The following is a 115,343-nucleotide window of genomic DNA, read 5'->3' on the forward strand; positions in this document are numbered from 1 at the left end:
TTTGCCATCAATTTTGCAAATCGATTTGGATCAATTCCGTTTTGCGTAGCAACATCCATTTTATTTTGCGCAGTGCCATCGCCAGTTAAAGCATTTATAGAAACATTGGTATTTACAAAACCAGGACAAACCAATGTAACTGAAATATTATTTTTGTGATTTTCTGCTCGTAAACTATCAAAAAAACCATGTAGTGCATGTTTAGAAGCTGCGTAACTTGAACGCAAAGGGGTTCCTATTTTACCAACAATACTTGTCGTTACAACAAATTGTCCGTTTTTATTTTCTATAAAATGCGGCAATACTGCTTTTGTTAACGCAACAGTTCCTAAATAATTGATGTCCATAATTCGTTTATCAACTTCAATTGCCGTTTCGATTGCTAAAGAACGCTGACTAATTCCGCCATTATTTACCAAAACATCAACTCTTCCAAACCAATTTATAGCTTCAGTTACTTTATCATTAAAATTAGAATAATCTTCTAAATCTAACGGTAAAATTTTAATCATTTCTGAGTTATCACACTCTTGTTTTACGTCCAATAATTTCTCTTCGTTCCTTGCTGATAAAATGAGTTTTGTCTCTAATTTAGAGAGCTGTATTGCCAATGCCTTTCCGATTCCGGATGATGCTCCGGTGATCCAAACAACTTTATTTGTGAAATTCATGTTAATAATTTTAAAGCAATGTAATTATTTTAAGTTATAAATAGTAATTTTGGAACGCTTCTTGAAATTTCTCAAGAAATTAAATCACATTTAATGAAAAAATTATTTTTACTACTCGCACTCGTTTCATTTAGTTTACAAGCACAATATAAAATTAGCGGAGAAATGAATCCGGCCGGAAAATATACTTGGGCTATTTTATATAAAATTGAAGGAGCAAGACAAGTATTTGTAAAAAGCGGAAAAATTGCAGACGGAAAATTTTCTCTTGAATTGCCAATAAATGCAAAGCCTGGAGCATATAGAGTAAATTACAAAACAGAAGGTAATGGGTTTGTAGATTTTTTATTTAACAAAGAAGATGTTGCTTTTACATTTGATCCTGAAAAAGCTGAAAAAACCATTCGTTTTTCTAAATCTACCGAAAATAAATTATACCAAGAATACATTCATACTGTTTCTACTCAACAATTTAAAACCGATTCGCTACAAATTGCTTATTTAAAAAATCCATTAGCAAAAACGGCTAGTTTATACGAAACTCAATTGGCAAAAATTACTGCTTTACAAAAGCAATACTTGGCAAAATCTGAAGGTAAAATGGTCTATGATTTTATAAAAGCAACCAACAGGTATAATAATCCAGTGATTGCAAAAGACCCGCAAGAATATTTAAAATCTATCAACAACCACTTTTTTGATACGATAGACTTTAACAATCAAACATTATATAATTCTGCTTTTTTGGTTGATAGAATTATAGATTATGTCTTTTACATGAACTATTCCGACGATCCAACCAAGCAAAGAGAATTGTATGATACTGCAGTAAAGAGGGTCTTAGAAAAAGCAAAAACTCAAACGTTTAAGAAAGATATTATTGAGTATTTAATTACGCAGTTTGTAAATGCTAGCAATATTGATTTTGCAGATTATGTATTAAATTCTTATTATAAAAAACTGCCAGCAAACATTCAAAGTACTGAATTTACTGTTAATTATTTAGAGAAAACAGTAGTAGCAGTTGGTAGAATTGCACCAGAAATTAGTTGGAGCGAAAACGGAAAAAACTACAAACTTTCTACTATTAACGATGCATCTAATTATGTGTTGGTTTTTTGGAGTACAGGTTGCGGGCATTGTTTAAGAGAAATTCCGCAATTGTATGCGTTTACCAAAGACATTAAAAAATCAAAAGTAATTGCTTTTGCTATGGAAAACAACGATAAAGAATGGAAAAAAATGAAACAAACCTTTGTTGGCTGGCATCATGTTTTAGGCTTAAAAAAATGGGAGAACCCAATTGCAAGAACCTATCAAATTTATGCAACACCAACTTATATTGTGTTAGATAAAAACAAAAAAATTATAGCAAAACCAAATACGTTAGAAGAGCTTAAAAAAGTTATCACATATTTAGAGTAAGATGTTAAAAATGCAAAAAAGCATCTTTTAAATGTTCTATTTCAAAGGCGTTCTTTTGTTTTACAATTGCAATAATATCAAACCGAACCTCTACATCTAAATCGTTTTCTACAACAAAATTATCCATCGCAGAAACTAGTAATTTTATTTTTTTAGGATTGATAAAATCCTGCGGATTTCCAAAATCTATAGAAGAACGCGTCTTTACTTCAACTGCTGCTAGAATGTTTTCTTTTTGTGTAATAATGTCAACTTCAGCTTTTAAAAATCGATAATTACGAGCAATGATTTTGTAGTTATTTTGCAATAAATAATCTACTGCTAATTGCTCTCCTTTTATGCCAAGTTCGTTATGCTCTGCCATTCTTTACTCATTAAAAACTACAGTAGAGATTCCGTCTCTGGTTACATTTAGCTCTATCGTTCTTCCCAAAATTAACGCTCTATTATCTGGCTCATGTCCTGCAGGAAAATGAAACAATACTGGGAAATCGTATTCGGAAACCACATCTAAAATTAATTGTTCAATAGAACTTCCCCATACTGTAGTATTGGTTTTTATTTTAGAAATATCTCCAACAATAATTCCTTTACAATGTTTAAAAAAACCAGCTCGTTTTAAACTTTGTAACATTCTATCCATGCTATATTTATATTCGCCCACTTCTTCAATAAATAAAATCTTACCCTCCGCATTCATCTGACTTTTAGAACCCAACATCGAGGCTAACAATGAAAGATTTCCGCCAATCAATTCTCCTTTTGCAGTTCCTTCTCTATTCTCTTTTACCGAAACCAAACTGTAACTTAATTTTTCTCCAAAAATTACTTTTTTAAATGTTTTTATTGTTTCTACAATTTCTTCAGGATCATCACCTAAACTTGTACCCATCATCGCATGAATTGTTTCATAACCCAAAGTATTTAAATGAGAATGCAAAGCGGTAATATCAGAATATCCTATTATCCATTTAGGACTTTCTTTAAACTTTGTAAAATCCAATTTGTCTAAAATTCGAACCGTTCCGTAACCGCCACGACCTGCCCAAATGGCTTTTATATTTGGGTTGTCCATTGCTTTTTGAAAGTCTTCTGTTCTTTCATCATCCGTTGCAGAAAAATGACCAGCAGTATCAAACAAATGTTTTCCATAAACAACATGTAAACCCCAACTTTCTGCCAATTCTTTAGCTTTATCAATTACATCTTTTCGGTCAGTTAAAATTCCTGCTGGAGCAACAATAGCAATGGTATCTCCTTGTTGTAAATAGGGTGGAGATATTAAATTAGAACTTGTGATTTCTTGTGCTTGAACTTGATTGTGAGAGATAAATAATGATATAAATACAATCAATAAGAATTTCGTTGTCTTCATAAAAATGGTTTTTGTAAATGTATCTATTTTTGCTGGCTTAAAAAAATGAGTTTTCGTTGCTTTTCCGTACTTTTGCATTTCAAAAACTTGTCTAAAACGGGTTTTTAAACAAAATCAATAAAATAGAAATGAATACTCCAAAAAGATATACAATTACTGCTGCATTGCCTTACACAAACGGACCTGTACATATTGGTCATTTGGCTGGTGTTTATGTTCCTGCAGATATTTATGCGCGTTATTTACGTTTAAGAGGTGAAGATGTTGTTTTTGTTTGTGGTTCAGATGAACACGGAGTACCCATTACCATCAAAGCAAAAAAAGAAGGAATTACACCACAACAAGTAGTTGATAAATACCACGAAATTATTAAAGCTTCGTTTGCTGATTTCGGAATTTCTTTTGATAATTACTCAAGAACTTCAGCTGAAATTCATCATAAAACAGCTTCTGATTTTTTTACAAAATTGTATAATGATGGTGAATTTATTGAAGAAGTTACAGAACAATTATACGATGCAGAAGCAAATCAATATTTAGCAGACAGATTTGTAGTTGGAACCTGCCCAAAATGTGGCAATGAAGAAAGTTATGGCGATCAATGTGAAAGTTGTGGAACAAGTCATAACGCAACAGACTTAATCAATCCAAAATCTGCAATTACAGGAAATGTTCCTACTTTAAAAGAAACCAAACACTGGTTTTTACCTTTAGATAAACACGAAGCTTTTTTAAAGGAATGGATTTTAGAAGGACATAAAAATGATTGGAAACCCAATGTTTTAGGACAAGTAAAATCTTGGATTGACGACGGTTTGCGACCAAGAGCGGTAACTCGTGATTTAGATTGGGGAATTCCTGTTCCGATTGAAGGAGCAGAAGGAAAAGTATTATACGTTTGGTTTGATGCACCGATTGGATACATTTCTGCAACCAAAGAATGGGCAAAAGAAAACAATAAAAATTGGGAAGATTATTGGAAAAAAGACGACACCAAATTGGTGCATTTTATAGGAAAAGATAACATTGTTTTTCACTGTATTATTTTTCCTGCAATGTTAAAAGCACATGGAAATTATGTGATGCCAGAAAACGTTCCTGCCAACGAGTTTTTAAACTTAGAAGGAAATAAGTTGTCAACTTCTAAAAACTGGGCGGTTTGGTTGCACGAATATTTACAAGATTTTCCAGAAAAACAAGATGTGTTGCGTTATGCATTAACAGCAACTGCACCAGAAACAAAAGACACCGATTTTACTTGGAAAGATTTTCAGGCAAGAAACAACAACGAATTAGTTGCCATTTTTGGTAATTTCATTAATCGAGTGGTTGTTTTAACAAATAAATATTATAGTGGAATTGTTCCTCAAGCAGGAGAATTTTCTGACGTTGACGAAGAAACTTTAGCCACTTTAAAAGAGTTTCCCAATGTGATTTCAAGATCTATTGAACGTTATCGTTTTAGAGAAGCGTCTCAAGAATTGATGAATTTAGCGCGTTTAGGAAATAAATATTTGGCTGATGAAGAGCCTTGGAAAGTAATCAAAGTTGATGAAGAACGCGTAAAAACCATTATGAATGTTGCCTTACAAATTGCTGCTGCTTTAGCCGTTTTATCAGAACCTTTTTTACCATTTACTTCTAATAAATTGAAAAATATGTTGAATGTCAGTTCGAGCGCAGTCGAGAACTCTTTGAGTTGGGACGATATTTCATCCAAAGAAATATTATTGCCAGCAAATCATCAAATTAATAAAGCAGCATTGTTATTTGCTAAAATTGAAGACGAAGAAATTACAGCGCAATTAGAAAAATTACAAGCCACAAAAACGGCGAACGAAAATGCTAACAAAACGGTAGAACCTCAAAAAGAAACCATAGAATTTGACGATTTCACCAAGTTAGATATTCGTGTTGGAACTATTTTAGAAGCAACAAAGGTTCCAAAAACTAAAAAACTACTACAACTAAAAGTAGATGTTGGTATTGATGTTAGAACCATCGTTTCTGGAATTGCAGAAAGTTTTAATCCTGAAGATATTATTGGGCAACAAGTAACTGTTTTATGTAATTTAGCACCAAGAACTTTACGCGGAGTTGAAAGTCAAGGAATGATTTTAATGACGGATACACCAAACGGAAAACTAGCTTTTGTAGAACCTGCTGAAGAAATTAAAAATGGTGGACAAGTAAGTTAATGACTTAAAGTTGTTGCTTTTTTTCGTATAATTTCTCCGATTGTTTTGTTTTTAATTTAGCCTTTCGCTATTTAGGAAACTTCTCTTTTATTTTATCCAAACATAAATAATGAATACTTCCAATATGTGTATGCTTTTTTGATGTATCTGGCACGTAAGTTCCGTTTTCAACTTTTGCCCCAATTTCTCTATAGGAATCTCTATAGGTCATTCCGTTTTCTACTAAGGTATTCATATTATCAACTGTAAATAAGAATTGATACTTCTCGTCATTCGGATTCACTTCTTTGACAATAATTTGTTTGATCGCGAAATCGAAAATCTCTAAAATACTTTTTACTTCTTCAAAAGCAGCAATCATATTTTCTTTTAACAACTGAAAATCTCTGTGATAACCACTCGGTAAATTATTGGTAATTAAAATCATTTCTGATTGTAAAGCTTGTATTTTATTACATTTCCCTCTGATCAATTCAAACACATCTGGATTTTTCTTGTGAGGCATAATACTACTTCCAGTCGTTAACTCATCAGGAAAAGAAATAAAACCAAAATTCTGACTCATATACAAACAAATATCCATTGAAAAACGCGCCAACGTATTGCACAATCCACCCAAAGCAGCGGCAATAGTTCGTTCGCTTTTTCCTCTGCTCATTTGAGCTGCAACCACATTGTATTTTAGTGTTGAAAAATTCAATTCTTGTGTTGTAAATGCCCTATCTATTGGAAACGAACTTCCGTATCCAGCAGCAGATCCTAAAGGATTTTGATCAACAACTTTGTAAGCTGCCTCTAATAAATACACATCATCTATCAATACTTCTGCATAGGCAGAAAACCACAACCCGAAAGAAGACGGCATGGCAACTTGCAAATGTGTATATCCTGGCAATAAATCTTTTTTATACATTTCTGACAAGTTTAATAAGGTATCAAATAAGGTGTTTATCTGCTGAATTACATCAGAAATATTTTGCTTGTAATATAAATGCAATGCTACCAAAACCTGATCATTTCTAGAACGTGCAGTATGAATTTTCTTTCCAACATCTCCATATTTTTTCGTCAATTCAAATTCGATTTTAGAATGTACATCTTCAAAATCCTCTTCAATTACAAATGTGTTGTTTTTAATTTGTTGTTGCAATTCTTCCAATCCTTCTACCAATTGTTGTAATTCTTCTAAGTTGATAATCTCAATTTTATGCAACATTTTAGCATGTGCTAAAGAAGCTTGCACATCATATTTTGCAATATGTAAATCAATTTCTCTATCGTTTCCAACAGTAAATTGTTCTATTTTTTTGTCAATTGTAATTCCTTTGTCCCAAAGTTTCATGTGATACTATTTTTTCTAAAAGTTGAATATAAATTTTAATGCCTTCTTCAATTTCTTTGATGTAAATAAATTCATCTGCAGAATGAGATCGCGTACTATCTCCAGGCCCTAATTTTAAAGACGGACAGCTTAAGACTGATTGATCTGATAAAGTTGGAGAGCCGTAAGTTTCTCTTCCTAAAGAAATTCCTGCTTGTACCAATTCGTGTTCTAGAGGAATTGATGATGAATTTAGCTTAATCCCTCTTGGAGTAATGCTATCACACGGCGATTCTTCTTGTAAAATAGCTACAATTTCTTGATTAGAATACTTATCATTTACACGAACATCAACCACTAATTTTACTTCAGAAGGAACGGCATTGTGCTGTTTTCCAGCATTGATTTGTGTTACCGTCATCTTTACATCTCCTAAAGTTTTCGAAGTTTTTTTAAACTGATATTCTTGAAACCATTGCAACACTTCAATACAGTTATAAATCGCATTGTTTGCATTTGGATGTGCTGCATGACTAGGAGTTCCTTTTACCATAGCATCAAAAACAACCAATCCTTTTTCTGCAATTGCTAAATTCATTAATGTGGGTTCGCCAACAATTGCTACATCAATTTTAGGAATGACCGACAACATGCTGTGTAAACCATTTTCTCCGCTCGTTTCTTCTTCTGCCGAAGCAACTAGTACCAAATTGTATTTCAAATTTTTTTGCTGGTAAAAATGTGTAAATGTTGCCATTAATGAAACCAAACACCCGCCTGCATCGTTACTTCCTAAACCGTATAACTTTCCGTCTTCTACAATCGCTGTAAACGGGTTTTTAGTATAGCCATTATTTGGTTTTACTGTATCGTGATGAGAATTTAACAACAAGGTTGGTTTGTTGTTGTCAAAATACTTATTGACTGCCCAAACGTTGTTTTTCGTCCTTTGAAAAGCAATGTCGTGCGTTTGAAACCATTGCTCAATATAAGCTGCTGTTTGTTCTTCTTCGGATGAAAAAGAAGGTGTTTCAATTAAGTTTTTTAACAACTCAATAGCTTCTTTTGTTATTTTTTTGTGTGCTTGCATTAGGGTTGAATTGTTGTGTATTTTACATTTGGGTTGAATAACATTTCAGAAGTTCCGACATGTATTTTAAAAACTTGATTATTGAGTGCATGAAAACAATTGTTTAATTTCGGAAGCATTCCGTCAAAGATTAATTGAGCATCTAACAATTCTTTATACGTATTTGAATTGATGTTTTCTACAACCGAGTTTTCGTCATTTATATCTAAAAGAACTCCGTTTTTATCAAAACAATAATACAGTTCTGTTTGATGTTTTTGTGCAAAAGCAATCGCTAATTCTGCAGCTATTGTATCTGCATTGGTGTTTAGCAACTGCCCTTTCTTATCATGCGTAATTGCACAAAAAACTGGCGTAATATTGTTTTCTAACAACATTTCTAACAGTTCTATATTTACTTGTGTTACATCGCCTACAAAACCATAATCTATTTCTTTTATAGGTCTTTTTACAGAAGTAATTGTATTGCCATCTGCTCCTGTAAACCCAATAGCATTACACTTATTTTTTTGTAATGCTACTACAATGTTTTTATTGATTTTCCCCGCATACACCATCGTAATAATGTCTAAATTTTCAGCATTCGTTATTCTTCTTCCAACAACCATTTCTGTAGTGACATTTAGTTGTTTTGCTAATTTTGTCGCTAATTTCCCTCCACCATGCACCAATATTTTCGGTCCTTTTATTTGAGAGAAATTAATTAGAAATTCCTGTAAAGCAGCACTATCGTCAATACTATTTCCTCCAATTTTGATCACTTTTATAGCTTCCATAATTACAGGTTTTCTAAGATTTTTTTTAGCACGATTTGTGCTGCAAAAGTTCTGTTATTTGCTTGATGAATCACTACAGATTGTTCGCTGTCTAAAACTGCATCTTCTACTACAACATTTCTTCTAACCGGCAAACAATGCATAAATTTTGCCGTACTTAATTTCTCTTTTGTCAGCATCCATTCAGAATCTTGCGAAACCACTTTTCCGTAATCCAAATAGTTACTCCAGTTTTTCACATACACAAAATCTGCCTTTTTTAAAGCCTCTTCCTGATTGTGATTTATTAGAATATTTTTAGTGATTTCTGAATCCAATTCATATCCTTTTGGATGCGTAATTGAGAAATCTACATCAATTTGTTGCATCATTTTTACAAAAGAATTTGCCACTGCATGTGGTAATGCTTTAGGATGTGGCGCCCAAGACAACACCACTTTTGGTTTTGACGTTGTTTTTAACTCTTCAATAGTCATTGCATCGGTCAATGCTTGTAACGGATGTGCTATTGAACTTTCCATATTTACAATGGGTACTGAAGCGTATTTCACAAAGCTATTCAATACAAGTTCTGAAGCATCTTTTTGTTTATCTTTTAATGTAGAAAATGCTCTTAACGCAATTATATCAGCATATTGAGAGATTACCTGCGCTGCTTCTTTTACATGCTCTGAAGTGTCCAAATTCATGATTGTTCCGTCTTCAAATTCTAAATTCCACGCATCGTTTACATTTAAAATTACAACATCCATTCCTAAGTTTTTTGCTGCTTTTTCTGTGCTCAATCGTGTTCTTAAACTCGAATTAAAAAACAACATCACTAAGGTTTTGTTTTTTCCTAATTTCTCAAATTGAAATGGATCTTTTTTTAATGCTATTGCTGCTTCTATTGTTTTAGAAACATTCTCTATGTCTGATATGTCTATATATTTTTTCATATTGATAATTCTTTTTTTAATGCGTCAAACAACACATTTAGATGTTCTTTTTTAATCGTTAATGGAGGAAGAATTCTCAATAAATTAGGGTTTTTTGAGCTTCCTGTAAAAATGTGATGTTTAAAAATTAAGTTTTTTCTTAGTTCTGCTATCGGAAAACCAAACTCCAACCCTAACATTAAACCTCTTCCCTTTACTTTTTTTATCTGCGGAATTGATTTTGATTTCTCTATAAAATAATCAGAAATATCTTTTACATTTTGTAGTAAATCCTCCTTTTTAATAACTTCTAAAACGGATATTGAAGCTGCACAAGCCAAATGATTTCCACCAAACGTTGTACCTAATAAACCAAATGAAGCTTCAATATTTGGGTGAATTAAAATTCCGCCAATCGGAAATCCATTTCCCATTCCTTTTGCCATAGAAATAATATCTGGAGTGATTCCATGTTTTTGAAAAGCAAAGAAATCTCCAGTTCTCCCAAAACCTGATTGTACTTCGTCTACAATAAATAATGTATGGTGTTTTTTACATAGCATTTCTAACCCTTTATAAAATTCGGTTGTGCTTTCATCCAATCCTCCAACCCCTTGAATACACTCAATAATCACAGCACAAACAGTGCTTTTTTGCAATGCTTTTTCTACGGATTCCAAATCGCCCAATTCAAAAAAATCAACATCATGTTGTGCGTTTATTGGCGCAACAATTTTTGCATTATCTGTTGCTGCAACCGTTGCAGATGTTCTTCCATGAAAAGAGTTTGAAAAAGCAATGACTTTCTTTTTATTGGTATGAAATGAGGCTAATTTTAATGCATTCTCATTGGCTTCTGCTCCAGAATTACACAAAAACAGTTGATACTCTTTACACTGAGATTGTTCAATTAATTCTGCTGCCAATTTTACTTGCAACGGATTTTGAATTGAATTGCTATAAAACCCCAACTTACCAACTTGCTCACACATGTTTTTTACATATGTCGGGTGTGAATGTCCGATAGAAATTACAGCATGGCCGCCATATAAATCTAAATATTCTGTTCCATTTTCATCATACACAAAAACATCTTTTGCGCTTACGGGCGTAATATCAAATAGCGGGTATACGTTAAATAAACTCATAATTCTACAGTTAAAAAAAGTTAGCTTTTAAGTTCAATCCTTCCGTTTCTTCAAATCCAAACATTAAATTCATGTTTTGAATAGCTTGTCCAGAAGCCCCCTTTAATAAGTTATCAATAATGCTTGTTATTAATAACTTATTACCATGTTTATGCAAATGAATAAAGCACTTATTGGTGTTTACCACTTGTTTTAGGTGTAATTCATTTTCAGAAATAAAAGTGAATTTCGCCTCTTTAAAAAACGTTTTATACATCTCTTTTGCCGCTTCTAAAGTCCCTTCAAAATTGGTGTAAGCTGTCGCAAAAATTCCTCTAGAAAAATCTCCTCTGTTAGGTATCAGAATAATTTCTGAATCGAAATTGTTTTGTAACATTTTTACAGATTCATTAATTTCTCCTAGGTGCTGATGCGTAAATGGTTTGTAGTGTGAAAAATTATTATCTCTCCATGTAAAATGTGTGGTTGCAGATAAAGAAGTTCCTGCGCCAGTTGCACCGGTTACAGCATTAACATGTACATTTTCATGTAACAAATTAGCATTTGCCAAAGGCAATAGCGCTAACTGAATTGCTGTTGCAAAACATCCTGGATTGGCAACATAATTTGCCGATTGAATTTTCGCTTTTTGTAATTCTGCCAAACCATATACAAACTGCTTCCCTTGAAAAACCTGATCTTTCTCTAATCTAAAATCATTTCCTAAATCAATAATTTTTGTACTTTCAGAAAACGTATTTTCTTCCAAAAAGGTTTTTGAATTTCCATGCCCTAAACATAAAAAAAGCACATCTATTTTTGAATTGATTTCACCCGTGAATTTTAAAGCAGTAGCCCCCACTAAATCCTGATGAATATGACTGATGTTATTTCCTGCGTTTGATGTACTGTACACAAAATTGATAACTGCTTTATTGTGATGCAACAACAATCTTATCAACTCTCCTGCCGTATAACCAGCGCCTCCAATAATTCCTACTTGTATCATTTTTAAGAATTTATTTGTTGAAATATTTTGTTTTGATTTCCTAGAATTTTAATAAACCCTTTAGCCTCATCAGCCGTCCAACCTTTATTCTCTTCTCCATAACTACCAAATTTTGCATTCATTAAATCGTGTTTAGAAGAAATTCCATCCAACGTAAAATGATAGGGTTTTAATGTCACAAAAACATCTCCAGAAACGTGTGTTTGACTACTTTCAAGAAACGCTTCAATGTTTCTCATTACAGGATCTAAATACTGACCCTCATGCAAATGCATTCCGTAAAAACTAGACAAATATTCTTTGTGTTGTAATTGCCATTTTGTAAGTGTATGTTTTTCTAATAAATGATGTGCCTTGATAATAATTAATGCTGCAGCTGCTTCAAAACCAACTCTCCCTTTTATACCAACAATGGTATCTCCCACATGAATATCCCTTCCAATTCCGAATGCAGAAGCCATGTTATTTAAGGTTTCAATGGCTTCAACTTGATTTATTTTTTCATCATTTATAGCCAGTAATTCTCCTGTTACAAAAGTGAGTTTTACTTTTTCTTCTCCTGTTTTTTCTACTTGTGATGGATACGCGTTTTCTGGCAATGGTTTTACTGAGGTTAAAGTTTCTTCACCTCCAACACTTGTCCCCCACAATCCTTTATTAATAGAGTATTTTGCCTTTTCCCAAAACATATCAACTCCGTTTTCTTTCAAATATTCAATTTCTTCTTGTCTAGAAAGCTTTTGATCTCTTATTGGTGTAATAATTTCGATTTCTGGAGCTAATATTTGAAAAATCATATCAAAACGCACTTGATCATTTCCTGCACCAGTACTTCCGTGGGCGATATATTTTGCCCCAATACTTTTAGCATACTTTACAATTTCTATTGCTTGCACAATTCTTTCTGCACTTACAGAAAGTGGATACGTGTTGTTTTTCAACACATTTCCAAAAATTAAATACTTTACTACTGTTGTGTAAAAAGTATGTATTGCATTGATGTTTTTATACGTTGAAACACCCATTTTATATGCATTGCTTTCTATAACCTGAATTTCTTTTGTAGAAAATCCCCCCGTATTTACACTTACGGCATGTACTTCATACCCTGCTTTTGATAAACTTACTGCACAATAAGAGGTGTCTAATCCGCCACTATAAGCGATTACTAATTTTTTCATATTACTTTCTTTCTTTTTTTAGATACATGTTTTCCTTGATCCTTTTTAATCTTTGAAAAACTTTTTCTTTTACCTTGATTTTATTGTTTGTATCTTTTGATGTTGGATCGTACAACATACCTGTGCACAAACACATTTTTTGCTCTGTCCGTTGTAAAACATCATAATTTTTACACGTTTGACAACCGTTCCAAAAAGATTGATCTTCTGTGAGTTCTGAAAATGTTACAGGCTTATATCCTAATTCGCTATTCAGTTTCATCACAGCCAAACCTGTAGTAATTGAGAACACTTTTGCCATCGGAAACTTAGCTCGTGAATGTTCAAAAATTGTTGCTTTTATTTTTTTTGCAAGACCAATTCCTCTGTAATCAGGGTGTACAATTAATCCTGAATTGGCAACAAATTTTCCATGACTCCACGCTTCTATATAACAAAAACCAGCAAACATTTCGCCATCTAACGCTATTACAGCGTTGCCATTTTCTATTTTAGTAATGATATATTCTGGCTTTCGCTTCGCAATTCCAGTACCACGAACCTGAGCTGCTTCGTCAATAGTCTGACAAATAATTTCTGCATATTTACTATGCTGTTGATTGGCAATAACAACTTTCATTGAAATTGATTTTAAAATTGATACTCTAGTTAAAAATGATGTTTTGAAAGGAGAACCGGACACACCTAGGTTCTAAAAATTATGCGCCCAAAGGGCGACGTAAAAAAGTAATACGCGTAAAGTTCCTGTTATTGAAAACAATAACTAAAGGAAATATGAATATGAAAATGAATGTGTACAATGAAAAAAAAATAAAAATTACGTATAAAAGAGATTGCTTAGTTCTATTTTACTTAACAGCGGCGCTGTAAGCGGATAAAACTACTAAAAGCAGTAAAACGTATTTTATTTTTATTTGAAATCATGCTACAAAACTACAATAAATTTTTTATTTAAAAGCAATTAATTTTTATCTTCCATTTTAAAAAAGAAAAAATTTTATTAATGGCTTATAAAATTAGATTTTTTACTCTTTAATAAATCAGACAAAATTTTATCATTGGTTACCGTATCCCTAAAAGCAACTAAAGTTCTGATAGAAAAAGTTCGCAATGCATCGTACACACTTAAAGTGCTTACCGCAGAATCTTTTCTTCCTACAAAAGGCAACACATCCGGACCACGCTGGCATTTTGTATTGATATTTACTCTACAAACCTGGTTAACCAACGAATCGATTAATGGCGCTAAAGTAGTTGGATTGTTACTAAACAAACTTACTTGTTGTCCGTAATTAGAATTTGAAATATAATCTAAAGGCTCTTGAATATTTTTAAAAGAAAGTATCGGAACTACTGGTCCAAATTGTTCTTCGTGATACACTTTCATCGTTTCATTTACGGGATATAAAACAGCAGGATTCACAAAACTTAAGGTGGTTTCTCCGCCATCTTTATTCAGTATTTTTGCTCCTTTTAATTCTGCATCTTCAATTAATTCTTGTATGTAAGCTGGTTTGTTTGGTTCTGGTAAAGGCGTAATATTTACATTTTCTTCCCAAGGCAAACCTCCTTTTAATTTTTGTACTTCTTCTACAAATTTTTGATTGAATTCTGCAACAATATCCTCATGCACAAACAATATTTTTAAAGCGGTACAACGCTGTCCGTTAAAAGCCAACGAACCTAAAATACATTCTTTTATTGCCAAATCTAAATCGCAATCTGGTAAAATAATTCCTGCATTTTTAGCTTCTAATCCCAACACCAAACGCAATCTGTTTTTCTTTGGATGGTATTCTTGTAAAATATTTGCCGATTTACTATTTCCAATCAACGCCAACACATCTACTTTTCCTGATTTTAAAATCGGAGTTGCCAAAGTTCTTCCACTTCCGTAAATGATGTTTACAACCCCTTTTGGAAAACAAGTTTGAAACGCTTTTAATAATGGTGATAATAATAAAATTCCGTGTTTTGTTGGTTTATAAATGGTGGTGTTTCCCATAATTAACGCCGGAATCAACAAACAAAAAGTTTCGTTTAACGGATAATTATATGGACTTAAACATAACACAACTCCTAAAGGAGCTCGGCGAACTTGCGCTAAAATTCCGCTGTGGTTTTTAATTTCAGAATGCTTTTGATCCATTTCTCTTAAAGTAGTAATGGTATCTTTAATATATTCTACAGTTCTATCAAACTCGTTACACGATTCTTCGTAAGGTTTTCCAATTTCCCACATCAACCAGTTCACAACTTCATCTCTGGTTTCCAGCATCATTTTGGCAAAGTTTTCAATACAAACGATGCGTTCTTCAACTTTCATTGTTGGCCATTCTCCTCTTCCTTTATCATACGCATCACAAGCTGATTCTAAAGATTCTAATGCTTCTTTTTCTCCTAAATCAGGGATTATCCCTAATAAAGTTGGTTCTAATTCTCCTGCTTTATTTTCTTGATAAATTGGAGAATAAACCGATGTTGTTGCTCCTTTCCATGCTTTTAATTTGCCATTTACCAAATAAGTGTTTTGATTGTATGGCTTTTGAATGCTGTGTTTCTTTGGGATTGTACTATTTGTAAAAATATTTTTCAATGAAATAATTGCTTAAATTTTATGCAAGTTATATCAAATATTGAAATAAATCAGGTTTATCGTTTATGATTTTCATTTCAAAAATTAAATACAATAAAAATGTTCTTAAAAAGAAAAAAGAGCATCAAAATGATGCTCTTCTCCTTTCATAGCAAGATCCCTTACTGCTTGCTTCCCAACATTAACATTTCGTTACAAACAATTTCTGTGATGTGTTTTTTCGTTCCATCTTTGTCTTCGTAACTTCTAGATGTTAATTTCCCTTCAATAGCAACTTCACTTCCTTTTTGTAAATATTTTTCAATGATTTCGGCTGTTTTGTTCCACGCAACAACATTATGCCATTGTGTGTCTGTTACTTTTTCGCCTTGTGCGTTTTTGTAAGTTTCATTTGTAGCAATAGACATTTTTGCTAATTTTTTACCACTTTCTAAAGTGATAATTTCTGGATTGTTTCCTAAGTTTCCAATCAACTGTACTTTGTTTCTTAACGTACTCATAAGATAAGGTTTTAAACACTTCGCCTTTGCTCAGTGCAAGTTTATAATCATTTTGTCAATTCGTTTTGACATTGCAAAGATGCGTTGACTTCCAAATTTTATTCGGTTTAAAAGCGCTTACTTTCGTATGTAAGCGTTTGTAGTCGTTTGTAAATGTTTTTTTAGTATCTTTATTGGCATCAAAATAAAAAGCAATGGAAACAAAGCAATGTTTAGAATGTGGCGAAAAAATAGTGGGGAGAATTGATAAAAAATTCTGTACAGATTATTGTCGAAACTCCTACAATAACAAGGTAAATACAGAAAGTAAAAACCTAATTAGAAACACCAATAATCGCTTGCGAAAAAACTTTAAAATTTTATCAGAATTAAACATTTCGGGTAAAACAAAAGTGACGAGAACTAAATTATTTGACAAAGGATTTGATTTTCATTTTTTTACATCCATTTACAAAACAAAAACAGGAAACGTGTATTTTTATGTATACGATCAAGGTTATTTGGCGTTAGAAAATGATTATTTCTTATTAATCAGAAGAGAATAAAACGATTATTTAAAAAATTAGTACATTTATAAAAACCATTCAACTAATGAAAAAATACGCTCCGATACTTTCTTTTCTAATCATAATCTCTGTAATTTATTGGAGTTTTGCTGATATGAAACCTTCGTGTTCTGAAAATAAAGTAGTTTCTGAAACTGAATTCTCTATCAACAATGCATTAAAAAATTTAAAAGAAATTTCTAAAACTGCACATTATACAGGTTCAGAAGATCACCTAAAAGTTCAAAATTATATTGTAAACGAACTTGAAAAATTAGGATTACAACCAGAAGTTCAACATCAAGTTGCCATTAATAACAAATGGAGAGCAGCAACAAATACTGCAAATATTATTGCAACTATTAAAGGAAGTGAAACTGGAAAATCGTTGGTGTTGTTAACGCATTACGATTCAAACCCTCATTCTTCTTTAGGCGCAAGTGATGCTGGATCTGGAGTAGTAACTATTTTAGAAAGTGTTAGAGCTTTTTTAGCGCAACATAAAACGCCAAAAAACGACATTCATATTGTAATTACAGACGCAGAAGAACTAGGGCTTTTAGGTGCAAAAGCATTTGTTGATGCACATCCGTTAGCAAAAAATATTGGATTGGTTTTAAATTTTGAAGCTCGTGGAAGTGGTGGACCAAGTTATATGTTGATGGAAACTAACGGTAAAAACAGCAAACTACTCTCTGAGTTTTTAAAAGCAAAACCAAATTATCCGGCAGCAAATTCTTTAATGTATAGCATTTATAAAATGCTTCCAAACGATACAGATTTAACTGTTTTTAGAGAAAACGGAAATATAAACGGATTCAATTTTGCCTTTATTGGAGATCATTTTGATTATCATACAGCACAAGATTCTTACGAAAGATTAGATCGAGAAACCTTGTTGCATCAAGCAGATTATTTAATGACAACTTTAAATTATTTTGCTTTTTCTGATCTTTCAAATTTAGACAGTTCAGCGGATGATGTATACACAAATTTTCCGTTTACAAAATTATTACATTATCCTTTTTCTTGGATTTTACCTTTATTAATTGGCGCAATTATTTTGCTTTTTATATTGCTTTTCTTCGGAATTGCACTCAATAAAATTACTATAAAAGGAATGTTAAAAGGGTTTACTCCTTTTACAATTTCGTTGGTTGCCTGTGTTGGAATTTCAATTTTATTATGGAAAGGGATTTTATTAATTCATCCACAATACAATGATATTTTACACGGATTTACCTACAACGGATATGAATATATTACCGCATTTGTATTGTTAAATTTGTGGTTATTATTTAAAATTTATCGCCCTTTTTTAAAAAATAATACAGGAACAGATTTAGTAATTGCACCAATTATATTTTGGCTAATTATTAATGTACTTATTTTTATCTATTTAAAAGGTGCAGCTTATTTTATCATTCCGGTTTATTTTGCCTTAATCACTTTAGGTGTTTTTATTTTTATTGATAGCAAACGAACTACAAAAATTGCAATTGCAACCATTTTGGCAATTCCAATGCTGTTTATGTTTGCACCGCAAATAAAAATGTTCCCTGTTGGGTTAGGCTTAAAAAACTTGTTTATAAGTGGTTTGTTTTTGGTTTTAATTTTCGGACTCATGATTCCGGTTTTCGCCTCTTATAAATCAAGAAAAACATTGGTGAGGTTAATCGGATTAAGTACTGTTTTATTTTTTGCTTTTGCAACCTATAATAGCGGATTTGATGAAAACAAGAAAAAACCAAATAGTATTGTTTTTATTAGTGATATAGATGCAAACCAATCGTATTGGGCAACATATGATGTAACGCCAGACAATTATACAAAACAGTTTCTAGGAGATCATCCAACCAAAGGAAATTTTACAGGAACAACCTCTAAAAGCAAGTACAATACTTCTTATAAATTTCATAAAAAGACAGAAAATAGAACTATCATTCCGTCAATAATTTCTAAAATAAAAGATACAATTATTGGTGATTTTAGAAACATCTCTTTGGTAATAAAACCTCAACGTGCTTTAAACAAACTAGAGTTAATTGCAAATGCTCCAATTACTTTTAATACAATTAGCGTGCAAGACGTATATTTAGACAAAAAGAATCAATCGGACACTTTTAAGGTAACTAGAGGAACCATTTTAAGTTACTTTTTAACGGCAAAAGATTCAGTTTTAAAAATAGATTTCACCATCAATAAAAATAGCATACCTAATATTAGCTTGGTAGAATCTTCATTTGATTTACAAACAAATCCGTTGTTTAAAATTCAACCAAGAACGAACGAAATGATGCCAATGCCATTTGTAACAAATGATGCTGTAATTACAATCCAGAAATTAAAATTATAACACTATTTTATTTGAGAAACTCGAAGTGTATTTACCATTCCTTTTGCTTCAACTGGCATAGAAGTTAAGTTGATAACAAAATCGTTTGCCCTTACAAAACCTCTTTTTTTTGCAATTTTATTAATATCAACAACTGTATCATCTGTGCTTTTGTTTTTATCATAAAATAAAGATTTAACGCCCCAAAGTAAACTCATTTTTGCTAAAATTCTTTTTTCTGATGAAAATGCCAAAATAAAAGATGCTGGTCTCCAGGCAGAAATTTGAAAAGCTGTATAACCACTATTTGTTAAAGTAGAAATTACTGCTGCATTTACATCATTTGCCATTAATGCTGCATGATGACAAACTGCTTTGGTAATAAAACGATCGGTTCTAATATGTGGTGGAGCTTGTGGTACTTTTATTAATGGTGAATCTTCTACACTTTTAATAATTTCTGTCATTTTTTCGATGACTCTTATTGGATATGCACCAACTGAAGTTTCTCCAGATAACATGACAGCATCAGCACCATCCATTATAGAATTGGCAACATCATTAACCTCTGCTCTAGTTGGAACCGCATTTGTAATCATTGTTTCCATCATTTGAGTTGCAATAATTACTGGAATTCTTGCCATTTTAGCTCTTTGAACTAACATTTTTTGGATAAGTGGAACTTCTTGCATCGGAATTTCAACGCCTAAATCTCCACGTGCAACCATTAAGGCATCGCAATACGGAATTAATGCATCAATATTTTGAACAGCTTCTGGCTTTTCTATTTTAGCAATAACTGGAATTCTATAATCTGATTTTTGCTTGATTAAATCGTGCAATTTTCTTAAATCTTCTGGATTTCTAACAAACGAAAGCGCAATCCAATCGACATTTTGCTCAATAGCAAAAATGGCGTCTTTCATGTCTTTCTCCGTCAACGCAGGTAAAGAAATTTTTGTATTTGGTAAATTCACACCTTTTTTAGAAGACAAAATACCGCCAACTTTTACTTTTGTAGTTACTTCGTTTGTTTTATTTGTCGTTATAACTTCAAAAAGTAGTTTTCCGTCATCAACCAAAATTTGTTCTCCTTTTTTAACATCTCTTGGAAAGTTTTGATAGGTCATAAATGCCTTCTCTTTTGTTCCAGTACATTTATCCGTAGTAAAAATAAATGTATCATCCGCTTTTAAAACCACATTCTCCTCCATTACACCAACTCTCAATTTTGGTCCTTGTAAATCGGCTAAAATAGCAATATGTATGTTTTTTTCTTCATTAATTTCTCTGATATCTTTTATTCTTGCTTTTACATTCTCATTGTCTGCATGAGAAAAATTAATTCTAAAAACATTGACTCCTTTATCTACCAATTCAGAAATTATTTCTTTGGTGTTTGATGCTGGGCCTAATGTTGCTATTATTTTTGTTTTTTTATTATTTGACATAACTTAAAAAATTAAAAAATCTTTCGATTTTAAGATGTTTGGATCTATTTTATATGATGTAATTACCTGATTGATAGCATTTATTTCTTCAACCTTTTTAGCGATATAATCGGAATTAAAATCGCCTTCTAATTTTAGAAAAAAATCTACTTTTCTTTTTTCTGGAATTAAATAGGTCGTTATTTCGTTTGATGGAAATAATCCTGTAGAAATTTCTTCTAAATGATTTGTATATTGGTTAGAAATTAAAAACCAAGATTGACTAAATTTTGTATTCACAAACTCATAAATACAAAACGTAGCATTGTTGTTTTTGTTTTCAAAATCTAAACTATATGTTGCTTTAACAAATTTTGTGTTTATTTTTTGATTTAATACATATGCTAATTTATACTCTTCTAAGGCAGAATGAATTCCTATTAAAGTATAATTATTATCAGAAAAATCATTTAATTCGAGCGAGTGTATCTGCAAAGCTAAACAATTTAGGGTTTTTAATCTCTATCAACTACAATTATGGCTAAATTACATATTGTTTCTGATAAAATAATTAAAAAAAAGTAAAAACAGAATTGTAAAAAAATTAAGAATTTGTTATTTCGGCTTGTAAAGCAAAATAAACTCGTTTTGAGGCTTGTTCTTCTGCCTTCTTCTTTGATGTTGCTCTTCCTTTAGCAATTAAAACTCCATCAATGCTAATTTTTACACTAAAATGTTTTGTGTTTTCGTTTCCAGAATCTTCGTAGATATCGAAGTTGTATTGTTTTTTTTGCTTCTGGCACCATTCGATGATCAACCCTTTATAGCTTGTAATTTTACCTTCGAGCTTTGCAATATCTACATACGGAGTAATCGCATTTTCGTAAATAAATTTTTTACAATAATTATACCCTCTATCTAAATAAATTGCTCCAACTAATGCCTCAAAAATATTACCATAAATATTATCGCCAACATTTTCTCTGTCAAAATTACTTTTTACATATTTAATTAGCTCTAAGTCTTTTCCAATTTCATTTAAATGTTCTCTACTCACAATTTTAGAACGCATTTGTGTTAAGTAGCCTTCGGTTCCTTTAGGGACTTTTTTATATAAATAAGATGCAATTATAGAACCCAACATGGCATCGCCTAAAAATTCTAAACGTTCATAATTAAGAGGATTCCCTTTATCGTCTTTTAGTTTTAAAGATCTATGAGTAAATGCTTTTTTGTAAAAGCTAAGTTTTTTTGGAGAAAAGTTAAGAAGTGCTTTTAACTCGTAATAGAAACCCTCATCTTCTTTTTTTTGGGGGTTTACAATTTTACGGATAAAATTCATGCAGAATTAATCAATTTTTTTAAGCGCGACACAAGCATTGTGTCCTCCAAAACCAAATGTATTGCTCATGGCAATTTTAACTTCTCGTTTTTGCGACTTGTTAAATGTGAAATTCAGTTTACTATCAATTTGATCATCATCTGTAAAATGATTTATTGTCGGAGGAACTTCGCCCTTATTGATTGCTAAAATCGAAGCGATAGCTTCAATTGCACCAGCGGCTCCTAATAAATGACCTGTCATTGATTTTGTAGAATTGATATTGATGTTATAAGCATGTTCTCCGAAAACCTCTAAAATTGCTTTAGATTCAGCAATATCTCCTAACGGAGTAGATGTTCCGTGCATATTAATAGCATCTATATCTTCTGGATTAATTCCAGCGTCTCTTAAACAATTTAACATTACATTTCTTGCTCCCAATCCTTCTGGATGTGGCGCTGTAATATGATGCGCATCAGAAGACATTCCGCCTCCAAGTACTTCAGCATATATTTTAGCTCCACGAGCTTTTGCATGTTCGTATTCTTCAAGTATTAGAGCTCCAGCTCCCTCTCCTAACACAAATCCTTCTCTATCTTTATCAAAGGGTCTAGAGGCAGTTTCTGGACTATCATTTCTTGTTGATAGTGCATGCATTGCGTTAAATCCTCCCATTCCAGCAATTGTAACAGCAGCTTCAGAACCACCAGTAACGATAGCATCTGCATGTCCTAATCGGATGTAATTTAAAGAATCAATAATAGCATTTGATGAAGATGCACAGGCAGAAACCGTTGCAAAATTTGGTCCTCTAAAACCATGTTTAATAGAGATTTGCCCAGGAGCAATATCAGAAATCATTTTTGGAATAAAAAACGGGTTAAATCTTGGTGAACCATCTCCGGCAGCAAAGTTTAATACTTCGTTTTGAAACGTTTCTAATCCTCCAATTCCTGAACCCCAAATTACCCCAATCCTATCAGGATCATGATCTTCTGAGTTTAAACCAGAATCAGCAATTGCTTCATCTGATGCAACCATTGCATATTGAGTGAAACGATCCATTTTACGGGCTTCTTTTCTATCAATAAAGTCGGTTACATTAAAGTTTTTTAATTCACATGCAAAACGAGTTTTGAACTTAGTCGCATCAAAATACGTTATAGGCGCAGCTCCGCTAACTCCGTTAACTAAACCGCTCCAATATTCTTGTATATTATTACCAATTGGTGTTAATGCACCAAGTCCAGTTACAACAACTCGTTTAATTTGCATATAAAAATTACTTTTTAGCTTCTTCTATGTAGCTTACTGCTTGACCAACTGTACCAATGTTTTCTGCTTGGTCGTCTGGTATTTGGATATCAAATTCTTTTTCGAATTCCATAATTAATTCCACAGTATCTAAAGAATCTGCTCCTAAATCGTTAGTAAAGCTAGCTTCATTTGTTACTTCGTTGTCGTCTACTCCTAATTTGTCTACGATAATAGCTTTTACTCTTGATGCAATGTCTGACATAATTTTCTAAGTTTTAAAATTTTAATCGGGGACAAAAATACGAATCTTATTATTTAATTCTACTTTTTCCACGAAAATTGTTGAATCTAAATTAAAAAAAATCTTTAAACTTTTAGCAATCTAGACAATATTGTTAATAATTATTCCTTTTTTTGTAGTGAAACAAATCTATTTAAAATGAAAAGAATTGCCCTTTTTGCTTCGGGTTCTGGCTCTAATGCAGAAAATATCATCAATTATTTTACGCTTAAAAAAACGGCAGTTGTAACCAAAGTATTTTGTAATAATCCGAATGCAAAAGTTTTTGACCGTTGCAAACGATTACAAATTGATACTGTTTTGTTCTCAAAAGAAGATTTTTTTAACTCTGATGTTGTTTTAAATCAACTTAAAGATGTTGCTGATTACATTGTTTTGGCTGGCTTTTTATTGAAAATTCCGTCTACCATTATTGATGCATACCCAAATAAAATAATCAATATCCATCCTGCCTTACTACCAAAATATGGCGGAAAAGGGATGTACGGAATGCATGTACATAATGCGGTGAAAGAAAATAAAGACTCTGAAACAGGAATTACCATTCATTTTGTAAATGAGAACTATGATGAAGGAGCAATTATTTTTCAGGCAACAACAAAACTTGAAAATTCTGATTCCGTAGGAGTTATTGCTCAAAAAATTCATACCTTAGAGTATACACATTTTCCGAAAGTAATAGAATCGGTAATTTTACAATAAATGGCTACTAAGAAGCAAAAATATTATGTGGTTTGGACTGGCAGAAAAAAAGGTGTTTTTTCTTCTTGGGACGATTGTAAAAAACAAATAGATGGTTTTGAGGGTGCGCAATACAAAGCTTTTACTGATAAAAAGGAAGCGCAATTAGCATACAATAAAAATTACTTTGCTTACAAAGGAAAGAATACTAAAAAACCTACATTAACGGAATCGGAAAAGAAAAAATTTGGTTCGCCAATCTTAGAAAGTATTTCTGTAGATGCTGCGTGTAGCGGAAATCCGGGAAAAATGGAATACCGTGGTGTATTAACGCACAACAAACAACAAATTTTCATCAAAGGTCCGTTTAAAAAGGGCACTAATAATATTGGTGAGTTTTTAGCGCTCGTTCATGGATTGGCTTTGTTAAAAAGTAAAAAGAAAGAAGACATTCCTGTGTATTCTGATTCTAAAATTGCCATGAGTTGGATTAAAAAAAAGCAATGCAGAACCAATTTGGTTTTTGATGCTTCTAACAAAGATTTACTAGAATTGATTAAACGTGCCGAAAAATGGCTAAACGAAAACTCGTTTAGAAACCCCATTTTAAAATGGGAAACCAAAGCTTGGGGAGAAATTCCTGCTGATTTTGGGAGAAAATAGTGGCGCAGCCACTTTTAGGCATCTCACTCAAAAATAAAGAATATTCTTTTTGCTAAGAAAGCATCATTACAGCCTTTTTTACAGCAGCAATAAAAATATCTATTTCTTCTTTGGTGTTGTAAAAAGAAAAAGAAGCTCTAACCGTTCCTGGAATCTTATAAAAGTTCATAATTGGTTGTGCGCAATGATGCCCGGTTCTTACTGCGACTCCTAGTTTATCTAGAATTACGCCAATGTCGTACGAATGAATTCCTTCAACATTAAAAGAAATAACAGCCGTTTTTTTTGATGTTCCGTAAATTAATACTCCATCAACTTCTTTTAGTTTTTTGGTTCCGTATTGTAACAATTCTTCTTCGTAAGCAGCAATTTTATCAAAACCAATAGCATTCATATAATCTAAAGCAACTCCAAAGGCAATTCCGCCGCAAATATTTGGCGTTCCAGCTTCAAATTTATGAGGCAATCCTGCATAGGTCGTTTTTTCAAAAGTTACGGTTTCAATCATTTCTCCTCCTCCTTGATAAGGCGGTAATTTTTCCAACCATTTTTCTTTTCCGTATAGAATTCCAACACCTGTTGGGCCACAAATTTTATGCGCAGAAGCCACATAAAAATCGACATCTAACTCTTGTACATCTGGTTTTATATGCGGCGTTGCTTGCGCGCCATCAATTAAAACTGCAGCACCAACTTTGTGCGCTTTTTCTATAATTTCTTTGATCGGATTGATCGTTCCCAGCGCATTTGAAACATGATTACAGAAAACCATTTTTGTTTTATCAGAAAGTAGTTCATCAAAAGCATTCATATCTAATGTTCCGTTTTGCAACATCGGAATCACTTTTAAAATAGCGCCTGTTTTTTTACACAACATTTGCCAAGGCACAATATTAGAATGATGTTCTAACGCAGAAACGATAATTTCATCTCCTTTTTCTAACAATTCAGAAAACCCTGAAGCAACCATATTTATTGAATCTGTTGTTCCGGATGTAAAAATAATTTCGTACGCTTTTTCTGCATTAAAATGTTTCTGTATTTTAATTCGAGCTTCTTCGTACTTGTCTGTAGCTTCTTGACTTAAAGCATGAACTCCACGGTGAATATTTGCATTGTAATTGCTGTAATAATCTACAATGGCATCAATCACAATTTTTGGCGTTTGCGACGTTGCTGCATTGTCAAAATACACCAATGGCTTACCATTCACTTGTCTTTTTAAAATTGGAAAATCTGCTCTAATTTTTTCTACTGGAAACATCATCTTGTATATTGAATTACAAAAATAACTTTTGTAAGTGAGACATCCTTATAACAAGCGTTAAATTATTATATTTACTGCACCTATTTTATATTACTTATCAAATGAAAATTCTAAAGAGAGTCTTACTGCTACTTATTTCTGTTGTTTTAATACTTATCGTCTATAATTATCCGAAATTAAACATCATTGCCGGGTATTCTGCAAAGAACATGAATTCATCTGTATTTTTAGCCGGGCGAACACTGCAATTTACAGACAGCACCGACAATCATTTTTCTCCAATAAACTTAGCTTCTGATCTTGTTGATGTTGATACAAAATCTGCCTCAAGTTCTGTTTTTGGATTGTTAACCAGAACGGCAATTTATAGAGAAGGTTTAGGAAGTGTTTTAATTACGGATGATTTTGATACTTCTGTAGAAGTTCGTGTTCCAAAAAGAACAAAACCAGATAATTTAACTGCGTTTCCACTTGGAAATGCCGAACAAAAAGATTCTGTTTTAACAGATGTAAATTACAACAAGCTAAACAAAACTGTCGGAAATCTATTTACAAACCACACGCAAACTAGAGCTGTGGTGGTGATTCATAAAAACCAAATTATAGCAGAAAAGTATGCAAAAGGTTTTACTAAAAACGCTCGTATTTTAGGTTGGTCTATGACCAAAAGTATTATGAGTACTGTGTTTGGAATCCTACAAACACAAGGAAAAATTAATGTGTTTGATAAAGCGCCAATTACAGAATGGCAAAACGATGACAGAAAAAACATTACCATCAACAATTTATTGCAAATGAATTCTGGTTTAGCATGGGATGAAAACTACAACGAAATTTCTGATGTCACTAAAATGTTGTTTCTAGAAAAAGACATGACGAAGATTCAAGCAAAAAAACAATTTGCTGGCAAACCTAACGAAACTTGGAGTTATTCTTCTGGAACTACTAATTTATTATCCGGAATTCTTAGAAATATCTTTAAAACTCATCAAGAATATTTAGATTATTGGTACACACAACTTATTGATAAAATTGGCATGAATTCAATGGTGATTGAAACAGATATGGCAGGAAATTACGTCGGATCTTCTTATGCTTGGGCAACACCAAGAGATTGGGCAAAGTTTGGATTATTGTATTTAAACAACGGAAATTGGAATGGAGAACAACTTTTCGATGCTTCTTGGGTTGATTATGTTACAACTCCAACAAATGGCTCTAACGGAACGTATGGTGCTCAGTTTTGGCTAAATGCTAATGGTCAATTTCCTGATGTTCCCAAAAACATGTTTTATGCAGATGGTTATCAAGGTCAGTTTGTGTTTGTATTTCCAGACCAAGATTTGGTTGTGGTAAGAATGGGTTTATCGCATATTGATATTAATGCGTTTTTGAAGGGCGTTTTAGAAAGCATAAAATAACTTTAATCTAATTTTTTCAACACTTTACCATGCCAGTTTACATAATTTACTTCTAAACGACCATGCAATTCTATTAAAAATGTTTTTTTATCAATTGCACCATAATTTTCTATTATCAAAGAGCTGTTTTTTTTGAAGTCACTTCCCATAGAGGTTACAAACTCACCATCAATTTTTCCTGTTTTTCTATTTATGATAAGGTTTTGTTGGCATTCAGTACCACAACCAAAAGTGACAATAGTATAATGTCCTGAAAAATTAATTCCTGCTTTGCATTGCTCAATGATGCGATCTTTATAATTGTTTAAATATGATTTTTTTGGAATTATTGGAAATTTCTGTTCTCCCTCATATATTTTTCTTTTATAATTTGTAAAGTTTAAAGGATTGAATTTTTCAAAAAAGAGAATATCATTCCTCGACTCTCCCTTGCTTAAAAAGACAACATCTTTATGCTTTATAGACACTTTATAATCAAAGAATTTATGCACATCAGATTGCGGAACAACTTTTATTTGTTGCTTTTTAGAACCCAACACCAAATATTTTTTTGTGTTTAATAAAGTATCTAGTTGTTGAAAATGTTTATTTATTTCAGTAATTGAAGAAATAACTTGATTTCCTCGAAACGCAAATACACCTCCTAGTATAATCAATAAGCTACAAAAAGAAATTACTTTATTTTTCATCTTATAAATTTAAGAAAAAAATAATTCCTATTAATTATTGAAAAGTTGGCACTAAAAATTTTATTTAAACAAACTACTTTGTATCCATAAAAAACCACGCAAATTGCGTGGTTTAAATTTTATCCAAAAGCCAGTTATTGCTTATAAATCAAATCCGATATTAACGTTTAACTTACTGGCTATTAGTTTTGTAATTCTAGATTTCACTTCCGGAATTTTCACACTTTCTAACACGGTATTTGCAAAAGCGTACATCAACAATGCTTTTCCTTCTTTCTTCGGAATTCCGCGTTGTTGCATGTAAAATAAGGCATCAGAATCTAATTGACCAATGGTACAACCGTGAGAACATTTTACATCATCCGCAAAAATTTCTAATTGCGGTTTTGCATTGATGGTCGATTTATCACTAATTAACACATTGTTATTTTGTTGATATGCATTTGTTTTCTGCGCTTCTTTTTCTACAATTACTTTTCCGTTAAAAACACCTGTAGAGCGTTCGTCAAAAATACCTTTATAATCTTGATGACTTTCACAATTTGGCTCTATATGATTTACCAACGTATGATGATCTACATGTTGCTTTCCTTCAATAATGGTAATTCCTTTTAAAATAGAATTGATGTGTTCTCCTCTTTGATAAAAGTTTAAGTTATTTCTAGTGATGTTTCCTCCAAACGAAAATGTATGTACAGAAACCTCACTATTTGTTTTTTGCTCAATATAGGTGTTGTCAACTAACGAAGCATTGTCTTTATCATTCTGAATTTTATACAGATCTATCGTAGCATTTCTTGCTGCAAAAACTTCCGTAACAACATTTGTTAAGGCCGCATTTTCTGTTAAACTTTGATGACGTTCTATAATTTGAACATGTGCATTTTCTTCAACCACAAGTAAGTTTCTTGGCTGAATCATTGTTGCAACATCGTTTCCTGTTGTAAAGTTGATGATTTCAATCGGTTTTTCTACCTCAACATTTCTAGGAATATAAATGTACGCGCCTTCGTTTGCAAAAGCCGTATTTAACGACGTTAAGTTGTCTTGCTTTGCAATTTTATTGAAATAATTTTCAATAACTGGTTTGTATTTAGATTTTGATAATGCGGTAGACATTAAACAAATATCTTTTCCATCATGTGTTGTATCAGACAAAAAAGAACTGTATTTTCCATCAACAAAAACAATCTTATAGGTATCTATATCATGAATAAAATACTTCTTAACATCTGCAAATTCAATCGAATTTTCTTTGTTAGGAAAAATGCTAAAATCGTTTTTTAAAACTGAATTTAACGATGTGTATTTCCATTCCTCTAACTTCTTAGTTGGAAAACCTAAGGTATCGAAGTTACGTAACGCTTCTGAACGAATATCATGAATTGCGGTATTCACATTGATATCATTTTCAAATGCTACATAAGACTCTATTATTTTATCTTTTAATTCCATTTTTATGAGTTTTAAAGTTGGAAGTTTTTAAAGTTTCTAAAGTTTTGCATTTACATCACTTTATTACTTATCCAACTTTTAACCTTTTTACTTTTAAACTTTCTAACTAAACCAATTCCTTTTTAATCCAGTCGTATCCTTTTGCTTCTAATTCTAATGCTAGAGAAGCATCTCCGGTTTTTACGATTTTACCATCGTATAAAACATGCACAAAATCAGGAACGATATATTCTAATAAACGTTGGTAATGTGTAATTACAATTACGGCGTTGTCTTTCGATTTTAGTTTGTTTACGCCGTTTGCAACAATTCGCAACGCATCAATATCTAAACCAGAATCTGTTTCGTCTAAAATTGCCAATTTTGGCTCTAACATTGCCATTTGAAAAATCTCATTACGTTTCTTTTCTCCTCCAGAAAAACCTTCGTTTAAAGAACGCGATAAAAACTTACGATCTATTTCTAACAATTCTGATTTCTCACGAATCATTTTCAACATGTCTTTTGCAGGCATGTCTTCTAAACCTTTAGCTTTACGAGTTTCGTTAATTGCAGTTTTTATAAAGTTGGTTACAGAAACCCCAGGAATTTCTACCGGATATTGAAACGATAAAAACACGCCATTGTGTGCTCTTTCTTCTGGAGCTAATTCGCTAATATCTTCTCCGTTTAATTCAATAATTCCATCTGTAACTTCATATTCATCTTTTCCTGCAACAATATTTGCCAAGGTGCTTTTTCCAGCTCCATTTGGGCCCATAATTGCATGAACTTCTCCAGCTTTTACTTCAATATTCAATCCTTTTAAGATTGCTTTATTGTCTATGCTTGCGTGTAAATTGTTAATCTTTAACATTTTCCTAATTTGTTTATCTGTTCATTCGTTAGACTGTTTAAACGACTCAACGCATAAACAATTAAACGATAAAATTTTACCCTACTGATCCCTCAAGAGAGATTTCTAATAACTTTTGTGCTTCTACGGCGAATTCCATTGGCAACTTATTGAGTACTTCTTTACTAAATCCGTTTACAATTAATGCAATTGCTTTTTCCGTGTCAATTCCACGTTGATTACAGTAAAACAATTGGTCTTCTCCAATTTTACTTGTTGTTGCTTCGTGTTCTATTTGTGCTGATTTATTTTTTGCTTCGATGTACGGAAATGTGTGTGCTCCACATTCATTTCCCATCAATAATGAATCACATTGTGAAAAATTACGTGCATTTTCTGCTCTTGCTCCAACATGCACCAATCCTCTATAACTATTTTGTGATTTCCCTGCGGATATTCCTTTTGAAATAATGGTCGACTTGGTATTTTTACCTAAGTGAATCATTTTTGTACCAGTATCTGCTTGTTGATAATGGTTTGTCACTGCAATAGAATAAAACTCTCCTACCGAATTGTTTCCTTTTAAAATACAACTTGGATATTTCCAAGTTACAGCAGAACCAGTTTCTACTTGTGTCCAAGAAACTTTTGCATTCGTTTCGCAAAGAGCTCTTTTGGTTACAAAGTTAAAAACGCCCCCTTTTCCGTTTGCATCTCCAGGATACCAGTTCTGAACGGTAGAATATTTTATTTCTGCGTCGTCCATTGCAATCAATTCAACAACAGCCGCGTGCAATTGATTTTCATCTCTACTTGGTGCTGTACAACCTTCTAAATAACTTACATAACTTCCTTTGTCTGCAACAACTAATGTTCTTTCAAACTGTCCGGTTCCTCCTTCATTAATTCTAAAATATGTTGATAATTCCATCGGACAACGAACGCCTTTTGGAATGTAACAGAAAGATCCGTCAGAAAAAACTGCCGAATTTAATGCTGCATAAAAATTGTCGGAAGTAGGAACAACAGTTCCTAAATGTTTTCTCACCAATTCTGGATGTTCTTGAATTGCTTCCGAAATCGGCATAAAAATAATGCCTTTTTCACCCAATGTTTTCTTAAAAGTGGTGGCAACAGAAACAGAATCTATGACAATATCTACCGCAACATTTGACAAACGTTTTTGTTCGTCTATAGAAATTCCTAGTTTTTTAAATGTCTCTAATAAATCAGGATCCACTTCGTCCAAACTATTTAATGTTGGTTTCTTTTTTGGCGCGGAATAATAGGCAATTTCTTGAAAATTTGGTTTTGGGTACTTTACATTTGCCCAATCTGGCTCTTCCATTTTCTCCCAAACTCTAAACGCTTCAATTCGCCAATCGGTCATCCATTGTGGTTCGTTTTTCTTTTTAGAAATAGCACGAACAACATCTTCGTTTAACCCTTTTGCAAATTTATCGCTTTCTATATCTGTATAAAAACCATATTCGTATTCCTTGGTTTTTAATTCTTCTCTTAAATTATCTTCTGTGTACTTACTCATTGTTAGTTTATAATGTTAAAAAGTTAAAAGTTTATAAAGTTGAGTGTAGGTATTTTAATAATCCACTAATCAATTTTGAAACTTCATTTATTTTTAACTTTAGTTCTTCAAACTCTTTTTTACTTATATAATTTAAATCAAATGCTAAATACAATTGCGAACGAACTTCGCCTGCCGATGCTTTAGCTATGTATAAAAATCGAATAAATTCTTTTGTTGTCTGTCTTTCAAATCCTTCAGCTATATTAGATGAAATAGAAACAGATGCTCTTCTTATTTGATCTCTTAATCCAAAGTCTTTAGAAAATAAATCGTTTGAATTGGTTACTTTATAAATTATTACATTTAATTCTCTTGCTTTTTGCCATGAAATGATTTCTTCAAAAGAACTAAACTTTGCCATTATTTTAAAAACTTTTTAACTTTAATACTTTCAACTTTATAAACTGAAAGATTCTCCGCACCCGCAAGTTCTATTCGCGTTTGGATTATTAAATACAAAACCTGTTCCGTTTAAACCTCCAGAATATTCTAGTGTTGTTCCAACTAAATACAAGAAACTTTTTTTATCAACAATAATTTTTACATCATTATCTTCAAAAATTTTATCGCCTTCAGCTTGATTTTTATCAAACGTTAAATCGTATGATAAACCAGAACAACCTCCACTTTTTACACCAACACGCACAAAGTCTTTGGATGTGTCAAAACCATCATCAGCCATTAATTCTATGACTTTTTTCTTAGCGATATCTGAAACTTTTATCATAATTCTTATATAGATTAAATCCAAATTAGATGCAAATATACTGACAAAATATGATTTTCTCCTTCTTTTAACATGAATAAAATTGATTGTTTGATTGCTAAAATTAATGGCTGGTTGCACAAAACAGAAACTTTGTTAACGAACTGTTAAAAAAGTGCTATAAACTTTGTAAACAAGGAATTAAACTTACTTTTATTCCATCACTAAAACAAACCAAATGAAACGCATTTTTACCGCAATCGTATTTTTAATTGCTACTCAAATTACCGCACAAGAAAACCCTTGGTCAGAAGACTTAATTACTGTTCCTGTGAAGACCAATTATCAAAAAACTTCTACCTACGCAGAAGTAATGTCTTTTATTGCCGCATTACAGAAAAAATCTGACTTAATGCATGTAGAATACATGGCAACTAGTAAAGAAGGTAAAAAAATTCCAATGGTCATTTTGGCAAATCCAAAAATTACAACGCCCGCTGAAGCAAAAGCTTCTGGAAAACCCGTAATCTATATTCAAGGAAATATTCATTCAGGAGAAGTTGAAGGAAAAGAAATTGCTCAACAAATGATGCGCGATATTTTATTGGGTGATAAAAAGTATTTATTAGAAAATCAGATTTTAATTTTCGCCCCGATTTACAACACAGATTCTAACGACAAAATGAAACAAGGAAGAAGACCCTCGCAAGAAGACAGTCCTGTTGAAGTTGGAATTAGAGCTAACAGTCAAGGTTTGGATTTAAATAGAGACGGAGTTAAAATGGAAGCCTTTGAAACTACTGGATTAATCAAAAATGTAATTTTAAAATGGGATCCAGAAATGTTGGTAGATTTACACACAACAAACGGAACTTGGCATGGTTACGGAATTACCTACGCACCAAGTTACCATTATGCTGGTGAAAAAGCGCCGTATGATTTTACTTGGAACCAACTTTTACCAGAAGTAACAAAAAATATCGATAAAAATTACAAAGTAAAAATTGGTCCTTACGGATATTATTCCACAAAACAAGGTTGGCCGCCAACTTCAATTTACACGTATAATCATCATCCAAGATATATTGTAAACCAAATGGGATTGCGTAATAAAATCGGAATTTTAAGTGAAGCTTTTGCACATGACCGGTTATATACTAGAATGAATTCAACTTACGGATTTGTTGCAGAAATTTTAGAATTTACACATAAAAATGGTAAAAAAATGATGGCAATTAATGCGCAAGCAGAAAAAGATGCCATTCAAAATGTGATTGAAAATGCAGGAAAATCTAAAAAAGGTGTTCGTTTTAAAATGGTTGCTTTAGATAAAAAAATAGAAAACTATAGAACCTACGATTACATTCCGTTCGTTAAAAAAGACGGAAAGAAAGGATATTTACGTTCTGGAAAAATTATCGATGTACCAAATGTAACCAACATTTCAAAATTTGAAGCAACCGTTAACACCACTTTACCAAGAGGGTATTTTTTACCAAAATCAATGAAATCAATTGTTGAACTTCTTAGAAAGCAAGGCATAAAAGTTACCGAACTAAAAAATCGTAAAAGAGCAGTTGGAGAAGTATTTATGGTTGAAAAACTACACAATGCTAGTCGTAAATTTGAAGGACATAATATGGCAACTGTTGAAGGAAAATATGTTGCAAAAACGCAAACTTTTAAAAAAGGAGATTATTGGATTGACATGGCGCAACCTTTAACAAATTTAGCTTTTTACATGTTAGAACCACAATCTGATGACGGCTTAGTTTCATGGAATTTCTTTGATGACTATTTAAAAGCACAAGGCGTAGAAACAAAATCAGTAGCCTATCCTGTTTTTAAATATTATTCGGTAAAATAAAACAAAAAGCATGTCTGTTCGAGCGCAATCGAGAACTCTAAGTTACTCGATTATTATAAAAACAAGTTTCGACTCCGCTCAACCAGACAAAAGGTTAAAACATCTTTTAAACAAGCACTTTTTATGCTTTAAAAACAAATAGAATTGCTGTATCTTTGCGGCATGATTGAAGATAAAAACCAAGATAAAACCTCATTGTCTGAATTAGGAGAATTCGGATTGATAAATCATTTAACAAAGCATTTTAACACAAAGCATTCATCAACAATAAAAGCTGTTGGAGATGACGCTGCTGTATTAGACGCGTCAGAAAAACAAACTTTAATTACAACCGATTTGTTAATTGAAGGTGTTCATTTTGATTTGAGTTATATGCCGTTAAAACACTTAGGTTACAAGGCGGTAATGGTTAATTTATCTGATGTATATGCTATGAATGGAACCGCAGAACAAATTACAGTTTCTCTTGCGGTTTCTAATCGTTTTCCCTTGGAAGCAATTGAAGAATTGTATGCGGGAATTCAATTGGCTTGTGAAACATATAATGTCGATTTAATTGGTGGAGATACCACTTCATCAACAACTGGAATGTTGATTTCAATTACTGCAATTGGGAAATCAGCAAAAGAAGATGTTGTATATAGAAATGGCGCAAAAGACACTGATTTAATTGTGGTTTCTGGGGATTTAGGAGCTGCATATTTAGGGTTGCAAGTGTTAGAAAGAGAAAAGCAAGTTTTTAAAGTTGATCCAAACAATCAACCAGATTTAGATAATTACACGTATTTAATTGAGCGTCAATTAAAACCAGAAGCACGAAAAGATGTTGCTGGATTGTTAAAAGAACTAGAGGTAAAACCGACTTCTATGATTGATGTTTCTGACGGATTATCCTCAGAAATTATGCACCTTTGCTCGCAATCCAAAGTTGGATGTAAATTGTATGAAGATAAATTCCCGTTAGATCCGCAAGTAATTTCTACTTGTGAAGAATTTAATATGGATTCTACCATGATTGCTTTAAGCGGAGGCGAAGATTACGAATTGTTATTTACAGTTCCCATTGCTGATTTTGATAAAATAAAAGGAAATCCGAATTTTTCTATTATTGGTCATATTACTGAAGAAAGTCAAGGAATGAATTTAGTTACACGCGCCAACCAAGAAATTGAATTAAAAGCGCAAGGTTGGAATGCATTGAAAGAGTAATATCACTATAAAAATTAAAAATTTTTAGGAAACTTTTCTTGAACAACTTTTAACAGTACATCTGCTGTTAATGGTTTGTTCATAAAGCCAGAAACATAACCAAATCTTTTTGATTTTTCTATATCATCTAGATTTCTTGAAGTAGTAAGCATCATCACAACTATTTTTCCTTGTTGGTCTTTTTTAAGTTTTTTGTAATGTTCAAGAAACTCCCACCCATTCATAGAGGGCATATTAATATCTAAAAAAATGAGATCTGGCTGAGGATGAATTCCGTTTATTGAAGACTCTAAATAATCTAGAGCCTCTTGTCCACTCTGCACAGCAACACATTTTTCTGCGCAGTTTGCTTTTTTAATCATTAATTGATGCAGGAAATTAGTAGATCCATTATCGTCTATTAATAAAATACAATTTAGTTTTTCTTTCATTTTTTTAGGTTTGGAATGTTGAAATAAAATGTACTACCATGGTTTGGTTTTGACTCTACCCAAATTTCACCTTTGTGTAGTTCAATAATCTTATTACAATGCGCTAGACCTATACCTGTGCCCTTATATTTGTCTGTTGAATGTAATCTTTGGAAGATAGCAAAAATTCTTTTTTTAAACTTTTCGTCAATACCAATTCCATTGTCTTTTACAGCAAATGTAAAACCATTATCTTTTATTGCAAATATTTCAATGATTGGTTTTGTGTTTGAATTTCGAAATTTTATTGCATTGCTAATAAGGTTTTGAAACAATAATCGTAATTCTGTTTTGTATGCATAAAGTTCTGGAAGTTTTTCTATTTTTAAAATTGCACCACTATCTTTAATAGTTGAAGCTATATCACTTTTTACTTCTTCCAACAACGTGTTACAGTCAATTTTTATCAACTCTGGATTTTTACCAATTCTTCCATAATCTAGCAAACCTTTTACTAGCTTACTCATTCTTTCTGCAGCATCTTTTATATAACCTAAACTTTTCTGGCCTACTTCATCAAATTGATCTCCATAATTTTCGTTTAATAAATTTACAAAACCAGTAAGTGTTTGAAGAGGTTCTTGCAAATCATGAGAAGCTATATATGTAAACTGTTCTAGTTCTTTATTTTTGTTTTTAATATCGTTAAAACTATTATTTAATGAAACAGACATTTTGTTAAATACCCTTGTTAATTCTGCTATTTCATCATTTCCTAAAACAGCAACTTGCGTATTGTGTATACCGTTGGCTAAACTTTTAGCCCCAATCATAAGCCTTTTTAAAGGCCTTAAAATGCTTCTAGTAACTCTTAAAGAAAATAGCAGTCCTATAATTATAAAAAACAGGGTAGATAATAGTAAAATTTTAGAACTATCTTTAAGCTTATTTGATAAATTAATAAAACCTTGTTCGGATTTTTTAGTGTAATCTCTTTCCAAAAGAGCAATTTCATGGTCTAAAGCAAGAGAATTATTAGTTGCTTTTTCTAGAAATTTTTTGGCTTTTTCTATTTTAGTTTTGTCATCATAATCTTTAGAAGTTACAAGTAATGCATTAATATTTATAGAGTGGCTTTCAAGTTTCTTAGTATTCTCTATAATAGAATCTATACTTTTTCCATATAAATCTTGAATTTCTTTTTCCTCTTTTAATTTTGAAATTAATAACCTAAAATAAGGAAAATCTACATTTGATACTTGTTTTATTTTATTTGTTAAAAGACTGTTTTTTGCATTTGATACTTTATTATTTAGCTTTAATAAAAGCATTTTGTTTGCATTTCTATATTTATTAAACAAATTAACCTTAGGTTTAATTTCTTTAGTTAATTTTTCATACGCATTTTCTGCACTTGAATTTATAGAATTGGTTAAAAAAAGCTGAATTATTATAATCATCATAAATAATCCATAACCTGTAAAAATCTTATATTTTATTTTCTTAAATTTAAACAACTTCTTACTCTTTTATGTTTGTGAATTTTCCTTTTGATTTGTATTCGTATAATGAAAAATATATTCCACTGGAAGCACCATTCGATTTAATAGAAATATTACCACAAACACCTTCAAAATAATGTACATTTAAAAGTTTTTTTCTTAGCCAAGAATCGAAATCATTATTTTTTGTATTGGTAATATTATAATTTTTAAGCACACTTAGCAATATATTTGCAGCATCATAAGCTTGCATAGGAGGCCAAACAGAAAAAGGCTTTTCTTTAAATTTTGATTGATAATTATTTAAGAAATCTTGGGCAGGCACATAGTTTCCATTTTGTGGTGTAAAAAATATAAATTCTGTACCAATAATTGCGCCATCAGAATTTTCATAGTAGTCTTCTTGTAGCAAAACTGTAGATCCAAAAAATTTAGATTCTATACCTAATTCTCTAGCTTGTTTCATAGCAAAACCATACTCTTTATATCCCAAAAAAACATAAGCATCATAATCTTCTGCTTTATATTCTGTTAGTTCTTTCATAAAGTTTGTTTTCTCTTTTTTAAAAGACACTACTTTTGTTTCTATTCCCTCTTTTTTTAATATTTCTTTACAGGTAAAAGCACCTAAATACATAAAGTTATTTGGGTAATGTATAATAATTACCTTTTTAAAATCTAAATCAATAATTCTATTAGCTATTAAACTGTGAGCTTCTTCTGTGGATTTGGCTATTTTAAAAACATTTTCATTTAACTTGTTTAAAGCAGTGTCATTATTACAAGGGTTTATAATAATAACTTTATCCTCTTTAGCTTTTTCACTAATAGCAATAGTACCATCTGTATTGCTAATAAATAACACTTTAATTTTATGTTCTTTTCTTAGTTTCTCATAAGCAATTAAGCCTTTTTCTTTATCCCATTGATCATCTTCTATAAATAAATCAACTTTTGGCTCATTACTTAATCTTGTTTCATTGTATTCTTCTACAGCAAGTTGAATTGCTTTAGAGGGAGCAATACCCAAATCCGTAGCTCTTGTTGTTAAAGGACCTATATAGCCAATGTTTATAGTTTCAACTTTAGATTGACAAGCCATAAAAAAAATCAACACAAAAAAGATAGAAAGAACTCCTAACCTTTTTAAAATGTTTTTATTATTATTCATACTATTTTTTTTAAAATGTTACTTTATATTCTAGTCCATAACCTAAACCTGATTGCTTTTTTGTAAAAAACTGATTAACTCTATACTCTAAAACAAGATAAAGGCGATCAAAAAATTTGTATCCTAGTTGATGTTCTGTTACCCAAGTAAAAGAAATATTACCATTATTATAATTGATAATTTGATCTGCAAAACCTCCTAAATAAAGTCTATTGTTTAATTTTTTTGAAAATAAATTGATATTATATACATGCTCTAATTGAGTTCCGTATTTTGTTTTTGATTGATTTCTAAACTGAACCATCATTAGATTTATTGAATAAGATAGGTTCATTTTTTTAAAAAAACGATCTAATTTTTTTGTGTTGTTAAATCGCCAACGAAAACCTAGTTTTATATCATCATTTTGTTCACCTTTTCTTAAAACATATTGCATAGTAATGTCTAAGGGAGATTTTTTAGTAATTTTATAACGCAAATTATGTTCAGCATACGTAGTCGCTAAATCTGGAGAGCCCAAAAAACCATCATTATTTGTTAAGGAGAAATACTGAACTCTTTCTGAAAGTTGCAACAGAATATTATAGGTTAAAGTGTTAAAGTTTCGAGTATCATTATAGATGTTAAAATCTACAAAGCCTTTTACTTTAAATGGATCTTTACTAGTTTGTGCAGAAACACTTTTACTATTTAATAGTAATAAAAGTAGAAGAATAAATTTAAATACTGAGTAAAACTTAGTATTTATGTTTTTTTTGGGAGGTAGCTTCATGAAAAAAAATAAGCCTCTACAAAGAAAAAACGGATAGAATCTTTTTAGAAATTTACCAAATATAATAAAAAAAACATAAATAAACAAAATCAAGTAAAAAAATGAAGTAAAGTAAGTACCAAATCTTGTTTGTTTTCAATATGACTCATGTGTCCATTAGGAAAAACTACCAACTCAGAATTTGTGTTTTTTGCTTCTTTTACAGAATTTTTATAATCTAAAACAGGATCTTTTTTACCAATAATTAATAATTTTTTACATGGTAAATTCCGTAAAACAGCTTCTCTGTTTGGTCTAATTTTCATACCTTCTTGGCAAGCAATATATCCTTGAAGTGGTGTTTGTAATGCTTCTTGTAAAGCAACTTTCATTTCGTCTTTAAAAACAGTTCTACTTTGTTCACTAAACAAATTGGTGAAAGACATTTGCACCATATTTTTAAAATTCTTCTGCACTAATCTATTTGCTCGTGTTCTCAATGCTTTTCGCTCATCATCATCAGCCAAAGAAGTGGAGTTCATCAAACACAAACCTTTTACTTTCTGTGGCTTTTTCTCTGCAAACGCCAGCGCAACATATCCGCCCATAGAATGTCCAACTAAAATTGATTTTTGAATTTTCAGGTATTTTAAAACTGCTTCAACTGCTTCTGCCATCAATTCCATAGAATGGATATACCCAATACATTCTGTGTTTCCATGACCTAATAAATCAATACAAATAATTTTATTTCGCTTAGAGAGCTCCTTTGCAACTGATTTCCACATAAAAGAATTCTCTAAAAATCCATGCAAAAACACAATTGCAGCACCTTTTCCTGTTGATGAAAAAAAAATTTTAGTATTTTTATAGACGATATTATTTTGCATTGAACAAAAATATGTATCTTTATTGAGGTTCTTTAAATTAAATTTTAAAATGTTTACATCACCTTTTAAAAATATTACAGCAAAAACTAAAAAGAAATTAACGTTTAGTCTTTTTTATCTTTTTATAATAAGTGCTGTTGTTTTAAAGTATTTTAATGTTTATTTAGATACTGCATCTGCTCCCTACGGAATTTTTTCTTTTGAAATGGCCGGTAACCTTGATAAATCTATGGAAATCATCAACTCCTGGTCTCCTTTATCAAAAACATTTGCTGGTTTGAGTTTGGGATATGATTTTTTTTTCTTACTGATTTATACTTTATTTATTTCGCTTTTAATTCATAAAGTAAACGAGCGTTTATGGATTGGAAAACCTTTTTACAAAATTGGTAAATTACTCATTTGGGGTATGTTTTTTTCGGCAATTTGTGATGTTGCAGAGAATGTATCGTTAATCAAATTATTGATTGGAAGTTATAAACAATATTGGTCTTCAATAGCCTTTACTTCTGCGATTGTGAAATTTACGATGATTGGTATTTCTCTTTTATATCTTATTTCTAATACTGTTTTATTACTTTTCAAGAAATCTTCTTAAGTTGAATAAAACAAAAGAAATCTTTATCGTTGGTTTTGCGTTATTTTCTATGTTTTTTGGTGCAGGAAACTTAATTCTTCCTCCTTTTTTAGGGGTTCAGTCTGGAGAAAGTTGGCACTTGGTTGCCCTTGGTTTTTTTGTTACCGCAGTTATTATTCCGATTTTCGGAATTATCGCGCATGCGCGTTTACAAGGAACGATGTTTGATTTTGGAAAAAAAGTATCACCAACATTTAGTGCTACTTACTGTTTCATTGTGTATGCAATATCGATTACATTGCCCGCACCAAGAACCGCTTCTGTAACACACGAAATGGCAATTGCACCCTTTTTTGGAACTTCATCCTTACTAACAAGTACTATTTATTTTGTATTGGTTTTTGTGTTTGTAATGAATCGTTCTAAAATCTTAAACCTCATCGGAAAGTTCTTAACGCCGTTAATTATCATCATTTTATTAGCTGTTATTTTTATCGGAATTACCTCAAATCCAGAAGCAATAAATCCATCAACTTTTAAAACCCCTTTTGTAAGTGGTTTGTTAGAAGGGTATCAAACTTTTGATGCTATTGGGGCTGTTGTTATTGGTGGAGTTTTAGTGATCTCTATGAACTTTAAAAAAGAAACTTCTTTTGAAGTAAAGAAAGAGCTCATTTCTAAAGCCGGAATTGTTGCCGGAATTGGCTTACTTATTATTTATACAGGTTTAATTTATAGCGGTGTTCTTTTTAGCAATTCTTTTGCTAAAAATGCAACCAGAACAGAAATTTTAACCAGTTTAAGTACACAAACATTAGGAAATATTGGCACCACTTTTTTAAGTGTTTTAGTAGCGTTGGCTTGTTTTACAACTGGAGTTGGAATTGTAACTGGTACTTCAGATTATTTTAAAGGATTGTTTAACAACTCACAAAAAGCGTATACAATTACTGCAATTATTGGCTGTGTTTTAGGCGTTTTAATTGGCCAGTTTGATGTGCATTATATTATTGTAATTGCACTCCCAGCATTGATGTTTATTTATCCTATAACCATCATTTTAATTTTACTAAATGTATTGCCAGAAAAAGTAGCGTCTCCAACTGTTTTTAAAGCTGTAGTCGGAATTACCTTTTTATTTAGTATTCCAGATTTTTTAAAGTTTATTATCAACCCAGAGAGGTTAACAAGAATTCAAAGTTATATTCCTTTATCTGAATTTAGTTTGGGTTGGGTTTTGCCAGCAATTCTAATTTTTATAGTTGTGAATGTTTATAAAAACTTTAGGACAAAAACTGCGTAGTTTTTTAAATCAAAAAAAGCGAGTTTTCACTCGCTTCATTTATATTTTTATTTAAAAATTATTGATTCATTAAATCTTCAATTTCTTCTGTTATAATCGGAATATTACGCATCAAATTAAAGGGCTCTCCTTTTTCTTGAATCACCACATCGTCTTCTAAACGAATTCCCATATTTTCTTTAGGAATATAAATTCCAGGTTCAACCGTAAAAACCATATTTGCTTTCATGGGCGTTTTTAAAGCACCATAATCGTGCGTGTCTAATCCCATATGATGCGATGTTCCGTGCATAAAATATTTTTTATACGCTGGCCAGTTTTTATCTTCATTTTGCACATCAGCTTTATCAATCAAGCCTAAACCTAACAATTCTGAAGTCATGATTTTACCAACTTCTTTATGATATTCCGCCCAAATTGTTCCTGGAACTAGCATTTTTGTAGCATCGTTTTTAACTCTATTTACAGCGTTATAAACAGCTCTTTGTCTGTCTGTAAAACATCCGCTTACCGGAATTGTACGTGTCATATCAGAAGAATAATTTGCGTATTCTGCGCCAACATCCAACAACAACATATCGCCCGCTTTACATTGCTGATTATTTTCTATATAATGCAACACACAAGCATTGTAACCAGAACCAACAATTGGCGTGTATGCAAATCCCTTAGAACGATTTCTTAAAAATTCGTGCATAAATTCTGCTTCAATTTCATACTCCATAATACCAGGTTTTACGAATCCTAAAATTCTTCTAAATCCTTTTTCTGTTATATTACATGCTGTTTGCAATAACTCTAATTCTTGTGGTTCTTTTACGCCGCGAATACTTTGTAAAATCGGAAAACTTTTTGCCCAATTATGCGCAGGAAATTTATCTTTAACGCTTTTTATAAATCGATCTTCTCTACTTTCTAATTGTACCGATTGGCGATAATGTTCGTTGGTATTAAAATAAATTGTTTCTGCTTCAGTCATCAAATCAAAAAAGACTTTGTCAAAATCGCTTAACCAATACACCGTTTTTATTCCTGATGTTTTTGTTGCTTGCTCTTTATTTAACTTAGCTCCTTCCCAAACTGCAATATGATCGTTTGTTTCTGTTACAAATAAAATTTCTCTGTGCTTTTTATCTAAGGCATCTGGAAATAACAACAACATACTTTCTTCTTGATCTACACCGCTTAAATAAAAAATATCTCTATGCTGATGAAAAGGCAATGTACTATCCGCGCCCGTTGTAAAGGTATCGTTTGAGTTGAAAACTGCAATTGATTTTGGTTTCATTTGAGCAGTAAACTTTGCTCTATTTTTTATAAAAAGAGGATTATCTATTAAGTGATATTTCATGAGTAAAAGTGTTTAGAAGAACAAATGTAGTAATTTATACAACGAAGATTTGTGCATTTCTTTGAAAATTCTAATATAATTTTATCCTAAAATAAGTACAATATTTTCAAGGATAATTGATTTTCAAATGGTTATAAAAATAAAAAAAAGATAAAAATTGAAAAAATAAAATAAAATAATCTATTTATTACTTATAAAATAGTATCTTTGCGGCTAATATTATTTTAATTATTATTACAATGAGTAAAGGTACAGTAAAATTTTTCAATGAATCTAAAGGATTTGGATTCATCACTGAAGAAGACAACAACAAAGAACATTTTGTACACATTTCTGGATTAATCGATGAGATTAGAGAAGGTGATGATGTAGAATTTGACTTACAAGAAGGTAGAAAAGGAATGAACGCAGTTAACGTAAAAGTTATCTAAGATATACACTTTTTTTTATTAAAAAACGCCTATCAATTTATTTGATAGGCGTTTTTGGTTCTATAAAGTTGTCTAAAATTATCTTCTTTTACTACTATCTCTTCTAGAAGAACGATTGTCATTTCGTTTTCTATTATTATTTGTAGGCTTTTTTGAAGAATTTCTAGGTGCGTGATTTTTCTTCTTTGGTTTATTAGAATTTGGTTTACCAGGTTCTGTTGTGTTATTTGGCTCAAAACCCTCAACAACTTCTGACTCTAATTTTTGCCCTAATAATTTTTCTATTTGTCTAACATACTCCATTTCTTCAATACAAACCAAAGACAAGGCTTCTCCTTTTGCACCAGCTCTACCTGTTCTACCAATTCTGTGCACATAATCTTCAGGAATATTTGGCAATTCAAAATTGATTACATGTGGCAATAACGGAATGTCTAAACCACGTGCTGCGATATCGGTTGCTACTAAAACACGAATGTCGTTGGTTTTAAATTGCGCCAACGCTTTTGTTCTAGCTCCTTGACTTTTATTTCCATGAATAGCAGCTGCAGAAATTTTACTTTCAATTAATTTTTTTGTAAGCTTGTTTGCGCCGTGTTTGGTTCTTGTAAAAACCAATACTTGTTTCCAATTCCCATCAGTAATTAACTTTGTAATTAATGTTGTTTTTTGTCCTTTATCTACGCGATATACTTTTTGATCTACTTTTTCTGCCGTAGAATTTTGCGGTGTAGCTTCTACTAAAACAGGATTGTGAAGAATTTTTGCAGCCAAGTCTTTTATCTCTCTAGAAAAAGTTGCAGAAAATAATAAGTTTTGACGCTTTGCAGGCATCAAGCTCATAATCTTTTTGATATCTCTTAAAAAACCCATGTCCAACATTCTGTCGGCTTCATCCAACACTAAAATCTCCACTCTTTTTAAAGACAAGGCATTTTGATTTTCCAAATCCAACAATCTTCCCGGAGTTGCCACCAAAACATCAACTCCTTGTCTAATGGTTGCTATTTGGGCTTTTGCTTTTACACCTCCAAAAACCACAGTAGATTTCATATTTAAATAAGCGCCGTAATCTCTAACATTGTCATAAACCTGAGCAGCCAATTCTCTTGTTGGTGTTAATATTAACGCTCTAATCGGTCTAAATTTATCACTTCTTGTAGCGTCTAAAATCTGTAACATTGGCAACGTAAATCCAGCTGTTTTCCCTGTTCCCGTTTGGGCAGATGCTAAGACATCTTTTCCTTCTAAAATTAAAGGAATTGCTTTTTTTTGAATTGGAGACGGAGTTTTATACCCTTGTTTTTCAACAGCTTTTAACAAAGCGCTGTTTAATCCTAATGATTGAAATGACATAAATGTGTTTTATAAAATGACGTATGAGAGAAAATGTCATTTAAGAATTTATGCAAAGATACATTGAATTCTATTGGATATGATAACATTTTGTTAAAACTAAAAATTGTATCCTCAGAATTTTTGTTATCTATTTTACAAATACTAACTTAGGCCACCAAACAACTAATCATGAAAAAATTAACCACTTTTTTTACAGCGTTGCTTTTTGCTTCATTAATGAGTGCTCAGCAAACAACGACTGCGAATCAAATTGAAAAAGCTTTACTTCAAAAAGAAGCTTCCACTAAAAATTCTATTGTTAAAGACATCCTATTTACAAATATTGGCCCAACGGTAATGAGTGGTCGTGTTGCTGATGTAGATGTAAATCCAACCGATCCAACAGAATTTTATGTTGGATACGCTTCTGGAGGATTATGGCACACAAAAAACAACGGAATTACTTTTACTCCGATTATGGATACTTCTCAAACTCAAAATATTGGAGACATTGCAGTAGATTGGAAAAGCAATACGATTTGGGTCGGAACTGGAGAAAAAAATTCATCAAGATCTTCGTATGCAGGAATTGGTATTTTAAAATCTACGGACAACGGAAAAACATGGGAGAATGTTGGGTTGACAGATTCGCATCACGTAAGTAGAATCATCATCAACCCAAAAAATCCCAATGAAGTTTTAATTGCTGTAATTGGACATTTATATTCTTCGAATAAAGAAAGAGGAATTTTTAAAACCATTGATGGTGGTAAAACGTGGAGTAAAAAATTATTCATTGATGAAAATACAGGTTTTATCGATATAGAACCTGCTCCAAACAATTTTAATGTGTTGTACGCTGCTTCTTGGGAACGTGATCGTAAAGCGTGGAATTTTGTAGGAAGTGGATCTAATTCTGCCATTTATAAAAGTATTGATGGTGGAGAAACCTGGAAAAATATTTCTGGAAATGGGTTTCCTACCGGAAGCGGTGTTGGTAGAATTGGCTTAGCAGTGTATGACGAAAATACCGTATATGCACTTCTAGACAGTCAATTTGAATTTAAAGAAGATAAAAGAAAAAACAATCCTATTGCACTTGTGCTAAACAGCGAAGTGTTTCAGCATATTACTTCTGAAGAATTTGTAAATCTTGATAATAAAGACATCGATACCTATTTAAAATCTCGTGGATTTCACGAAAAATACAGAGCTTTAAATATTAAAAACTTTGTACAATCTAATGCTTTATCACCTGGAGAAATTCCTGCTTTTTTACAAAGCAGTCAAGCGGTAACCGCAGCTGCGGTTACAGGAGCAGAAGTGTTTTTAACTACAAATGGTGGAAAATCTTGGGAAAAGAAAAACAAAGAAAAATTAAGTTTGTATTCTTCTTATGGATATTATTTTGGAGAAATTAGAGTTGATCCACAAGATCAAAAAGCTGTTTATATTTTAGGGATTTCGTTGATGAAATCTAAAAATTCTGGAGAAACATTTACATCTATCAGTAGAGAAAATGTGCATTCAGATCATCAAGCTTTTTGGATAAATCCAAAACGTTCAGGGCATTTAATTAATGGAAATGATGGGGGTCTTAATATGAGTTATGATGATGGAGAAAGCTGGACTAAATTAAATTATGCACCAGTTGGTCAATTTTATTCAGTTTTTGCAGATAATGAAAAACCGTACAATGTGTATGGCGGACTTCAAGATAACGGTGTTTGGTTTGGTCCAAACAACGCCAGAATTGATAAAAGGTGGGAAGGTTCTGGCCAAAACCCATATAAATCGATTATGGGTGGAGACGGAATGCAAGTTCAAGTTGATAGCCGAGATCATAATATTGTATATACAGGTTCTCAATTTGGAAGTTATGCTCGTTTAAATTTAGCAAACGGAAAACGCAAGAGTATAACTCCAAAAAGTAAAGTAAAAGGAGAAACGTTCCGTTTTAACTGGCAAACACCCATTTTATTATCACCACACAATCAAGATATTGTCTATTTTGGAAGTAATAAATTACATCGCTCTTTAAACCAAGGAAACGATTGGAGTACCATTTCTGGTGATTTAACTAATGGTGAGAAAAAAGGAAATGTTGCTTACGGAACACTCACAACAATTAGCGAAAGTCCTTTTAAATTTGGACTGATTTACGTGGGTTCTGATGATGGGCTTGTAAACCTAACAAAAGACGGCGGAAATTCTTGGACAAATATTTCAAGTTCACTTCCAAAAAACTTATGGGTTTCTAGAGTGAGTGCATCAGCACATAAAAAAGAACGAGTTTATGTGACATTAAATGGGTATCGTTGGGATGATTTTACATCGTATGTTTATATGTCTGATGATTATGGTGCAACTTGGAAAAATATCGGAAATACCATTCCAACTTCTCCGGTAAATGTGATTAAAGAAGATCCAGAAAACGAACATATTTTATACTTAGGCACAGATAACGGATTGTATGTTACTTTTGATAATGGCGGTTCTTGGAATCCGTTTAGTAATGGATTTCCAAATGTTGCTGTGCATGATTTGGTTATTCAAAAAAGAGATAAAGATTTGGTGGTTGGTACGCACGGAAGAAGTCTTTACAGAGCAAACATTTCTAAATTACAAAGCTTCAATTCTTATAAATCAAAAGCAACTCACTTATTCAATATAGATGCAATTAAATTTTCATCTCGTTGGGGAAGTACAAGATGGGGAACACTATTTACTCCAGAAGTAACTATTTCTTTATTTTCTAGTTCTGCTAAGAAAATAACGGTTTCTGTGTATGCTGATAAAGTATTGGTAAATTCTTTTTCTGTAAATGCAAATAAAGGTTTTACAACAGTTAAATACGATGTTTCTTTTTCTAAAAGCGGAAAAAGAGCTTTTGAAAGAGCAAATAAAAAAACAAAATTAAAAGCAGCACAAAATGGCGTTTTCTATTTACCTAAAGGAACATATACTGTAAAAGTAGACAACGAAGAACAAGTGTTTGAGATAAAATAAACAACTCTCTTTTACGAGAACTAAACCTAGAAATCAGTACTTTTATCTTATGAAAAAAGTGCTGATTTTTTATTGTGTTCTTTTTAGCCTTCAAGGGTTTTCTCAAACTGATTGGCAAGCGTTTAAAAAATTATCTTGTGCAGAAAAAACGTGGATAATTTTTCACCCATTTAAAGCAAAAAAAGCATTTAAAATTTCTAAAGAAGCACAAAGAGTTTCAGATTCAATTGCAAAAACACCTTTATTAGATGGTGATAAAAGGAGCGGACAAGTAGATGCTTTTCGGCATGCCTATTGGATGGCGCGTTTGCATCAAGAAATTGGAAAAAATGCTGCATTAAAATTGGGAAAAGCACACGAAAAAAGCAATTATCAACAATACAAAAAAGGGCAATTAGAATACGGAGAAGTTCCTGATAAGATTTCTTCAGAAATGGATTTATTCAACAACACTGTTGGTGTTACATATACCGAAAAAGGAATTCCGTATCCAAAAAACGGCTTGATTTATAGAATTGTAAATGGCATTTTAGCAGGAAACTATAAGGTCATCAAAAAAGACAAAAAAAGAAATTATGTAACTTGTGATGATCAAATTATTTCTCAAAAAGATCTCAAAGGAAAATGGAAAAATGAGAAGTGTTTGATAAACTCTAACTAGTAATTTATTTAAACAAATTCTAAATATTACAGAAAACAAAAAAGTTCTTTGCTTTAACTAAGCATTAGCCGTAAATTTGTACCAATTCTTAACTAACAAAAAATGAGCGGAATCTTAAATTCTTCAATTGCCAGAAAGTTTGCCATGGCACTTTCGGCATTCTTTTTAATGTTATTTTTATTACAACACTTTGTTATAAATCTAACATCTATATTTCCAAACAACGGAAAAACCTTTAACGAATTGTCTCAATTCATGGGAACCAACGCTATCGTACAATATGTAATTCAGCCTGTTTTAATTTTTGGTGTTGTTTTTCATTTTGTGATGGGATTTGTTTTAGAAATTAAAAACAACAACGCAAGAGCTATTAAATATGCTAAAAATAATGGCGCTGCAAATTCTACTTGGATGAGCAGGAATATGATCTGGACAGGTTTGGCCATTTTAGCGTTTATTGTCTTGCATTTTATCGATTTTTGGTTTCCAGAAATCAATACCAAGTTTATCCAAGGAGATTGGTCTGGAATGCACAATGGACAATTGCGATACTTTCATGAGCTACAAGAAAAATTTGTAAATCCTGCAAGAGTTGGAGCTTATGTTGTTGCATTTGTATTCTTAGCACTGCACCTTTTACACGGATTTAACTCGGCTTTCCAATCAGTTGGAGCAAATAATAAATATACTAAAGGATTGAAAACTTTTGGTAAACTATATGCAATCATAATTCCGTTAGGGTTTATTGTTATTGCTTTATTTCATCATTTCAATCACTAATACAAAAACCGTATGGCAACTTTAGATTCAAAAATACCAAAAGGCCCATTAAAAGATAAATGGACAACCTATAAAGACAAAATAAATTTAGTAAACCCCGCCAACAAACGTAATATTGATATTATTGTGGTTGGTACCGGTTTAGCTGGTGGATCTGCTGCTGCAACTTTAGCAGAATTGGGTTACAATATAAAAGCATTTGCATATCAAGATTCGCCACGTAGAGCACATTCAATTGCAGCTCAAGGTGGAATAAATGCAGCAAAAAATTATCAAGGTGATGGCGATTCTTTTTACCGATTATTTTACGATACAGTAAAAGGAGGAGATTACCGTTCAAGAGAAGCAAACGTATATCGTTTGGCAGAAGTTTCTGCAAATATCATCGATCAATGTGTAGCACAAGGAGTTCCTTTTGCTCGTGATTATGGTGGATTGTTAGACAACAGATCTTTTGGTGGAGTTTTAGTTTCTAGAACTTTTTACGCAAAAGGGCAAACGGGTCAACAATTATTATTAGGAGCGTACTCTGCAATGAATCGTCAAATTGCTCGTGGAAAGATTGAAATGTTCAATCGTCATGAAATGTTAGACGTTGTAAAAGTGGATGGAAAAGCACGTGGAATTATTGCTCGTAACTTAATTACTGGAGAAATTGAACGTCATTCTGCACATGCAGTTGTAATTGCTTCTGGCGGATACGGAAATGTGTATTTCTTATCAACCAACGCCATGGGGTCTAATGCAACAGCTGCCTGGAAAATTCATAAAAAAGGCGCGTATTTCGCAAATCCTTGTTATACACAAATTCACCCAACCTGTATTCCGCGTTCTGGAGATTATCAATCAAAATTAACATTGATGTCAGAATCTCTTAGAAATGATGGACGTATTTGGGTTCCTAAAAAGATGGAAGACGTAATGGCGATTAGAGAAGGTCGTAAAAAACCAACTGATTTGTCTGAAGATGAAAGAGATTATTATTTAGAAAGACGTTATCCTGCATTTGGAAATTTAGTGCCTCGTGATGTTGCATCTAGAGCAGCAAAAGAGCGTTGTGACGCTGGTTATGGTGTAAATGCTACTGGAGAAGCGGTGTATTTAGATTTTAAAACTGCCATAGAACGTTACGGAAAAGAACAAGCAAAATTACATCATATTTCGAATCCTACAGCACAGCAAGTGTATGATCTAGGAAAAGAAATTGTTGAAGAAAAATACGGAAACTTATTCCAAATGTATGAGAAAATCGTTGACGAAAACCCATACAAAACCCCAATGATGATTTATCCTGCAACACACTATACGATGGGTGGTGTTTGGGTGGATTACAATTTAATGACAACCGTTGATGGGCTGTATTGTATTGGGGAAGCAAACTTCTCTGATCACGGAGCAAATAGATTGGGAGCTTCTGCTTTAATGCAAGGTTTGGCTGATGGTTATTTTGTATTGCCTTATACTATCGGAGATTATTTATCTCATGATATTAGAACTGGAAAAATATCAACAGATACGAAAGAGTTTGAAGCAGCAGAAAACGAAGTAAAAGAACGTTTAAATTTCTTTATCAATAATAAAGGAGAACATTCTGTAGATTATTACCACAAACAATTAGGAAAAATTATGTGGGACAAAGTTGGAATGGCTCGTAATGCAAAAGGATTGACAGAAGCAATGGCAGAAATTAAAGAATTACGTGAAGACTTCTGGAAAAATGTGAAAGTTCCTGGAGATTTAAATGAAATGAATCCTGAGTTAGAAAAAGCAGGTAGAGTTGCAGATTTCTTAGAATTAGGAGAGTTGTTTGCTAAAGATGCTTTAATGAGAGAGGAATCTTGTGGAGGTCACTTTAGAGAAGAATCTGTAGAATTAGATGGAGAACAAAAAGGAGAAGCAAAACGTAATGACAAAGATTATGCTTTTGTTGCTGCTTGGGAATACAAAGGAGCACCTGCAGATGCGGTGTTGCACAAAGAAGAATTAGAGTTTAACGACATTGAATTAAAACAACGATCTTATAAATAAGACACCAATTGATTAATGTAGCAATGTAACAATTGGTACATTTTCAAATTGATCCATTTTCAAATTGATAATTATGAACCTTACATTAAAAATCTGGAGACAGAAAAGCGCTAAAGATAAAGGGCAAATGGTTGAGTACAAAGTGACTGAAATTTCAGAACACATGTCATTCTTAGAAATGATGGATGTATTGAACGAACAATTAATTAATACTGGAGAAGAACCTGTTGCTTTTGACCATGATTGTAGAGAAGGAATCTGCGGAATGTGTTCGATGTACATCAACGGAGAAGCTCATGGGCCAGACAGAGGAGTTACAACCTGTCAATTACATATGCGTATGTTTAAAGATGGTGATACGATTACCATTGAACCGTTTAGAGCAAAAGCATTTCCTGTAATTAAAGATTTGGTTGTTGATAGAACTTCTTTTGAACGCATACAACAAGCTGGCGGATTTATCTCTGTAAACACTTCTGGCAATACACAAGATGCAAATTCAATTCCAATTTCTAAACATGTTGCAGATGAAGCAATGGATGCGGCAACTTGTATTGGCTGTGGAGCTTGTGTTGCTACTTGTAAAAACTCTTCGGCAATGTTATTTGTTGGCGCAAAAGTTTCTCAATATGCATTATTACCTCAAGGTCAAATTGAAGCAACAGATCGTGTTTTAAACATGGTTGCGCAAATGGACGCTGAAGGTTTTGGAAACTGTACAAATACTGGAGCCTGTGAAGTTGAATGCCCAAAAGGAATTTCTTTAGAAAATATTGCTCGTATGAATAGAGAATATTTAAGCGCAAGTTTAAAAGGGTAAATAAATATTCAAATAATACATTAAAACCACTTAGAATTCTAAGTGGTTTTTTATGGTTTAAATTTTAAATTCAGTGCTAAAAAAAGCCTTTTGATTTATCAAAAGGCTTTTACTATTTTACATTATTTTATTATGGATTGATGGTCCAAGAAACATAGTATTGAGAACCAATTGCTCCAACTCCTGGTGCACTAAAATACTCTTTACCACCTAAATTAGCTCCACCAATTTTTAAGGTTGACTTATATTTTGGCATTCTATAATTTATTTGAGCATCAATTACTGATCTTGCGTCAATTGTTCCGTCATAAAAAGACGATTGCCATAAGAAAGCATCTTGCCATCTAAAGTTTACGTTAAAACCTACGTTTTTAAACACATCAAATTTACCAAACTGCATTTTAAATTTATGCTCTGGAGTATTAAACCCTGCTTCAAAATCTGGGTTACTTGCTCCACTTTCGTTAAACTTAGCATATGTATAATTAAAGCTGATATTGAAACCATCTAAAACTTTAGTTCCAACGCTAATTCCTGCTCCATAAGAATGAATATCGGCATCAGAATTTGTATCAAAAGCCACCCCTTTATAATCTCCGTTACCTAAAGCAATTAAAGCGATTGGAGTAATACCTTGTTGACCTCCTGTAACTGGTCCTAAATCTACAGCATCATTAAGAGCAACACTACCATATAATGGCGCAACCACATTTTCACTTGCAATAAAGTCTTTATACTTATTGTAATAAGCACTAAAATCAATTGTAAATCCTTCTATTAATCCTCTATAACCAACTTCAAAAGCAGTTACGTGTTCTGGTTTTACAAAGTTTACCTTAGATTTCTTTAAAGTTGCAGGATTCCCATAACCAGGAGATCCTGGGGTAGCAAATGCTCCTACAGAACTTGCTGTCCAAGAATTATTATAAGCAGATGTTCCTGTTAATACTTTTGAAGTTCCTATCCCGCTTGTTCCACCAGTAACAGCGTTGATATATCCTGCCAAAGCTGGATTAATTCCTAATGCATATGGAGATGATCTATATCTATTGATATTGTCTGGCGCAGTACCCACTAAGATTCCTGCTCCTGCATCCAATCCAATATATTGATCTTGCGTTGTTGGATTTCTAAATCCTGTTTGGATAGAAGCTCTAAAATTATGGTTTTTGTCTTCACCTGCAGCATACGCTAATGATAATCTTGGAGAAACATTTCCGTTAAAGTTTTGTGCTTTGTCATATCTTCCAGAAGCAGTAATTTTTAACCTGTCGTCCATTAATTTCTTTTGACCTTGAACATATGCTCCATATTCATTATAATTTATAGCTCCATCATAATCTGTAAAGATTGTTCCATGAGAGTTTAAAGAATATTGTCTAAAAGATCCACCAACTTGTACCTCTGCAAAATCGATATAATCTCTTAAATTTAAGTTTGCGTCTGCATGGTATAACTTAGTATTATCAACAAATTTAGAACCTGTTGTTAAATTTGGGTCTGATGTTACTTTCGCTTTGGCAGCTTCAAATCCTGGTGTTCCAGGTACTAATCGATTTCTATCTGCAAAAGCTCTAGCGGCATCATGATTCATTCTTGGCACTCCAAATCCTGTAAAAGCTCCTAAATATGCACCTGCATATTCTTGAAACCATGCTTTATCAGATTTCCATTGTCTATTAATATTAATAGCTGCAAAACGAGTATCATAAGAATCTCCAGCATCTTCTTGAGTAACATATCCTCTAACAAAGAAATTTTTACCTTTTACTTCTAATTTATGTTGAGACATGTAGAAGTTTTTAATATTGTATCTGTTTTGTCCTTGATAAATTGTGTTTCCTGTTCCGTATTTAGAATTCCAAATGATCTCTACACGATCGTTTCCAAAAGGTCTATAGTTTAAAGACAATCCTAATTTTACACTTTTAGCGCTATTGTCCATTAAGTCATTATCAGTATATCCTGTTCTTGTTACTCTTGAAGTCCCTAAAGTACCTACTGGAGTTGACGCCAATGCATCCCAGTTTAATGTTGTTCCAACTTCATCACCATACACATTTAATCCATTATACGCTGGATTACCAACATGACTTGTAGATGCTGGATTTACTTCATCTCTATAATCTACAGCATACCATTCAGTACCTTTTAAGTAAGATAATGTTGCTTTTGCAGCAAAATAATCTGAAAATGCATACGCCATTCTAATACTTGTATCTATATAATCATTTGTTCCAGCAGCTTCTTGAACTGTTACTCCCTTTTTTAACACATAGCTAATTCCCTGGCTATCAAAAGGCGACTTGCTTGTCATAAACATAATACCATTAAATGCATTTGCTCCATATAGTGCAGAAGATGCTCCTGGTAATAATTCAACTGTTTTTACATCTAGTTCAGACATTCCTAACAAATTACCTAAAGCAAAGTTTAATGCTGGAGAAGAATTGTCCATTCCGTCTACCAATTGCATAAAACGTTCGTTAGAAAAAGTTGCAAATCCACGAGTATTAACAGATTTAAAGGTTAAACTATTTGAATTAATATCAACTCCTTTCAAATTTTCTAAACCATCATAAAATGTTGGAGAAGATGTGTTTCTAATTGCTCTAATATCCATTCTTTCTACTGTAACCGGAGATTCCATAATACGCTCTGGAGTACGAGAAGCAGAAATAACCACTTCGTCTAAAGAAGTAGCATTTTCGGTTAGAGAAACTGTAACTACTTGATTGTTCTTTGTAATCGCAACTTTTTGAGCTTTATAACCTAGCATAGAAATTTCTAAATTAAAAGGCGGTGTATCCGTTACTTTTATGGTGAATTTTCCATCAAAATCGGTATTTGTACCAACTGATTTTCTTTCAACTTTAATATTGGCGCCAGGTAATGGCTCACCATCAGCATCTGTAACTGTTCCTGAGACTGTTGTCTGAGCAAACATAATTACGCTGGTAAACATTGCAAATGCAATAAGTAATAATTTTTTCATAATGTAAAATATTTGTTATCTATTGTGCAAAGTACAATTTTTTTTGAATTTGTTAAAGAAGTACTAATAAAATTAAATGTTTCTCATTTTTTAAATTTTTGATTGCAAATTTGACATTCTTGTTTTCTTGTAAAATTTCCTTTCAAACAAAATGTCAAGTTGTAACTTTGTAGAAAAATTTTTTCTTTGGAAGTAATCCATTCTCTTTCTAATTATCATCATACAGAAAATACTGTTGTTACTATTGGCACGTTTGATGGAGTCCATATTGGGCATCAAAAAATACTTGAACAAGTTGTAAAAACAGCTAAACAACTTGATAAAAAATCTGTTTTACTAACATTTTTTCCGCATCCAAGAATGGTTTTACAACAAAACGCAGCAATAGAGTTGATAAATACAATTGATGAACGCGCCGATCTATTATCAAAAACAGGATTGGATTATTTAATTATTCATCCGTTTAGCATGGCGTTTTCGAGATTATCTGCGCTAGATTTTGTGAAAAAAATATTGGTAAATCAATTGCATACCTCTAAATTAATTATTGGGTATGATCATCATTTTGGAAAAAATAGAGAAGGAAATTTAGAGCAATTAACAGAATACAGTCATTTATACAATTTTGAAGTGGAAGAAATCCCTGCTCAAGACATCAATGATGTTGCGGTAAGTTCTACCAAAATCAGAAAAGCCTTATCCGAAAAAAACATAAAAACAGCTAATAACTATTTGGGCTACAACTTTATGTTAAACGGCACCGTGGTAAACGGCAAACAGCTAGGCGGTAAAATTGGCTTTCCGACAGCTAATTTAAGTATTAAAGAAGAGTATAAATTGATTCCTAAAACGGGCGTTTACGTTGTAAAATCAAAAATTGATAACACCACTGTTTTTGGAATGATGAATATTGGTTTTAGACCAACTTTAGAAGGAAAACACCAAACAATTGAAATCCATTTTTTTGATTTCAAACAAGATCTTTACCATCAGAATTTAACCATAGAAATTTTATATTTCCTAAGAAACGAAGAAAAATTTGATTCTGTAGAAAAACTTATCTTACAACTAAAAGAAGATCAAAAAACAGCACAAAACTACATTCAAAACAATATTTAAAAGGCATTGCTAAATTGTTGTAGTTGCTTTATCTTTGTGCCTCTTAAAAAACATAAAAATGTTACAGGTTCAGTTTATTAGAGACAACAAACAAACTGTTTTAGACGGTTTGGCTAAACGTAATTTTGCAAACGCAGAAACAATAATTAATGATGTTTTATCAACTGATGAGAATCGTAGAAATACACAAACATCACTTGATAATATTTTAGCAGAATCTAATACCATTTCGAAAGAAATTGGAGAACTTTTTAAATCTGGTCAAGCTCAAAAAGCAAACTTATTAAAAGAAAAAACCACACAACTTAAAGAACAATCTAAAGAGTTGACAGAGCAATTAAACGATTTTACAAATGCGTTACAAGAGTTGTTATATCAAATTCCGAATGTACCACACACTTCTGTAAAAGCTGGTAAATCTGAAGAAGACAACGAAATTGTTTTTTCTGAAGGAACAATTCCTGATTTAGGAAAAGACGCACTGCCTCATTGGGAATTAGCTAAAAAATATGACATCATAGATTTTGAATTAGGAACCAAAATTACTGGCGCAGGGTTTCCTGTGTATAAAGGAAAAGGAGCAAGATTACAACGTGCGTTAATCAACTATTTCTTAGATAAAAATATTGAAGCGGGTTATAAAGAATACCAAGTTCCGCATTTAGTAAATACAGCATCTGCAACTGCAACCGGGCAATTGCCAGATAAGGACGGACAAATGTATCATTCTACAGTAGATGATTTATATTTAATTCCAACTGCAGAAGTGCCAATTACAAATATGTTTAGAGGAAACTTAATTTCTGAAAGTGATTTTCCTATTACCTGTACTGGCTACACACCTTGTTTTAGAAGAGAAGCTGGAAGTTACGGTGCGCATGTTAGAGGTTTAAACAGATTGCATCAATTTGATAAAGTAGAAATTGTACGAATAGAACATCCAGATAAATCTTATGAAGCTTTAAACGGAATGGTAGAGCACATTAAAGGGATTTTAAGAGAATTAAAATTACCGTACAGAATTTTACGTTTGTGTGGTGGCGATACAGGATTTACCTCTGCATTAACATTTGATTTTGAAGTGTTTTCTACAGCACAAGACAGATGGTTAGAAATTAGTTCTGCATCAAACTTTGAAACTTTTCAAGCAAATAGATTAAAGCTTCGTTTTAAAAATAAAGAAGGAAAAAGTCAGTTGGCACATACATTAAACGGAAGTTCTCTTGCATTGCCTAGAGTTTTAGCAGGAATTTTAGAAAACTATCAAACCGAAAATGGAATTAAAATTCCAGATGTATTAGTGCCGTATTGTGGTTTTGATATTATTGAGTAAACAGTTTTCAGTTACAGTTCTCAGCCAATTAAGAACTGCTTACCGGTACTGTAAACTGCAATCTAGTTTGCAACAACAGCAACCATTAATCTTTTATATTTATTCATTTCTAATAATGCATTTAGATAGGCCGCTATTTGTCCATTTTGCATAAACACTTTAGAATTCTTTTTTGCTTGCTCGTATTGTTTGGTTAATTCGCTCATGATTTCAAAATTTGTTAGTTCTTATATCTTATAGACAAGTTTTGTGCCAAAATGTTACAACACCTTTCTAGAAATCGTTTGATTTAATAAAAATTTAACGTTCTTGTTCTTATCTTTGAATACCATGAAAAAAACCATTATTCTCTTTTTTATTTTCATTAGCTCGTTAAGTTATGGGCAAGAAGATTATCTGTTGGCAGAAAGATATTATAGTAATGGGGAATACGAAAAAGCAACACAATTATTTAAAGTGTTGTTTGATAAAAATCCGTTTAACACTACGTATTTAAAAAGGTTGATTAGTGCCTATCAAGAAACATCGCAATTTGAAACTGTAGACAAACTACTAAAACAACGTTTGATAAAATACCCAACTCACACTTATTTATATGTTGAATTAGGCTATAATTACGAAAAACAACATCAAAAAGAAACGGCAAAAATATATTATGATAAAGCCATCAATTCTATAAAGGAAAATCCTGGAATGGGCGGTTTTATTGGTCGATTATTTAAAGAAAATGCCTTGTTAGATTATGCTATTTTGGCTTTTGAAGAAACAATTCGCTACAATAAGAACGCAAATTATGAGTTTCAAATTGCTCGGATTTATGGCGAAAAAGGAGCCTTTGAAAAAATGTTTACTTCGTATATTGATTTGATTGATAAAGAAGAAAATGCGTTAAATTTTGTACAACAATCTACAAGCAGGTATATAACAGATGACCCACTAAATAGCAACAATGTTTTATTTAAAAAAGCATTGATTAAAAAATCGGTTAGCAATCCTAAAGATGTTTGGAATCAATTATTAAGCTGGCTTTTTATCCAGCAAAAAGAATATGAAAAAGCGTTTGTTCAAGAAAAAGCACTGTACAATAGAAGTCCAGAATATCTTGTAAATATGATTGCTCTAGGACACAATTCTTACAATAACAACGCATTTGAAACAGCTAAAAAATGCTTTGATTTTGTGTTAGAAAAAAGTCCGTTTATAGATCAAACTTTAATTGCAAACTTGTATTCCGTTAAAATTGCCATTGCCACAAATCAACAAAATATTGATTCGCTTTTTGATGCCATTTTTACGCGTTACGGAAAAAAATCTGCCACTTTAAATATTCAATTAGAATATGCAGATTACTTAACTTTTAAAAAAAATGATCCAGAAAAAGCAATAGACGTTTTAACACATGCGCTAGAAATTACAACATCCAAATTTCAAAAAGCAGCAATTAAATTAAAACTAGGCGATGTGCATGTGTTTATTGGTAATTATAACCGAGCGTTAATTTATTTTTCTCAAGTGCAAACGAGTATCAAAAATCATCCGTTAGCGCAAGAAGCACGATTTAAAGTTGCACAAACTTCATATTTTAAAAATGATTTTAAATGGGCTTTTGCGCAATTAAAAGTACTAAAGGCTTCAACTACGCAATTAATTGCAAATGATGCTTTGGACTTGTTTTTAATTATCTCTGACAATCAACCTAAAGACTCTTTAGGCCTTGGATTGCAATTGTATGCAAAAGCAGATTTGTTCGCTTTTCAAAATAAAAATACACAAGCAATTGATACGTTACAAAAAGTAATTGCCGAATATAAAGGTCAGAAAATTGAAGATGAAGCGTTGTTTAAACAAGCAAAATTATTTACGAAAACAAAGCAATTTCAGAAAGCAATCGACAATTATACTCAAATTATCACTTTAGATAAAGAAGGGATTTTTGTGGATGATTCACTCTATCAAATTGCAGAAATTTATTACAATCAATTAAAAAACACAGAAAAAGCTTCGGAGTACTATCAAAAGATTATTTTTGAACATCCTTCGAGTATTTATTTGGTTGATGCTAGAAAAAAATACCGAAAAATTAGAGGAGATACAATCAATTAAATAATGTATCCATAAAAAAGTGTAACCATAATTGTTGCATTAATTCATTGTTAGACACTTACATTAAAAACCATGTACATTTATAACGTAACATTAAGCATAGACAAAAGCATTCATAAAGAATGGTTAGAATGGATTCACAACCACATTCCGGAAGTTTTGGCAACAGGAAAATTTACCTCGGCAAAATTAACCCAAGTCTTAATTGAAGAAGAAATGGGCGGAGTTACCTACTCTGTACAATACACAGCAAAAACGAGAGAAGATTTAGACAATTATTATAAAGAAGATGCAGATAGGTTACGTGTTGTCGGAATGCAGAAATTTGCAGATAAAGTACTGGTTTTTAGAACAGAATTAAAAATAGTAAGTGAATTTTTCTCGAACGAAGTAAAAAATTAAATATGAGTGTTAGAGCAAAAAAACATTTAGGACAACATTTTTTAACCGATGAAAGTGTCGCAAAAAAAATAGCTGATGCACTTACAGAAAACGGCTACAATCATGTTTTAGAGATTGGTCCAGGAATGGGCGTTTTGACGAAGTATCTTTTGGAGAAAAAACCAAAAATTACCGTAATGGAACTTGATTATGATTCTGTTGCTTATTTAAAAGAATCTTTTCCTTTAGAACATGTAAAATTAGATACCAGTAAAGAGAAATTCTCAATAATTGAAGGCGATTTTTTAAAGCAAGATATTAATAGCATTTTCAATAACCAACAGTTCGCCATCATTGGTAATTTTCCATATAATATTTCTTCACAAATACTTTTTAGAGCTATTGAAAATAGAGAACATGTTCCAGAATTTGCGGGCATGTTTCAAAAAGAAGTTGCCATGAGGATTGCAGAAAAAGAAGGCAGTAAAGTGTACGGAATTTTATCTGTTTTAACACAAGCCTTTTTTGATGTTGAGTATTTGTTTACGGTTCCTCCAACAGTTTTTAATCCGCCGCCAAAAGTAGATTCTGGCGTAATAAGATTGATCAGAAAAGAAAACTACACGCTTCCTGTAGATGAAAAATTATTTTTTAGAGTGGTAAAAATGGCATTTAATCAACGAAGAAAAATGTTACGTGGCAGTTTAAAATCATTCAATCTTTCGGATACTTTAAAAGAAGACCCTATCTTTGTGAAACGCCCAGAACAATTATCAGTTCAAGAATTCATTAATTTGACTACAAAAATAGCAAACAATGGCATTTGAAATCACCAAAGAACTTCTAGAAAATATTGCATTATATGTTGAAAACAAAAACAACAATGCACTTATTGATGTATTTAAAGAAATGCATCATGCAGATATCGCAGAAGTTTTAGAAGAAATTTCTTTTGATGAAGTTGTCTATATTTTTAAACTTTTAGATAGTGTAACTACTTCAGAAATCTTAATAGAGCTTGACGAGGATATTCGTGAAAAAATATTTGAACAACTAAGTGCAAAAGAAATTGCAGAGGAAGTTGATGAGCTAGATACTGATGATGCGGCAGATATTATTGGTGAATTGTCTGAAGAAAGACAAGAAGCCGTAATGTCTCAAATAGAAGATGAAGAACATGTAAAAGAAATTGAAGAACTGCTTTCATATCACGAAAATTCTGCCGGAGGTTTAATGGCAAAAGAATTGGTAAGCGTTAATGAAAACTGGAATGTACTAAAATGTGTAAAAGAAATGCGTATTCAAGCAGAAGAAGTTACACGCGTACATTCTATTTATGTTGTAAATGATGCGGGGCAATTAAAAGGAAGACTTTCTTTAAAAGATTTATTAGTTGCTTCTACCCGAACACATATTTCTGAAATTTATATTCCAAAAGTAGATGCTGTTCATGTAGACGAACAAGCGGAAGATGTTGCAAACATCATGCGGAAGTATGATTTAGAGGCAATTCCTGTTGTAGATAATAATGATGTTTTGGTTGGTAGAATTACGATTGATGATATTGTAGATGTGATTAAAGAAGAAGCTGATAAAGATTACCAAATGGCCGCTGGTTTAACACAAGATGTTGAAGCAGATGATTCCATTTTTCAATTGATAAAAGGGCGCTTACCTTGGTTAATCTTAGGTTTATTTGGTAGTTTAGGTGCTGTGGTAATTATGCAAAATTTTCAAAACCTGATGGCAAATCCAGAATACAAGGCGTTGTTCTTTTTTACACCATTAATTGCAGCCGTTGCAGGTAATGTTGGCGTACAATCTTCTGCAATTATTGTACAAGGTTTGGCAAATGATATTATAAAAGGAAGTCTTTGGCATCGCTTAATTAAAGAAGTTTCTATAAGTCTAATTAACAGTATTATTCTTTCTATTGTTATCATTATTTTTAGCAGAATACTTGGTTACTCGTTTAGCTTTAGTTTGGCAATTTCTATTTCTTTAATAACAGTAATTATTATTGCCTCTTTAATTGGCACATTCATCCCTTTAATTTTACACAAAAAAGGAATTGACCCTGCATTAGCTACAGGACCATTTATTACGACAAGTAATGATATTTTTGGGATTTTAATTTATTTTATGATTGCAAAAATCATTTTAGGAATCTAAAAAAAAAGCTTCTGATTTTTCAATCAAAAGCTTTTTATCTTCTTTTTCTCGTTTGCTTCCCTAAAAAAACAAACTAAATAGCAATTCCCACATCGTATAGATTTTGGAATTTCTTTTATACACTACCAAAGATATATACTATTACCAAAGTGTATCTGTATAAAACCGCAAGTGAAAATGTGATTTTCCGCAAAAAATCAATCAATAATTCCTAATTCTTTTGCTTTTAAGATTAAATCTGTGTTGTTTACTGCATTTAAGTCTATCCGTAAATTTGCCAATTTACTTTCTATAGAACGCAGTTTTAAAATTGTTCCGTCTTCTTTTTTAATGATGCCTTCTAAATTACTAATCTTAGATTGATTTGGTAATTCTTTTAAAATTTGAATGGCAACTTCATCCATTTGGATGTTTATACTGGCTCTACGAATCATTTTTTGATGTACTTCGTGCGTATAATAAAAATCATTAGACATCATTTTTTGAATGGCAAAATTTAGCTCAGTTGCACCACATTTTGTTTTTAATAAATACGCTAAAGGTTTTAAATTCTGAATTACATTAAAAATTCGATTGATTTCAGAATGAGCAGTAATAACGCCTATTTTTACAGGAATTTCTTCTTTCTGTATTGCTTTAATTAAATCTTCTCCTCCATTTAGTTTTGCAGAAACCGTATCATTATCAAAACTTAAATCAGTAAAAAGAATATCAAATGGTTCTTGTTTTAGTTTTGCGAATGCAGCATCGCAATTTGTTGTTGATGAAATCTCATAATCTCCAATTTCTTTTAGAGATGAAATAATTCCGTCAATAATTAATTGATGATCATCAACTATTAAAATTTTTAAGTTTTTAGACATGAATGGGGGTTTCAATTTTAATAGTGGTTCCTTTATTTATAACGCTTATAATTTCTATGTTTCCGTTTAATTCTTCAATTCTTTCTCTTTGATTTTTTAACCCAATTCCGTTTGCTTTTTTAGCAAAATTAAAGCCAACTCCATTGTCTTCAATTGTTAAATAGACATTGTTTTTATCCTGCTTTAATTCAATCTTTATCTGTATTGCTTTTGCATATTTCTTTGCATTTTGCAAACTTTCTCTAGCACTTAAATACAAGGTTCTTTTAATCGGATTTGCAATCGATGTCCAGTCGTTTTCTTTTAATCCGCGAATTGTAATTTTACATTCTAAAGAAAAATAATCGCTAATTAAATTAATCATTTGATCCTTAAAAATAACCTCATTAAAATGTACACTACTTAATTGATGAGACAAATTACGAACATTATTTTTAACTTTATCTAATTTGTTTGCAACGTCAATCTGTTTTGTTTGCTCTAATTGTTGATGCAACATTCTTAAATCTCCTGCAACTTCATCATGTAAAGATTTGGCAATTTGTTGTCGCTCGTGCTCTCTAACTTCTGCTTTTTGCAATTGAGTTTCAAAAGCTACTTTTTTTCTTCTGTTCTTAAAAATCAAAAAACTAAATGCTAAAAGAAGTAAACTTCCTATTGACAATAAAAAACTAATAATTTTTTGTTGTTTTTCTTGCTCAATCTCTAATTGTTTTTTATCATTTTCTACTTTTAACTCAAAATTTTCCTTCTCTTTTTTACCTGTTTCGTAGCGTATTTTAGCAAATTGATTTTTCAGCGTTTTTTCATATTCTAAAATACTATCATTAAGTTTTATATAGCTATGTAAATAAATATTGGCCTCTTTAGGTTTAATAAATTTTGAATTTGCAAGACTTAAAAGTATGCTTATTTCTCTTCTTGTAAATTTAGATTGCTTTGCGTACCTCAATGCTTTGTTTGCATGATACAAAGCCTTCTTGGGATTGTTAATTTGAGAATAATATAAAAAATAATGATGATGATTTGAGGCGAGTCCGCTAATATCTTTGATTCTAGTTTTAATCTTATTAGCCGCTTTTAATTGATCTAAAACAGTTGATAATTCCCCTTTTGATAAATAAGCGTTTGATAAATTATCTAAAGCTTTTGCATAAAGATCTGGATGTTTGATCTCCAAACTATTCATTTTTAATGCTTTTTTAAAAAACTCAATTCCTTTGTCATCGTTTTTTTCTTTAACATATGACAATGCTGAGTTATTATAAAAGTTAAAAAGCCCAAAATATCTTTTTGATTTATCTGGATTTTTTTGACTTAATTTAAAATAGATATTAAAATATTTTCTAGCCTCATTATATTTTTTTGTTCTAAACGCAGACAATCCAAGGCAATTAATCAAATAACCCGTGTATTTATAATCTTTAATTGGCTCTAAATATTGTAAGCCTTCTACTGCTGATAATTCTGACCCTAAATAATCTTTTCCGTCTCGTTGTATATTAGACATGCTTAACAAACGTCTTCCCACCTCTAAAGAATCTTTAATCTTTGCAGAAATATTTTTTGACTCTATATAATAGTATAACGAACTGTCTTTTTTAAAATTTAGAAGATGTATTAATGCTTTATAATGATACGCTTTTGCCAAAGCAAAAGAATCTTTAGATTTTAAATATAATTTGTATAAATTGTGTTGAGCAACATCTAATCCTTCTGTTTTATTTTTAAAATAGCTTTGTAATCCTAACGCTACATTAGAAATCATAATTAAAGAGTCTATTTCTAGTTCTTCGGATAAAACAACTGCTTTTTTTAAATCTTTCAGCTGGTTTTTACCTTTGGCGTTCTCTAAAAAATAATGGATTGAATCTTTTTTTTGCAGCATTTCTTTTTGTTGTGAAAAAACAATTACACAACAAAAAAGGGATATGATACATATTGGGGTTTTAAAGTTCATAAAGCAAAATGCCTTAAATCATTTAGACCTTGTTTTTAGCTACAGCTATCCTCCTTCACCACTCCCATTAGACTCATCTCCATCTCCAGAACTAACTGCTTCATCACCTAGTGGTTGAAGCTTTAAAATTTCATTTTTCAAGTACACATCTTTTTTCATTTTAAGACTCTTTAAGTTAAACAAAAACTGCATAGAGGGAATAACAATACTCTATAAATATATTGTATTCCTTTTAAAACTCAAAAATTATTTCATCTTATTATATAAATCCCACAAAACAACACCACAACTTACAGAAATATTTAGCGAGTGTTTTGTGCCTAATTGCGGAATTTCAACACAAAAATCAGAAGCTGAAACTACATCTTGTTGTACCCCTTTTACTTCATTTCCCATAACAACGGCATATTTCTGATTTTTCTCTGGAATAAATTCGTTCAACATTGTACTATTTTCTGCTTGTTCTATAGATACTATTTTAATCTTTGAATCCTTTAATTTTTGAATAAGCGTCAACGTATCTTTTACATATTCCCACGCAACAGATTCTGTTGCGCCCAATGCGGTTTTATGAATTTCTTTATTTGGCGGAGTTGCGGTAATTCCGCAGAGATAAATTTTTTCAATCAAAAAAGCATCCGAAGTTCTAAAAACAGCACCCACATTGTTTAAACTTCTAATATTATCTAGCACTACAATTAAAGGCGTTTTTGCAACTTCTTTAAACTCATCCACGGAGATTCTACCTAATTCGCTATTTTTTAGTTTTCTCATAATTCAGTTTTCAGTTAGCAGTAACAGTTGGCAGTAAAAAACTGTTTCCCGAATATTGATTACTGCCTACTTTTTGTAACTTCGCAAAACTAATTTAAAAATTCCGAAAGACTTGGCAAAAGCAACCACAAAAAAGGTAACTCCATTAATGAAACAATACAATGCCATCAAGGTGAAATATCCTGATGCTATGTTGTTGTTTAGAGTGGGCGATTTTTATGAAACCTTTGGTGAAGATGCAAAAAAAGCCGCACGTGTTTTAGGAATTACGCTAACAAAACGTGGCGCAGGAAGTGAAACCGAAACTGCCTTGGCTGGTTTTCCACATCATTCGATAAACACCTATTTACCAAAGTTGGTAAAAGCTGGAATGCGAGTGGCCATTTGTGATCAATTAGAAGATCCAAAAATGACCAAAACCATTGTAAAACGTGGAGTTACAGAATTAGTTACGCCGGGTGTTGCTTTGAATGATGAAGTTTTAAATACCAAAACAAATAACTTTTTAGCGGCGGTTCATTTTGACAAGAAACAACTTGGAGTTTCATTTTTAGATGTTTCTACTGGAGAATATTTAGTAGCACAAGGAAATGAAGAATACATTGATAAATTATTACAAAATTTTAGTCCGAGTGAAGTTTTGGTTGAAAAAAGACACAAGCAACAATTTCTTGAACTCTTTGAGGATCGTTTTTATACATTTTACTTAGATGATTGGGTTTTTCAAACAGAATATGCCCAAGAAACTTTGCAAAATCATTTCAAAGTAAAAAGTTTAAAAGGTTTCGGAATTCAAGAATTATCTAGCGGAATTATCGCCGCCGGAGCGGTATTGTTTTATTTATCAGAAACACAGCACAAACAGTTATCGCACATCCAAAACATCTCAAGAATTGCAGAAGATAATTATGTTTGGATGGACAGATTTACGGTCAGAAATTTAGAATTGTATCACGGAACTTCTAATAATTCTGTGACACTTTTAGATATTATTGATGCAACTATTTCTCCGATGGGCGGACGCTTATTAAAACGTTGGCTGGCATTGCCTTTAAAGAATATAAAAGAAATTCAACAGCGACATGAAACCGTAAATTATTTGATTAATTCTGATGATTTCTTTGAAACCGTTACCTATCAAATCAAACAAATAAGTGATATTGAACGGTTGATTTCTAAAGTAGCAACTGGTAAAGCATCGCCAAGAGAAGTTGTGTACTTAAAAAATTCTTTACAAGCGATTATTCCAATTAAAGTTGCTGCTGAAAAAAGCACCAATGCATCCGTAAAACAAATCGGAAAATCACTAAACAATTGTTCAGAATTGATTGCAAAAATTTCTGAAACAATCTTTGATGATGCTCCTGTAAATATCAACAAAGGAAATGCTATTGCAAACGGAGTTTCACAAGAGTTGGATGATTTGCGTGCCATTTCTACTTCTGGAAAAGAATATTTAGACAATATGTTGGCTCGTGAAACAGAGCAAACAGGAATTACAAGTTTAAAAATTGCTTTTAATAATGTTTTCGGATATTATATCGAAGTTCGGAATACACATAAAGATAAAGTTCCTGAAGAATGGATTCGTAAACAAACTTTGGTAAATGCCGAGCGTTATATTACCGAGGAATTAAAAGAATACGAAACTAAAATTTTAGGAGCAGAAGAAAAAATTCAAACTTTAGAACAAGAAATATTTGCTAAACTGATTCAATATATTATCAATTTTGTACAACCGATTCAGCAAAATGCCAACGGAATTGCAAAATTAGATTGCTTATTGTCTTTTGCAAAAACTGCGATTGACAATAATTATGTGCGTCCGATTTTAGATGAAAGTACCGATTTAGAAATTAAAAACGGTCGTCATCCAGTCATAGAAAAACAATTGCCAATTGGCGAAGAATATATTGCTAATGATGTAGTTCTGAATAGAAATCAACAGCAAATTATTATGATTACCGGGCCAAATATGTCTGGTAAATCAGCTATTTTACGTCAAACTGCTTTGATTGTTTTACTAGCACAAATGGGAAGTTATGTTCCTGCACAAAATGCAAGAATTGGTGTTGTTGATAAAATTTTTACGCGTGTTGGCGCAAGCGATAATATTTCGATGGGCGAATCTACGTTTATGGTAGAAATGAACGAAACCGCATCGATTCTAAACAATATTTCTGAACGTAGTTTGGTGTTGTTAGATGAAATTGGACGCGGAACTTCTACCTACGACGGAATTTCAATTGCGTGGGCAATTGCAGAATATTTGCACGAACATCCATCACAAGCAAAAACATTATTTGCGACACATTATCACGAATTGAATGACATGACAGAAACTTTTAGTCGTGTTAAAAACTTTAATGTTTCTGTAAAAGAACTCAAAGACACCATTATTTTCTTACGTAAATTGGTTGCTGGTGGTTCTAATCATAGTTTCGGAATTCATGTAGCTAAATTGGCCGGAATGCCAACGCAGGTAATTCATAGAGCAAATAAAATATTAGAACAGTTAGAGAAAAATCATTCAAATAAAGAGGTAAAGGAAACTTTAAAAACGGTGCAACACGAAGAAATGCAATTGAGCTTTTTTCAACTTGATGATCCTTTGTTAGAAAACATCAAAGAAGAAATTTTATCAACCAATATTGATACGTTAACTCCGATTGAAGCCTTGATGAAGTTGAATGAGATTAAACGAATGTTGGTGAAGAAATAAGATTCCTAAAGCTATTTTTCATAAACGCAGTTGCGTCATATTATTTAGATTTCTCTTCGTTTTTAAGTACCCTAAAGTAATAAATAGTTAGCAAAAGAGAGATGAAGGGAAGTTTGAGCTCTTTAATCATAATTTTATTATTGAGCTAAGTAAAATTAATAATAATCCCGCAACCATTCAAAAGTAGTTTGCATTTGAGTTCTAATTTCATCATTTGTTTTCTTAAAATGATTGTTCATAAAACTAAAAATCAACACTTTTCCTGAGTTTGTGAGTAAATAACCACTTACGTTGTAATTATTTCCAACTGTTCCTGTTTTAGCAAATACATAGGGTTTGTCTGTACCCGCATACCAATCTTTTATCGTTCCGAATTCTCCTCCAACAGGAAATAAATGAAACAAACGGTTTTGCGGAATCGTTTTATACAACTTGGTTAACACTTCTACAAAAGAAATGGGCGTACATAAATTGTATCTACTCAACCCAGAACCGTCTACCCAACGAGGTTGTTGTTTTAAATCTTTCAATGCATTTTCTAACATGTATTTTCTCACTTTTTTAGAACTTAAGGTGTCCGACAACGTTGACGATGCCAAGACTAAAATTTGTTCGGCTAAAAAGTTGTCGCTCACTTCCATCATGCGTCGGTACAAACTATCCGAAGAAACGCTATACGCAATTGTTGAAGGTTTTAATGCTGATGATTTAATGATGGAAACTTTATTCGGCGCAATTACATTCCATAAGGTAGCAATCAATGTAGAATCAATTAACATCGGAATTTCAGTTTCCATTTTTTGGTCTTTTCTAAAGTAAAAATTGTTTTTGTATTCATCTCTTCCGTAAAAATCTTTCGTTATTTTTATTTTAGATTGATAAAAAGCGGGTTGCACAATTATAGAATCTTCATTCTGAATGGTAATAACATTTCCGTACATCGGAAAAGCGCTTCGTTCTGCACTAAAATACGAATCGAAATCTTCCCAAGCCCAACCTGGACCAAAACGCTTATCAGTACTATTATTAATAATGATATTGGCTTTTGCGTAGTTGTCAATCATTTTTAAAGCGGTACTGTCTTTAAAATAATTGTGTAAAAAAGTGGGATCTCCAGTTCCTTGGATGGTAATGGTGTCTTTATTTACTGCGTATTTAAAAGCCGGAATTGAATCTGGTAACATGGTTAAACCCGTAAATAGGGTAAATATTTTTATATTACTAGCTGGTGTAAAATACTTTTCTCCATTGTAATTATACACTTCTTTATTTGCTTTTACATCAAAAATGTAAATACCCGTAAACTGATTTTCATAAAAGGAAGTAGTTACTTTTTTAGAAATAGTTCTTTTTAATTTTGCTGTTTTACAATTGGCAAAAAAAGCGATGATTAGAAGGCTGAAGAGTCCTTTTTTAAACATTATTGATAAACATTTTGATTAGCGATTCTAAATTACAATTATTTTTAGAATCTAATAACAGAAATAGTTAACTTTGCATCTGATATGAATACAATTTTTTTATTTATAGGAGGTCCAGAAATTATGGTTATTGGTTTAATCGTAGTTATGCTATTTGGTGCCGATAAGATTCCAGAAATTGCTCGTGGTTTGGGTAAAGGGATGCGTCAGTTAAAAGATGCTACAAACGACATCAAAAGAGAAATCAACGAAACTGCTGAAAAACAAGGAATTGACACTAGCATCACAAAAGAAATAACTGAAGAAATTAACAAAGTAAAAGACGATATTACGGGGCCAATAAAACGAAATAGGTAATTTTTATTTCACTCTACTTATTGTCAATCCGTCTCTTATTGGCAACAAAACGGTTTCTAATCTTTCGTCAGAATTCAATAACAAATTATATTCCAACAAGACTTTTGTGTCTAAATCTTTTGGATCTAATTTTTCTACCACTTTTCCGCTCCAAAGTACATTGTCAGATAAAATAATTCCGCCAGCATTCATTTTATCAATAATCAAATGAAAATAGTTGATGTAATTTGATTTATCTGCATCAATAAAAACCAAATCGAATTTCTCATCAATTGTTGGAATGATTTCCAACGCATTGCCAACAAATTGTTTAATCTGGTTTTTAAAACCCGATTTTTGAAAATATTTTTCTTGCAAACTACACAATTCTTCGTTTTTATCAATCGTAAAAATTTTCCCATCAGGATGCAAACCTTCGGCAATACTCAATGCAGAATAACCTGTATACGTTCCTATTTCTAAAACCCTTTTAGGTCGAATTAATTTAGAAATCATCGATAAAATTCTTCCTTGAAAAGCACCACTTAACATTCTAGGATTCAATACTTTTTGCCAAGTTTCTTTAGATAATTCCTTTAAAATTTGTGGTTCTTTTTGAGAATGTTTTACAACATAATCATCTATTTTTTCGGGTAAAAAATGCATGTTTTTTATGCTTCTGATTCTTGAAGTTCCTTTTTTAAATGCTCTTTTTCTTCTGAAGATAAACAATGTTGTTCATTTTTACAATCATGTGCTTTCATCTTGTAAATCTCGGTCATTTTAGTATTTTGTTTAGAATACAATCCGCATATTTTACATAAAATAAAATGTGCGTTTAACTTAATTTTTTCAAAAAGTGTTGCTTCTCCATATTGACTTTTGTCGCAAATGGTTGTTGCTTCATCACAGGTTATTATAAATTTTGCCATGCTATTATTAACTATTAAACCAGTTATCTTCCATACATTTTCTAAGCTGTGTTCTTGCTCTATGAATGATAACCCAAAGATTTGACGCAGTTATATTTAACTCCTTACAGATTTCTTCTGTTTCAAATTCTTGAATCGTTTTCATTCTAAAAACGAGCGCGTATTTTTCTGGTAAATTATCGATACACTGATCTATTGCAGATTTTAATTCTGCTGTTTCAATCATTTTATCGGCATCATTTCCCCAAGTTTGAGGAACACGTTCTTCAATCCAACGACCTTCATTATCGCTGTCTTCGTAAAAATTCATTCTAACTTCGGCCTTTCCTTTTTTAGAATTTATCTTACGATAATAATCTATTACTTTCCGTTTCAAAATTGCGACCAACCAAGTTCTTTCTGCCGCTTTTCCTTCAAAATTTTTGGCGGATTTTAATCCTGCAAAAAAAGTTTCTTGCACTAAATCTTTCGCGATGTCACTATCATTTACACGAACAACTGCATAATTAAATAAATAATCTGCGTATTTATCAATCCATGTATTTGGATCTAAAGTGTGTTTTGTCGTATTTTCTGTCATTCTTATTTCTGAAAATCAAAGATATTCAATTTAAACTAAAAGAATTGTTTTTAAATGATGTCTATTTTTGCGGCGCTTTACAATCGTTTTTTCTTCGTGTATCTACCAAATATATAATTTCCCAATTGCCATTATTGTTAAATAATTGAAATGAATTTACACCACAATGACTGAATTTTTCGTTGTTATAAAACTCGTAAAGCGTCCAAACGGAAGCTAAATTTCCATCAACATGAATGGTGTAAGAAAGTATTTTTTCATCATAAGTATCTGTTGGTTTTACGCTTTTAGCAAAATTTATTAAAGTTTCATACGCTTTTGGTGTAGATTTTAGCTCATTAATTCCTTTTTGATTTGTAAAAGTTGTTTGTGCTATAATGTCTTTACTAATAGTTTTCTTTAAAAGTAAAGTATCTCCTTTATGAAATCCTTTAAAAAAATTTTGTACTGCAACTCTAACTGCTTTTTTTTCTCCTCTTTTTTGAGCATTTAAAGAAAATGTAAGCGTTACTAAAAGTAAAAGTGTGATTGATTTTTTCATTTTTAGATTGATTAGATTAAGTAAAACGATTCATTTGCCAAGGTATAAAAAATACTTTTTAAAAAATGCACCACAGATGAACTGCTCTAAAAAGAAAATCCAAACAAAATAAATGTGTATTTTTACCACAGTTAAAACTATAGAATATGTCTGTTGCAAAAAAACAATATAAAAGAGTTACCACAAAATCATTAGTAGATATGAAAGCTAATGGTCAAAAAATATCAATGTTAACTGCCTACGATTATACCATGGCAAAAATTGTTGATGGCGCCGGAATTGATGTCATTTTAGTTGGCGATTCTGCCTCTAATGTAATGGCTGGTCATGAAACTACGTTGCCAATTACTTTAGATCAAATGATTTATCATGCAAGTTCTGTTGTTCGAGGAATTGAGCGTAGTTTGGTAGTGGTAGATTTGCCTTTTGGTAGTTATCAATCCGATCCAAAAGAAGCCTTGCGTTCTGCCATCAGAATTATGAAAGAATCAGGCGGACATTCAGTAAAATTAGAAGGCGGAAAAGAAGTAAAAGAATCGATTAAAAGAATATTAAATGCTGGAATTCCTGTAATGGGACATTTGGGTTTAACACCGCAATCTATTTATAAATTCGGAACGTATACTGTTAGAGCAAAAGAGGAAGAAGAAGCAGAAAAATTATTAGAAGACGCAATGTTGTTAGAACGAATTGGTTGTTTTGCAATTGTTTTAGAGAAAGTTCCTGCTGCTTTGGCACAAAAAGTTGCTGAAAGCATTTCAATTCCTGTAATTGGCATTGGCGCTGGTGGCGGAGTTGACGGCCAGGTATTAGTTACACACGATATGTTGGGAATGACACACGAATTTAATCCTCGTTTTTTACGTAGATATTCTGATTTATACGATGGAATGACTTCTGCTTTTCAACAATACAATGCGGATGTTAAAAGTAGAGATTTCCCAAATGAAAGTGAGCAATATTAAAAATGAAAATTCTACATTTAGATTCTAATCATCCATTATTGTTAAACCAACTGAACGAGTTAGGTTTTACAAACGATGAAGATTATTCGTCTTCAAAAGATGAAATAGAAGCTAAAATTCATTTGTATGACGGAATTATCATCAGAAGTAGATTTTCTATTGACAAATTTTTTTTAGACAAAGCTACCAACTTAAAATTTATTGGACGCGTTGGTGCGGGATTAGAAAATATTGATTGTGAATATGCACAACAAAAAAACATCCATTTAATTTCTGCTCCAGAAGGAAACAGGAATGCTGTTGGAGAACATGCTTTAGGAATGTTACTTTCTTTATTCAACAAATTAAACAAAGCCGATACCGAAGTTAGAAACGGAAAATGGTTGCGAGAAGATAATCGCGGAATTGAATTAGACGGAAAAACGATTGGTTTGATTGGGTATGGAAATATGGGGAAATCTTTTGCAAAAAAACTAAGAGGCTTTGATGTAAAAGTTTTATGCTATGACATCAAACCAAATGTTGGTGACGAAAATTGCACACAAGTTTCACTTGAAGAAATCCAAGAAAAAGCGGATGTGTTGAGTTTACACACGCCACAAACAAATTTGACTACTAATATGATACACACTGATTTTATCAATCAATTTAAAAAACCCTTTTGGTTGATCAATACCGCAAGAGGAAAATCGGTTGTGACCAAAGATTTGGTTGAAGCTTTAAAATCAGAAAAAATTTTAGGCGCAGGGTTGGATGTGTTGGAATACGAAAAAGCATCGTTTGAGAATTTATTCAAAAACAATGTCATATCCAGCCTTTCGACTTCGCTCAAGACAAGCTCTATCGAGATGCCAAAAGCTTTCAACTATTTAATTCAGTCTAAAAACGTATTGTTAACGCCGCATATTGCTGGTTGGACGGTTGAAAGTAATCAAAAATTAGCACAAACTATTGTAGACAAAATCAAACAGAAGTTTCACTAAAAATACTCTATTATGAAAAAAAGAGTCACTGGAATTGGCGGATTGTTTTTAAAACTGAAGATCCAAAATCGACTAAAGATTGGTATAAAAATCATTTAGGTTTTAACACAGACGATTGGGGTTGTACTTTCTGGACAAAAGATGAAAAAGGAAATAAATGTTCTACTCAATGGAGTCCGTTTGCAAAAGACACCACGTATTTTGAACCTTCAAAAAAAGACTTTTTGTTTAATTATAGAGTCGAAAATTTAGTTGAGTTGTTAGAAGAATTATAAAAAGACGGTGTTACTGTTATTGAAAAAATTGAAGAATATGACTACGGTAAATTTGGTTGAATTGTAGATTTAGACGGAAATAAAATTGCCCTTTGGGAACCAAAAGATGCTGCTTTTTTCTAGTTTTATAATATCAACCAATTAAAAACAAAAGAATTAACAATGGAAATACTTGACAAAAACGGAAATCCAATTCAGAAACATGAAAGCAAAAGAGTGATTAGTGGAATTTTAGGAATTATATTAGGTGCTCTTGGAATACATAAATTTATTTTAGGATACACAACAGAAGGCATCGTTATGTTATTGTTGTCTGTGGTTACTTGTGGTATTGGAGCTTACTTTATGGGGTTAATTGGTTTAATTGAGGGCATTATTTACCTAACAAAATCTGATGAAGAATTTATTCAAGTTTATCAAGAAAACAAAAAAGGTTGGTTTTAAATCACTTTTAAAATTCATAAAAAACGCATACATAGATATATAGTACTACTTAAATTGTAAAAAAAATAGTATTAAATCTTTGCCTTTTGCTGCTCTTGAAGTTCTGTTGCTTTACGCTCTAGTTCTGCTTGGAATTCTTCCATAACTGGTTTTACGGTACTTTCTGGTAAATCTGCAACTCTGATATACATTAACCCATCTATAGCATTATTAAACTTTGGATCAACGTTAAATGCAACTAAGCGTGCATTTTGTTTGACATATTTTTTTATTAAAACCGGAATTCTTAATGCTCCTGGCTCAATTTCATCAATAATTTTATCAAATTTTTGCATGTCTGCCTTTGTGGCGTCAAATACAAAATCTTTATCATCGTCTTTTAATTTTACCTTAAATTCTTTCTTCGGAAATATATATTGAGCAATGTATGGATCGTAATAATGAGATTTCATAAACTCTATCATTAACGATTTAGAAAATTCAGAAAACTGGTTGCTAATACTAACCCCGCCCATTAAATATTTGTATTCAGGATAACGAAGTGTAACATGAACAATTCCTTTCCATAATAAAAATAGTGGCATTGGTTTTTGCTGATATTCTTTTACAATAAAAGCGCGTCCCATTTCTATAGTGTTTTCCATCATAGAATACAATTCTGGCTCAAAACGAAATAAAGTATGAATATAAAAACCTGCAATTCCATGTTTTTTATAAATATCTTTCCCTAGCCCCATTCTGTAAGCTCCAACAAGCATATTTGCTTCTCTATCCCATAATATTAAATGGTGATAATATTTATCGAACTTATCTAAATCGATTGATTTATTGGTTCCTTCGCCAACATCTCTAAAAGTAATTTCTCTTAACCTACCTATTTCTTGTAATACATTTGGAATCTCTTTTGAATTTGCAAAAAACACTTCATAATTTTTACTTTCTAGCAATCTTTTATCATTCTCTCTAAGTTTTTCTACTTCTCTGATAAAATATCTAACATTTTTTTGTGATATAATTTCTTTTGGTGATTTTGGTATTTTTAAGTTCTGTGCAGAAAGAATTTTTGATGGTTTTTTCTCAAATGGATTTGCCAACATATACGTTTTCTTTCTTATAAATTCAGAGAACGAAGCAATATCTTCATAAGAATCTTGATCTTTTACCGATATAGGTTTTCCTATTCTAACCTTAATAACTCTACGTTTTTGAGACAGTAATTCTGATGGTAATTTTGCCGTTCTAAACGTGTCACTAATTTTAGACAACACATAAAACATTTTACTGTTTTTAGCATGAAAATAAATTGGAATAACAGGAACTTGTGCTTTTTTTATCAATCTAACAGCGCCTTCTTCCCAAGGTTTATCAACCATTAATTTACCATCTCTGTATGTAGAAACTTCTCCTGCTGGGAAAATCCCTAACGAATTTCCATTTCTTAAATGCAACAATGCGCTTTTTATTCCTGCAATACTAGATTTTGCATCCTTATGTGTTTCAAAAGGATTAACTGGCATTACAAAAGGTTTTAACGGCTCAATTCTATGCAATAAAAAGTTCGCAATTATTTTAAAATCTGGTCGCTCTTGAAGCAATAATTTTAATAATAAAATTCCGTCAATCCCTCCTAAAGGATGATTTGAAACCGTAATAAAAGGCCCTTCTTTCGGGATTCTTTTTAAGTCTTTTTCAGGAATTTCAAACTCAATTTGAAAATCTCCTAAAATTCCGTTTAAAAAGTCTAAATCCTTTTTGTGTTTGTGTTTGTTGTAAATTCTATTAATTGCAGAAATGCTTAAAATCCTCATCAACAACCATCCAACAAAAGTTCCTAAAAACCCGTATTTAGACATTCCTAAAACGTCAGCAATTTCTTTAGATGTTACTAGGCTCATTCGTTAAAAATTGACATAACCACAAACTTACTGTAAAAATGTTAGTTGACATAATTATTTTTTTCATCAATAATTAGCTGAACTGTTTCTCTGCTAATTTGTTTTAAAATTACAGTTCCTTTTTTCTCAATTTCTTTTATCGTTTTTGAGTCAAAATGCCTAATGGTAAAAAGGGTAACATTTTCGTTAAACTTTACTATAAAATTTGGTTGTAACTCGTTATAAAAAGTTGTAAAATTAGAATAATTGTCCTCAATACATACAGAAAAACTAATTGCCGAATTCTGGATTAAATTTACTTTTATTTTATATTGATCTAATAAATCAAAAATATAACTCAGGTTTTTTTCAACCATAAAAGAAAAATCTTTTGCTGAAATTGACACCAATATTTGATTTTTCTTTACAATAAAACAACTCGTTTTTGGCACTAATTGAACGTCTTTACCAACTTTTGTTCCTAAATTTTTTAAATTTTTAAACGAACGAACATATAATGGAATTCTTTTATTTTCTAAAGGTTTTATAGTTTTTGGGTGAATTACAGATGCGCCATAAAAAGCCATTTCAATTGCTTCTTGATACGAAATTTGTTTCAGTAAAATTGTTTTTTCAAAAACTCTTGGATCTGCATTTAAAATACCATCAACATCTTTCCAGATAGTTACACTTTCTGCATCTAAACAATAGGCTAAAATCCCTGCTGTAAAATCAGACCCTTCTCTTCCTAAAGTGGTGGTGTTTCCTTTTAAATCTTGACCAATAAATCCTTGTGTAATGTATAATTCTTGTTGATTTAGTTTCTGACAATTGAAGAGCGTTTCATCCCAATTTACAGCGGCATTTCTAAAATTAGAATCTGATTTAATAATTTCTCTACTATCAAACCAAGTATTTTTAATGCCAGATTCATTTAAAAAAGCGCTCACTATTTTCGTCGCTATTAATTCTCCAAAACAAACAATTTGATCATACACAAAACTGTATTCTTTAGTAGAATTATGAATTAAAAATCCTTGTAACTTTCCGAATAAATCAGTTATTTCTTGATGAACTGGATGCTGGTTTTCAAATAAATTATGTAAAATTTCTTGATGAAAATATTGAATTTCGTCAATTGAATTTTTTAATTCTTTGGTGTTATTTAAATAAGCAGTAACCACTTTTTCGAAAGCATTTGTCATTTTTCCCATTGCAGAAACTACAACAAAGGTGTCTTTAGTTCCTTCGTGTTCTAACACACGAACTAAATTTTTAACACCTGTTACATTTTTTATAGAAGCACCACCAAACTTGAAGATTCTCATTACTTTTTTTCTATAAACTTTTTTAATGCTTCTTCTCTCATGTGCACAACTTGCCAATCATCTAAAACTGTTGCCCCTGTACTTTTGTAAAAATCAATGGCATTTTTGTTCCAACTCAATACATCCCAAACAACTCTTTTTGCACCTAAATCGTAAGCGAATTTTAAAATAGCTGTGTACAAAGCGATGCCTACTCCAAATCCTCTTTTTTGCTCGGTAACAATTAAATCTTCTAAATGAATTACGCGTCCTTTCCATGTAGAATATCTTTCATAGAACAACGCTGTTCCAATAATTTCATTGTTTTCTTCGGCGATAAACGTCATAAACTTTGGAGACTCTGAAAACCCGTCTTTAATTAAATCTGTTTCTGTGATTTCTACTTCGTTTGGTAATTTTTCAAACTCGGCAAGTTCTTTAATTAACCGCATCACATTTTTCATGTCTTCTTTTTGCCCTTTTCTAATGATAAAACTCATAATATATATTTAAGTAACGCAAATTTAAACGATATTTGTAAACCATTTACAATTAATTGACATGAATCAAGCTCACAGAACTCTCGGAGAATTTATCATCGAGAATCAAATGCATTTTAAATACTCTTCAGGTGAATTATCTAGAATCATAAACTCCATAAGATTGGCTGCAAAAGTGGTAAATCACGAAATCAGAAAAGCTGGTTTGGTTGATATTATTGGTGCTGCTGGTGATATAAATATTCAAGGAGAAGCACAACAAAAACTTGATGTTTTAGCAAATGATTTGTTTAAACAAACCATTATCAACAGAGAAATTGTTTGCGGAATTGCAAGTGAAGAAGAAGATGATTTTGTGGTTGTAGAAGGAAGAAACAAGGCAAATGAAAACAAATATGTGTTATTGATGGATCCTTTAGATGGTTCATCTAACATTGATGTAAATATTTCTGTTGGAACCATTTTTTCTATTTACAGAAGAATTTCTCCAACCGGAACTCCTGTTACTAAAGAAGATTTTTTACAAAAAGGAAGTGAACAAGTTGCCGCTGGTTATGTTGCTTACGGAACCTCTACAATCATCGTTTTTACAACAGGAAAAGGCGTAAACGGATTTACCTTAAATCCGGCAATAGGAACCTTTTATTTATCGCACCCTAACATTACATTTCCAGAAGTAGGACAAATTTATTCTATAAACGAAGGAAATTATGTGCACTTTCCGAAAGGCGTTAAAGAATATTTAAAATATTGTCAAGAAGAAGATGAAAATCGTCCTTATACTTCAAGATATATTGGCTCTTTAGTTTCAGATTTTCATAGAAATATGATCAAAGGCGGAATCTATTTATACCCAACAAGTAAAATTGGTCCAAAAGGAAAATTGCGTTTGTTATACGAATGCAATCCGATGGCTTTTTTAGCTGAACAAGCAAACGGGAAAGCTTCTGATGGTTATCAACGGATTTTAGATTTAGAACCCACAGAATTGCATCAACGTGTTCCGTTTTTCTGCGGATGTACAAAAATGGTAGAAAAAGCAGAAGAATTTATGACGAAATATCCTGAGGATGCTAATTATTAATCTATCAGTTTTATTGATACTTCTATAAAAAATCAAAACTTAAATGAGTTGTTTCCCATCCCTTTTTCAGTTAAATTTGTGAAGGCAAAACATCAGCATTTAGCAAATAAATAATAATTTTAATCATTTAAAAACAAATAATTATGGCTTTTCAATTACCAGAATTAGGATACGCTTATGATGCGTTAGAACCACATATTGATGCTAGAACTATGGAAATTCACCATAGCAAACATCACAACGGATATACAAACAACTTAAACAATGCAATTGCAGGAACAAGTTTAGAAGGAAATTCTATTGAAGATATTTTAGGGAATTTAGACATGAACAACAAAGCTGTTAGAAATAATGGTGGCGGTTTTTTCAATCATTCTTTATTTTGGTCAGTAATGAATCCAACGAATAAAGGAGAGTTATCTGGAGAATTAAAAGCTGCTATTGAAGCAGAATTTGGCTCTGTTAATGCTTTTAAAGATGCTTTTTCTAAAGCTGCAGCAACACAATTTGGTTCTGGTTGGGCTTGGTTATGTGTGCATAAAGGCGGAAAAGTTTCTGTTTGTTCTACACCAAATCAAGACAATTCTTTAATGCCAAATACAGGCTGCGGAGGAACTCCTATTTTAGGATTAGATGTTTGGGAACACGCCTATTATTTAAACTACCAAAACAGAAGACCAGATTATATCAACGCATTTTTTAATGTAATAAACTGGAACGAAGTTGCTAAAAGATATGCAGCTGCAAAATAACAACACAGTTGTTTTAAGTACTTCACTCATCTTTTAAAATGAGTTTTATAAATTAAAAAAGCATCCAAATTTTTGGATGCTTTTTTGTTTGTGTTTTTTTGTCTTTTAATACGCTCTTTTATCGTTTCCTTCATAAAAGTTGATAAACGCTTCGTTTACAACTCTGTGTCCACCGTCTGTAGGATAATCTCCAGTAAAATACCAGTCTCCTAAATTATCTGGACAGGCAATGTGTAGGTTTTCTACCGATTGATAAATTACTTCCACTTCTGCATTGATGTCCTCTGTTTTTAGCATTTGTGCGATTTTCTCAGAAATTTCTTCTCTCGTAAAAGGAGCATAAATTTCTTTTACAAAATTCACTATTTCAGCATCTGGCTTTCCTCTTTGCGCAATAGACTTTGCATAAACCTCATCTACAATATGGTATTGATGGGTGTCTTTTAACAGTTCTAAAGCTGCTTTAAAAGCAATAAAATCATTAATTCTTGCCATATCTATTCCGTAACAATCTGGATAGCGAATTTGTGGTGCAGAAGAAACAACTACTATTTTTTTAGGATTTAATCGGTCTAAAATTTTAATAATACTTTTCTTTAACGTTGTTCCACGAACAATACTATCATCAATAATTACCAAATTATCTGTAGGTTTTACAACGCCGTAAGTTACATCGTACACATGCGCAACTAAATCGTCTCTACTATTATCATCTGCAATAAAGGTTCTTAATTTTGCATCTTTTATGGCAATTTTTTCAAAACGTGGTCTTTCAGATAATATTTCTGTAACCTTTTCTGCAGACAATTTTGTGCCTCCAGCTAAAATTTTTGTTGTTTTTTGTTGATTTAAAACATCTTCAGCAGCTTCTATCATTCCATAAAAAGACGTTTCTGCTGTGTTTGGTATGTAAGAAAAAACGGAGTTTGTAATATCGTTGTCAATCGATTCTAATATTTGAGGAAATACTAATTTTCCTAAATTTTTACGCTCCTCATAAATAGACGCATCACTTCCTCTAGAAAAATAAATACGCTCAAAAGAACACGCTTTTTTTGGTTTTTGTTCTAAGATCGATTTTACATCAATCGTTCCATCTTTCTTAATAATTAATGCATGTCCTCTTTCTAATTCCTGAACTTTATCAATATCAACATTAAAAACGGTTTGAATTACAGGTCTTTCTGATGCAACAACGACAACTTCATCATCTTGATAAAAATATGTTGGTCTAATTCCTGATGGATCTCTTAAAACAAATGCATCTCCATGACCTAATAAGCCAGCCATTGCATAACCGCCATCCCAATTTTTTGAAGAACGTTGCAATACATTTTGTAAATCTAAATATTCTTCTATAAAAGGAGAAGCGTCTTTTTTAGTATATCCTTTTTCTTTTGCTTTTAAATACAAACTAGCGACTTCTTCTTCTAAAAAGTGTCCAATTTTTTCCATTACAGTTACTGTATCTGTAAATTCTTTTGGATGCTGACCTAATTCTACTAACTCTTCTAACAATTGATTAGAATTTGTCATGTTAAAATTCCCCGCAACAATTAAATTTTGGTGTTTCCAATTGCTTTGACGCAAAAAAGGATGTACACTTTCGATACTATTTTTACCAAAAGTTCCATACCGAACGTGTCCTAAAAACAAATTGCCCACATACGGCATGTTTTCTTCTTGCCAAGCAACATCATTTTTTTTATCTGGGTTTTTTTCTAAAACTGTATTTAAACGATTATTAATTTGCGCAAAAATATCTTGAATGGGTTGCGATTCATTTGATCGAATTCTGCTTATAAATCGCGTTCCAGGATTTACATTAAATTTTACACTTGCAAAACCAGCTCCGTCTTGACCACGATTGTGCTGCTTTTCCATTAACAAATACATTTTATTTATTCCGTAAAAAGCCGTTCCGTATTTGTCTTTATAATATTGTAATGGTTTTAATAATCGAACCATTGCAATTCCACATTCGTGTTTTAAAGCGTCACTCATTTGTTTTTTAGTTATTTAGTGTTGTTTTGTTCTAAAAAAAAATCCGCAGCAAAAAGCGCGGATTTTATATTTATGATATTTCAATATCAAATTGTGTTAGTTGCTTAAACGCTTCTAAGCGTTCTGTTACTTCTTCTTTTGTTAGTTCTTCCATTCGCTGTGTGCCAAATTTTTCTACACAGAACGATGCCAAATTAGAGCCGTAAATAATGGCGTTCTTCATGTTATCAAAAGAAATGTCTTCTGTTTTTGCTAAAAATCCACAAAAACCTCCTGCAAAAGTATCTCCTGCTCCTGTCGGATCAAAAACTTCTGCCAATGGTAAAGCTGGTGCAAAGAACATATTGCCTTCATTAAATAATAAAGCGCCGTGTTCTCCTTTTTTAATCACTACATATTTTGGTCCCATTTCGTGGATTTTCTTCGCCGCATTTACCAACGAATATTCTCCACTTAACTGACGCGCTTCTTCATCATTAATTGTAATTACATCAATTCTTTTAATTACTTCGTGTAAATCATTTAAAGCAATATCCATCCAAAAATTCATTGTATCTAACACAACTAATTTTGGTTTTACAGCCATTTGATCTAAAACGGATGCTTGTGTTAACGGATGTAAGTTTCCTAACATTACAATTTCTGCATCTTTAAAGTTTTCTGGAACTACCGGAGAAAAATGTTCTAAAACGTTTAACTCTGTAATCAAAGTATCTCTAGAGTTCATATCATTATGATATTTTCCACTCCAGAAAAATGTTTTCCCTTCTTTTATAATTTCAATTCCGTCGGTATTGATTCCTTTAGAGTTCATCATCTCTAAATACGATTGCGGAAAATCTCCTCCAACGACAGAAACAATACCTGTTTCTACACCAAATTGACTTGCTGCCAATCCAACAAAAGTTCCTGAACCTCCTAAAATTTTATCTGTTTTTCCAAACGGTGTTTCAATCGCGTCAAATGCAACGGTACCAACTGCTAATAATTTACTCATCTCTTAATTTTAACTTTCTGTAATAGAAAGATGTATTCTTAATTCTTGGTTTAATTTAACAATAAACCTTATTTATATTTAAACTAAATAGGCATAAATGCCATTTTTATCGTAATTTTGCCCAATTAAATAATCAGTTATTAGACTGTGCAAAAATAAGTTTAAAAAATGACTATCAAAGAAATACAAGAAGAAATTATTGACGAGTTTTCGATGTTTGATGATTGGATGGAACGTTATGAATACATTATCGATTTAGGAAAATCTTTGCCTTTAATTGATGCTGCTTACAAACTTGACGAAAATTTAATAAAAGGATGTCAATCTAAAGTTTGGTTGCATTCTGAAATTCAAAACGAAAAACTTGTTTTTACTGCAGATAGCGATGCTATTTTAACCAAAGGAATTGTTGCGTTATTATTGCGTGTTTTTTCTAACCAAAAATCGGAAGCTATTTTACAGGCAGACACTAAATTTATAGACCAAATTGGCTTGAAAGAACATTTAAGTCCAACCAGAGCAAACGGTTTAGTTTCTATGATAAAGCAAATAAAAATGTACGCAATTGCGTTACAAACAAAATAAAAAAATATCATTTTATAAAATATAAAAAAATGAACGACGTAGAATTAGAAGAAATTGGAGATAAAATTGTTCGAGTTATAAAAACTATTTACGACCCAGAAATACCCGTAGATATTTACGAATTGGGTTTGATTTATGATGTTTTTGTAAATGAAGATAATGAAGTTAAAATATTAATGACGTTAACATCACCTAATTGTCCGGTTGCCGAATCTTTACCAAGAGAAGTAGAAGAGAAAGTGGCTTCTTTAAAAGAAATTATCAAAGCAGAAGTAGAAATTACTTTTGATCCAACGTGGACACAAGAAATGATGAGTGAAGAAGCTAAGTTAGAGCTTGGAATGCTTTAATTCAGTGAACAGTTATCAGTTGATAGTTAGTAGTTAGCAAACCTTTAACCCTTTACCTTTCAACCTTAAAAAATGGCAGAAGAAATAATCAATAGAGTTGCAAGTAGCAAATTAATTACATTAGATCTTGAGGATTTTTATCCTGAAGGAAATCGTGTGGTTTTTGACATTAAAGATTGGTTGTTTAAAGAAATCATTTTAAAAGAAAAAGATTTTAGAGCTTTTGTAAACGATCATAACTGGAATCAATACCAAGGTAATTATGTTGCATTAACGTGTTCTTCTGATGCTATTATTCCTTCTTGGGCATATTTATTAATCACCACAAAACTGGCTCCTTTTGCTAAAAAAATAGTTGTTGGTAATTTAGAAACTTTAGAGACTGTTATTTTTGAAAACATAATTAATCAACTAAATATAGCTATTTTTAAAGATAAACCTGTCATTCTAAAAGGTTGTTCTAACAAACCAATTCCTGCTTCTGCATACACGCTTTTAATTCAAAAACTTCAGCCAATTGCAAAATCAATTCTATTTGGCGAAGCATGTTCTACAGTTCCATTATACAAAGCCTCAAAATAATTTTTTTTGTTCTTTAATTCGTGTTACTTTTGCAACTTAAATTATTTTAAGAACTGATGAAAAAGTACCTTTTCGGTTTTCTTTTACTAATATCTACACTTAGTTTTTCTCAAGAAAAGAAAGATAGTATTCCTCCTGCGCCTCCAAAATGGAAGGTAACCGGCTTGTTTACGTTTTTGTTTAATCAATCTACTTTTACCAACTGGAAAGCCGGTGGAGACAATACAATTGCTGGGAATATTGGTGTTAATTATGATTTTAATTACAAAAGCGGAAAATGGAACTGGGACAATAGAATAATTACAGTCTATGGTTTAAGTAATATTCAAGAAGCAGGTGTTCGTAAAACAAATGACCGTTTTGAATACAATTCTTTATTGGGTTTAAAATCTAATAAATATTGGTTTTTCTCTTTTTTCTTAAACTTTAAAACACAATACACAAAAGGGTACGACGATAGAGAATCACCAAGATTACTGGTTTCAGATTTTTTTTCTCCTGCATACTTGTCTTTTGGTCCAGGAATGTTATGGAAAAGATCTGATGATATTACAATAAACATTGCGCCTGCAACCTCTCGATTTACTTTTGTAAACGATCACTTTTCTGGGAAATATGGGGTAAACCCTGGAGAAAACGTAAAATTTGCATTAGGATTTAGTTTATCCGGCTATTTAAATTTTGAAGTGTTGGAAAACATTAACATGCAAAATATTATTGCGTTGTATTCTAATTACTTAAATAAAGCTCAAAATGTGGATGTTGATTACCAAGCAAAGTTTTCTACAGATATCAATAAGTACATGACCACTAATGTTATTTTTCATATGTTGATTGACGACAACGCTTCTAGCAAAATACAACTGAAACAAATATTTGGACTTGGATTAAAGTATGTTTTTCATAAAAAATAAATTCAATAAAAATGATTAAAAAAATTTGCTTCGCACTATTAGTCGTTGCGGCAATTCAAACACAGGCTCAAGATACAACTGATCAACCAATTTCTAATTGGAAAAAAACAGGAAATATTTCTTTTTTGGTCAATCAATCTGCTTTTTCTAATTGGATTTCTGGTGGAGATAACACTGTTTCTGGTAATTTAGGAATCAATTATGACTTTAATTACTCGAAAGAAAACACCACTTGGGACAATAAAATAATGTTGGCTTACGGACTAAATAATGTCAAAGGGAACGGAACTAGAAAAACAGATGATACTTTTGAATTTAACTCGCTTTACGGGAAAAAAGCAACTGGAAATTGGTCGTATTCTTTCTTTTTAAATTTTAAAACGCAATTTACAAACGGTTATGATTATTCTAGTGTGCCAAAGGTAAAAACCTCGGCATTTTTAGCACCAGGGTATTTCAGTTTTGGTCCAGGTATGTTGTGGAAAAAATCAGATAATTTTAAAATAAACTTAGCGCCAATTACCTCTAAAATCACCATGGTTTCTGATGAATTTTCTGGAAGTTACGGAATAGATTTAGGGGAAAACACACGTTATGAGTTTGGTTTTAATGGTTCTCTAAATTACAAAACCATACTAATGGAAAACATTACGATGGAAAACATCTTAAATGTGTATGCTAATTATTTAGACAAACCACAAAATATGGATTTAGATTATCAATTAAACTTTGTAATGCAAATCAATAAATACGTATCTACCAACTTAAATTTTCATGCTATTGTTGATGACAATGCAACAAGTAAAATACAATTTAAAGAAGTGTTTGGCTTGGGAGTAAATTACATTTTCTAAAAAAAATTAAACCAACTTTAAAGAGCCAGCATTTTGCTGGCTCTTTATGTTTAACTAAATAAGGATTTATTTTTTACAGAAAAATTTATTCTTCTGTATATTCATCATACAAAAAGTTGTTGTACGGAAAACGTGCAATATGAATTTTCTTTACTTCTTCATACACCTTTTCTTTAAACTCTTCGATGTTTTCTTTATTGATGGCAGATAAAAATACAGCTGTTATTTCTAAATCGTTCATCCATGTTTTTTGCCAATCTTCTAGCGTATAATGTGCTTTGGTTTTTTCTGTAACCAAATCATCTTCGTCAATCGTTTCGTGAGCATAGGCATCGATTTTATTAAAAACCATAAGTGTTGGTTTATCGGCACTTTTTATTTCATCTAAAATGGTGTTTACAGACGCAATATGATCTTCAAAATTTGGATGCGAAATATCTACAACATGTAATAATAAATCGGCTTCTCTTACTTCATCTAAAGTAGATTTAAAAGATTCCACCAATTGTGTTGGTAATTTTCTAATAAAACCAACCGTGTCTGTCATTAAAAAAGGAATGTTTTTAACCACCACTTTCCGTACCGTTGTATCTAACGTAGCAAAGAGTTTGTTTTCGGCAAAAACATCACTTTTACTAATCACATTCATTAATGTTGATTTACCAACATTGGTGTAACCAACCAGAGCAACTCGAACCATTTTTCCACGATTTTTTCGTTGCACAGCCATTTGCTTATCAATGGTTGCAAGTTTCTTTTTAAGAATGGTAATTTTATCTCGAATAATACGTCTGTCTGTTTCAATTTCTGTTTCTCCAGGACCACGCATTCCAATTCCCCCTTTTTGTTTATCAAGGTGGGTCCAAAGGCGCGTTAATCTTGGTAATAAATATTCGCATTGTGCCAATTCAACTTGAGTTTTTGCCGAACTTGTTTGTGCTCTTTGGGCAAAAATATCGAGAATTAAATTGGTTCTGTCTAAAATCTTACAATCCAATACTTTTTCGATATTTCTAATTTGTGCTGGTGATAATTCGTCATCAAAAATAGCAGTACCAATATTGTGTGATTCTATATATGCAGCAACTTCTTCTAGTTTACCTGCTCCAATAAAGGTTTTTGGATGTGGTTTTTCTAGTTTTTGTGTAAATCTTTTTACGGCAATTCCTCCCGCGGTTAAGGTTAAAAACTCTAATTCATCTAAATATTCTTCAGACTGCGTTTCGTCTTGAAATTGTGTGATAACACCAATTAAAACGGCTTTTTCTGAAGTTACTTCTCTTTCGTCTATCATAAGGAGCAAAGGTATAAAGAAATCATTTTTTTAAACTACGAATCTTTGTTTTTCATCCAGCCTTTAATCTTTTCATCATCTAGTTGATATTTTTTATACTTTCCATCTCTATATCGGTGATAAATAAAAATGGGCATCAACAAAAAAGACAAGTAAAAAACCCCTAAACCCATTACAATTTCTGCTTTTGGATGATCGGTTTTTAACAAATAAATACCGATACACATCCAAAGGATAAAGATGATAAATAGACTTTTAAGAAGTGTTTTCATAAATTAAAAATTAACTTGTTACTTCAATTAGTTTATTTCTGTAAGCGGTTAGCAATTTAGATTTAGAGATAAAACCAACGTATTTTCCGTTTTTAACAACCGGTAAATTCCAAGCGTTGCTGTCTTTAAATTTTTTCATTACTTTCTCTGAATTATCTGTGTCAAAAATAACTTCTGGTGCAGATTTCATCACATCGGTTACTTTTACCTTTTCGTACATTTCTTGGTTGAACATCATAGAACGGATGTCATCCAGCAATACAATTCCTAAAAAATGTTCTTTATCATCTAAAACTGGATATAAATTACGGCTAGATTTTGCAACGTTTTCTTTGAGTAATTCTCCTAAATTCTTTTGAACGGTGGTCGTAATAAAATCGGTTTCAATTATTTTTTCGATGTCTAAAAACATCAATACATTTTTATCTTTATCATGTGTAATTAACTCCCCTCTTTTTGCTAATTGGGCTGTGTAAATATTAAACGGAACAAAGTGTTTGGTAATGATAAAAGAGATCGATGCTACAATCATCAACGGAATAAATAACTCATAACCTCCTGTGATTTCTGCAATTAAAAAAATGGCAGTAAGTGGAGCTAATAAAACACCTGCCATTAAACCAGCCATACCAACCATTGCAAAATTAATGGGTGAAACTTGAAAACCTAAAATATCAAAATAATTGATAAAAATGGCAAATAAATACCCTGTAACACTTCCTGTAAAAAGAGTTGGTGCAAAAATACCTCCAATACCACCAGCGCCAAAAGTAACAGAAGTTGCCACAATTTTAAACAGAATAATACCAACTAAAAAGAGCATTATTACTAAAATATTATTTGAATTGTAATTAAACACATTATTACTAATCACGCTACTTACATTTCCTTTTAAAATACTGTTAATGGTTTCATAACCCTCACCAAATAAGGGCGGAATAAGATAAACGACAACGCCTAAAACGACACCACCTATTAATAAGCGTTTATAAGGATTGTCTATTTTTCTGAAAAAATCTCCAATAATAAAATAAACTTTGCTAAAATATACCGAAACCAGTGCTGTAAAAACACCTAACGACATATAGAAGAAAACATCGCTTAATAAAAATTTATCTTCAATATTAATGTGTAATAATACATCGTCCCCCAAAAAGAAAAAAGAAGTTAACACGGCAGTAATGGATGCTAATAATAAAGGAATCATTGATGCCAACGTAAGTTCCAAGCTAAATATTTCTACCGCAAAAACAATTGCTGCAATTGGTGCTTTAAAAATAGACGACATAGCGCCTGCTGCTGCTGCACTAATTAATAAGGTTTTTGTTGTCTGATTTAAATGAAACAAGCGCGCAAAATTAGATCCCAATGCAGCACCTGTAGCAACCGTTGGCCCTTCCAAACCAACTGAACCTCCAAAACCCACCGTAAGTGGTGCTGTAAAAATAGAAGCCCACATTTGATGCCTAGGCATCATTCCTTTTTGCTTAGAAATGGCGTATAAAGTTGATGGAATTCCGTGTCCCACTTTCTTCTTAACCACATATTTAAGAACTAGTACTACTAGAAACATTCCTAAAATTGGAAAAATAAAATAAAAACCGTTGTGTATTTCTTTAATAAACTCGCCCTCTAATAAATACTGAATAAGATGGACTGCATTTTTTAAAATTACTGCGCCCAAACCTGCGAGTAAACCAATAATTGTACTAGCAATATTTATAAATTGTTTGTTAGAGATATTTTGATATCTCCATTTTAAAAATTTTTTAAAAATTTTTTTTGAACTAAAAGGCATTTTATTTACAAGTATTCCAACAATAGGGTTGGTGTTAAATTTGATTGATATTGCAACCTACTGTTGCTTTTTATTTAATTCCTTTAACTAATTATCATCGATAAACGCTGATGCGTTCATCTTTACACATCTCTACCTTAATTGTTTTTTGTTAAAATATCAGTTCCTAAATGGGTATTGTCTTTATTCTTAAACCAAGCGCGATTCTTCGGCATTTTTATTCCATTAATAGTTTCTTCTTTGTTTAGTAAAATATACTCACCATCATTTTTAGACTCGTCATGAAAAAACTGATATACTTCCATCGCATACGTTTTAGGATTGAAATAAAAATACCAAGTGTCTTTTCCAACTTCCTTTTTATAGGTAGCTTTTAAGACCAAATACTTTTTCCCTTTAAACGTTTTCTTGGCTACTTTTTGACGAATTATTGTACCGTCATCTTTTAGTTTCATCGGTAAACCGTACAAAAAAGTATAATAATTCTGATACATTTTTGCTCTTTCAATACTTAATTTATTCTTTTTCAAAATTTCATCAGATGGATTTTCATCACCATTAAAAACAATCTGAACACTGTCTTTCTTTATACGATACTCAGAAGTATTTTTACCGCTTTTTGCTTTTACCGAAAAGAATTGATTTGGAATATCAATTTGTATTTCACTATCTCTATTGGTGTTTTTTGGTGTTTCCATGGTTACCAATAAGGTCCCTTTAAACGTGTTCCAATTTCCGTTTGGGTCGTGGTATTCAATTGCCTTTTCTAATAATTGATTCCCTGTGAGTTCTTGACTGAAAGATTGTATTGAAAATAACAATACAAGAAGAATAAGTGATTTTTTCATAAATTAAAAGTACTAAAAAATCCCGCAAAAGCGGGATTAACATTTATTTCTGAATATCTAATTTGATACTCAATTCTTTTAGTTGATTCGCGTCGATAAAAGCTGGCGCATCAATCATTACATCTCTACCAGAATTGTTTTTTGGGAACGCAATAAAATCACGTATCGTTTCTTGTCCGCCTAAAATAGCAACCAATCGATCCAATCCAAAAGCTAAACCTCCGTGTGGCGGCGCGCCATATTCAAAAGCATCCATTAAAAAACCAAATTGTGCTTTGGCATCTTCTTCAGAAAAACCAAGATGTTTTAACATGGTTGCTTGCATTTGTTTATCATGAATTCTGATAGAACCTCCACCGATTTCATTTCCATTTAACACCAAATCATATGCATTTGCTTTTACAGCTCCAGGATCTGAATCTAACAATTCTAGTTGACCAGGTTTTGGTGATGTAAACGGGTGATGCATTGCATGATAATGTCCTGTTTCTTCGTCCAATTCTAACAATGGAAAATCGATTACCCAAAGTGGCGCAAATACTTTTGGATCTCTCAACCCTAAACGTGTTGCTAATTCCATTCGTAAAGCAGATAATTGTGCTCTTACTTTATTGGTTTCTCCTGATAAAATACAGATTAAATCTCCGGCTTTCGCTTCCGTTTTATCTGCCCATTTTGCCAAGTCTTCTTGATCGTAAAATTTATCTACAGATGATTTGAATGTTCCGTCTTCATTAACTCGACAATAAATCATTCCTAAAGCACCAACTTGTGGGCGACGAACCCAATCAATCAATTTATCTATTTCTTTTCTTGTGTAAGAATTTCCTCCAGGAACAGCGATTCCAACAACCAATTCAGCATCGTTAAACACTTTGAACTCCTTGTGCTGTGTAAAATGGTTTAACTCGCCAAACTCCATTCCAAAACGGATGTCTGGCTTGTCATTTCCATACAAACGCATCGCATCATCATACAACATTCTTGGAAATTTCTCCACTTCAACTCCGTTGATTTCTTTTAGCAAATGACGTGTCAATCCTTCGAAAATAGTTAAAATATCTTCTTGCTCAACAAAGGCCATTTCACAATCAATTTGTGTAAATTCTGGCTGTCTGTCTGCGCGCAAATCTTCGTCTCTAAAACATTTTACAATCTGAAAATATTTGTCCATTCCGCCAACCATTAATAGTTGTTTGAATGTTTGTGGAGATTGTGGCAACGCATAAAACTGCCCTTCATTCATGCGAGAAGGAACCACAAAATCTCTTGCGCCTTCTGGCGTAGATTTTATTAAATACGGCGTTTCTACTTCTATAAATTCTTGATCAGACAAGTATTTACGAACTTCCATCGAAACTTTATGACGGAAAATTAAATTGTTTTTTACCGGATTTCTTCTGATATCTAAATACCGATATTTCATTCTAATATCTTCTCCACCATCCGTTTCATCTTCAATGGTAAAAGGCGGCAGCACAGCTGCATTAAGTATAACAAGATTACTTACTAGAACTTCGATATCACCAGTTTTCATTTTAGGATTCTTAGAACTTCTTTCAATAACAGTTCCTGTAACCTGAATCACAAACTCTCTACCAAGCGTTTTTGCTTGCTCGATAATTGCTTTTGGCGTGCGATCTTCATCAAAAATTAATTGTGTAATTCCGTATCTATCACGTACATCTACCCAAATCATAAATCCTTTATCTCGCGATTTTTGTACCCAACCCGCCAAGGTTACTTCTGTATTGATGTGCGATGCTCTTAACTCACCACAAGAATGACTTCTATACATTTTATTGCTTTAAATAATGCTGCAAATTTAACAAGATAATTTTGGAAGTAAGTCTTTTAATAGAAGAAATAATTTATGTATTTCAATAACAAAATATATGATAACATACTGATATTCAGGTTATTTAAATTTAATTCATTATATTTGAGTTATCTCTTTAAAATAAATGATGTTAAGGTGTATGTAAATATATAACTAACTAAAGTTTTTTATTATGAAAAAATTACTCATTCTAGTATTTGGAATTCTTTCTTATTTTATCTTTTTTGTTACATTTTTGTATGCTATTGGATTTGTAGGAGAGTTGTACGTTCCAAAAACAATTAACAGTGGAGATTCTGGATCAAACGCAATCATTATCAATTTAGTATTGCTTTCTGTTTTTGCATTACAACACAGTATTATGGCAAGACCCGGATTTAAAAAATGGTGGAATACTGTTTTTGGAGCAGCAATGGAAAGAAGTATTTATGTGTTATTTTCTAGTTTAGCATTGATCTTAATTTATTGGAAATGGCAACCGATGACAGCTATTGTTTGGAATGTAGAAGGAGAAACATATGCAATAATTATTCAAGTAATCTTTTGGATTGGGTGGGGGATTGTATTAACTTCTACTTTCTTAATTAGCCACTTTCACTTATTTGGGTTACAACAAGTATTTGAAAATTTTAAAAATAAAACCTTAAACGATCCTGAATTTAAAATGAATCTTTTTTACAGATTGGTGCGTCATCCAATAATGTTAGGATTTATGATTGCGTTTTGGGCGAAAGCGGAAATGACGCAAGGACAGCTATTATTTGCAGCAGTAACAACAATATATATGTTCGTTGCTGTAAAATTTTTAGAAGAAAAAGATTTATTAAAAATGCACGGAGAAGATTATAAAAAATATCAAAAATCAACTTCTATGATTATTCCGTTCTTTAAATTCAACAAAAAATAAAATCTAACAACTATTTAAATAAAAGCCGCTTAAAGCGGCTTTTATTTTGTCTGTCAAACTCCAAAAATCTTTGTAAGTTTGTACTTATGAGCGCAATAAACATACAAGAGAAATTCAACTTATTTTCTGACCATTGGTCGCCAAAAAAAATTGGCGAATTAAACAATCAACAAATCTTATTAGCAAAGTTAAAAGGCGAATTTGTGTTTCACAAACACGATGATGAAGATGAGTTGTTTATGGTCATAAAAGGTTCTTTAGATATTGAATTACGAGACAAAACGGTCACCTTAAACGAAGGTGAATTTTATATTGTTCCGAAAGGAGTGGAGCACAAACCCATTGCAAAAGAAGAAGTTCATGTTTTGTTGTTTGAGCCTTTAAGCACCAAACATACTGGCGATGTAATTGCAGATATCACCTTAGAAAGGTATGAATCTATTTAAAATAGTTTTGAATGTTGAGTTATGAATTTTAAGTTCACTAAAAACTAAGGTTAATGAGTAAACTATATTTAGTTCCAACGCCAATTGGCAATTTAGAAGACATGACTTTTAGAGCAATCAGGGTTTTAAAAGAAGTCGATTTTATTTTAGCAGAAGACACACGAACAAGCGGAAAATTGTTAAAACATTTTGAGATTGGCACGCAAATGCACAGTCATCATATGCATAACGAACACAAATCGATTGAAGGAATTTTAAACAGAATTAGAAACGGAGAAACGTGTGCTTTAATTTCTGACGCTGGAACTCCAGCAATTTCTGATCCTGGATTTTTGTTGACAAGAGCCTGTGTAGAACATAATATTAAAGTGGATTGTTTGCCTGGCGCAACCGCTTTTGTTCCGGCTTTGGTAAACTCTGGCTTGCCAAATGATAAGTTTGTTTTTGAAGGATTTTTACCCGTAAAAAAAGGGAGACAAACGCGTTTGTTATTACTAGCAGAAGAAACGAGAACGATGCTATTTTATGAATCTCCACATAAATTAGTAAAAACATTAGGCCATTTTGTGGAATATTTTGGAGCTAATAGACAAGTTTCTGTTTCTAGAGAATTAACCAAACTATTTGAAGAAACCATAAGAGGAACTGCAACCGAAGTATTAACACATTACACAAACAAACCACCAAAAGGAGAAATTGTGATTGTGGTTGAAGGAAGAAGATAAAATCTTCACTTATTTAAAAAATTACTAAATGCAAAACCTCCTCTCAGAAATAAAAAAATGCACACTTTGCGAACCTCATTTAGAGTTGGGCGCAAATCCTGTAGTTTCTGCGCATCAAAATTCTAAAATTGTAATTATCGGGCAAGCACCCGGAATTAAAGTGCACAATTCTGGTATTCCGTGGGACGATGCAAGCGGAAAACAATTGCGAAAATGGCTCAATGTTTCTGATGAAGATTTTTACGATGTAGAAAAATTCGCCATTATCCCAATGGGATTTTGTTATCCCGGAAAAGGAACTTCTGGTGATAAACCGCCACGTAAAGAATGCGCTCCGCTGTGGCACAAACAATTATTTGACAACATGCCACATGTAGAATTGGTGATTCTTATCGGAATGTATGCACAGAAGTATTACTTAAAAGACAAAGCAAAAAGAACATTGACAGAAACAGTTGAGTTTTATCCAGCATATTTACCAGCGTTTTTTGTGTTGCCACATCCATCGCCAAGAAATCGGTTTTGGCTGACTAAAAACCCGTGGTTTGAAAAAGAAGTTTTACCAACGTTAAAAGAAACCATTTCAAAAATAATTTCATAGAAAAATCGTAGTATTACACTCCAAAAACAACTCTATCATGTTCAAAAAATATTTTATCCTCGCTTTTTGTGTGAGTTTATTTGTTGCGTGTCAACAAAACAATGAATTAAAAACTGCTGAATATTCAGACGTCATCAATAAAGAATTTACTGGAAATTTGGCTTTTGAAACCACTTCTTTTGTAGAAAAATACTGGCGTGTTGTTGGTAATACAGGTTTTAATAAAAGTGTCCATTTTATTGCTGAACAACTCGAAAAAGACGGTTATGTTTTAGAGGAAAAAGCAACCGAAAAAGACAAACTAACTTACAGAATAGAGAAGCGTCCGTTAAAAAGACCAACTTGGGAATCTGTGGATGCAACGGTAACAATTAATGGAGAAAAAGCACCATTATTAGCACATGCAACCAACAGAAATATGATTGCTTTAAACTCTTACAGTACTCCGAAAAATGGCGTAACTGCTGAAGTAATTTATATCAAAGATCTTAAGAAATTAAAAACAACCAACGTAAAAGGAAAAATTGTTTTTGCAGAAACAAGTCCTGGAAGAATTTTTAAAATTGCTCTAGATGGTGGAGCTGTTGGTGTAATAACCTATAGCAATCCTGCCTATTTACAACCAGAAAAAAATACAACTTCCATTCAGTTTCGTTCTGTTCCTTTAGACTCCGTTCATAAATCTTGGGGAATTGCCCTATCTTTTGCAGCAAAAGAGCGTTTAAAATCCGCTTTATCAAAAGGAAAAGTGAGTTTGAATGTACAAATTGAAACAAAGATTTATAAATCAGAAGAACTAACCATTGTTGCTGATGTTAAAGGAAGTGAGCAACCAAAAAAACGCTTGGTTTTTAGTGCTCATATTCAAGAGCCTGGTGCAAACGATAATGCTACAGGAGTTGGAGTTGCGTTAGAAATGGCTGCTGTTACAGCAAAATTGGTGAAAGAAGGAAAAATAAATCCGAAGAGAACATTAACCTTTTTATGGGGCGATGAAATTGTATCAACAGGAAGATACGTGAAAGAAGATAGCATCAGGGCAAAAGATATTGTTTGGGGAATTTCTTTAGACATGGTTGGAGAAGATACTGAGAAAACTGGCGGAACTTTTTTAATCGAAAAAATGCCAGATCCTAGTGCCATTTGGACAAGAGGAAATGATAAACATACAGAATGGGGCGGAAGAAAATTAAAGGCAAAAGACCTGAAACCACATTATCTAAACGACTTTGTAATAGAAAAATTTAAAGCACAAGGAAAACGTGCAAACTGGGTTGTAAATACAAATCCATATGAAGGAGGAAGTGATCATGTGCCGTTTTTAAGAGGAAATATACCGAGTGTGTTGTTTTGGCATTTTACAGATCAATTTTATCATACTGATAATGATAGAATTGATAAAGTTTCTAAATCGACCTTAAAAAATGTGGGAACAGCAGCATTAATTTCTGCTTTTGAATTGATAAATGCTGATGCAAACACCGCAAAAAAAGTATTAAAAAACATTGAAAATGCTGCCATTACTCGTTTAAACGAAGAGTTAAAACAAGGTAAATTAGCCATGGAAAAAGGAGAAGATGTAAAAACGCAAGTAGAAATAGTTACTGCTTGGGAAGATTGGTATGTTAAAGCTGCTGCAACAACTTCTGATATGGTTTCTGATGTTTCATTGATACAATCAGATATTGAAAAAGTGCAAGCTGTAATAAAAGAAAAAGCAGCAAATATTAATCTATCTTTAAGTAAATAAATTACTTTTTATCAAATAATTAACTGTAATTTTAAAACAACAAACATGCAAAATAAAAGTTACGACACCGTAAGTGAAGCTATGACCGACCTTAAAAAGCTTGGTTATACTATGGATTTTTCAATTATGACTGAAGAAGATTGCATCATATGTCATAAAACACAAACAGAATTATCGCCAGAAGATTTTAAGATAGATGCTTTTTACAGGTTTGAAGGAGACAGTGATCCAGGAGATGAAATGATTGTTTATGCAATTTCTTCAAATACATATAATTTAAAAGGAATTGTCGTAAATGCATTTGGAATGTATGCTGATACCACAACTTCGGCAATTGTAGAAAAACTAAATAACATTTATAAAAACCCCAAGTAAGGAAAGTATAATTATAAACCATTAGATATAAAAAAACCTCATCAATTACTGCAATAATTAGCGTACATGATGAGGTTTTTAGTATAAAATAGGTTTCGTTTATTTATCTAATCCGCCTTTTCTTTGAGGAGAACGAGGTGTTGGCCATTCTCTCGCTTTTCCTGTTCTAGGATTGATTGGCATTACAATTTTCTCTGTAGAAGTTCTGTTTGGATCTTCACTTGCCATATATGTTAAAATAGCCGTTAAGATTGCGTTGTTTCTTACATCGTCAAAAACAATTTTATCATAGGTATCTCTATTTGTGTGCCACGTATAATTCCAATAAGACCAACTTAAAGAACTTAAACTAAATGCTGGCGCGCCAGCCGCTAAGAAAGAAGCATTATCTGATCCTCCTCCGCTTGGCATTCCAGGAAAATTTGTTTTAATGTGTTTTGTAATATCTTTTGGCACAGCAGATAACCATCTTGATAAGAAGTCATACGAATGTAAAAATCCTGCACCTGAAAGGTTTACAACGCGTCCTGTTCCGTTATCTTGATTAAAAGAAGCTTGAATGTTTTTTACAATTTCTGGATGATCTTCTACAAAAGCTCTAGAACCGTTTAAACCTTGCTCTTCACTTCCCCAATGTCCCACTAAAATGGTTCTCTTCGGATTTGGATACATTTTCTTTAAAATACGCATCGCTTCCATCATCACTAAAGTTCCAGTCCCGTTATCGGTTGCTCCAGTTCCACCATCCCAAGAATCAAAATGTGCAGAAAGCACAATGTATTCATTAGGGAATTCAGTTCCTTTAATTTCTGCAATGGTATTAAAATTATCTACTTTTCCTAATTCTTTAGATTTCGCAACAATATCAATTCTTGGTTTATCTCCATATTCTACCATTCTGTATAACATTCCGTAATCTTCTAATTCCATATCAACTGTTGGAATTTTTTTAGTTCTAGCGCTAAAAATTTTGTTTACCCCAAATCCTCTAGACCAATTAGAAGCAACCAAACCAGCGGCTCCTGCTTTTTCTAATTCAGCGATGATTGTTCTAGAATTAAATCCTGTATTTTTAATGTTTTGAGACCATTCTTTAGTAGATTCATTACGCTCTTTTTTCATTTTTTCAAATGATTCTGGCGTCGCAAACTCTTCCCAGTTATAATCTGGTCTTCCTGTAGGTTGTTTCATAGAAATCAACACAATTTTTCCTTTTATCGTTTTTAACCAACGTTGAAATGCTTCTTTGTCAGAAATTTTAGGAATAATTATTACTTCTCCAGAAACTCCTTTTTTAGAAGTACTTGGATTCCAAGCCAATTGCGTTGCATTTAAACTTTGCACTCTTGGATACGTCATATCTACATGCGTAATTCCGCGTTCCCATCCGCGCCATTCTCCCCATTTTTCATTTTTGGCAGAAATTCCCCAAGATTTGTATTTGGCAACAGCCCAATCGTTGGCTTGTTTCATTTGTGGCGTACCAACTAAACGTGGTCCGATAACATCTAAAAGTTGGTGTGCTAAGTTTTCTAATTGCGAGTTGTTGTTTGCTTCGTTAATAATGTTTTGAACAACTGGATCTTTACTTTGTGCATTAACAGCCGTTGACGCCATTAGAAACAATACAAAAATTTGTAGAATTTTTTTCATTTTTATAAAATTTAATTAGTTGATGGTTAGTTGTAAATATAACGAAGTCCGGTTTATCTATTTGTTAAAATTTATGTTAAATGTCGAACAACATCACTAAAAAAGAGCTAGAATTTTGAGCAAAAAAAGGCATCATTTACTGAAATAGGTTCAGTAAATGATGCATTTTAGATTTCTATAAAAGTACTATTGGTGTTTTCCTTTTTCCCAGCCTGTTTTTCCTAAATATTTTTCTCCGCTTTCTACAGCGCCATCTTCAATTGATGTTCCCATAGAATCGTTCCATCTATTTAAATATCCGAAGAGCGAAATAACACCCAACATTTCTACAATTTCTCCTTCGTCCCAATATTTATAGAGTTCGTTTTTAATGTTTTCATCCACAGCATTTGGAACCATAGAAGCTGCCAACGAAAAATCTAAGGCGGCACGTTCTGCATCAGAAAAAGCAGCATGTGTTTTATATTCCCAAATATTATCTAATTGTTCTTGTTCTGCTCCGTAGCGTTCTGCGGCTCTAATGGCATGTGCTTGGCAATATCTACAACCTGTTGCATTACTAGAAACCCAAGCAATCATTCTTTTTAAAGCAGAAGTTACGCGACCTTCATTTGCCATAACGGCTTTGTTTAAATTGATAAATGCTTTTGAAATTGCAGGTCTTCGTTGCATGGTTAAAACAGAATTAGGACAAAATCCTAAGGTTTCATTAAAGAATTCTGCTAATTCTTGTGTTTCTAAATCGTGGTTTGCAGATAAAGGTGTTACTAATGGCATATCTTTTCTATTTTTATACCTTCAAATATATCTATTTTTATAACTTTAACTTTCTAATTCATCAAAACTTATCTATGAAGCTCAAATTACATTCTTATGATCTAGTGTTACAACACACTTTTACAATTTCTAGAGAATCTAGAAACACACAACCAACGTTAATTGTAGAATTGTCTGAGGATGGTTTTCATGGTTTTGGAGAAACTTCTTCCAACACCTATTATCAAATTACCATGAAAAATTTGATTGATCAAATTACCGAAAACCAAGCTTTTATTGAATCATTGTCTGATGCAACTCCAGATGAATTTTGGACAAAACTACAACCACTTTTTAAAAATAATATGTTTGCACTTTGTGCTTTAGACATGGCTTTTAACGATTTGTATGCGCGCAAAAAAGGTAAAAAATTATACGAAGTTTGGCTTTTGCAACCAAAAAATAATCCGATGACAGATTATACCATTGGAATTGACGCTATTGAAACCATGGTTGCTAAAATGAAAGAATTGCCTTGGCCAATTTATAAAATAAAATTAGGAACAAAAAACGATATTGAAATTGTAACCGAACTTAGAAAACACACCAATGCAATTTTTAGAATTGATGCCAATTGTGGATGGACAGCAGATGAAGCAATAGAAAACTCTTTTAAATTAAAAGAATTAGGCGTAGAATTTTTAGAGCAGCCTTTAAAAGCTGATGATATTGAAGGTCATAAAAAATTATTTGCAAATTCTGCCTTACCAATTATTGCTGACGAAAGTTGTATTGTAGAAAGTGATGTTGAAAAATGTGCAGGTTTATTTCATGGGGTCAATGTAAAACTAACCAAATGTGGCGGTTTAACTCCAGGAAAAAGAATGTTAGAAAACGCCAAAAGATTGGGCTTAAAAACCATGGTTGGTTGTATGACAGAATCGAGCATCGGAATTTCTGCTATTGCGCATTTATTGCCTTTATTGGATTATGTTGATATGGATGGATCCTTGCTTTTAAAAGAAGACATTGCAACAGGAATTACCATTAAAGACGGCGTAATTTTGTATGCTGATGAAAATGGAATAGGAGCACATTTATTGTAAGCATGCAGTTACAAAAAGCTCCAAATACAACAGCAATCATCAACAACAAAGAATATTTGTTTTTTAGCGGAACTTCGTATTTAGGAATTCCGATGTTGCCGCAGTTTCAAGAAATAGTAACACAAAGTATTCTAAAATGGGGAACTTCGTATGGAAGTTCTAGAAGTGCAAATTTAAAACTCTCGGTTTATCAAAAAGGAGAGAACTATTTAAGTGCTTTTTTAAATACTAATGATGCCGTTACAGTTTCATCAGGAACCTTAGCCGGACAATTTGCGTTGCGAAGTTTACAAAAAAAAGTGGATGCTTTTTTTTATATGCCCAAAACACATCCATCAATTTTAATTGATGAAGCTAAACCTATTTTTGAAAATGATGAGTTAAATTCTAACTTAAAAAACGCACAAAATAAATCGATTTGTATTCTTGTTGATGCCATTGCTGCTTTAGAAACAACCCCTTTTTCGTTTGCATTTTTAAATGAAATCTCTAGCACAAATACACTCTTTATTTTGTTGGATGAATCGCATAGTTTGGGCGTTTTAGGTGCAAACGGAACTGGAATTTCATCACAAATTCCGAAAGCAAAAAACAGAGAAGTTATTATTGTTTCTTCATTAGGAAAAGCATTTGGAATTAACGGTGGAGTAATTGCAGGAAGCACAGCATTTATCAATTTGGTAAAAACCGATTCGTTATTTATTGGTTGCGCAGGTATGAATCCGTCTTTTTTAGAGGCTTTTGTAAACGGAGCAGAAATCTATCAACATCAATTGAAAAAATTAAGAGAAAATTGCTCTTATGTATATCATAAAGTAAACCATTTAAAAGCGGTTCGGATGTCAGAGAATTATCCTGTTTTCTTTTTTGGAAACGAAGAAATTGCAGATTATTTATACAAAAAAGGGATTTTAATTACCAGTTTTTATTATCCTGCATCAACCAAAAAAATCAATAGAATAGTATTGAATGCAAATCACACACAAAAGCAGTTAGATTTTTTAATAGATTGCATCATCCAATTCTAATTATAGTAAATTTGTAAAAACAAAACAAAAAAATGACAACAAATACAGTAACAACATCTTGGAAAAAAAACGGACTATTAGCATCGGATAACCCCAGCGGAAACTCATTAATAATGTACGATGCTAGTGAAGATCATGGCGATTTGGTTGGTTTTGGTCCAAAAGCATTGATGCTTTCTTCGTTGGCTGGTTGTTCTGGTTTGGATGTAGATTCGCTTCTAAAAAAAATGCGCGCAGAACCAGAAGATTTTAAGATTGTTGTTACAGCAGAATTAACAGAAGAACATCCTAAATTTTATCATAAAGTACATGTTGCGTATCATTTTTATGGAACCGATTTAAAAGCAGATAAAATTACAAAAGCGGTAAATTTATCGGTAGATAGATATTGTGGCGTGATGGAAATGTTTAGACAATTTGCTAAAATAACAACAGAAATTAAGTTGCATGAAAAATAATTAAAAAATAAATTCAATACTAAATTGCTATGCGTTGGACGTTAAAAACAACACCAGAAAAAGAAAAAATTAAACACCTTGCTAACGAATTATCCATAGAAAAACCACTTGCAGAAATCTTATTGCAACGTGGAATTTCTACCTTTGATGAAGCCAAAAAATACTTTCGACCATCGTTAGAAGATTTGCACGATCCGTTTTTGATGAAAGATATGGACGTTGCTGTACACCGAATTGAAACCGCCATTGCAAACAACGAAAATATTTTAATTTATGGCGATTATGATGTTGATGGAACAACTTCGGTTTCGTTGGTTTCGTCGTATTTAAAAACGTATTATAAAAACGTTTCAACCTACATTCCAGATAGATATGGAGAAGGTTACGGCATTTCTTATCAAGGAATTGATTTTGCCGAAGACAACAATTTCTCTCTAATTATTGCTTTAGATTGTGGTATCAAAGCGTTGGATAAAGTTGATTATGCATCCCAAAAAAACATCGATTTTATTATTTGTGATCATCACAAACCAGGCGCCGAAATTCCGAAAGCTGTTGCCGTTTTAAATCCGAAAAGAACAGATTGCAACTATCCTTACGATGAATTGTGTGGTTGTGGAGTTGGATTTAAATTGGTGCAAGCGTTGGCATCCAAAAGAAAGCAAACGATAGCTGATTTAACGCCGTATTTAGATTTGGTTGCTACGGCAATTGGCGCAGATATTGTTCCGATGACTGGCGAAAACAGAACCTTGGCATATTTTGGTTTGCAAGTAATCAATTCAAATCCTAGAAACGGATTTAAAGCCATCATTCATCAATTAAAAAAGAAAGAATTAACCATTACCGATGTGGTTTTTATCATCGCACCAAGAATTAATGCTGCTGGACGCATGAAACACGGAAATTATGCAGTAGAATTGTTGACAGAAATGGATTTTGAAACTGCAGTTGAGTTTGCATCAGCCATCGAAAAAAATAATTCTGACAGAAAAGAACTCGATAAAAAAATTACGCAAGAAGCCTTGCTACAAATTACAGAAAATAAGGAAGAAAAAAACGTTACAACAGTTGTTTTTCGTGAAGATTGGCATAAAGGGGTAATTGGAATTGTGGCTTCTAGATTAATAGAAACGCATTACAGACCTACGTTGGTTTTTACAAAAAGTGGCGATAAGTTAGCTGCTTCTGCAAGATCTGTAAAAGGATTTGATGTGTATAATGCACTAGAACAATGTGCGGTATTTATTGAGCAATTTGGCGGACATAAATATGCTGCTGGTTTGACCTTATTGCCAGAAAATTACGAGAATTTTAAACAAAAATTTGAAGAAGTTGTACAGCAAACCATTTTACCAGAACAATTGATTCCAGAAATTGCGATTGATGCAGAAATTGAACTTTCTGATATTACGCCAAAATTTTTTAGAATACTACAACAAATGGCTCCTTTTGGTCCGCAAAATATGAAACCAACTTTTACAACTGCTGCGGTTAGAGATAACGGATTTGGAAAACAAGTTGGCGAAGACAAAAGTCATTTACGCCTTAATTTAATTTACGGCTCTGATAACAAAACCTATACAGCTATTGGTTTTGGTTTGGGTGATAAAATATCAATCATAAAAAATGCTTTTGATATTGTGTACAACATCGACGAAAATACGTGGAATGGTTTTACAAATATTCAGCTCTTATTAAAAGACATTAAATAAATTTTTCTTAATTTTGAGTAATTGCTAAAGAAAATGAAAAATTTACCAACCATTTTTCTTGAACAGAAAGTTCATAGAAAAGAGCATCAATTGCTTATAAAATTTAAGTATCATCAGAAATTAATTGACTTAATTAAGACTGTTGATGGTGTGCGTTGGAGCACTTCTTTAAAATCTTGGTATTTTAAAAATACCGATAAAAATTTACTTTTAATTACATGTCTTTTTGAAGGAATTACAACTGTAAACACCAGTAATATTTCAAGGAAAAAGGTCTTTAGACGCAACTTAACTGAAGATCAAAAAATACTATTAAATAATTTTTATTTGTATTTAAAAGGGAAAAGATACAGTCAAAGTACCATAAATACCTACACTTTTTTTATTGCTGATTTTATTAATTTTCACACAAAAACAGCTTTAGAAGATCTTACAAATAGAAATGTAGAAGAATTTATAGAAACGGTATTTATGGAAAGAAATTATTCTGTAAGTTCTCAACGACAATTTATAAGTGCCTTAAAGATTTTTATCGTTTTTTATCCGCAGACAGCAATTAACGACTTGCAATTAGAAAGACCAAAAAAATCTAGAAAATTACCAAATGTTTTATCACAAGAAGAGATTTTAGAAATTATTAGATGCACGCAGAATTTAAAACACAGAGCTATTTTGGCATTAATTTATTCTTGCGGATTGCGAATAAGTGAGCTGATCAATTTAAAATTAAAAGATTTTCATATAGAAAGAAAGCAATTAATTGTGAATCAAGGAAAAGGGCGAAAAGACAGATATGTAAGTTTGGCAGATAGTTTTTTGCCGCTTTTATCTAATTATTATTACTCGTACAAACCAAAGGTGTATTTTGTTGAAGGGCAAAAAGGAGGAAAATATAGCGCAGAAAGTGTGCGACAGTTTTTGCGAAAAAGTTGTTTAAAAGCAAAAATATATAAAACAGTAACGCCACACACATTAAGACATAGTTATGCCACGCATTTGTTAGAAAACGGCGTTGATATTAGATACATTCAGTCTTTATTAGGGCATGCAAAACCAGAGACTACAATGATTTACACCCATGTAAAACGCAAAGATTTAATGGAGATTCAAAACCCTTTAGATGTTGCGTTACAAAAACTAGAGAAAGCCGATAAGGAAAACAAAAAACTTTTGTTATCCCGAAAAATTTAACCAAAAATCAATATATTTGATTTGATATAACCAGTTGTGCAACATTATGAAAAAAGACAATGACCTTAGATGAACTACTTGCTTTAACGGAAAATATTAAGGTCGAAATCTCTGAATTAGAATGGCACGAAGATGATGTGAGACATAGTTTTTTTGGTCTCTACTATTCTGGTATTTATGACTTTTATATTGGAAAAACTACTTTTAGGTTAGCCGAATATCTTGGTCAGGGAAAAGTTGCTTTTACACAAGACATATATGATTTCAATCCTCACGCAAAACGTCTTTACGAAATTCAAGAACATCCAATGCTATCAGCTGGATTTCACAATGATTTGAACCGGAATGTTACATTTGGAACTTGGACTGCATTTGAATTTTCAATCTCTTTGATATTTGACTACTTGGTTACTGACCACGAATACGAATCTATTGTAAAAAAATTAAATGCAAAACTTGTTAAAGCTATTTCATCACTTGAAGAAAGTAGCAAGACTTTAATCTTAGATATATTAAAGAAATCATCTTTTGTACCACTTTTTAGAAAACTGAATTTCATAGTAAAAAGAATAGCTAATTGTTATCCCGACACTTTAAAAGAAGACAGAGAATTTGTTGAATTTGTTGGAAAATTGCGTAATTGTATGATTCATTCAAATGGATATTATCGAGGTAATTATTTTAAATATGAATTTGGAGAAACTATTTTTGAATTTGAGGATAAGCAAATATTTAGTCAAGTTGGAACCAATCAATTTGTGTATCTTGAGATAGCAATTAAATTAAAAGATATTTTCAGGAAAATTTGTAATTGCACAAATGATATTGAGAATATTCCATATCCAGAAGATGGACAAAATATTGCAAAAACTTAAATAAAATTAACGCTAAATGACAAATTTAAATACTAATCCTAAAAAACTTACACCAAAAGAAAGATATGAATTCTTGATAAATGCAAGGAATTTCCATTACGATAACTTCAACAAGTGGATGACTTACTTTTATGTTGCTATTGGTGCTTTATTTGTTGGCTATTATACAATCGCCTCTTCAGAAAATTTATATAATGAGAAAATAATATTAATTGTTCTCGGATATATTACCTCTCTTTTTTGGTATTGGTCAAGTAAGGGATATTATTTTTGGAACATCAATTTTATAACTTTGGTAAATGACTGTGAAACAAATACCCTAAAACTTAAAAAAAAGAAACGAGTTTACTCAGTTTTTGCAAACAAAAAAACACAGAACAATTACCTAAATCCAATTAGTGGAGCAAACATTTCAACATCTAAAATTGCAATTTTATTCTCATTCATAATTTCTATTGTTTGGGGAATATTACTCTTAGAGAAATTGAAAGAAATAGAAATTCATTTTATTTGCGAATTTTTAGTTTCTCTTTTCACTACTTTATTATTAAGTTATATTATACCAAAGTATTTATTAAAAAGTAAAATTGACCATTTCCCTGATTTGGAAATTGACCAAACTGAATAAAAATAACGTTGCACAACACCGTATATAATTTATTGCTGGCTTCTTGCCTACTTACGAAAGTCCTCGCGGACTTTCTTGGTCGGTAATTATTTACTAAATTAGTTGCTTGAAACACGCAACAAACCATATACAAACACGTTGTACACAAGCTGAAAAGAACGCAAGCCAGCCGCATAAATAGCACATTTGTTTTTTTTCAAAGCAAATCCAACGCTAAAAAAAACAAAAGAGCTATTTTAGCCAACGCTCAACCGAATTAAAGAAATGAAAAATGAAGCTCACGCAAGAATAAAAATCAATCAACTGCTCGAAGAAGCGGAATGGAGGTTTTTTGACAATGAGCAAGGTTCTGCGAATATCTTACTTGAAAATCACGTAAAAATTACCCAAACTGAAGTTGACGCTTGGGGAAACGATTTTGAAAAAGTAAAGTCTGGTTCTTTAGACTTTTTACTAGTTGACAGCAACAATAAACCAATTTGTGTTTTAGAAGCTAAAAAAGAAAGTCTTCATCCACTTATAGCAAAAGAACAAGCAAGAAAATATGCCAAAACAGTAGGAGCTCAATTTATCATTCTATCAAATGGAATTGTGCACTTCCTTTGGAACTTAGAGAAAGGGAATCCAAAACCGATTTATAAATTTCCATCACCAAGTGAAATTGGAGCAATTAAGGAATGGAATCCTGACAGAACTTCATTGGCGAACGAAGAAGTAAAAGATGACTTTATTGCTATTGTTCAAATGCCTGATTATGCGGAAAGACCTGAATGGAAAGGAAACCCTATAGACAGTAAAGATTTTATTTGGAATAATGGGTTAAGATTTTTAAGATATTACCAATTAAAAGCAATTCAAGAATTACAAAAAGCAGTTGCAAACAAAAAAGACCGTTTTCTTTTTGAAATGGCAACTGGAACTGGAAAAACACTTACTGCTGCTGGAGTAATTAGACTTTTCTTAAGAACTCAAAACGCAAGACGAGTATTATTTCTTGTAGATAGATTGGAATTAGAAGACCAAGCTTGGAAAGCTTTTACAAACTATCTTAAACCAGATTACACAACATTTATCTACAAAGAAAATAAAAGCGATTGGAGAAAAGCGGATATAGTTGTTACAACTATTCAATCTTTAATGTTCAATAACAAATATAGGTACGAATTTAAACCAACGGATTTTGACTTGTTAATTTCAGATGAATCACATCGTTCAATATCAGGAAATGCGAGAGCTGTTTTCGAATATTTTCACGGTTACAAATTAGGTTTAACAGCAACACCAAAAGATTATTTAAAAAGTGTTGATATTGACAAAGTAAAAGAAAACGACCCAAGAGAAATCGAAAGACGTTTGCTAAGAGATACATATGCAACCTTCGGTTGCGAAGGTGGTGACCCAACATTTCGCTATTCTTTAATAGATGGCGTAAAAGATGGTTTCCTTATCAATCCAAGAGTTTTAGATGCTAGAACAGAAATTACTACGCAATTGCTTTCTGATGAAGGCTATTCTGTTGCAATAGCAACTGAAGAAGGAGAAGAAACGGAAACCTTTGTTTCACGAGATTTTGAGAAAAAGTTTTTCTCAGAAAAAACAAATCGTGTTTTCTGTAAAACATTTTTAGAAAACGCCTTACGTGACCCAATTACCAAAGAAATTGGTAAAACAATCATTTTTGCAGTTAGTCAAAATCACGCAAGAAAAATCACTGAAATTTTAAACGATTTTGCAGAACAATTATATCCAAATAAATATAATTCAGATTTCGCAGTTCAAGTAACTTCTCAAGTTGGTGATGCTCAACAAATGACAATCAACTTTACAAATAACAATCTAAATGGAAAATCATCTTGGTTGGAAGGATATAAAACTGGAAAAACTAGAATTTGTGTAACCGTTGGAATGATGACAACAGGTTATGATTGTCCTGACTTACTTAATTTATGTATGATGCGTCCTATATTTAGTCCATCAGATTTTGTTCAAATAAAAGGTCGTGGAACCCGAAAGCACACATTTTCATATACTTTTAAAAACCAATTTGACGAAGAAGAAACTATTAATGAAGAAAAAGAATTTTTTAAACTGTTTGACTTCTTTGCAAATTGCGAATATTTTGAAGAAAAATTCAACTATGACGAAAAACTTAAACTACCAAAGCCTAAAAACGGTAAAGGCGAAGGTGGTGGAGGCGGAATTGATATTGATAAATACAATAGTCTAAGACCAGACCCAATTTTATCTGTAAATGAAGAACAAATTGGATATGAAGGAATGCGAATTGACAGAGAACTTTTCAAAAAGTTCGAAGACAGAATCGTAATGGATGATATCATAAAAAAGAACGTAGAATTAGGTAATTGGGAACACGTAGTTAGTCATATTCAAGCAGAAATATTCGATAAACCCGAAGAATATTTTAACTTAGAAAAACTACGTAAAGCTGCAAAAATTGATAGAAAAGTTTCTATTCGTGAAGTTGTAGAAAAAATATTTGGTATAATTCCAAAATTCAAATCAAAAGACGAGTTATTAGAAGAAGAGTTTGACAAATTCATTTCTATTTACCCGCCAGAAGAAAATGATATCAATATTATAGCTTTGAAGTATTTTTTTAAAGCATATATCGTTGACCAAGACATTAGAAAAATAATTGAAACAAAAGATTTTCAAGCATTACAAACCAATCCAACATTGACTATTTCACAGTTTAAAGCTGTAACCTCGAAATATCGCGAAGTAATACCAGTGTATATAAAAGACTATATAAAATTAGAGCAGTTCGCTGCTTAAAACACAATTATGTTAGATAATACAACAAGAAAAAGAATAGACAATTGTCGAGATATATTGGTAGGAAAGCTTCCTGACCCAAAATCACAAATTGAGCAAATTACAATTGCTTTGATTTACAAGTTTATGGATGATATGGATAAGGAATCCATAGAATTAGGAGGTAAAGCAAAATTCTTTTCTGGTGATTTTGAAAAATATAGTTGGGACAACCTTTTTGACCCGAAAGTGAGTGCAATGGAAATGCTTCAACTATACTCAGAGTCAATTGAGAGTATGGAAAAGAATCCAAATATTCCACAGCTTTTTCGGGATATTTTTAAAAATGCTTATTTACCTTATCGTGACCCTGAAACTCTAAAATTATTTTTAAAAACAATTGGAGAATTTGAATACACTCATAGTGAAAAATTAGGTGATGCATTCGAATATTTGCTTTCAGTAATGGGTTCACAAGGTGATGCTGGTCAATTTAGAACGCCTAGACACATAATTGATTTTCTTGTAGAAACTGTTAATCCAGGATTAAATGATACAATTCTTGACCCAGCTTGTGGTACAGCAGGATTTTTAATTTCTGCTTTTAAGCACATAAAAGAAAAAAACAATAATCAACTAACACCTGACCAAAGAAAAAAGTTGATAAACAACTTTACAGGATATGATATTTCACCAGATATGGTGCGTTTAAGTTTAGTGAATTTATACTTACACGGTTTCTCTGACCCTCATATTTATGAATATGACACTCTCACAAGTGAAGAACGTTGGAATGATAATTTTGATGTAATTCTTGCAAATCCGCCTTTTATGTCACCAAAAGGAGGAATTAGACCTCATAAAAAGTTTACAGTTCAAGTAAATAAAGCAGAAGTATTATTTACAGATTATATTTCGGAACATTTAAATCCAAAAGGTAAAGCTGCAATAATTATTCCTAATGCTGTAGTTGCAAATGCTCAGAGTTCTTTTAAGAAGCTTAGAAAATCATTAACTGAAAATAATTTATTAGCAGTAATAAGTCTACCTTCTGGTGTTTTCAATCCATATTCACCAATTAAAACTAGTGTTCTGTTATTAGATAAAGAACTTTCGAAAAAATCTAATGAAGTCCTATTTATTACTATCGAAAATGATGGGTTTGATTTGGGTGCTCAAAGAAGAACTATTGAAAAAAATGACTTACCTAATGCAATTTCATTGTTAAATGATTTTAAAGACAGTTTAAGAAATCAGAATAAATTCGAACTCGAAAAGCATAAGGTTTCTTCTTTACTTGTTTCTAAAACCACCATTCTAAAAGAAAAAAACATATCATTAATCGCTAATAGATACGTAACTAGAAAAGCAATCAATTCACAATATGAAACTGTAAAACTAGGTGATGTTTTAGACTATGAACAACCAACGAAATATATTGTCAAATCTGTAAATTATGATGACTCTTATACTACACCAGTTTTAACAGCAGGTAAAACATTTATTCTTGGCTATACAAATGAAAAAGATGGTATTTTCAAAAATGGTTTACCAGTAATCATTTTTGATGATTTTACAACTGCAACAAAACTTGTTGATTTTCCTTTTAAAGTAAAATCATCTGCAATGAAAATTTTAAGAGTTAAAAAGGATAAAGCAGATATTGAATATTTATATCACGTAATGCAGAATATTGATTTTGATAGTTCAGAACATAAACGTTACTGGATTTCCCAATTTTCACAACTTCTTATTCCTTTACCTTCTTTACCTAAGCAGAAAGAAATTGTATTAGAAATACGTAAAATGAAGGATGAAATTAGTGGTTTTGAAAAAAATATTATCGCTACAAAAAATAAAATAAAAGATAGAGTCTCAAAAATTTGGGGTGAATAGCATATGGTATTTGACGAATTTCATAAATATACAGAGAACTTAATACAAGCTCAATATAGTGTTTCAGAAATAATACAACACGAACTAACAAAAGGAGAAGTGCGTGAAGAATTTGTTATGGACACAATTCAAAGAGGATTTGGAAACGAAATCAACTTAAAAAGAGGATTTTTACAAGTTGGTGAAGTACAAAGTAATCAAATGGATATTTTACTCTTGAAACACAATGCACCTGTTGCAAATATTGGAAATCAAACTATTGTTCAACCTGAAAACTGCTTATTAGTTTTAGAAGTAAAAGGAAATGCTACAGGAAATGATTTAAAGGAATACAACGACAAAATTGGAATTATGAAAGCAATGCAAGCTGTTTCTCATCCAATGTTTGGAATTTTTTGCTATAAAATTAAGCTAGTAGAAAAAACTATACTAAATCGTTTCGGCTTTACTTATGACAATTTTTCGGGTTCTTTCTATGATGAATATAATGAACAAAGAGGTACTGAAGGTATTCCTGTTATATATCCAAATATTGATTTTCTAATTTCAATCGAAATTGATGTAGAAGGTAATGCTAAACAATACTATTTAAGAAAAAATGCGTTAACAGGTAGGTATATTAAATCAGTTGAGTATCCTGTACTTAAGAATTTATTTAGCTTAACACATAGTTTATTAATTGCAGGGAATTGAATATATTAAAAGCCAACGCTTAAAGCCATACACATTTGCAATTCGCACCAGCCAACACACCAGCCAAAAATTGCAAAAGAGTATGTCTTTGCCAACGCTAGCAAGTTTGCGGAAAGAAAAGCCAGTGTACAACACCGCATATAGCAAATTGCTTAATTGTAAATAATTAGGTAAATTTTATTACATTTAAACTAATTAACAAACAGTGGAAAATTACGGTTTCAAACCCGCAACTTGCCATATTCAAACTCGTTGTAGCTAATTATAGAAACGAAACTAAAACGTATCAATCCCGAATAAACATTGTTTCAAATTGAAAAATAAAAAAAACTTATACCAGTAGTAATTCTTTTATTTATAATTTCATTATTCATAGATTATCCTGTCTTTGAATCAAATGTAATTGGTGTTTACGTTGAAAAGTATCCTAGCAATGATCATTACATGAAGTTTCGAAAAAGAGAAAGAGATACTCTCTATTTAAAGAAGGATGGATTATTATTTAGTAAGTTTTGGGGAAATGGAACTTACAAACTAAAGAATTATAATGAAATAATATTAACTCCGGAGAAAGGTAAATCAATAACTACGCTTACAACAGTTACTAATGAATTATTTAGTAAGTTTAAAATAATAATTAATCATGGAGTAGATTGGGAGTATTATGAAAAAATTAAATAAACTACGCACAACAAAGAACTGAGCTAAAAAACAACTCTTTTATTCTTTCTTATTATGTATCAAATGTAATAAAAGGCAAACTTAAGACGTGTATAATTAATTAGTCCAATAAGAAAAAAGTCATTTAAGAAGTATTCTTCTATCAAGTTTACAAGCAAAAATAAATTTTTAGCTTAATTTTTCTTTTTAATCAAGTACAAATACACCGGGTAATGATCACTATATCCACCTGTATATCCGCCGTCAGAAAAACTTCTAAACGGATATCCTTTGTAGCGTCCATTTTTAGTCATTAAAAACCGTTTGTTAAAAATCATGGCTTTATACATTTTATAAGAAGAAAAGTCTTTTTCTCCTTTGTTTAAAGCGGGTGATGTAAAAAATATTTGATCAAATAAGCTGATATTGTCTCTATAACCAACCGTATTAAAACCGTGTTTGTGCATTTCTTCAAACGGATTGTACAAATCGCCTTCTTTTACATCCTTTTTTTTGCCTTTTGTTTTTAACACCTTTTTTAAACTCGAGTTTGTTGGGTTATCATTAAAATCTCCCATGCTAAAAATTTTAGCTTTCGGGTCAGTTTCTCTAATTTTTTCTATGATTTTTAAATTCTGATACGCAGCTTTTTCACGTAAAGATCTGCTTGCTGCTTCGCCACCACTTCTAGATGGCCAGTGATTTACAAGTATATGAATCAACTCATCATCTAAATATCCAGAAACCAATAATTGATCTCTTGTATAAACCCTAAAATTGTTTCTAAAAATAGTTGGAGTGAACGTTTCGTGATGTATCGGTTTAAAATATTTTTTTTGATATAACAACGCAACATCAATTCCTCTTTTGTCTGGCGATTCGTAATGAATAATCTCGTAATTCATTTTTTTTAGAGGCTTCGATGTTACCAAATCTTCTAAAACCGCTCTATTTTCAACTTCTGAAAGGCCAATTAATGCTGGACCTATTTTTGATTTCTCAAATCCAATCTGAGAAATGACACTTCCTAATTTTTCTATTTTATCCCAATACACTTTTGATTTATTGCCTTTTAATTGCATCATCGGACTAGCTTCATCGTTTTTTGTTGGGTCGTTAATTGTATCAAATAAATTTTCAACATTATAAAAAGCAAGTGTTCTAATAGTATATTGATTCGTTTTTGATTGTGCTTTTATGAGTACAGAAAGACACATAAAGCCCACTAAGAGTAGTCTTTTTTTCATTTTACAAGTTTTTTCTTACAAATATAAACAATTTCAAAAGCTACATAAAAGTCTGATTTGACAGTTATTAAATATTTTTATATCTTTAAGTCAAAAATTGAAAGCTATGAAAAAGATCATCTTAACGGTGTTCTTGACGGTTATTTTCTGCCCGAAAATTACTGCTCAGAACATTGTAAAAGGAACTGTGGTTGATAGCAATTCTGAAAAACCCATTATGGGAGTTTCTATTACTCTGCAATCAATCACAGTCAAAACAAAAGCAAACGGAACGTTTATTTTTGAAAACTTATCCGATGGAAAATTTATTGTAATCCTGAAAT

At 31.8% G+C, this 115,343-nt stretch carries 108 protein-coding genes and 1 pseudogene (2 of these 109 running past the window's edge); 54 read left to right on the top strand and 55 right to left on the bottom strand.

The window, feature by feature from the left end; translation table 11 throughout:
• A protein-coding gene (locus tag KCTC32516_RS03100; RefSeq protein WP_301401877.1) for an SDR family oxidoreductase crosses the window boundary here: on the bottom strand, positions 1-671 show its 5' portion. The gene continues 124 nt to the left of window position 1, outside the view; only the first 671 of its 795 coding nucleotides appear in the window; the start codon lies at positions 669-671; the stop codon falls past the left edge of the window.
• Between the two features lie 93 nt (positions 672-764).
• Between KCTC32516_RS03100 and KCTC32516_RS03105 the strand changes: the two genes are divergently transcribed.
• Positions 765-2,096 (top strand): TlpA disulfide reductase family protein, encoded by a 1,332-nt coding sequence (locus KCTC32516_RS03105; protein ID WP_301401878.1) that lies wholly within the window; start codon positions 765-767, stop codon positions 2,094-2,096.
• Between the two features lie 4 nt (positions 2,097-2,100).
• On the opposite strand, the gene KCTC32516_RS03110 is transcribed toward KCTC32516_RS03105, so the two are convergent.
• Both KCTC32516_RS03110 and KCTC32516_RS03115 read right to left on the bottom strand, forming a co-directional pair.
• Positions 2,101-2,460 (bottom strand): YraN family protein, encoded by a 360-nt coding sequence (locus tag KCTC32516_RS03110; protein ID WP_301401879.1) that lies wholly within the window; start codon positions 2,458-2,460, stop codon positions 2,101-2,103.
• Between the two features lie 3 nt (positions 2,461-2,463).
• On the bottom strand, positions 2,464-3,471 hold the full coding sequence (locus KCTC32516_RS03115; RefSeq protein WP_301401880.1) for a S66 peptidase family protein: 1,008 nt from the start codon (positions 3,469-3,471) through the stop codon (positions 2,464-2,466).
• Positions 3,472-3,599: 128 nt separating this feature from the next.
• On the opposite strand from KCTC32516_RS03115, the gene metG reads away from it, so the two are divergent.
• Positions 3,600-5,669, top strand: coding sequence for a methionine--tRNA ligase (gene metG, locus KCTC32516_RS03120; protein WP_301401881.1), 2,070 nt, complete (start codon positions 3,600-3,602; stop codon positions 5,667-5,669).
• Positions 5,670-5,736: 67 nt separating this feature from the next.
• Here metG and argH read toward each other — a convergent pair whose 3' ends face one another.
• The 10 genes from argH to KCTC32516_RS03170 form a co-directional block, all read right to left on the bottom strand.
• Entirely contained in the window at positions 5,737-7,011 is a 1,275-nt protein-coding gene (gene argH, locus KCTC32516_RS03125; RefSeq protein WP_301401882.1) for an argininosuccinate lyase, read from the bottom strand.
• Positions 6,980-8,080 carry a M20 family metallo-hydrolase gene (locus KCTC32516_RS03130; RefSeq protein ID WP_301401883.1) on the bottom strand — a complete coding sequence of 367 codons (1,101 nt, stop codon included), beginning with the start codon at positions 8,078-8,080 and terminating at the stop codon, positions 6,980-6,982. The genes argH and KCTC32516_RS03130 overlap by 32 nt, the downstream gene beginning before the upstream one ends.
• A complete protein-coding gene (gene argB, locus KCTC32516_RS03135; RefSeq protein WP_301401884.1) occupies positions 8,080-8,856 on the bottom strand; it encodes an acetylglutamate kinase in 777 nt (258 codons plus the stop codon). Before argB ends, KCTC32516_RS03130 begins: the two co-directional genes overlap by 1 nt.
• A 2-nt stretch (positions 8,857-8,858) precedes the next feature.
• The gene (locus tag KCTC32516_RS03140) at positions 8,859-9,794 is read right to left on the bottom strand and encodes a Rossmann-fold NAD(P)-binding domain-containing protein (protein ID WP_301401885.1); all 936 of its coding nucleotides are present in this window, start codon (positions 9,792-9,794) and stop codon (positions 8,859-8,861) included.
• A complete protein-coding gene (locus tag KCTC32516_RS03145; RefSeq protein WP_301401886.1) occupies positions 9,791-10,921 on the bottom strand; it encodes an aspartate aminotransferase family protein in 1,131 nt (376 codons plus the stop codon). Before KCTC32516_RS03145 ends, KCTC32516_RS03140 begins: the two co-directional genes overlap by 4 nt.
• 10 nt (positions 10,922-10,931) lie before the next feature.
• Complete coding sequence (gene argC, locus KCTC32516_RS03150; protein ID WP_301401887.1) at positions 10,932-11,909, bottom strand: N-acetyl-gamma-glutamyl-phosphate reductase; 978 nt, start codon at positions 11,907-11,909, stop codon at positions 10,932-10,934.
• A gap of 2 nt (positions 11,910-11,911) precedes the next feature.
• Positions 11,912-13,090 carry an argininosuccinate synthase gene (locus tag KCTC32516_RS03155; RefSeq protein WP_301401888.1) on the bottom strand — a complete coding sequence of 393 codons (1,179 nt, stop codon included), beginning with the start codon at positions 13,088-13,090 and terminating at the stop codon, positions 11,912-11,914.
• Between the two features lies 1 nt (position 13,091).
• Complete coding sequence (locus KCTC32516_RS03160; RefSeq protein ID WP_301401889.1) at positions 13,092-13,709, bottom strand: GNAT family N-acetyltransferase; 618 nt, start codon at positions 13,707-13,709, stop codon at positions 13,092-13,094.
• Positions 13,710-14,090: 381 nt separating this feature from the next.
• Positions 14,091-15,686, bottom strand: coding sequence for an NADP-dependent glyceraldehyde-3-phosphate dehydrogenase (locus tag KCTC32516_RS03165; RefSeq protein WP_301401890.1), 1,596 nt, complete (start codon positions 15,684-15,686; stop codon positions 14,091-14,093).
• Positions 15,687-15,847: 161 nt separating this feature from the next.
• On the bottom strand, positions 15,848-16,186 hold the full coding sequence (locus tag KCTC32516_RS03170; RefSeq protein WP_301401891.1) for a single-stranded DNA-binding protein: 339 nt from the start codon (positions 16,184-16,186) through the stop codon (positions 15,848-15,850).
• A 194-nt stretch (positions 16,187-16,380) separates the two neighbouring features.
• Between KCTC32516_RS03170 and KCTC32516_RS03175 the strand changes: the two genes are divergently transcribed.
• The gene (locus KCTC32516_RS03175; protein WP_301401892.1) at positions 16,381-16,731 is read left to right on the top strand and encodes a hypothetical protein; all 351 of its coding nucleotides are present in this window, start codon (positions 16,381-16,383) and stop codon (positions 16,729-16,731) included.
• A gap of 46 nt (positions 16,732-16,777) precedes the next feature.
• Positions 16,778-19,087: a M20/M25/M40 family metallo-hydrolase gene (locus KCTC32516_RS03180; RefSeq protein ID WP_301401893.1), complete on the top strand. Its 2,310-nt coding sequence runs from the start codon at positions 16,778-16,780 to the stop codon at positions 19,085-19,087.
• Between the two features lie 2 nt (positions 19,088-19,089).
• Here the strand turns inward: KCTC32516_RS03180 and pyk are convergent, their stop codons facing one another.
• The 5 genes from pyk to KCTC32516_RS03205 all read right to left on the bottom strand — a co-directional run bounded on the left by pyk (position 19,090) and on the right by KCTC32516_RS03205 (position 23,339).
• A complete protein-coding gene (pyk, locus tag KCTC32516_RS03185; RefSeq protein WP_301401894.1) occupies positions 19,090-20,517 on the bottom strand; it encodes a pyruvate kinase in 1,428 nt (475 codons plus the stop codon).
• 3 nt (positions 20,518-20,520) lie between these two features.
• On the bottom strand, positions 20,521-20,991 hold the full coding sequence (locus KCTC32516_RS03190) for an IPExxxVDY family protein (RefSeq protein ID WP_301401895.1): 471 nt from the start codon (positions 20,989-20,991) through the stop codon (positions 20,521-20,523).
• Positions 20,992-21,100: 109 nt separating this feature from the next.
• Positions 21,101-21,838 (bottom strand): ribonuclease III, encoded by a 738-nt coding sequence (rnc, locus tag KCTC32516_RS03195; protein WP_301401896.1) that lies wholly within the window; start codon positions 21,836-21,838, stop codon positions 21,101-21,103.
• A gap of 6 nt (positions 21,839-21,844) precedes the next feature.
• Positions 21,845-23,095 carry a beta-ketoacyl-ACP synthase II gene (gene fabF / locus KCTC32516_RS03200; protein WP_301401897.1) on the bottom strand — a complete coding sequence of 417 codons (1,251 nt, stop codon included), beginning with the start codon at positions 23,093-23,095 and terminating at the stop codon, positions 21,845-21,847.
• A 7-nt stretch (positions 23,096-23,102) separates the two neighbouring features.
• Positions 23,103-23,339, bottom strand: a complete 237-nt coding sequence (locus KCTC32516_RS03205; RefSeq protein WP_068702406.1) for an acyl carrier protein — start codon at positions 23,337-23,339, stop codon at positions 23,103-23,105.
• A gap of 177 nt (positions 23,340-23,516) precedes the next feature.
• On the opposite strand from KCTC32516_RS03205, the gene purN reads away from it, so the two are divergent.
• The gene (gene purN, locus KCTC32516_RS03210; RefSeq protein WP_301401898.1) at positions 23,517-24,080 is read left to right on the top strand and encodes a phosphoribosylglycinamide formyltransferase; all 564 of its coding nucleotides are present in this window, start codon (positions 23,517-23,519) and stop codon (positions 24,078-24,080) included.
• Positions 24,081-24,722: a ribonuclease H1 domain-containing protein gene (locus tag KCTC32516_RS03215; protein WP_301401899.1), complete on the top strand. Its 642-nt coding sequence runs from the start codon at positions 24,081-24,083 to the stop codon at positions 24,720-24,722.
• Between the two features lie 52 nt (positions 24,723-24,774).
• Here the strand turns inward: KCTC32516_RS03215 and KCTC32516_RS03220 are convergent, their stop codons facing one another.
• A complete protein-coding gene (locus KCTC32516_RS03220; RefSeq protein ID WP_301402721.1) occupies positions 24,775-25,986 on the bottom strand; it encodes an aminotransferase class V-fold PLP-dependent enzyme in 1,212 nt (403 codons plus the stop codon).
• Positions 25,987-26,090: 104 nt separating this feature from the next.
• On the opposite strand from KCTC32516_RS03220, the gene KCTC32516_RS03225 reads away from it, so the two are divergent.
• Positions 26,091-27,410 (top strand): serine hydrolase domain-containing protein, encoded by a 1,320-nt coding sequence (locus KCTC32516_RS03225; RefSeq protein WP_301401900.1) that lies wholly within the window; start codon positions 26,091-26,093, stop codon positions 27,408-27,410.
• 2 nt (positions 27,411-27,412) lie between these two features.
• On the opposite strand, the gene KCTC32516_RS03230 is transcribed toward KCTC32516_RS03225, so the two are convergent.
• The 6 genes from KCTC32516_RS03230 to KCTC32516_RS03255 form a co-directional block, all read right to left on the bottom strand.
• Positions 27,413-28,099 carry a hypothetical protein gene (locus KCTC32516_RS03230; protein ID WP_301401901.1) on the bottom strand — a complete coding sequence of 229 codons (687 nt, stop codon included), beginning with the start codon at positions 28,097-28,099 and terminating at the stop codon, positions 27,413-27,415.
• Positions 28,100-28,240: 141 nt separating this feature from the next.
• Positions 28,241-29,554: a Fe-S cluster assembly protein SufD gene (gene sufD / locus KCTC32516_RS03235; RefSeq protein WP_301401902.1), complete on the bottom strand. Its 1,314-nt coding sequence runs from the start codon at positions 29,552-29,554 to the stop codon at positions 28,241-28,243.
• Positions 29,555-29,660: 106 nt separating this feature from the next.
• The gene (sufC, locus tag KCTC32516_RS03240) at positions 29,661-30,410 is read right to left on the bottom strand and encodes a Fe-S cluster assembly ATPase SufC (RefSeq protein ID WP_301401903.1); all 750 of its coding nucleotides are present in this window, start codon (positions 30,408-30,410) and stop codon (positions 29,661-29,663) included.
• 76 nt (positions 30,411-30,486) lie between these two features.
• Complete coding sequence (gene sufB / locus KCTC32516_RS03245; protein WP_301401904.1) at positions 30,487-31,935, bottom strand: Fe-S cluster assembly protein SufB; 1,449 nt, start codon at positions 31,933-31,935, stop codon at positions 30,487-30,489.
• Between the two features lie 31 nt (positions 31,936-31,966).
• A complete protein-coding gene (locus tag KCTC32516_RS03250) occupies positions 31,967-32,338 on the bottom strand; it encodes a four helix bundle protein (protein WP_301401905.1) in 372 nt (123 codons plus the stop codon).
• 36 nt (positions 32,339-32,374) lie between these two features.
• Positions 32,375-32,704, bottom strand: a complete 330-nt coding sequence (locus tag KCTC32516_RS03255; protein ID WP_301401906.1) for a HesB/IscA family protein — start codon at positions 32,702-32,704, stop codon at positions 32,375-32,377.
• Between the two features lie 217 nt (positions 32,705-32,921).
• Here KCTC32516_RS03255 and KCTC32516_RS03260 point away from each other — a divergent pair, with 217 nt between their 5' ends.
• Together KCTC32516_RS03260 and thiL are read left to right on the top strand one after the other, a co-directional pair.
• Positions 32,922-34,550, top strand: coding sequence for a M14 family metallopeptidase (locus tag KCTC32516_RS03260; RefSeq protein ID WP_301401907.1), 1,629 nt, complete (start codon positions 32,922-32,924; stop codon positions 34,548-34,550).
• 162 nt (positions 34,551-34,712) lie between these two features.
• A complete protein-coding gene (gene thiL, locus KCTC32516_RS03265) occupies positions 34,713-35,759 on the top strand; it encodes a thiamine-phosphate kinase (protein WP_301401908.1) in 1,047 nt (348 codons plus the stop codon).
• Between the two features lie 14 nt (positions 35,760-35,773).
• On the opposite strand, the gene KCTC32516_RS03270 is transcribed toward thiL, so the two are convergent.
• The 5 genes from KCTC32516_RS03270 to KCTC32516_RS03290 form a co-directional block, all read right to left on the bottom strand.
• On the bottom strand, positions 35,774-36,190 hold the full coding sequence (locus KCTC32516_RS03270; protein WP_301401909.1) for a response regulator: 417 nt from the start codon (positions 36,188-36,190) through the stop codon (positions 35,774-35,776).
• Positions 36,187-37,686: an ATP-binding protein gene (locus KCTC32516_RS03275; protein WP_301401910.1), complete on the bottom strand. Its 1,500-nt coding sequence runs from the start codon at positions 37,684-37,686 to the stop codon at positions 36,187-36,189. The genes KCTC32516_RS03270 and KCTC32516_RS03275 overlap by 4 nt, the downstream gene beginning before the upstream one ends.
• A 4-nt stretch (positions 37,687-37,690) precedes the next feature.
• Positions 37,691-38,842, bottom strand: a complete 1,152-nt coding sequence (locus KCTC32516_RS03280) for an ABC transporter substrate-binding protein (RefSeq protein WP_301401911.1) — start codon at positions 38,840-38,842, stop codon at positions 37,691-37,693.
• A 10-nt stretch (positions 38,843-38,852) separates the two neighbouring features.
• Entirely contained in the window at positions 38,853-39,614 is a 762-nt protein-coding gene (locus KCTC32516_RS03285; RefSeq protein ID WP_301401912.1) for a hypothetical protein, read from the bottom strand.
• Between the two features lie 89 nt (positions 39,615-39,703).
• Positions 39,704-40,483, bottom strand: coding sequence for an alpha/beta fold hydrolase (locus tag KCTC32516_RS03290; protein WP_301401913.1), 780 nt, complete (start codon positions 40,481-40,483; stop codon positions 39,704-39,706).
• 49 nt (positions 40,484-40,532) lie between these two features.
• Between KCTC32516_RS03290 and KCTC32516_RS03295 the strand changes: the two genes are divergently transcribed.
• Positions 40,533-41,081, top strand: a complete 549-nt coding sequence (locus KCTC32516_RS03295) for a hypothetical protein (protein WP_301401914.1) — start codon at positions 40,533-40,535, stop codon at positions 41,079-41,081.
• 1 nt (position 41,082) lies between these two features.
• A complete protein-coding gene (gene brnQ / locus KCTC32516_RS03300; RefSeq protein ID WP_301401915.1) occupies positions 41,083-42,363 on the top strand; it encodes a branched-chain amino acid transport system II carrier protein in 1,281 nt (426 codons plus the stop codon).
• Between the two features lie 58 nt (positions 42,364-42,421).
• On the opposite strand, the gene KCTC32516_RS03305 is transcribed toward brnQ, so the two are convergent.
• Positions 42,422-43,714, bottom strand: a complete 1,293-nt coding sequence (locus KCTC32516_RS03305; protein ID WP_301401916.1) for an aminopeptidase P family protein — start codon at positions 43,712-43,714, stop codon at positions 42,422-42,424.
• 239 nt (positions 43,715-43,953) lie between these two features.
• Here KCTC32516_RS03305 and KCTC32516_RS03310 point away from each other — a divergent pair, with 239 nt between their 5' ends.
• A complete protein-coding gene (locus tag KCTC32516_RS03310) occupies positions 43,954-44,145 on the top strand; it encodes a cold-shock protein (protein WP_301401917.1) in 192 nt (63 codons plus the stop codon).
• 78 nt (positions 44,146-44,223) lie between these two features.
• Here KCTC32516_RS03310 and KCTC32516_RS03315 read toward each other — a convergent pair whose 3' ends face one another.
• Positions 44,224-45,501, bottom strand: a complete 1,278-nt coding sequence (locus tag KCTC32516_RS03315) for a DEAD/DEAH box helicase (RefSeq protein WP_301401918.1) — start codon at positions 45,499-45,501, stop codon at positions 44,224-44,226.
• 171 nt (positions 45,502-45,672) lie between these two features.
• On the opposite strand from KCTC32516_RS03315, the gene KCTC32516_RS03320 reads away from it, so the two are divergent.
• From KCTC32516_RS03320 to KCTC32516_RS03340, 5 genes are all read left to right on the top strand, one after another.
• Positions 45,673-48,492, top strand: a complete 2,820-nt coding sequence (locus tag KCTC32516_RS03320; protein ID WP_301401919.1) for a VPS10 domain-containing protein — start codon at positions 45,673-45,675, stop codon at positions 48,490-48,492.
• A gap of 49 nt (positions 48,493-48,541) precedes the next feature.
• On the top strand, positions 48,542-49,153 hold the full coding sequence (locus tag KCTC32516_RS03325; RefSeq protein ID WP_301401920.1) for a DUF6973 domain-containing protein: 612 nt from the start codon (positions 48,542-48,544) through the stop codon (positions 49,151-49,153).
• A gap of 102 nt (positions 49,154-49,255) precedes the next feature.
• Positions 49,256-49,933: a succinate dehydrogenase cytochrome b subunit gene (locus KCTC32516_RS03330; protein ID WP_301401921.1), complete on the top strand. Its 678-nt coding sequence runs from the start codon at positions 49,256-49,258 to the stop codon at positions 49,931-49,933.
• A gap of 12 nt (positions 49,934-49,945) precedes the next feature.
• Positions 49,946-51,961 (top strand): fumarate reductase/succinate dehydrogenase flavoprotein subunit, encoded by a 2,016-nt coding sequence (locus KCTC32516_RS03335; protein WP_301401922.1) that lies wholly within the window; start codon positions 49,946-49,948, stop codon positions 51,959-51,961.
• A gap of 73 nt (positions 51,962-52,034) precedes the next feature.
• The gene (locus KCTC32516_RS03340) at positions 52,035-52,781 is read left to right on the top strand and encodes a succinate dehydrogenase/fumarate reductase iron-sulfur subunit (protein ID WP_301401923.1); all 747 of its coding nucleotides are present in this window, start codon (positions 52,035-52,037) and stop codon (positions 52,779-52,781) included.
• 130 nt (positions 52,782-52,911) lie between these two features.
• On the opposite strand, the gene KCTC32516_RS03345 is transcribed toward KCTC32516_RS03340, so the two are convergent.
• Positions 52,912-55,776 (bottom strand): TonB-dependent receptor, encoded by a 2,865-nt coding sequence (locus tag KCTC32516_RS03345; RefSeq protein ID WP_301401924.1) that lies wholly within the window; start codon positions 55,774-55,776, stop codon positions 52,912-52,914.
• A gap of 186 nt (positions 55,777-55,962) precedes the next feature.
• Here KCTC32516_RS03345 and KCTC32516_RS03350 point away from each other — a divergent pair, with 186 nt between their 5' ends.
• On the top strand, positions 55,963-56,895 hold the full coding sequence (locus KCTC32516_RS03350) for a bifunctional riboflavin kinase/FAD synthetase (protein WP_301401925.1): 933 nt from the start codon (positions 55,963-55,965) through the stop codon (positions 56,893-56,895).
• Between the two features lie 58 nt (positions 56,896-56,953).
• On the top strand, positions 56,954-58,228 hold the full coding sequence (gene serS, locus KCTC32516_RS03355; RefSeq protein ID WP_301401926.1) for a serine--tRNA ligase: 1,275 nt from the start codon (positions 56,954-56,956) through the stop codon (positions 58,226-58,228).
• Between the two features lie 62 nt (positions 58,229-58,290).
• On the opposite strand, the gene KCTC32516_RS03360 is transcribed toward serS, so the two are convergent.
• Entirely contained in the window at positions 58,291-58,434 is a 144-nt protein-coding gene (locus tag KCTC32516_RS03360; RefSeq protein ID WP_301401927.1) for a hypothetical protein, read from the bottom strand.
• Positions 58,435-58,558: 124 nt separating this feature from the next.
• On the opposite strand from KCTC32516_RS03360, the gene KCTC32516_RS03365 reads away from it, so the two are divergent.
• The 4 genes from KCTC32516_RS03365 to mgtE all read left to right on the top strand — a co-directional run bounded on the left by KCTC32516_RS03365 (position 58,559) and on the right by mgtE (position 62,884).
• The gene (locus KCTC32516_RS03365; protein ID WP_301401928.1) at positions 58,559-60,331 is read left to right on the top strand and encodes a tetratricopeptide repeat protein; all 1,773 of its coding nucleotides are present in this window, start codon (positions 58,559-58,561) and stop codon (positions 60,329-60,331) included.
• 72 nt (positions 60,332-60,403) lie between these two features.
• A complete protein-coding gene (locus KCTC32516_RS03370) occupies positions 60,404-60,733 on the top strand; it encodes a DUF4286 family protein (protein WP_301401929.1) in 330 nt (109 codons plus the stop codon).
• Positions 60,734-60,735: 2 nt separating this feature from the next.
• A complete protein-coding gene (gene rsmA / locus KCTC32516_RS03375) occupies positions 60,736-61,539 on the top strand; it encodes a 16S rRNA (adenine(1518)-N(6)/adenine(1519)-N(6))-dimethyltransferase RsmA (protein WP_301401931.1) in 804 nt (267 codons plus the stop codon).
• Positions 61,529-62,884: a magnesium transporter gene (gene mgtE / locus KCTC32516_RS03380; protein ID WP_301401933.1), complete on the top strand. Its 1,356-nt coding sequence runs from the start codon at positions 61,529-61,531 to the stop codon at positions 62,882-62,884. Before rsmA ends, mgtE begins: the two co-directional genes overlap by 11 nt.
• 197 nt (positions 62,885-63,081) lie before the next feature.
• Here the strand turns inward: mgtE and KCTC32516_RS03385 are convergent, their stop codons facing one another.
• The 3 genes from KCTC32516_RS03385 to KCTC32516_RS03395 all read right to left on the bottom strand — a co-directional run bounded on the left by KCTC32516_RS03385 (position 63,082) and on the right by KCTC32516_RS03395 (position 66,481).
• A complete protein-coding gene (locus KCTC32516_RS03385; RefSeq protein WP_301401936.1) occupies positions 63,082-63,747 on the bottom strand; it encodes a response regulator in 666 nt (221 codons plus the stop codon).
• Positions 63,740-65,707: a tetratricopeptide repeat-containing sensor histidine kinase gene (locus tag KCTC32516_RS03390; RefSeq protein WP_301401938.1), complete on the bottom strand. Its 1,968-nt coding sequence runs from the start codon at positions 65,705-65,707 to the stop codon at positions 63,740-63,742. Before KCTC32516_RS03390 ends, KCTC32516_RS03385 begins: the two co-directional genes overlap by 8 nt.
• Positions 65,708-65,953: 246 nt before the next feature.
• Positions 65,954-66,481 (bottom strand): RNA methyltransferase, encoded by a 528-nt coding sequence (locus KCTC32516_RS03395; RefSeq protein WP_301401940.1) that lies wholly within the window; start codon positions 66,479-66,481, stop codon positions 65,954-65,956.
• A 112-nt stretch (positions 66,482-66,593) separates the two neighbouring features.
• On the opposite strand from KCTC32516_RS03395, the gene mutS reads away from it, so the two are divergent.
• Positions 66,594-69,203, top strand: a complete 2,610-nt coding sequence (gene mutS / locus KCTC32516_RS03400) for a DNA mismatch repair protein MutS (RefSeq protein ID WP_301401941.1) — start codon at positions 66,594-66,596, stop codon at positions 69,201-69,203.
• 155 nt (positions 69,204-69,358) lie between these two features.
• Here mutS and KCTC32516_RS03405 read toward each other — a convergent pair whose 3' ends face one another.
• Positions 69,359-70,624, bottom strand: a complete 1,266-nt coding sequence (locus tag KCTC32516_RS03405; protein WP_301401943.1) for a D-alanyl-D-alanine carboxypeptidase — start codon at positions 70,622-70,624, stop codon at positions 69,359-69,361.
• An 84-nt stretch (positions 70,625-70,708) separates the two neighbouring features.
• Here KCTC32516_RS03405 and KCTC32516_RS03410 point away from each other — a divergent pair, with 84 nt between their 5' ends.
• A complete protein-coding gene (locus tag KCTC32516_RS03410) occupies positions 70,709-70,981 on the top strand; it encodes a Sec-independent protein translocase subunit TatA/TatB (RefSeq protein ID WP_301401945.1) in 273 nt (90 codons plus the stop codon).
• A 3-nt stretch (positions 70,982-70,984) separates the two neighbouring features.
• Here the strand turns inward: KCTC32516_RS03410 and KCTC32516_RS03415 are convergent, their stop codons facing one another.
• The 4 genes from KCTC32516_RS03415 to KCTC32516_RS03430 all read right to left on the bottom strand — a co-directional run bounded on the left by KCTC32516_RS03415 (position 70,985) and on the right by KCTC32516_RS03430 (position 73,013).
• Positions 70,985-71,626 (bottom strand): O-methyltransferase, encoded by a 642-nt coding sequence (locus KCTC32516_RS03415; RefSeq protein ID WP_301401947.1) that lies wholly within the window; start codon positions 71,624-71,626, stop codon positions 70,985-70,987.
• Between the two features lie 5 nt (positions 71,627-71,631).
• The gene (locus KCTC32516_RS03420; RefSeq protein WP_301401948.1) at positions 71,632-71,892 is read right to left on the bottom strand and encodes a hypothetical protein; all 261 of its coding nucleotides are present in this window, start codon (positions 71,890-71,892) and stop codon (positions 71,632-71,634) included.
• A 7-nt stretch (positions 71,893-71,899) separates the two neighbouring features.
• A complete protein-coding gene (locus KCTC32516_RS03425) occupies positions 71,900-72,472 on the bottom strand; it encodes a sigma-70 family RNA polymerase sigma factor (RefSeq protein ID WP_301401950.1) in 573 nt (190 codons plus the stop codon).
• A 61-nt stretch (positions 72,473-72,533) separates the two neighbouring features.
• Positions 72,534-73,013, bottom strand: a complete 480-nt coding sequence (locus KCTC32516_RS03430) for a nuclear transport factor 2 family protein (protein ID WP_301401951.1) — start codon at positions 73,011-73,013, stop codon at positions 72,534-72,536.
• 146 nt (positions 73,014-73,159) lie between these two features.
• Between KCTC32516_RS03430 and panB the strand changes: the two genes are divergently transcribed.
• The 4 genes and pseudogenes from panB (at position 73,160) to KCTC32516_RS03450 (ending at position 75,680) form a co-directional block, all read left to right on the top strand.
• Positions 73,160-73,978: a 3-methyl-2-oxobutanoate hydroxymethyltransferase gene (gene panB, locus KCTC32516_RS03435; protein ID WP_301401953.1), complete on the top strand. Its 819-nt coding sequence runs from the start codon at positions 73,160-73,162 to the stop codon at positions 73,976-73,978.
• 2 nt (positions 73,979-73,980) lie between these two features.
• The gene (locus KCTC32516_RS03440) at positions 73,981-74,961 is read left to right on the top strand and encodes a 2-hydroxyacid dehydrogenase (RefSeq protein ID WP_301401954.1); all 981 of its coding nucleotides are present in this window, start codon (positions 73,981-73,983) and stop codon (positions 74,959-74,961) included.
• A gap of 12 nt (positions 74,962-74,973) precedes the next feature.
• Positions 74,974-75,293, top strand: a pseudogene (locus KCTC32516_RS03445) (VOC family protein); the annotation flags it as partial.
• A 105-nt stretch (positions 75,294-75,398) separates the two neighbouring features.
• Positions 75,399-75,680 carry a TM2 domain-containing protein gene (locus KCTC32516_RS03450; protein WP_301401956.1) on the top strand — a complete coding sequence of 94 codons (282 nt, stop codon included), beginning with the start codon at positions 75,399-75,401 and terminating at the stop codon, positions 75,678-75,680.
• Between the two features lie 71 nt (positions 75,681-75,751).
• Here the strand turns inward: KCTC32516_RS03450 and KCTC32516_RS03455 are convergent, their stop codons facing one another.
• From KCTC32516_RS03455 to KCTC32516_RS03465, 3 genes are read right to left on the bottom strand one after another with little or no spacing between them, the layout of a single operon-like run.
• Positions 75,752-77,575, bottom strand: a complete 1,824-nt coding sequence (locus KCTC32516_RS03455) for a GNAT family N-acyltransferase (RefSeq protein WP_301401957.1) — start codon at positions 77,573-77,575, stop codon at positions 75,752-75,754.
• Between the two features lie 41 nt (positions 77,576-77,616).
• Positions 77,617-78,882: an aspartate kinase gene (locus KCTC32516_RS03460; RefSeq protein ID WP_301401959.1), complete on the bottom strand. Its 1,266-nt coding sequence runs from the start codon at positions 78,880-78,882 to the stop codon at positions 77,617-77,619.
• The gene (locus tag KCTC32516_RS03465) at positions 78,882-79,361 is read right to left on the bottom strand and encodes a GNAT family N-acetyltransferase (protein ID WP_301401961.1); all 480 of its coding nucleotides are present in this window, start codon (positions 79,359-79,361) and stop codon (positions 78,882-78,884) included. Before KCTC32516_RS03465 ends, KCTC32516_RS03460 begins: the two co-directional genes overlap by 1 nt.
• A gap of 61 nt (positions 79,362-79,422) precedes the next feature.
• On the opposite strand from KCTC32516_RS03465, the gene fbp reads away from it, so the two are divergent.
• Entirely contained in the window at positions 79,423-80,445 is a 1,023-nt protein-coding gene (fbp, locus tag KCTC32516_RS03470; protein WP_301401964.1) for a class 1 fructose-bisphosphatase, read from the top strand.
• Between the two features lie 143 nt (positions 80,446-80,588).
• Positions 80,589-81,197 carry a superoxide dismutase gene (locus tag KCTC32516_RS03475; RefSeq protein WP_301401966.1) on the top strand — a complete coding sequence of 203 codons (609 nt, stop codon included), beginning with the start codon at positions 80,589-80,591 and terminating at the stop codon, positions 81,195-81,197.
• 105 nt (positions 81,198-81,302) lie between these two features.
• Here the strand turns inward: KCTC32516_RS03475 and KCTC32516_RS03480 are convergent, their stop codons facing one another.
• Together KCTC32516_RS03480 and KCTC32516_RS03485 are read right to left on the bottom strand one after the other, a co-directional pair.
• A complete protein-coding gene (locus tag KCTC32516_RS03480) occupies positions 81,303-83,201 on the bottom strand; it encodes an amidophosphoribosyltransferase (RefSeq protein WP_301401968.1) in 1,899 nt (632 codons plus the stop codon).
• A 70-nt stretch (positions 83,202-83,271) separates the two neighbouring features.
• Positions 83,272-84,198, bottom strand: coding sequence for a PfkB family carbohydrate kinase (locus KCTC32516_RS03485; RefSeq protein WP_301401970.1), 927 nt, complete (start codon positions 84,196-84,198; stop codon positions 83,272-83,274).
• 168 nt (positions 84,199-84,366) lie between these two features.
• Here KCTC32516_RS03485 and KCTC32516_RS03490 point away from each other — a divergent pair, with 168 nt between their 5' ends.
• The 5 genes from KCTC32516_RS03490 to KCTC32516_RS03510 all read left to right on the top strand — a co-directional run bounded on the left by KCTC32516_RS03490 (position 84,367) and on the right by KCTC32516_RS03510 (position 87,483).
• Positions 84,367-84,783 carry a SufE family protein gene (locus KCTC32516_RS03490; RefSeq protein ID WP_301401972.1) on the top strand — a complete coding sequence of 139 codons (417 nt, stop codon included), beginning with the start codon at positions 84,367-84,369 and terminating at the stop codon, positions 84,781-84,783.
• A gap of 29 nt (positions 84,784-84,812) precedes the next feature.
• Positions 84,813-85,133 carry an iron-sulfur cluster assembly protein gene (locus KCTC32516_RS03495; RefSeq protein WP_301401973.1) on the top strand — a complete coding sequence of 107 codons (321 nt, stop codon included), beginning with the start codon at positions 84,813-84,815 and terminating at the stop codon, positions 85,131-85,133.
• 72 nt (positions 85,134-85,205) lie between these two features.
• Complete coding sequence (locus KCTC32516_RS03500; RefSeq protein WP_301401975.1) at positions 85,206-85,715, top strand: DUF2480 family protein; 510 nt, start codon at positions 85,206-85,208, stop codon at positions 85,713-85,715.
• Positions 85,716-85,771: 56 nt separating this feature from the next.
• Complete coding sequence (locus KCTC32516_RS03505) at positions 85,772-86,629, top strand: DUF3078 domain-containing protein (protein WP_301401977.1); 858 nt, start codon at positions 85,772-85,774, stop codon at positions 86,627-86,629.
• A gap of 11 nt (positions 86,630-86,640) precedes the next feature.
• Positions 86,641-87,483 (top strand): DUF3078 domain-containing protein, encoded by an 843-nt coding sequence (locus KCTC32516_RS03510; protein WP_301401979.1) that lies wholly within the window; start codon positions 86,641-86,643, stop codon positions 87,481-87,483.
• Between the two features lie 85 nt (positions 87,484-87,568).
• Here the strand turns inward: KCTC32516_RS03510 and hflX are convergent, their stop codons facing one another.
• The 5 genes from hflX to aspS all read right to left on the bottom strand — a co-directional run bounded on the left by hflX (position 87,569) and on the right by aspS (position 93,493).
• Positions 87,569-88,777 (bottom strand): GTPase HflX, encoded by a 1,209-nt coding sequence (hflX, locus tag KCTC32516_RS03515; RefSeq protein WP_301401980.1) that lies wholly within the window; start codon positions 88,775-88,777, stop codon positions 87,569-87,571.
• Between the two features lie 35 nt (positions 88,778-88,812).
• Entirely contained in the window at positions 88,813-89,049 is a 237-nt protein-coding gene (locus KCTC32516_RS03520) for a hypothetical protein (protein ID WP_301401982.1), read from the bottom strand.
• Positions 89,050-89,059: 10 nt separating this feature from the next.
• Entirely contained in the window at positions 89,060-90,847 is a 1,788-nt protein-coding gene (locus tag KCTC32516_RS03525; RefSeq protein WP_301401983.1) for a chloride channel protein, read from the bottom strand.
• A gap of 137 nt (positions 90,848-90,984) precedes the next feature.
• On the bottom strand, positions 90,985-91,695 hold the full coding sequence (locus tag KCTC32516_RS03530; RefSeq protein WP_301401985.1) for a DUF6503 family protein: 711 nt from the start codon (positions 91,693-91,695) through the stop codon (positions 90,985-90,987).
• 43 nt (positions 91,696-91,738) lie between these two features.
• Entirely contained in the window at positions 91,739-93,493 is a 1,755-nt protein-coding gene (gene aspS / locus KCTC32516_RS03535; RefSeq protein WP_301401987.1) for an aspartate--tRNA ligase, read from the bottom strand.
• 214 nt (positions 93,494-93,707) lie between these two features.
• Between aspS and mddA the strand changes: the two genes are divergently transcribed.
• The 6 genes from mddA to KCTC32516_RS03565 all read left to right on the top strand — a co-directional run bounded on the left by mddA (position 93,708) and on the right by KCTC32516_RS03565 (position 98,339).
• Positions 93,708-94,442, top strand: a complete 735-nt coding sequence (gene mddA, locus KCTC32516_RS03540; protein WP_301401989.1) for a methanethiol S-methyltransferase — start codon at positions 93,708-93,710, stop codon at positions 94,440-94,442.
• 86 nt (positions 94,443-94,528) lie between these two features.
• Positions 94,529-94,888, top strand: coding sequence for a cupin domain-containing protein (locus tag KCTC32516_RS03545; RefSeq protein ID WP_301401990.1), 360 nt, complete (start codon positions 94,529-94,531; stop codon positions 94,886-94,888).
• 53 nt (positions 94,889-94,941) lie between these two features.
• On the top strand, positions 94,942-95,613 hold the full coding sequence (gene rsmI / locus KCTC32516_RS03550) for a 16S rRNA (cytidine(1402)-2'-O)-methyltransferase (RefSeq protein ID WP_301401991.1): 672 nt from the start codon (positions 94,942-94,944) through the stop codon (positions 95,611-95,613).
• 28 nt (positions 95,614-95,641) lie between these two features.
• A complete protein-coding gene (locus KCTC32516_RS03555) occupies positions 95,642-96,214 on the top strand; it encodes a uracil-DNA glycosylase family protein (protein WP_301401993.1) in 573 nt (190 codons plus the stop codon).
• A gap of 37 nt (positions 96,215-96,251) precedes the next feature.
• Positions 96,252-97,964 carry a M28 family peptidase gene (locus tag KCTC32516_RS03560; RefSeq protein WP_301401995.1) on the top strand — a complete coding sequence of 571 codons (1,713 nt, stop codon included), beginning with the start codon at positions 96,252-96,254 and terminating at the stop codon, positions 97,962-97,964.
• Between the two features lie 45 nt (positions 97,965-98,009).
• Positions 98,010-98,339: a phosphoribosylpyrophosphate synthetase gene (locus KCTC32516_RS03565; protein ID WP_301401997.1), complete on the top strand. Its 330-nt coding sequence runs from the start codon at positions 98,010-98,012 to the stop codon at positions 98,337-98,339.
• A gap of 99 nt (positions 98,340-98,438) precedes the next feature.
• Here KCTC32516_RS03565 and KCTC32516_RS03570 read toward each other — a convergent pair whose 3' ends face one another.
• Together KCTC32516_RS03570 and KCTC32516_RS03575 are read right to left on the bottom strand one after the other, a co-directional pair.
• A complete protein-coding gene (locus KCTC32516_RS03570) occupies positions 98,439-99,992 on the bottom strand; it encodes a M20/M25/M40 family metallo-hydrolase (RefSeq protein WP_301401998.1) in 1,554 nt (517 codons plus the stop codon).
• A 186-nt stretch (positions 99,993-100,178) separates the two neighbouring features.
• Positions 100,179-100,769 (bottom strand): carboxymuconolactone decarboxylase family protein, encoded by a 591-nt coding sequence (locus tag KCTC32516_RS03575; protein ID WP_301401999.1) that lies wholly within the window; start codon positions 100,767-100,769, stop codon positions 100,179-100,181.
• A gap of 74 nt (positions 100,770-100,843) precedes the next feature.
• Between KCTC32516_RS03575 and KCTC32516_RS03580 the strand changes: the two genes are divergently transcribed.
• The 11 genes from KCTC32516_RS03580 to KCTC32516_RS03630 all read left to right on the top strand — a co-directional run bounded on the left by KCTC32516_RS03580 (position 100,844) and on the right by KCTC32516_RS03630 (position 113,794).
• Positions 100,844-101,854, top strand: a complete 1,011-nt coding sequence (locus tag KCTC32516_RS03580) for a dipeptide epimerase (RefSeq protein ID WP_301402001.1) — start codon at positions 100,844-100,846, stop codon at positions 101,852-101,854.
• A gap of 2 nt (positions 101,855-101,856) precedes the next feature.
• Positions 101,857-102,882, top strand: a complete 1,026-nt coding sequence (locus KCTC32516_RS03585) for an aminotransferase class I/II-fold pyridoxal phosphate-dependent enzyme (protein WP_301402003.1) — start codon at positions 101,857-101,859, stop codon at positions 102,880-102,882.
• A gap of 32 nt (positions 102,883-102,914) precedes the next feature.
• Entirely contained in the window at positions 102,915-103,340 is a 426-nt protein-coding gene (locus KCTC32516_RS03590) for an OsmC family protein (protein ID WP_301402005.1), read from the top strand.
• A 29-nt stretch (positions 103,341-103,369) separates the two neighbouring features.
• Positions 103,370-105,055, top strand: coding sequence for a single-stranded-DNA-specific exonuclease RecJ (gene recJ / locus KCTC32516_RS03595; RefSeq protein ID WP_301402007.1), 1,686 nt, complete (start codon positions 103,370-103,372; stop codon positions 105,053-105,055).
• 33 nt (positions 105,056-105,088) lie between these two features.
• The gene (gene xerA, locus KCTC32516_RS03600) at positions 105,089-106,246 is read left to right on the top strand and encodes a site-specific tyrosine recombinase/integron integrase (protein ID WP_301402008.1); all 1,158 of its coding nucleotides are present in this window, start codon (positions 105,089-105,091) and stop codon (positions 106,244-106,246) included.
• Positions 106,247-106,305: 59 nt separating this feature from the next.
• Complete coding sequence (locus KCTC32516_RS03605) at positions 106,306-107,121, top strand: hypothetical protein (protein ID WP_301402010.1); 816 nt, start codon at positions 106,306-106,308, stop codon at positions 107,119-107,121.
• 16 nt (positions 107,122-107,137) lie between these two features.
• Positions 107,138-107,749, top strand: coding sequence for a RipA family octameric membrane protein (locus KCTC32516_RS03610; RefSeq protein ID WP_301402012.1), 612 nt, complete (start codon positions 107,138-107,140; stop codon positions 107,747-107,749).
• A gap of 264 nt (positions 107,750-108,013) precedes the next feature.
• Complete coding sequence (locus KCTC32516_RS03615; RefSeq protein WP_301402014.1) at positions 108,014-110,545, top strand: DEAD/DEAH box helicase family protein; 2,532 nt, start codon at positions 108,014-108,016, stop codon at positions 110,543-110,545.
• A 9-nt stretch (positions 110,546-110,554) separates the two neighbouring features.
• Positions 110,555-112,420 carry an N-6 DNA methylase gene (locus tag KCTC32516_RS03620; protein ID WP_301402015.1) on the top strand — a complete coding sequence of 622 codons (1,866 nt, stop codon included), beginning with the start codon at positions 110,555-110,557 and terminating at the stop codon, positions 112,418-112,420.
• Between the two features lie 3 nt (positions 112,421-112,423).
• Positions 112,424-113,113: a DUF6602 domain-containing protein gene (locus KCTC32516_RS03625; protein ID WP_301402017.1), complete on the top strand. Its 690-nt coding sequence runs from the start codon at positions 112,424-112,426 to the stop codon at positions 113,111-113,113.
• A 444-nt stretch (positions 113,114-113,557) separates the two neighbouring features.
• Positions 113,558-113,794 (top strand): hypothetical protein, encoded by a 237-nt coding sequence (locus tag KCTC32516_RS03630; protein WP_301402018.1) that lies wholly within the window; start codon positions 113,558-113,560, stop codon positions 113,792-113,794.
• 173 nt (positions 113,795-113,967) lie between these two features.
• Here the strand turns inward: KCTC32516_RS03630 and KCTC32516_RS03635 are convergent, their stop codons facing one another.
• Positions 113,968-115,020 carry an endonuclease/exonuclease/phosphatase family protein gene (locus tag KCTC32516_RS03635; protein ID WP_301402020.1) on the bottom strand — a complete coding sequence of 351 codons (1,053 nt, stop codon included), beginning with the start codon at positions 115,018-115,020 and terminating at the stop codon, positions 113,968-113,970.
• Positions 115,021-115,126: 106 nt separating this feature from the next.
• Between KCTC32516_RS03635 and KCTC32516_RS03640 the strand changes: the two genes are divergently transcribed.
• Positions 115,127-115,343, top strand: partial view of a TonB-dependent receptor gene (locus KCTC32516_RS03640; RefSeq protein WP_301402022.1) — the 5' end (the start) only. 2,564 nt of this gene lie beyond the right edge of the window; the window shows 217 of its 2,781 coding nt (coding positions 1-217); it begins with the start codon at positions 115,127-115,129; the stop codon falls past the right edge of the window.

Source organism: Polaribacter huanghezhanensis (genome assembly GCF_030444335.1).
Taxonomy (GTDB): Bacteria; Bacteroidota; Bacteroidia; order Flavobacteriales; family Flavobacteriaceae; genus Polaribacter; species Polaribacter huanghezhanensis.

Coding starts and splice junctions, on each gene's coding strand:
- KCTC32516_RS03520 (WP_301401982.1), bottom strand. CDS start 89,049: ATGAAAACACTTCTTAAAAGTCTATTTATCATCTTTATCCTTTGGATG.
- xerA (WP_301402008.1), top strand. CDS start 105,089: ATGAAAAATTTACCAACCATTTTTCTTGAACAGAAAGTTCATAGAAAA.
- KCTC32516_RS03310 (WP_301401917.1), top strand. CDS start 43,954: ATGAGTAAAGGTACAGTAAAATTTTTCAATGAATCTAAAGGATTTGGA.
- KCTC32516_RS03630 (WP_301402018.1), top strand. CDS start 113,558: ATGAAGTTTCGAAAAAGAGAAAGAGATACTCTCTATTTAAAGAAGGAT.
- KCTC32516_RS03330 (WP_301401921.1), top strand. CDS start 49,256: ATGAGCGGAATCTTAAATTCTTCAATTGCCAGAAAGTTTGCCATGGCA.
- argC (WP_301401887.1), bottom strand. CDS start 11,909: ATGATACAAGTAGGAATTATTGGAGGCGCTGGTTATACGGCAGGAGAG.
- KCTC32516_RS03260 (WP_301401907.1), top strand. CDS start 32,922: ATGAAACGCATTTTTACCGCAATCGTATTTTTAATTGCTACTCAAATT.
- KCTC32516_RS03250 (WP_301401905.1), bottom strand. CDS start 32,338: ATGGCAAAGTTTAGTTCTTTTGAAGAAATCATTTCATGGCAAAAAGCA.
- fabF (WP_301401897.1), bottom strand. CDS start 23,095: ATGCAAATTAAACGAGTTGTTGTAACTGGACTTGGTGCATTAACACCA.
- KCTC32516_RS03500 (WP_301401975.1), top strand. CDS start 85,206: ATGGCAGAAGAAATAATCAATAGAGTTGCAAGTAGCAAATTAATTACA.
- KCTC32516_RS03505 (WP_301401977.1), top strand. CDS start 85,772: ATGAAAAAGTACCTTTTCGGTTTTCTTTTACTAATATCTACACTTAGT.
- KCTC32516_RS03430 (WP_301401951.1), bottom strand. CDS start 73,013: ATGAAAAAATCAATCACACTTTTACTTTTAGTAACGCTTACATTTTCT.
- fbp (WP_301401964.1), top strand. CDS start 79,423: ATGAATCAAGCTCACAGAACTCTCGGAGAATTTATCATCGAGAATCAA.
- KCTC32516_RS03205 (WP_068702406.1), bottom strand. CDS start 23,339: ATGTCAGACATTGCATCAAGAGTAAAAGCTATTATCGTAGACAAATTA.
- KCTC32516_RS03255 (WP_301401906.1), bottom strand. CDS start 32,704: ATGATAAAAGTTTCAGATATCGCTAAGAAAAAAGTCATAGAATTAATG.
- rnc (WP_301401896.1), bottom strand. CDS start 21,838: ATGAATTTTATCCGTAAAATTGTAAACCCCCAAAAAAAAGAAGATGAG.
- KCTC32516_RS03360 (WP_301401927.1), bottom strand. CDS start 58,434: ATGAGCGAATTAACCAAACAATACGAGCAAGCAAAAAAGAATTCTAAA.
- KCTC32516_RS03115 (WP_301401880.1), bottom strand. CDS start 3,471: ATGAAGACAACGAAATTCTTATTGATTGTATTTATATCATTATTTATC.
- KCTC32516_RS03140 (WP_301401885.1), bottom strand. CDS start 9,794: ATGAAAAAATATATAGACATATCAGACATAGAGAATGTTTCTAAAACA.
- rsmI (WP_301401991.1), top strand. CDS start 94,942: ATGAGTAAACTATATTTAGTTCCAACGCCAATTGGCAATTTAGAAGAC.
- KCTC32516_RS03390 (WP_301401938.1), bottom strand. CDS start 65,707: ATGAACTTTAAAACCCCAATATGTATCATATCCCTTTTTTGTTGTGTA.
- KCTC32516_RS03145 (WP_301401886.1), bottom strand. CDS start 10,921: ATGAGTTTATTTAACGTATACCCGCTATTTGATATTACGCCCGTAAGC.
- KCTC32516_RS03620 (WP_301402015.1), top strand. CDS start 110,555: ATGTTAGATAATACAACAAGAAAAAGAATAGACAATTGTCGAGATATA.
- KCTC32516_RS03585 (WP_301402003.1), top strand. CDS start 101,857: ATGCAGTTACAAAAAGCTCCAAATACAACAGCAATCATCAACAACAAA.
- KCTC32516_RS03610 (WP_301402012.1), top strand. CDS start 107,138: ATGACAAATTTAAATACTAATCCTAAAAAACTTACACCAAAAGAAAGA.
- mgtE (WP_301401933.1), top strand. CDS start 61,529: ATGGCATTTGAAATCACCAAAGAACTTCTAGAAAATATTGCATTATAT.
- KCTC32516_RS03495 (WP_301401973.1), top strand. CDS start 84,813: ATGAACGACGTAGAATTAGAAGAAATTGGAGATAAAATTGTTCGAGTT.
- KCTC32516_RS03565 (WP_301401997.1), top strand. CDS start 98,010: ATGCAAAATAAAAGTTACGACACCGTAAGTGAAGCTATGACCGACCTT.
- sufD (WP_301401902.1), bottom strand. CDS start 29,554: ATGGAATTAAAAGATAAAATAATAGAGTCTTATGTAGCATTTGAAAAT.
- aspS (WP_301401987.1), bottom strand. CDS start 93,493: ATGTATAGAAGTCATTCTTGTGGTGAGTTAAGAGCATCGCACATCAAT.
- metG (WP_301401881.1), top strand. CDS start 3,600: ATGAATACTCCAAAAAGATATACAATTACTGCTGCATTGCCTTACACA.
- KCTC32516_RS03510 (WP_301401979.1), top strand. CDS start 86,641: ATGATTAAAAAAATTTGCTTCGCACTATTAGTCGTTGCGGCAATTCAA.
- KCTC32516_RS03615 (WP_301402014.1), top strand. CDS start 108,014: ATGAAAAATGAAGCTCACGCAAGAATAAAAATCAATCAACTGCTCGAA.
- KCTC32516_RS03455 (WP_301401957.1), bottom strand. CDS start 77,575: ATGAGCCTAGTAACATCTAAAGAAATTGCTGACGTTTTAGGAATGTCT.
- KCTC32516_RS03575 (WP_301401999.1), bottom strand. CDS start 100,769: ATGCCATTAGTAACACCTTTATCTGCAAACCACGATTTAGAAACACAA.
- KCTC32516_RS03285 (WP_301401912.1), bottom strand. CDS start 39,614: ATGAAGCTACCTCCCAAAAAAAACATAAATACTAAGTTTTACTCAGTA.
- KCTC32516_RS03170 (WP_301401891.1), bottom strand. CDS start 16,186: ATGAGTACGTTAAGAAACAAAGTACAGTTGATTGGAAACTTAGGAAAC.
- KCTC32516_RS03480 (WP_301401968.1), bottom strand. CDS start 83,201: ATGAGTGACGCTTTAAAACACGAATGTGGAATTGCAATGGTTCGATTA.
- hflX (WP_301401980.1), bottom strand. CDS start 88,777: ATGATAGACGAAAGAGAAGTAACTTCAGAAAAAGCCGTTTTAATTGGT.
- KCTC32516_RS03590 (WP_301402005.1), top strand. CDS start 102,915: ATGACAACAAATACAGTAACAACATCTTGGAAAAAAAACGGACTATTA.
- KCTC32516_RS03270 (WP_301401909.1), bottom strand. CDS start 36,190: ATGAAAGAAAAACTAAATTGTATTTTATTAATAGACGATAATGGATCT.
- KCTC32516_RS03555 (WP_301401993.1), top strand. CDS start 95,642: ATGCAAAACCTCCTCTCAGAAATAAAAAAATGCACACTTTGCGAACCT.
- serS (WP_301401926.1), top strand. CDS start 56,954: ATGTTACAGGTTCAGTTTATTAGAGACAACAAACAAACTGTTTTAGAC.
- KCTC32516_RS03475 (WP_301401966.1), top strand. CDS start 80,589: ATGGCTTTTCAATTACCAGAATTAGGATACGCTTATGATGCGTTAGAA.
- KCTC32516_RS03530 (WP_301401985.1), bottom strand. CDS start 91,695: ATGAAAAAATCACTTATTCTTCTTGTATTGTTATTTTCAATACAATCT.
- KCTC32516_RS03570 (WP_301401998.1), bottom strand. CDS start 99,992: ATGAAAAAAATTCTACAAATTTTTGTATTGTTTCTAATGGCGTCAACG.
- KCTC32516_RS03395 (WP_301401940.1), bottom strand. CDS start 66,481: ATGAGAAAACTAAAAAATAGCGAATTAGGTAGAATCTCCGTGGATGAG.
- KCTC32516_RS03635 (WP_301402020.1), bottom strand. CDS start 115,020: ATGAAAAAAAGACTACTCTTAGTGGGCTTTATGTGTCTTTCTGTACTC.
- KCTC32516_RS03425 (WP_301401950.1), bottom strand. CDS start 72,472: ATGACAGAAAATACGACAAAACACACTTTAGATCCAAATACATGGATT.
- KCTC32516_RS03580 (WP_301402001.1), top strand. CDS start 100,844: ATGAAGCTCAAATTACATTCTTATGATCTAGTGTTACAACACACTTTT.
- KCTC32516_RS03305 (WP_301401916.1), bottom strand. CDS start 43,714: ATGAAATATCACTTAATAGATAATCCTCTTTTTATAAAAAATAGAGCA.
- KCTC32516_RS03370 (WP_301401929.1), top strand. CDS start 60,404: ATGTACATTTATAACGTAACATTAAGCATAGACAAAAGCATTCATAAA.
- KCTC32516_RS03625 (WP_301402017.1), top strand. CDS start 112,424: ATGGTATTTGACGAATTTCATAAATATACAGAGAACTTAATACAAGCT.
- KCTC32516_RS03525 (WP_301401983.1), bottom strand. CDS start 90,847: ATGCCTTTTAGTTCAAAAAAAATTTTTAAAAAATTTTTAAAATGGAGA.
- KCTC32516_RS03345 (WP_301401924.1), bottom strand. CDS start 55,776: ATGAAAAAATTATTACTTATTGCATTTGCAATGTTTACCAGCGTAATT.
- KCTC32516_RS03180 (WP_301401893.1), top strand. CDS start 16,778: ATGAAAAAATACGCTCCGATACTTTCTTTTCTAATCATAATCTCTGTA.
- KCTC32516_RS03295 (WP_301401914.1), top strand. CDS start 40,533: ATGTTTACATCACCTTTTAAAAATATTACAGCAAAAACTAAAAAGAAA.
- KCTC32516_RS03410 (WP_301401945.1), top strand. CDS start 70,709: ATGAATACAATTTTTTTATTTATAGGAGGTCCAGAAATTATGGTTATT.
- KCTC32516_RS03405 (WP_301401943.1), bottom strand. CDS start 70,624: ATGTTTAAAAAAGGACTCTTCAGCCTTCTAATCATCGCTTTTTTTGCC.
- rsmA (WP_301401931.1), top strand. CDS start 60,736: ATGAGTGTTAGAGCAAAAAAACATTTAGGACAACATTTTTTAACCGAT.
- panB (WP_301401953.1), top strand. CDS start 73,160: ATGTCTGTTGCAAAAAAACAATATAAAAGAGTTACCACAAAATCATTA.
- KCTC32516_RS03385 (WP_301401936.1), bottom strand. CDS start 63,747: ATGTCTAAAAACTTAAAAATTTTAATAGTTGATGATCATCAATTAATT.
- KCTC32516_RS03320 (WP_301401919.1), top strand. CDS start 45,673: ATGAAAAAATTAACCACTTTTTTTACAGCGTTGCTTTTTGCTTCATTA.
- KCTC32516_RS03325 (WP_301401920.1), top strand. CDS start 48,542: ATGAAAAAAGTGCTGATTTTTTATTGTGTTCTTTTTAGCCTTCAAGGG.
- KCTC32516_RS03415 (WP_301401947.1), bottom strand. CDS start 71,626: ATGCATTTTTTACCCGAAAAAATAGATGATTATGTTGTAAAACATTCT.
- KCTC32516_RS03340 (WP_301401923.1), top strand. CDS start 52,035: ATGAACCTTACATTAAAAATCTGGAGACAGAAAAGCGCTAAAGATAAA.
- KCTC32516_RS03335 (WP_301401922.1), top strand. CDS start 49,946: ATGGCAACTTTAGATTCAAAAATACCAAAAGGCCCATTAAAAGATAAA.
- recJ (WP_301402007.1), top strand. CDS start 103,370: ATGCGTTGGACGTTAAAAACAACACCAGAAAAAGAAAAAATTAAACAC.
- argH (WP_301401882.1), bottom strand. CDS start 7,011: ATGAAACTTTGGGACAAAGGAATTACAATTGACAAAAAAATAGAACAA.
- KCTC32516_RS03450 (WP_301401956.1), top strand. CDS start 75,399: ATGGAAATACTTGACAAAAACGGAAATCCAATTCAGAAACATGAAAGC.
- sufC (WP_301401903.1), bottom strand. CDS start 30,410: ATGTTAAAGATTAACAATTTACACGCAAGCATAGACAATAAAGCAATC.
- KCTC32516_RS03105 (WP_301401878.1), top strand. CDS start 765: ATGAAAAAATTATTTTTACTACTCGCACTCGTTTCATTTAGTTTACAA.
- KCTC32516_RS03155 (WP_301401888.1), bottom strand. CDS start 13,090: ATGAAAAAATTAGTAATCGCTTATAGTGGCGGATTAGACACCTCTTAT.
- KCTC32516_RS03490 (WP_301401972.1), top strand. CDS start 84,367: ATGACTATCAAAGAAATACAAGAAGAAATTATTGACGAGTTTTCGATG.
- KCTC32516_RS03545 (WP_301401990.1), top strand. CDS start 94,529: ATGAGCGCAATAAACATACAAGAGAAATTCAACTTATTTTCTGACCAT.
- purN (WP_301401898.1), top strand. CDS start 23,517: ATGAAAAGAATTGCCCTTTTTGCTTCGGGTTCTGGCTCTAATGCAGAA.
- KCTC32516_RS03460 (WP_301401959.1), bottom strand. CDS start 78,882: ATGAGAATCTTCAAGTTTGGTGGTGCTTCTATAAAAAATGTAACAGGT.
- mddA (WP_301401989.1), top strand. CDS start 93,708: ATGAAAAAATTACTCATTCTAGTATTTGGAATTCTTTCTTATTTTATC.
- KCTC32516_RS03215 (WP_301401899.1), top strand. CDS start 24,081: ATGGCTACTAAGAAGCAAAAATATTATGTGGTTTGGACTGGCAGAAAA.
- KCTC32516_RS03110 (WP_301401879.1), bottom strand. CDS start 2,460: ATGGCAGAGCATAACGAACTTGGCATAAAAGGAGAGCAATTAGCAGTA.
- KCTC32516_RS03160 (WP_301401889.1), bottom strand. CDS start 13,709: ATGAAAGTTGTTATTGCCAATCAACAGCATAGTAAATATGCAGAAATT.
- KCTC32516_RS03420 (WP_301401948.1), bottom strand. CDS start 71,892: ATGGCAAAATTTATAATAACCTGTGATGAAGCAACAACCATTTGCGAC.
- KCTC32516_RS03485 (WP_301401970.1), bottom strand. CDS start 84,198: ATGAGTAAATTATTAGCAGTTGGTACCGTTGCATTTGACGCGATTGAA.
- sufB (WP_301401904.1), bottom strand. CDS start 31,935: ATGAGTAAGTACACAGAAGATAATTTAAGAGAAGAATTAAAAACCAAG.
- pyk (WP_301401894.1), bottom strand. CDS start 20,517: ATGTCAAATAATAAAAAAACAAAAATAATAGCAACATTAGGCCCAGCA.
- KCTC32516_RS03220 (WP_301402721.1), bottom strand. CDS start 25,986: ATGTTTCCAGTAGAAAAAATTAGAGCAGATTTTCCAATTTTAAAAAGA.
- thiL (WP_301401908.1), top strand. CDS start 34,713: ATGATTGAAGATAAAAACCAAGATAAAACCTCATTGTCTGAATTAGGA.
- KCTC32516_RS03315 (WP_301401918.1), bottom strand. CDS start 45,501: ATGTCATTTCAATCATTAGGATTAAACAGCGCTTTGTTAAAAGCTGTT.
- KCTC32516_RS03440 (WP_301401954.1), top strand. CDS start 73,981: ATGAAAATTCTACATTTAGATTCTAATCATCCATTATTGTTAAACCAA.
- KCTC32516_RS03230 (WP_301401901.1), bottom strand. CDS start 28,099: ATGAAAAATAAAGTAATTTCTTTTTGTAGCTTATTGATTATACTAGGA.
- KCTC32516_RS03280 (WP_301401911.1), bottom strand. CDS start 38,842: ATGAATAATAATAAAAACATTTTAAAAAGGTTAGGAGTTCTTTCTATC.
- KCTC32516_RS03130 (WP_301401883.1), bottom strand. CDS start 8,080: ATGCAAGCACACAAAAAAATAACAAAAGAAGCTATTGAGTTGTTAAAA.
- KCTC32516_RS03225 (WP_301401900.1), top strand. CDS start 26,091: ATGAAAATTCTAAAGAGAGTCTTACTGCTACTTATTTCTGTTGTTTTA.
- KCTC32516_RS03560 (WP_301401995.1), top strand. CDS start 96,252: ATGTTCAAAAAATATTTTATCCTCGCTTTTTGTGTGAGTTTATTTGTT.
- argB (WP_301401884.1), bottom strand. CDS start 8,856: ATGGAAGCTATAAAAGTGATCAAAATTGGAGGAAATAGTATTGACGAT.
- KCTC32516_RS03175 (WP_301401892.1), top strand. CDS start 16,381: ATGGAAACAAAGCAATGTTTAGAATGTGGCGAAAAAATAGTGGGGAGA.
- KCTC32516_RS03605 (WP_301402010.1), top strand. CDS start 106,306: ATGACCTTAGATGAACTACTTGCTTTAACGGAAAATATTAAGGTCGAA.
- KCTC32516_RS03290 (WP_301401913.1), bottom strand. CDS start 40,483: ATGCAAAATAATATCGTCTATAAAAATACTAAAATTTTTTTTTCATCA.
- KCTC32516_RS03365 (WP_301401928.1), top strand. CDS start 58,559: ATGAAAAAAACCATTATTCTCTTTTTTATTTTCATTAGCTCGTTAAGT.
- KCTC32516_RS03465 (WP_301401961.1), bottom strand. CDS start 79,361: ATGAGTTTTATCATTAGAAAAGGGCAAAAAGAAGACATGAAAAATGTG.